This window comes from Corynebacterium comes (genome assembly GCF_009734405.1).
Taxonomy (GTDB): domain Bacteria; phylum Actinomycetota; class Actinomycetes; order Mycobacteriales; family Mycobacteriaceae; genus Corynebacterium; species Corynebacterium comes.
This window is the reverse complement of sequence record NZ_CP046453.1, coordinates 1-114,043: the sequence shown is the minus strand read 5'-3', so window position 1 is coordinate 114,043 and position 114,043 is coordinate 1. Positions and strand designations below refer to the sequence as shown.

Annotated in this window: 111 protein-coding genes, 3 tRNA genes and 1 pseudogene (1 of these 115 cut by a window edge); 60 read left to right on the top strand and 55 right to left on the bottom strand. The window is 63.8% G+C overall.

All coding sequences use genetic code 11. The annotated features are described in order from the left end of the window. Both CETAM_RS00565 and CETAM_RS13785 read right to left on the bottom strand, forming a co-directional pair. On the bottom strand, nt 1–364 hold the 5' portion of the coding sequence (locus tag CETAM_RS00565) for a DinB family protein (protein ID WP_156226596.1). It extends 149 nt beyond the left edge of the window; only the first 364 of its 513 coding nucleotides appear in the window; its start codon is at nt 362–364; its stop codon lies off the left edge, out of view. A gap of 326 nt (nt 365–690) precedes the next feature. Continuing rightward, complete coding sequence (locus tag CETAM_RS13785) at nt 691–975, bottom strand: hypothetical protein (protein ID WP_231587527.1); 285 nt, start codon at nt 973–975, stop codon at nt 691–693. Here CETAM_RS13785 and CETAM_RS00560 point away from each other — a divergent pair. Beyond that, nucleotides 969–2,297 carry an MFS transporter gene (locus CETAM_RS00560; RefSeq protein WP_231587526.1) on the top strand — a complete coding sequence of 443 codons (1,329 nt, stop codon included), beginning with the start codon at nt 969–971 and terminating at the stop codon, nt 2,295–2,297. The two genes, CETAM_RS13785 and CETAM_RS00560, sit on opposite strands and share 7 nt — an antisense overlap. 59 nt (nt 2,298–2,356) lie before the next feature. Beyond that, a complete protein-coding gene (locus CETAM_RS00555; protein WP_156226595.1) occupies nt 2,357–3,496 on the top strand; it encodes a YncE family protein in 1,140 nt (379 codons plus the stop codon). Nucleotides 3,497–3,543: 47 nt separating this feature from the next. Here CETAM_RS00555 and CETAM_RS00550 read toward each other — a convergent pair. Both CETAM_RS00550 and CETAM_RS00545 read right to left on the bottom strand, forming a co-directional pair. Beyond that, nucleotides 3,544–3,732 (bottom strand): annotated as a pseudogene (locus tag CETAM_RS00550) (IS256 family transposase); the annotation flags it as partial. Between the two features lie 476 nt (nt 3,733–4,208). Continuing rightward, nucleotides 4,209–5,336, bottom strand: coding sequence for a 2-keto-3-deoxygluconate permease (locus CETAM_RS00545; RefSeq protein ID WP_156226594.1), 1,128 nt, complete (start codon nt 5,334–5,336; stop codon nt 4,209–4,211). 447 nt (nt 5,337–5,783) lie between these two features. On the opposite strand from CETAM_RS00545, the gene CETAM_RS00540 reads away from it, so the two are divergent. Continuing rightward, nucleotides 5,784–6,830, top strand: coding sequence for a zinc-dependent alcohol dehydrogenase (locus tag CETAM_RS00540; RefSeq protein ID WP_156226593.1), 1,047 nt, complete (start codon nt 5,784–5,786; stop codon nt 6,828–6,830). Nucleotides 6,831–7,124: 294 nt separating this feature from the next. Here the strand turns inward: CETAM_RS00540 and CETAM_RS00535 are convergent, their stop codons facing one another. Then, on the bottom strand, nt 7,125–7,835 hold the full coding sequence (locus tag CETAM_RS00535; RefSeq protein WP_156226592.1) for an SDR family oxidoreductase: 711 nt from the start codon (nt 7,833–7,835) through the stop codon (nt 7,125–7,127). 163 nt (nt 7,836–7,998) lie between these two features. Here CETAM_RS00535 and CETAM_RS00530 point away from each other — a divergent pair, with 163 nt between their 5' ends. From CETAM_RS00530 to CETAM_RS00490, 8 genes are all read left to right on the top strand, one after another. After that, the gene (locus tag CETAM_RS00530) at nt 7,999–8,940 is read left to right on the top strand and encodes a LysR family transcriptional regulator (RefSeq protein ID WP_156226591.1); all 942 of its coding nucleotides are present in this window, start codon (nt 7,999–8,001) and stop codon (nt 8,938–8,940) included. Between the two features lie 194 nt (nt 8,941–9,134). After that, complete coding sequence (locus CETAM_RS00525) at nt 9,135–10,292, top strand: mandelate racemase/muconate lactonizing enzyme family protein (protein ID WP_156226590.1); 1,158 nt, start codon at nt 9,135–9,137, stop codon at nt 10,290–10,292. Between the two features lie 44 nt (nt 10,293–10,336). Then, complete coding sequence (locus tag CETAM_RS00520) at nt 10,337–10,798, top strand: VOC family protein (RefSeq protein ID WP_156226589.1); 462 nt, start codon at nt 10,337–10,339, stop codon at nt 10,796–10,798. A gap of 2 nt (nt 10,799–10,800) precedes the next feature. Next, complete coding sequence (locus CETAM_RS00515; RefSeq protein ID WP_156226588.1) at nt 10,801–11,805, top strand: cyclase family protein; 1,005 nt, start codon at nt 10,801–10,803, stop codon at nt 11,803–11,805. A gap of 42 nt (nt 11,806–11,847) precedes the next feature. Next, complete coding sequence (locus CETAM_RS00510) at nt 11,848–12,363, top strand: type II 3-dehydroquinate dehydratase (RefSeq protein ID WP_197085765.1); 516 nt, start codon at nt 11,848–11,850, stop codon at nt 12,361–12,363. Nucleotides 12,364–12,365: 2 nt separating this feature from the next. After that, nucleotides 12,366–12,881: a type II 3-dehydroquinate dehydratase gene (locus CETAM_RS00505; RefSeq protein ID WP_156226586.1), complete on the top strand. Its 516-nt coding sequence runs from the start codon at nt 12,366–12,368 to the stop codon at nt 12,879–12,881. A gap of 404 nt (nt 12,882–13,285) precedes the next feature. Next, the gene (locus CETAM_RS00495; RefSeq protein ID WP_231587525.1) at nt 13,286–13,615 is read left to right on the top strand and encodes a recombinase family protein; all 330 of its coding nucleotides are present in this window, start codon (nt 13,286–13,288) and stop codon (nt 13,613–13,615) included. 312 nt (nt 13,616–13,927) lie between these two features. Then, nucleotides 13,928–14,131, top strand: a complete 204-nt coding sequence (locus CETAM_RS00490; RefSeq protein ID WP_156226584.1) for a cold-shock protein — start codon at nt 13,928–13,930, stop codon at nt 14,129–14,131. 132 nt (nt 14,132–14,263) lie between these two features. Here CETAM_RS00490 and CETAM_RS00485 read toward each other — a convergent pair whose 3' ends face one another. Beyond that, nucleotides 14,264–14,572 carry a histone-like nucleoid-structuring protein Lsr2 gene (locus tag CETAM_RS00485; protein WP_156226583.1) on the bottom strand — a complete coding sequence of 103 codons (309 nt, stop codon included), beginning with the start codon at nt 14,570–14,572 and terminating at the stop codon, nt 14,264–14,266. 61 nt (nt 14,573–14,633) lie between these two features. Between CETAM_RS00485 and CETAM_RS13900 the strand changes: the two genes are divergently transcribed. After that, on the top strand, nt 14,634–15,053 hold the full coding sequence (locus CETAM_RS13900) for an IS5 family transposase (RefSeq protein WP_197085764.1): 420 nt from the start codon (nt 14,634–14,636) through the stop codon (nt 15,051–15,053). After that, nucleotides 15,046–15,564, top strand: coding sequence for an IS5 family transposase (locus CETAM_RS13895; RefSeq protein ID WP_197085747.1), 519 nt, complete (start codon nt 15,046–15,048; stop codon nt 15,562–15,564). The genes CETAM_RS13900 and CETAM_RS13895 overlap by 8 nt, the downstream gene beginning before the upstream one ends. A gap of 479 nt (nt 15,565–16,043) precedes the next feature. Here CETAM_RS13895 and catA read toward each other — a convergent pair whose 3' ends face one another. Further along, nucleotides 16,044–16,898: a catechol 1,2-dioxygenase gene (gene catA / locus CETAM_RS00475; RefSeq protein WP_156226581.1), complete on the bottom strand. Its 855-nt coding sequence runs from the start codon at nt 16,896–16,898 to the stop codon at nt 16,044–16,046. 454 nt (nt 16,899–17,352) lie between these two features. Between catA and CETAM_RS00470 the strand changes: the two genes are divergently transcribed. The 9 genes from CETAM_RS00470 to CETAM_RS00430 all read left to right on the top strand — a co-directional run bounded on the left by CETAM_RS00470 (nt 17,353) and on the right by CETAM_RS00430 (nt 25,341). Next, nucleotides 17,353–18,708, top strand: a complete 1,356-nt coding sequence (locus CETAM_RS00470; protein ID WP_231587523.1) for an aromatic ring-hydroxylating oxygenase subunit alpha — start codon at nt 17,353–17,355, stop codon at nt 18,706–18,708. Next, nucleotides 18,708–19,304 (top strand): aromatic-ring-hydroxylating dioxygenase subunit beta, encoded by a 597-nt coding sequence (locus CETAM_RS00465; protein WP_156226580.1) that lies wholly within the window; start codon nt 18,708–18,710, stop codon nt 19,302–19,304. The genes CETAM_RS00470 and CETAM_RS00465 overlap by 1 nt, the downstream gene beginning before the upstream one ends. A 36-nt stretch (nt 19,305–19,340) precedes the next feature. Then, entirely contained in the window at nt 19,341–19,619 is a 279-nt protein-coding gene (locus tag CETAM_RS00460; protein WP_156226579.1) for a hypothetical protein, read from the top strand. Continuing rightward, entirely contained in the window at nt 19,616–20,350 is a 735-nt protein-coding gene (locus CETAM_RS00455) for a type 1 glutamine amidotransferase (RefSeq protein WP_156226578.1), read from the top strand. The genes CETAM_RS00460 and CETAM_RS00455 overlap by 4 nt, the downstream gene beginning before the upstream one ends. Nucleotides 20,351–20,462: 112 nt before the next feature. Continuing rightward, nucleotides 20,463–21,974, top strand: a complete 1,512-nt coding sequence (locus CETAM_RS00450) for a glutamine synthetase family protein (RefSeq protein WP_156226577.1) — start codon at nt 20,463–20,465, stop codon at nt 21,972–21,974. A 73-nt stretch (nt 21,975–22,047) separates the two neighbouring features. Further along, on the top strand, nt 22,048–22,368 hold the full coding sequence (locus CETAM_RS00445) for a 2Fe-2S iron-sulfur cluster-binding protein (RefSeq protein ID WP_156226576.1): 321 nt from the start codon (nt 22,048–22,050) through the stop codon (nt 22,366–22,368). Between the two features lies 1 nt (nt 22,369). Then, a complete protein-coding gene (locus CETAM_RS00440; protein ID WP_156226575.1) occupies nt 22,370–23,650 on the top strand; it encodes an NAD(P)/FAD-dependent oxidoreductase in 1,281 nt (426 codons plus the stop codon). Further along, complete coding sequence (locus CETAM_RS00435) at nt 23,613–24,347, top strand: gamma-glutamyl-gamma-aminobutyrate hydrolase family protein (protein ID WP_197085763.1); 735 nt, start codon at nt 23,613–23,615, stop codon at nt 24,345–24,347. The genes CETAM_RS00440 and CETAM_RS00435 overlap by 38 nt, the downstream gene beginning before the upstream one ends. 241 nt (nt 24,348–24,588) lie before the next feature. Further along, nucleotides 24,589–25,341 (top strand): GntR family transcriptional regulator, encoded by a 753-nt coding sequence (locus CETAM_RS00430; protein WP_156226574.1) that lies wholly within the window; start codon nt 24,589–24,591, stop codon nt 25,339–25,341. Between the two features lie 83 nt (nt 25,342–25,424). Here the strand turns inward: CETAM_RS00430 and CETAM_RS00425 are convergent, their stop codons facing one another. From CETAM_RS00425 to CETAM_RS00410, 4 genes are all read right to left on the bottom strand, one after another. After that, a complete protein-coding gene (locus CETAM_RS00425) occupies nt 25,425–26,609 on the bottom strand; it encodes an MFS transporter (protein ID WP_156226573.1) in 1,185 nt (394 codons plus the stop codon). A gap of 10 nt (nt 26,610–26,619) precedes the next feature. Next, complete coding sequence (locus CETAM_RS00420) at nt 26,620–26,937, bottom strand: DUF202 domain-containing protein (protein WP_156226572.1); 318 nt, start codon at nt 26,935–26,937, stop codon at nt 26,620–26,622. Next, a complete protein-coding gene (locus tag CETAM_RS00415; RefSeq protein ID WP_156226571.1) occupies nt 26,937–27,314 on the bottom strand; it encodes a YidH family protein in 378 nt (125 codons plus the stop codon). Before CETAM_RS00415 ends, CETAM_RS00420 begins: the two co-directional genes overlap by 1 nt. Nucleotides 27,315–27,376: 62 nt before the next feature. Continuing rightward, a complete protein-coding gene (locus tag CETAM_RS00410) occupies nt 27,377–28,312 on the bottom strand; it encodes a LysR family transcriptional regulator (RefSeq protein WP_156226570.1) in 936 nt (311 codons plus the stop codon). A 93-nt stretch (nt 28,313–28,405) separates the two neighbouring features. On the opposite strand from CETAM_RS00410, the gene CETAM_RS00405 reads away from it, so the two are divergent. Next, a complete protein-coding gene (locus CETAM_RS00405; RefSeq protein ID WP_156226569.1) occupies nt 28,406–29,446 on the top strand; it encodes an MBL fold metallo-hydrolase in 1,041 nt (346 codons plus the stop codon). 20 nt (nt 29,447–29,466) lie between these two features. Next, nucleotides 29,467–30,816, top strand: a complete 1,350-nt coding sequence (locus tag CETAM_RS00400; protein WP_156226568.1) for an MFS transporter — start codon at nt 29,467–29,469, stop codon at nt 30,814–30,816. Nucleotides 30,817–30,885: 69 nt separating this feature from the next. Here the strand turns inward: CETAM_RS00400 and CETAM_RS00395 are convergent, their stop codons facing one another. Further along, entirely contained in the window at nt 30,886–31,191 is a 306-nt protein-coding gene (locus CETAM_RS00395; RefSeq protein WP_156226567.1) for a CHY zinc finger protein, read from the bottom strand. A 292-nt stretch (nt 31,192–31,483) separates the two neighbouring features. Between CETAM_RS00395 and CETAM_RS00390 the strand changes: the two genes are divergently transcribed. From CETAM_RS00390 to CETAM_RS00380, 3 genes are all read left to right on the top strand, one after another. Continuing rightward, complete coding sequence (locus CETAM_RS00390; RefSeq protein WP_156226566.1) at nt 31,484–32,827, top strand: alkaline phosphatase PhoX; 1,344 nt, start codon at nt 31,484–31,486, stop codon at nt 32,825–32,827. Nucleotides 32,828–33,270: 443 nt separating this feature from the next. After that, complete coding sequence (locus CETAM_RS00385) at nt 33,271–34,113, top strand: M23 family metallopeptidase (RefSeq protein WP_407923976.1); 843 nt, start codon at nt 33,271–33,273, stop codon at nt 34,111–34,113. A gap of 215 nt (nt 34,114–34,328) precedes the next feature. Then, a complete protein-coding gene (locus CETAM_RS00380; RefSeq protein ID WP_156226564.1) occupies nt 34,329–35,570 on the top strand; it encodes an MFS transporter in 1,242 nt (413 codons plus the stop codon). Nucleotides 35,571–35,651: 81 nt separating this feature from the next. On the opposite strand, the gene CETAM_RS00375 is transcribed toward CETAM_RS00380, so the two are convergent. Genes CETAM_RS00375 through CETAM_RS00335 form a run of 9 tightly spaced genes read right to left on the bottom strand, consistent with a single transcriptional unit; the run spans nt 35,652 to nt 44,647 of the window. Further along, nucleotides 35,652–36,839: an acyl-CoA dehydrogenase family protein gene (locus CETAM_RS00375; protein WP_156226563.1), complete on the bottom strand. Its 1,188-nt coding sequence runs from the start codon at nt 36,837–36,839 to the stop codon at nt 35,652–35,654. 27 nt (nt 36,840–36,866) lie between these two features. Then, on the bottom strand, nt 36,867–37,436 hold the full coding sequence (locus CETAM_RS00370) for a flavin reductase family protein (RefSeq protein ID WP_156226562.1): 570 nt from the start codon (nt 37,434–37,436) through the stop codon (nt 36,867–36,869). A 43-nt stretch (nt 37,437–37,479) separates the two neighbouring features. Further along, nucleotides 37,480–38,952, bottom strand: coding sequence for a purine-cytosine permease family protein (locus CETAM_RS00365; protein WP_156226561.1), 1,473 nt, complete (start codon nt 38,950–38,952; stop codon nt 37,480–37,482). A 37-nt stretch (nt 38,953–38,989) separates the two neighbouring features. Continuing rightward, nucleotides 38,990–39,409, bottom strand: coding sequence for a RidA family protein (locus CETAM_RS00360; RefSeq protein ID WP_197085762.1), 420 nt, complete (start codon nt 39,407–39,409; stop codon nt 38,990–38,992). Between the two features lie 41 nt (nt 39,410–39,450). Continuing rightward, complete coding sequence (locus tag CETAM_RS00355; RefSeq protein ID WP_156226560.1) at nt 39,451–41,004, bottom strand: aldehyde dehydrogenase family protein; 1,554 nt, start codon at nt 41,002–41,004, stop codon at nt 39,451–39,453. A gap of 11 nt (nt 41,005–41,015) precedes the next feature. Then, on the bottom strand, nt 41,016–41,444 hold the full coding sequence (locus tag CETAM_RS00350; protein WP_156226559.1) for a cupin domain-containing protein: 429 nt from the start codon (nt 41,442–41,444) through the stop codon (nt 41,016–41,018). A 3-nt stretch (nt 41,445–41,447) separates the two neighbouring features. Beyond that, a complete protein-coding gene (locus tag CETAM_RS00345; protein ID WP_156226558.1) occupies nt 41,448–42,152 on the bottom strand; it encodes an RraA family protein in 705 nt (234 codons plus the stop codon). Beyond that, nucleotides 42,149–43,084 (bottom strand): VOC family protein, encoded by a 936-nt coding sequence (locus CETAM_RS00340; RefSeq protein WP_156226557.1) that lies wholly within the window; start codon nt 43,082–43,084, stop codon nt 42,149–42,151. The genes CETAM_RS00345 and CETAM_RS00340 overlap by 4 nt, the downstream gene beginning before the upstream one ends. Before the next feature lie 15 nt (nt 43,085–43,099). Next, nucleotides 43,100–44,647: a 4-hydroxyphenylacetate 3-hydroxylase N-terminal domain-containing protein gene (locus CETAM_RS00335; protein ID WP_156226556.1), complete on the bottom strand. Its 1,548-nt coding sequence runs from the start codon at nt 44,645–44,647 to the stop codon at nt 43,100–43,102. Nucleotides 44,648–45,187: 540 nt separating this feature from the next. Here CETAM_RS00335 and CETAM_RS00330 point away from each other — a divergent pair. The 3 genes from CETAM_RS00330 to CETAM_RS00320 all read left to right on the top strand — a co-directional run bounded on the left by CETAM_RS00330 (nt 45,188) and on the right by CETAM_RS00320 (nt 49,417). Further along, a complete protein-coding gene (locus CETAM_RS00330; protein ID WP_156226555.1) occupies nt 45,188–45,721 on the top strand; it encodes a MarR family winged helix-turn-helix transcriptional regulator in 534 nt (177 codons plus the stop codon). A 923-nt stretch (nt 45,722–46,644) separates the two neighbouring features. Further along, complete coding sequence (locus CETAM_RS00325) at nt 46,645–48,474, top strand: arylsulfatase (RefSeq protein WP_156226554.1); 1,830 nt, start codon at nt 46,645–46,647, stop codon at nt 48,472–48,474. Next, complete coding sequence (locus CETAM_RS00320; protein WP_156226553.1) at nt 48,467–49,417, top strand: formylglycine-generating enzyme family protein; 951 nt, start codon at nt 48,467–48,469, stop codon at nt 49,415–49,417. The genes CETAM_RS00325 and CETAM_RS00320 overlap by 8 nt, the downstream gene beginning before the upstream one ends. Nucleotides 49,418–49,429: 12 nt before the next feature. On the opposite strand, the gene CETAM_RS00315 is transcribed toward CETAM_RS00320, so the two are convergent. After that, nucleotides 49,430–51,343, bottom strand: a complete 1,914-nt coding sequence (locus CETAM_RS00315; protein WP_407923939.1) for a heavy metal translocating P-type ATPase — start codon at nt 51,341–51,343, stop codon at nt 49,430–49,432. Next, entirely contained in the window at nt 51,340–51,702 is a 363-nt protein-coding gene (gene cmtR / locus CETAM_RS00310; RefSeq protein ID WP_156226552.1) for a Cd(II)/Pb(II)-sensing metalloregulatory transcriptional regulator CmtR, read from the bottom strand. Before cmtR ends, CETAM_RS00315 begins: the two co-directional genes overlap by 4 nt. A gap of 92 nt (nt 51,703–51,794) precedes the next feature. Between cmtR and CETAM_RS00305 the strand changes: the two genes are divergently transcribed. Further along, nucleotides 51,795–52,235, top strand: a complete 441-nt coding sequence (locus CETAM_RS00305; protein ID WP_156226551.1) for a carboxymuconolactone decarboxylase family protein — start codon at nt 51,795–51,797, stop codon at nt 52,233–52,235. A gap of 85 nt (nt 52,236–52,320) precedes the next feature. On the opposite strand, the gene CETAM_RS00300 is transcribed toward CETAM_RS00305, so the two are convergent. Both CETAM_RS00300 and CETAM_RS00295 read right to left on the bottom strand, forming a co-directional pair. Continuing rightward, complete coding sequence (locus CETAM_RS00300) at nt 52,321–53,685, bottom strand: short-chain fatty acid transporter (protein ID WP_156226550.1); 1,365 nt, start codon at nt 53,683–53,685, stop codon at nt 52,321–52,323. 46 nt (nt 53,686–53,731) lie between these two features. Further along, nucleotides 53,732–55,357, bottom strand: a complete 1,626-nt coding sequence (locus tag CETAM_RS00295) for a flavin-containing monooxygenase (protein ID WP_197085761.1) — start codon at nt 55,355–55,357, stop codon at nt 53,732–53,734. Between the two features lie 335 nt (nt 55,358–55,692). On the opposite strand from CETAM_RS00295, the gene CETAM_RS00290 reads away from it, so the two are divergent. Further along, on the top strand, nt 55,693–56,454 hold the full coding sequence (locus CETAM_RS00290) for an SDR family oxidoreductase (RefSeq protein ID WP_156226548.1): 762 nt from the start codon (nt 55,693–55,695) through the stop codon (nt 56,452–56,454). 7 nt (nt 56,455–56,461) lie between these two features. On the opposite strand, the gene CETAM_RS00285 is transcribed toward CETAM_RS00290, so the two are convergent. After that, nucleotides 56,462–57,955, bottom strand: coding sequence for a gluconokinase (locus CETAM_RS00285; protein ID WP_231587522.1), 1,494 nt, complete (start codon nt 57,953–57,955; stop codon nt 56,462–56,464). Between the two features lie 249 nt (nt 57,956–58,204). Between CETAM_RS00285 and CETAM_RS00280 the strand changes: the two genes are divergently transcribed. The 3 genes from CETAM_RS00280 (at nt 58,205) to CETAM_RS00270 (ending at nt 60,306) form a co-directional block, all read left to right on the top strand. After that, entirely contained in the window at nt 58,205–59,308 is a 1,104-nt protein-coding gene (locus tag CETAM_RS00280; RefSeq protein ID WP_156226547.1) for an MBL fold metallo-hydrolase, read from the top strand. A gap of 91 nt (nt 59,309–59,399) precedes the next feature. Further along, the gene (locus tag CETAM_RS00275; protein WP_156226546.1) at nt 59,400–59,909 is read left to right on the top strand and encodes a TspO/MBR family protein; all 510 of its coding nucleotides are present in this window, start codon (nt 59,400–59,402) and stop codon (nt 59,907–59,909) included. A gap of 49 nt (nt 59,910–59,958) precedes the next feature. After that, complete coding sequence (locus tag CETAM_RS00270) at nt 59,959–60,306, top strand: hypothetical protein (protein ID WP_156226545.1); 348 nt, start codon at nt 59,959–59,961, stop codon at nt 60,304–60,306. Between the two features lie 441 nt (nt 60,307–60,747). Here CETAM_RS00270 and CETAM_RS13775 read toward each other — a convergent pair whose 3' ends face one another. The 7 genes from CETAM_RS13775 to CETAM_RS00235 form a co-directional block, all read right to left on the bottom strand. Then, a complete protein-coding gene (locus CETAM_RS13775) occupies nt 60,748–60,999 on the bottom strand; it encodes a recombinase family protein (RefSeq protein WP_231587676.1) in 252 nt (83 codons plus the stop codon). Between the two features lie 203 nt (nt 61,000–61,202). Next, nucleotides 61,203–63,059 (bottom strand): FAD-dependent oxidoreductase, encoded by a 1,857-nt coding sequence (locus CETAM_RS00260; RefSeq protein ID WP_156226544.1) that lies wholly within the window; start codon nt 63,057–63,059, stop codon nt 61,203–61,205. 24 nt (nt 63,060–63,083) lie between these two features. Further along, nucleotides 63,084–64,001, bottom strand: a complete 918-nt coding sequence (locus tag CETAM_RS00255; protein WP_156226543.1) for a dioxygenase family protein — start codon at nt 63,999–64,001, stop codon at nt 63,084–63,086. Further along, nucleotides 63,998–65,092, bottom strand: coding sequence for a maleylacetate reductase (locus CETAM_RS00250; protein WP_156226542.1), 1,095 nt, complete (start codon nt 65,090–65,092; stop codon nt 63,998–64,000). The genes CETAM_RS00255 and CETAM_RS00250 overlap by 4 nt, the downstream gene beginning before the upstream one ends. Nucleotides 65,093–65,194: 102 nt before the next feature. Next, a complete protein-coding gene (locus CETAM_RS00245; protein WP_156226541.1) occupies nt 65,195–66,166 on the bottom strand; it encodes an alpha/beta hydrolase in 972 nt (323 codons plus the stop codon). Nucleotides 66,167–66,217: 51 nt separating this feature from the next. Next, the gene (locus tag CETAM_RS00240; protein WP_156226540.1) at nt 66,218–66,754 is read right to left on the bottom strand and encodes a flavin reductase family protein; all 537 of its coding nucleotides are present in this window, start codon (nt 66,752–66,754) and stop codon (nt 66,218–66,220) included. A gap of 34 nt (nt 66,755–66,788) precedes the next feature. Then, nucleotides 66,789–68,000, bottom strand: coding sequence for an acyl-CoA dehydrogenase family protein (locus CETAM_RS00235; protein WP_156226539.1), 1,212 nt, complete (start codon nt 67,998–68,000; stop codon nt 66,789–66,791). A gap of 136 nt (nt 68,001–68,136) precedes the next feature. Between CETAM_RS00235 and CETAM_RS00230 the strand changes: the two genes are divergently transcribed. Beyond that, nucleotides 68,137–69,171, top strand: coding sequence for a helix-turn-helix domain-containing protein (locus tag CETAM_RS00230; protein WP_156226538.1), 1,035 nt, complete (start codon nt 68,137–68,139; stop codon nt 69,169–69,171). A gap of 484 nt (nt 69,172–69,655) precedes the next feature. Next, complete coding sequence (locus tag CETAM_RS00225) at nt 69,656–69,859, top strand: cold-shock protein (protein ID WP_156226537.1); 204 nt, start codon at nt 69,656–69,658, stop codon at nt 69,857–69,859. 328 nt (nt 69,860–70,187) lie between these two features. Here the strand turns inward: CETAM_RS00225 and CETAM_RS00220 are convergent, their stop codons facing one another. Together CETAM_RS00220 and CETAM_RS00215 are read right to left on the bottom strand one after the other, a co-directional pair. Then, on the bottom strand, nt 70,188–70,490 hold the full coding sequence (locus CETAM_RS00220; RefSeq protein ID WP_156226536.1) for a transcriptional regulator: 303 nt from the start codon (nt 70,488–70,490) through the stop codon (nt 70,188–70,190). Next, nucleotides 70,480–70,923, bottom strand: coding sequence for a hypothetical protein (locus tag CETAM_RS00215; RefSeq protein ID WP_156226535.1), 444 nt, complete (start codon nt 70,921–70,923; stop codon nt 70,480–70,482). The genes CETAM_RS00220 and CETAM_RS00215 overlap by 11 nt, the downstream gene beginning before the upstream one ends. Nucleotides 70,924–70,949: 26 nt before the next feature. Here CETAM_RS00215 and CETAM_RS00210 point away from each other — a divergent pair, with 26 nt between their 5' ends. Together CETAM_RS00210 and CETAM_RS00205 are read left to right on the top strand one after the other, a co-directional pair. After that, nucleotides 70,950–71,645 carry a flavin reductase family protein gene (locus CETAM_RS00210; protein WP_231587521.1) on the top strand — a complete coding sequence of 232 codons (696 nt, stop codon included), beginning with the start codon at nt 70,950–70,952 and terminating at the stop codon, nt 71,643–71,645. Between the two features lie 188 nt (nt 71,646–71,833). Beyond that, nucleotides 71,834–72,355: a M23 family metallopeptidase gene (locus tag CETAM_RS00205; protein WP_156229291.1), complete on the top strand. Its 522-nt coding sequence runs from the start codon at nt 71,834–71,836 to the stop codon at nt 72,353–72,355. A 55-nt stretch (nt 72,356–72,410) separates the two neighbouring features. On the opposite strand, the gene CETAM_RS00200 is transcribed toward CETAM_RS00205, so the two are convergent. From CETAM_RS00200 to CETAM_RS00190, 3 genes are all read right to left on the bottom strand, one after another. Then, nucleotides 72,411–72,770: a WhiB family transcriptional regulator gene (locus CETAM_RS00200; RefSeq protein ID WP_156226534.1), complete on the bottom strand. Its 360-nt coding sequence runs from the start codon at nt 72,768–72,770 to the stop codon at nt 72,411–72,413. A 272-nt stretch (nt 72,771–73,042) separates the two neighbouring features. Continuing rightward, nucleotides 73,043–74,593, bottom strand: coding sequence for an SLC13 family permease (locus CETAM_RS00195; RefSeq protein WP_231587520.1), 1,551 nt, complete (start codon nt 74,591–74,593; stop codon nt 73,043–73,045). Between the two features lie 294 nt (nt 74,594–74,887). Next, nucleotides 74,888–74,970: transfer RNA gene (locus tag CETAM_RS00190), tRNA-Leu, on the bottom strand. Nucleotides 74,971–75,254: 284 nt separating this feature from the next. Here CETAM_RS00190 and CETAM_RS13770 point away from each other — a divergent pair. From CETAM_RS13770 to CETAM_RS00130, 12 genes are all read left to right on the top strand, one after another. Then, a complete protein-coding gene (locus tag CETAM_RS13770) occupies nt 75,255–76,055 on the top strand; it encodes a DUF3662 and FHA domain-containing protein (protein ID WP_156226533.1) in 801 nt (266 codons plus the stop codon). Between the two features lie 2 nt (nt 76,056–76,057). After that, nucleotides 76,058–76,522 (top strand): FHA domain-containing protein FhaB/FipA, encoded by a 465-nt coding sequence (locus tag CETAM_RS00180; RefSeq protein ID WP_156226532.1) that lies wholly within the window; start codon nt 76,058–76,060, stop codon nt 76,520–76,522. Beyond that, the gene (locus CETAM_RS00175; RefSeq protein ID WP_156226531.1) at nt 76,519–77,952 is read left to right on the top strand and encodes a PP2C family protein-serine/threonine phosphatase; all 1,434 of its coding nucleotides are present in this window, start codon (nt 76,519–76,521) and stop codon (nt 77,950–77,952) included. Before CETAM_RS00180 ends, CETAM_RS00175 begins: the two co-directional genes overlap by 4 nt. Then, nucleotides 77,953–79,314, top strand: a complete 1,362-nt coding sequence (locus tag CETAM_RS00170) for an FtsW/RodA/SpoVE family cell cycle protein (protein WP_156226530.1) — start codon at nt 77,953–77,955, stop codon at nt 79,312–79,314. It abuts the gene before it with no gap. Beyond that, nucleotides 79,311–80,744, top strand: a complete 1,434-nt coding sequence (locus CETAM_RS00165; RefSeq protein ID WP_156226529.1) for a penicillin-binding transpeptidase domain-containing protein — start codon at nt 79,311–79,313, stop codon at nt 80,742–80,744. Before CETAM_RS00170 ends, CETAM_RS00165 begins: the two co-directional genes overlap by 4 nt. Next, complete coding sequence (locus tag CETAM_RS00160; protein WP_156226528.1) at nt 80,744–82,222, top strand: serine/threonine-protein kinase; 1,479 nt, start codon at nt 80,744–80,746, stop codon at nt 82,220–82,222. Before CETAM_RS00165 ends, CETAM_RS00160 begins: the two co-directional genes overlap by 1 nt. Further along, a complete protein-coding gene (gene pknB, locus CETAM_RS00155) occupies nt 82,222–84,174 on the top strand; it encodes a Stk1 family PASTA domain-containing Ser/Thr kinase (RefSeq protein WP_156226527.1) in 1,953 nt (650 codons plus the stop codon). Before CETAM_RS00160 ends, pknB begins: the two co-directional genes overlap by 1 nt. 47 nt (nt 84,175–84,221) lie before the next feature. Then, entirely contained in the window at nt 84,222–84,488 is a 267-nt protein-coding gene (gene crgA, locus CETAM_RS00150; protein ID WP_156226526.1) for a cell division protein CrgA, read from the top strand. A gap of 198 nt (nt 84,489–84,686) precedes the next feature. Then, the gene (locus CETAM_RS00145; protein ID WP_156226525.1) at nt 84,687–86,081 is read left to right on the top strand and encodes an MBL fold metallo-hydrolase; all 1,395 of its coding nucleotides are present in this window, start codon (nt 84,687–84,689) and stop codon (nt 86,079–86,081) included. A 38-nt stretch (nt 86,082–86,119) separates the two neighbouring features. Next, complete coding sequence (locus CETAM_RS00140) at nt 86,120–86,728, top strand: rhodanese-like domain-containing protein (protein ID WP_156226524.1); 609 nt, start codon at nt 86,120–86,122, stop codon at nt 86,726–86,728. Between the two features lie 46 nt (nt 86,729–86,774). Then, nucleotides 86,775–87,626, top strand: a complete 852-nt coding sequence (locus CETAM_RS00135) for a sulfite exporter TauE/SafE family protein (protein WP_156226523.1) — start codon at nt 86,775–86,777, stop codon at nt 87,624–87,626. 586 nt (nt 87,627–88,212) lie between these two features. Continuing rightward, nucleotides 88,213–89,673 (top strand): GntP family permease, encoded by a 1,461-nt coding sequence (locus CETAM_RS00130; protein ID WP_156226522.1) that lies wholly within the window; start codon nt 88,213–88,215, stop codon nt 89,671–89,673. Between the two features lie 38 nt (nt 89,674–89,711). Here the strand turns inward: CETAM_RS00130 and CETAM_RS13890 are convergent, their stop codons facing one another. The 5 genes from CETAM_RS13890 to CETAM_RS00110 form a co-directional block, all read right to left on the bottom strand. Then, nucleotides 89,712–89,846: a hypothetical protein gene (locus CETAM_RS13890; protein ID WP_269076380.1), complete on the bottom strand. Its 135-nt coding sequence runs from the start codon at nt 89,844–89,846 to the stop codon at nt 89,712–89,714. A gap of 328 nt (nt 89,847–90,174) precedes the next feature. Beyond that, nucleotides 90,175–90,822 carry a rhomboid family intramembrane serine protease gene (locus CETAM_RS00125; RefSeq protein ID WP_231587519.1) on the bottom strand — a complete coding sequence of 216 codons (648 nt, stop codon included), beginning with the start codon at nt 90,820–90,822 and terminating at the stop codon, nt 90,175–90,177. A gap of 72 nt (nt 90,823–90,894) precedes the next feature. After that, nucleotides 90,895–91,425, bottom strand: coding sequence for a peptidylprolyl isomerase (locus CETAM_RS00120; RefSeq protein ID WP_407923938.1), 531 nt, complete (start codon nt 91,423–91,425; stop codon nt 90,895–90,897). A 63-nt stretch (nt 91,426–91,488) separates the two neighbouring features. Continuing rightward, nucleotides 91,489–93,795, bottom strand: a complete 2,307-nt coding sequence (metE, locus tag CETAM_RS00115) for a 5-methyltetrahydropteroyltriglutamate--homocysteine S-methyltransferase (protein WP_156226520.1) — start codon at nt 93,793–93,795, stop codon at nt 91,489–91,491. Nucleotides 93,796–93,891: 96 nt separating this feature from the next. Then, on the bottom strand, nt 93,892–94,866 hold the full coding sequence (locus tag CETAM_RS00110) for a methylenetetrahydrofolate reductase (protein WP_156226519.1): 975 nt from the start codon (nt 94,864–94,866) through the stop codon (nt 93,892–93,894). A gap of 291 nt (nt 94,867–95,157) precedes the next feature. On the opposite strand from CETAM_RS00110, the gene CETAM_RS00105 reads away from it, so the two are divergent. Next, nucleotides 95,158–95,820, top strand: a complete 663-nt coding sequence (locus CETAM_RS00105) for a hypothetical protein (protein ID WP_156226518.1) — start codon at nt 95,158–95,160, stop codon at nt 95,818–95,820. A 38-nt stretch (nt 95,821–95,858) separates the two neighbouring features. Next, nucleotides 95,859–96,104 carry a hypothetical protein gene (locus tag CETAM_RS00100; RefSeq protein WP_156226517.1) on the top strand — a complete coding sequence of 82 codons (246 nt, stop codon included), beginning with the start codon at nt 95,859–95,861 and terminating at the stop codon, nt 96,102–96,104. On the opposite strand, the gene CETAM_RS00095 is transcribed toward CETAM_RS00100, so the two are convergent. From CETAM_RS00095 to gyrA, 7 genes are all read right to left on the bottom strand, one after another. After that, nucleotides 96,101–97,033: a cation diffusion facilitator family transporter gene (locus CETAM_RS00095; protein WP_156226516.1), complete on the bottom strand. Its 933-nt coding sequence runs from the start codon at nt 97,031–97,033 to the stop codon at nt 96,101–96,103. The two genes, CETAM_RS00100 and CETAM_RS00095, sit on opposite strands and share 4 nt — an antisense overlap. A 68-nt stretch (nt 97,034–97,101) precedes the next feature. Continuing rightward, nucleotides 97,102–97,677 (bottom strand): CueP family metal-binding protein, encoded by a 576-nt coding sequence (locus CETAM_RS00090; RefSeq protein ID WP_156226515.1) that lies wholly within the window; start codon nt 97,675–97,677, stop codon nt 97,102–97,104. A gap of 183 nt (nt 97,678–97,860) precedes the next feature. Then, nucleotides 97,861–98,340 (bottom strand): CAP domain-containing protein, encoded by a 480-nt coding sequence (locus CETAM_RS00085; RefSeq protein WP_156226514.1) that lies wholly within the window; start codon nt 98,338–98,340, stop codon nt 97,861–97,863. A 153-nt stretch (nt 98,341–98,493) separates the two neighbouring features. Then, nucleotides 98,494–98,566 (bottom strand) — tRNA-Ala (locus tag CETAM_RS00080). A gap of 7 nt (nt 98,567–98,573) precedes the next feature. Further along, nucleotides 98,574–98,650, bottom strand: a tRNA-Ile gene (locus tag CETAM_RS00075). A 100-nt stretch (nt 98,651–98,750) separates the two neighbouring features. Next, nucleotides 98,751–99,095, bottom strand: a complete 345-nt coding sequence (locus tag CETAM_RS00070) for a DUF3566 domain-containing protein (protein ID WP_156226513.1) — start codon at nt 99,093–99,095, stop codon at nt 98,751–98,753. Between the two features lie 3 nt (nt 99,096–99,098). Then, complete coding sequence (gene gyrA / locus CETAM_RS00065; protein ID WP_156226512.1) at nt 99,099–101,645, bottom strand: DNA gyrase subunit A; 2,547 nt, start codon at nt 101,643–101,645, stop codon at nt 99,099–99,101. Between the two features lie 356 nt (nt 101,646–102,001). Between gyrA and CETAM_RS00060 the strand changes: the two genes are divergently transcribed. From CETAM_RS00060 to CETAM_RS00030, 7 genes are all read left to right on the top strand, one after another. After that, nucleotides 102,002–102,301 (top strand): hypothetical protein, encoded by a 300-nt coding sequence (locus tag CETAM_RS00060; protein ID WP_156226511.1) that lies wholly within the window; start codon nt 102,002–102,004, stop codon nt 102,299–102,301. A gap of 101 nt (nt 102,302–102,402) precedes the next feature. Continuing rightward, complete coding sequence (locus tag CETAM_RS00055; RefSeq protein ID WP_156226510.1) at nt 102,403–102,615, top strand: CopG family transcriptional regulator; 213 nt, start codon at nt 102,403–102,405, stop codon at nt 102,613–102,615. Continuing rightward, nucleotides 102,612–102,878 (top strand): TetR family transcriptional regulator, encoded by a 267-nt coding sequence (locus tag CETAM_RS00050; protein ID WP_156226509.1) that lies wholly within the window; start codon nt 102,612–102,614, stop codon nt 102,876–102,878. Before CETAM_RS00055 ends, CETAM_RS00050 begins: the two co-directional genes overlap by 4 nt. Nucleotides 102,879–103,186: 308 nt before the next feature. Next, the gene (locus CETAM_RS00045) at nt 103,187–104,179 is read left to right on the top strand and encodes an LPXTG cell wall anchor domain-containing protein (protein WP_156226508.1); all 993 of its coding nucleotides are present in this window, start codon (nt 103,187–103,189) and stop codon (nt 104,177–104,179) included. A gap of 339 nt (nt 104,180–104,518) precedes the next feature. Next, nucleotides 104,519–104,959 (top strand): DUF6918 family protein, encoded by a 441-nt coding sequence (locus CETAM_RS00040; RefSeq protein WP_156226507.1) that lies wholly within the window; start codon nt 104,519–104,521, stop codon nt 104,957–104,959. 4 nt (nt 104,960–104,963) lie between these two features. Then, nucleotides 104,964–105,599: a metallophosphoesterase family protein gene (locus CETAM_RS00035; protein ID WP_156226506.1), complete on the top strand. Its 636-nt coding sequence runs from the start codon at nt 104,964–104,966 to the stop codon at nt 105,597–105,599. A 261-nt stretch (nt 105,600–105,860) separates the two neighbouring features. Further along, a complete protein-coding gene (locus CETAM_RS00030) occupies nt 105,861–106,628 on the top strand; it encodes an LPXTG cell wall anchor domain-containing protein (RefSeq protein ID WP_197085759.1) in 768 nt (255 codons plus the stop codon). A gap of 75 nt (nt 106,629–106,703) precedes the next feature. Here CETAM_RS00030 and gyrB read toward each other — a convergent pair whose 3' ends face one another. The 5 genes from gyrB to dnaA form a co-directional block, all read right to left on the bottom strand. After that, on the bottom strand, nt 106,704–108,764 hold the full coding sequence (gene gyrB / locus CETAM_RS00025; protein ID WP_156226504.1) for a DNA topoisomerase (ATP-hydrolyzing) subunit B: 2,061 nt from the start codon (nt 108,762–108,764) through the stop codon (nt 106,704–106,706). A 150-nt stretch (nt 108,765–108,914) separates the two neighbouring features. Continuing rightward, the gene (locus tag CETAM_RS00020) at nt 108,915–109,439 is read right to left on the bottom strand and encodes a DciA family protein (RefSeq protein ID WP_156226503.1); all 525 of its coding nucleotides are present in this window, start codon (nt 109,437–109,439) and stop codon (nt 108,915–108,917) included. After that, entirely contained in the window at nt 109,432–110,613 is a 1,182-nt protein-coding gene (gene recF / locus CETAM_RS00015; protein ID WP_156226502.1) for a DNA replication/repair protein RecF, read from the bottom strand. The genes CETAM_RS00020 and recF overlap by 8 nt, the downstream gene beginning before the upstream one ends. 29 nt (nt 110,614–110,642) lie before the next feature. Beyond that, nucleotides 110,643–111,830 (bottom strand): DNA polymerase III subunit beta, encoded by a 1,188-nt coding sequence (dnaN, locus tag CETAM_RS00010; protein ID WP_156226501.1) that lies wholly within the window; start codon nt 111,828–111,830, stop codon nt 110,643–110,645. A gap of 596 nt (nt 111,831–112,426) precedes the next feature. After that, nucleotides 112,427–114,043: a chromosomal replication initiator protein DnaA gene (dnaA, locus tag CETAM_RS00005; protein WP_156226500.1), complete on the bottom strand. Its 1,617-nt coding sequence runs from the start codon at nt 114,041–114,043 to the stop codon at nt 112,427–112,429.

Here is a 114,043-nt window from a genome sequence, read left to right as displayed (position 1 = left end):
GGGTGGAGACGTACTCGCGCAGGGCCGCCAGCGACGCACTGATGTAGTCGACCAGCAGGTCCCGGTCCTCGACGATGACGGCGAGGGCCTCTTCGTCGGTGTGGCCGAAACCGGTCTGCTCACCGGCCGCGCCGATGTTGAAGCTGGAGCGGTAGTCCTGCTCCTCCCACACCTGGGGCTGTCCCGCGAGTGCGGAGGCGCCCAGCACGTCCAGGACACGGCCGGCGTGCCACAGGTTCCACGCGGCGGTGTTGGGGTGGCCGCCCGGCTGGGTGTTCAGCTGCGCCGGGGAGAGCAGCGGCACGCGCTCGAGGTTGGCGGTCGCGCGGTCAATGAGGTTCAGGTATGCGTCCTTGATATCCATGGCAACTAGGGTACGCCCGCCACGCCTGAAGGCGCGGGCGTTCCGGACCGCAGGACCACCGGCCCCATGGGGGGTACCGGCGGACGCAGTGGGTGCAACCGTTCACACGTTGCGGGTTCAGCCTCAACCGGGGAGCACTTTCTGTCGACATCTTGACGTAATACAGGTCACGATTTAGGGTATAAACCAGTCCAGATCACAATGTAGAGCTAACACAGTCGACACTTTGGATGTTTCCTCGAAAGGACACCCACCATGCGCCTCAAGACGACGTCGCACGCATCATCAGCGGCGGCTCCGGGATGGGCTGTTCGGGCACCCTTCGCTTAACAGCGGAAAGCGCCACGGTCATAGTCGCTGATTCCGATAAGGCCGCGGCCCATGACGCCACCGACATGGTCGACCCGGCGCGCGTGGTCGGCCGAGATCAACACCGAACCGGCCTGCTGACTCCGCACCACAGGTAGGCCGGTCTTTCCCACCCCTTTGTTTCTCACCTGCATCATCTCTCCCCGTCCCCAGCGCAGAAACACGACGCCCAGGAACAGCTCACGCGTTCCGGTCCTCTTGCGGCTGCACATCCGTAACTCACTGAGGAATTGCCATGTCACGTACCACCACCGCTCCACCCGCTCCTGGCGTTATCGAGCTCGAGTCTCCCGCCAAGAACAGCATGTGGAGCTACGAGAACAAGCTGGTCCTGCTGTTCTTCTTCGCCGTCGGACTCATCTGCTTCGACCGACTCGCGATCAACTTCCTGATGCCGTACATCCAGCAGGATCTGGGGATCAACAACACCCAGGTCGGCATGCTGTCCGCTGCCGCAGCACTGACCTGGGCCATCGCTTCTGTCATCGGCGGAAGGCTCTCGGACAAGGTCCCGTCGAAGCGGATGTTCCTGGTCTTCCTCATCATCGCGTTCTCTGTGGCGTCGATGATGCAGGGCCTGGCCGGCGGCTTCATCCAGCTTCTTATTCTGCGTCTGATCATGGGAATGTTCGAAGGTCCGGCCATTCCGGTCACCCAGTCGGTGCTGGCCATTGAGTCCTCGCCGCATCGCCGCGGCCTCAACCTGGGCTTCGCCATGAACACCGCCCAGGGCCTGTTCGGTTCCATTCTGGCCCCGATCGCCATTGTCGCCCTCGCCGAGGCTTTCGACTGGCGCTCCGCGTTCTATTTCACGATGCTTCCGGGCCTGGTCATCGCATTCTTCGTGTGGCGGATCATGCGGGAGCCGGAGCCGCGGGGCCTCGGTGCGGAGGACCAGGAGAAGGAACTCCAGGAAGGCCGTTCCAAGGGTGAGATCGGTGAGGTCCTCCGGAACCGCAACGTCCTGATGTCTGTGCTGATGTTCGGCGGGATCATGGTCTTCGCCATCGTCCTGCAGGTCTTCGGGCCCTTGATGATGACCAACGAACGCGGCTACACGCCGACCGCGATGTCGGTGATCATGTCAGCCTTCGGCCTGGGCACCGCACTCTGGGGCTTTGTCATTCCCATGGTCTCCGATCATCTCGGCCGCAAACCAGTGGCGGTGATTTTCGCCCCCTTTACGGTGATCGCCCCGCTTGCCGTCATCTACGTCGACAACATGGCACTTCTCGCCCTGGCGATGTTCGTGTCCGCCGCAGCGATGGGTGTTCTCGGTATGGCCCTGAGCGTCATCCCCGTGGAGGCTGTGTCCCCGATGATGGCAGGCCTCGCCGTCGGTATCCCGGTCGGGTTCGGCGAGATCCTCGGTGGCTTCCTCGCCCCGATCCTCGCCGGCGCCCTCGCCGATTCCCACGGGCTGTCCGCCTCCCTGTTCGTTGCAGCCGGTGGCGGTCTTATCGCGACCCTCGCGGCCATGTTCCTGCGAGAGACGTCACCACGAGTGCTCGCCCGCCGAAACGGCGACCGTCGCCCCGTCACTGTCGTCTCGGAAGAGCTCTGATCCCCCACCTCCTTCCCGCCCTGTTGCCCGGGTCGGCTCATGAAAGGCTCCTAATTCCCATGCTGAGAAACTCCCCGAAGATTGCGATCTCCCTTGTGGCAGGCTCACTGCTTTTCGCTGTGGCCTCGTGCACCCCACCCTCCGAAAACGCCGCCGCACAGACCCTTGAGACGTCAGCCTCGCCTGCGTCCGCAGCCGACACCGCCGCCGGCTGGTCCGAGAAGCTTATCGACGCCCCGTACAAGCCGGAGGATCTCGTGCAGACGTCTTCAGGTGCCGTCATTGTCAGCGCCATGGCAGAGAACCCGGGCGAGAGCGGCTCCTCAGGTTCCCTCTACTACATGGATCCGGACACGACCGAGATTTCGCCGGCCTGGCCCAGCGGGTCCGTCGACAATGCCCTGAACAATGAGCTGTTCCCTGAGTGCTCAGGGCCGCTGAGCGATGACGAGACCTCACCGCACGGCATCACAGTGGAATCCGTTGACGACGGAACCGAACGTCTCTACGTGGTCAACCACGGTAGCCACGAAAGCATCGAGGTATTCGACGTCCGCAACGACGATGGCCAGCCGGGGCTCACCTGGATCGGGTGCGTCGAACTCCCGGAGGGAAGCTTCGGCAACGGCGTCGCCGCGGACCCGAACAGTGACGGATTCTTTGTCACACATTTCCTCAACCCGGCTGACATGGAGAACGAATTCAAACGGGCTTTCGCGGGCGAGGACACCGGGCACGTTCTGCACTGGACGCCCGAGTCCGGTTGGACACAGCTGCCAGAATCCACGATGTCCACCCCCAACGGCATTGCCGTCTCCGAAGACGGTGAGAGCCTCTATGTCGCGTCCTGGGGCGGCAGGAAGCTCGTGGAGATTGACCCTTCCTCCGGCGCCGTTCTTCGCGAGACCCCCGTGGACATCATGCCTGACAACCTGCGCTTCACCGACTCAGGTTCGGTCCTGGTGACAGGCCAGATGATCGACAGCTTCGAGACCTTCTTCGGATACGAATTCGAAGGCCTGCAGCCCGAGGACCGCTATGACGTCCTCGAACTGGACCCGGAGAGTTTCACTACCGCTGTGTTCGCGGAGGGTTCGGTCGCCGGGTTCGGTAACCCCACCACCGCCCTCCCCGTCGGAGACAAGGTCTTCGTCGGAGCAGTCGCAGGCACACAGATCCTGGAGCTGTCCCGCCAGTAGCCGCAGGTATGCACGATGAGCAAGGGGGGTTGGGGCACGGTCCCGGCCCCGTTACGGACGTTGGTGCGGGACTGGGCTGTGGGGACGTAGTCGGCGCCGCAGACCTGGTCGTCCCGGGTCGACAGGATCTGGGTGGTGAAGCGTGCAAGCATCTGTCTGATCAGGTCCGGAGAGGCTTGAGACAACAGATCGTCAAGATAGATCGTGGGGTCGATAGAATAAGGGCCAGCGGCCACCGGGGGTCTTGCCTTTCGAGGAGATGTAGGAGTTGATTCGAAAGGTGACTTGGGTGGTCGCCCACGTCTTCTATGGTGTCCTCACCGGCAGTTACAGATACACCACGCTAAAGGACGCAACCCGCCCACTCCCACCGGCCGCCGTCCCCGGCTGACCACACCGCCGATGTACCGGCTGTCGAGATGACAACAATTCGTGGAACGACCGGAAGAAAAAGTGAGCTTGGGACCACCCTTCTTGACAACTCTGGACGTGCCTGACGCTAGGATCAGCTACTCACCGAAGACACATCGGTGGATCCGGTTCTAACGGCTCTACGAACAGGTGAGGGACGATCCGGTGCTGTTACCGGATCGCCCCTCACCTACTACCGGGGGCCCGACTGCGCTACCAAAAGGACTCTCCTAACAGCAGTGGCACCTGTCGTTTCGTCACAATGGATCATGCTTAAGGGGCGATATCTCTATCCCCGTGATCAGCTCACGGATCCCTTTTTCGCCTGGACCCGTCGGGAGAGATCGGACTCCGGCTCTACCGGAGCTTCGGTGATCGCCGAAGCACGAAGACTCTGATCAACCTCCCATACCTCTTCGAAGCGAGCCGGATCCTCGAAGTAAAGGTTCTCAGCTTCCTTCGTGATGCCCTTCCCGATCTGGCGCTTAGAGATCCAGGAGACTAGGAAGGGGCTGATGAAGGCCGTGACAACGACTGCGGCTGCCACCTGTGCAGTCGCCTCGGCCTGGATGGATGCGAGGGAAGGGTCCACAGCGACGATAGCGGCTGGGGTGGCGATGGCGTTACCTGCGACGGCGGATTCTGCTGCACCGGACAGGACGTTGCGGGTCGGCTTCGGGTGGCGGCGGAGACGGTGCCACAGGTAGACCGCAGCGATGGCAAGGCCACCGGAGACGATGACGGTGAGGAGACCCAGAAGAATGCCAATGGCGCCGGATCCCACGAGAACCCGGAAGTCAATGCCGGCGCCTAGGGCGAAGGCCGCGAACGGGATGATCAGCTTTTCGCCTGGGGCAAGGAAGGCGCGGGCCTGCTCCGAAGAGTTACCGAGGATGAAGCCTAGGATCATGGGGAAGATAGCGGCGAACAGCGCCATCATCGGCAGCTGCGCCAGACCCGCAGCCCCCATTGCCAGCATGGTCAGGAAGGGGCCGTCGTTGATGGAGAGTACCGAGATAGCACCCTTATCGGTCTTGGAACCGAACTGAGAGGTCAACGCGACGTAGAGCGAACCGTTGGAGTTGGACATCGCGGCGATGACCGCGAGCGGAAGCAAACCCCAAAGAGTTCCACTAGGAGAGAGGAAGGCGATGGAGACACCGACAGCCACTGCTGCACCATACTTGGCTAGGACCAGGGTCAGGCCCTTCTCCAGCGAAGGGAGCGCGGTACGGAAGCTGATCTGTGAGCCAACGGCCACGAAAAACAGGCCAATAAGGACGGGGGCACCGTCGCGGAATAGCGCAGTGGTGAAGGCGCCGATGTCGAGGACGTCGGGGAAGAAAGTGTTCATGATCGCGCCGAGGAACAGCGGGACGACCATGAGCGCGCCCGGGATCTTTCCAATAGCTCGGAATACTGCATCCATGGGGTGACTCCTGTCTTAGATACGGGTGTGGTCAGTGACTTACGGGGGACTTGCAGATACTGGTCTCAGATGTGGATGCAGTGTCCTGCTTCACATTTCAGGTTGTGAATTACGCTAGTCATATCGATCCAGTCGGAGAAATATTATTTCGGCCGAGACTTATTTTTGACCGATATAACTCCAGCTGATGACGATTTTCGTCCCGATAAGTCATCCACGATGACCGGCGGCCCAGGGGCACTCACCCTGCAAGAACATCCCCTTAGGCAGATCCGGAGATTATTCCCCTCAGCGGCGACCGGCCGTTAATTCGCTGCCAATATCAATTATCTTCGAATTGATATTGGTTTTCTCATAGCGGAGTTCCTACCATGAAGCTAGTCACATATTGAGGGATGACGGTGAACAGCTACCCGCCGCCACACAACGCATCACAAGGAGAATCTCATGCGCGCCATCATCAAGCCCGGCCCTCAGCCGGGAGCCGAGTATCAGATCAATGCTCCCGAGCCCATCGAGGTACCGGCCGGTCATATCAAGGTCCAGATTGCGGCGGCCTCTGTCTGTGGTTCTGATCGGTCGATGTATCAGTACAATGACGCGGCGGCGGCTTTCCGCCCTGAGCTGCCCAAGATCATGGGCCACGAAGGCTCCGGCACCATCGTTGAGATCGGCGGGGGAATCACAGGATTTACCCCTGGCGACCGGGTCGCATTTGATTCGCACGTCGCTTGTTACGCCTGCTTCCAGTGCCAGAACGACAACCCACATCTGTGCGAGAACATGCAGCTGCTCGGCTACCACACGGATGGCCTATTCGCGGAGTACGTGGTGGTTCCCGTGCAGGCGGCCTTCAAACTTCCCCACGACTTCAATCTCGAGGAGGCAGCCCTACTGGAACCGGCAGGCGTGGCCATGCACGCAATCCAGGCCTCTGAACAGCCGCTACTGTCAAAGCGCGTCCTGATCACCGGGGGCGGCCCGGTGGGTCTGTTCATTGCCGAACTGGCCCGCATTGCCGGCGCCGCCAAGGTCGTAGTCGTCGAACCGAACCCGTACCGTCGGGAATTCGCCGAATCGCTCGGCGCCATCGGGATGGAGCCGAACGAGAGCATCCCCGAGCAGCTGCGGGAGATGAGTCAGGATCGCCACGGCTTCGATGTGGGGTTTGAGGCCTCCGGCCACCCCAGCAGCTTTCCCACTATCCTGAACTCCCTCCGAACGGGCGGCACTTTCGTCTCCGTCGGATTTGGCCGCAGCCTCGGCGAGTTCGACGCCGCTGAGTACCTCAACCGGCGCAACATTACCTTCAAGGGCTGCTTTGGCCGCCGACTCTGGTCCACCTGGGATCTGCTGTCCGTACTGATTGCCGAGGACAAGCTGAAGTTATCTACCTTTATCACTCACCGGCTACCGTTGTCGGAGTTCGAACGTGCCATTGAGCTCCTCTCCGAGGACTCCTGCAAGGTGATCCTGCTTCCGCAGGAGAGTTAGCTCAACTCCGCACTCCCATCAGTCCCCCTAGATATCTGCCTCGGGGGCTCCCACTGGGAGCCATGCGCATGATCGCGGAGGGCATTGCCTACCTTGAGGGCATCGGCAACCCGATGGCCTCGAGGTTTGTCCGCATCACCCCGGTCCCCTGCATCTCACCGATCTGGCTGGATCGGGCGTGCACCTCGATATCACCGAACAGCGTTCCATTCCGCAGGGGCCCTCCGGGTCAAGGCCCAGGCAGATGAAATGGAACGCCAGTTCGGCAAACGCCTCTTCCCCTGGATGGGAAAATTACACCGGTGCGTTGCCCACGGTGAGGCCGCCACAGACGTAGAGCACCTGACCGGTAACGAAGCCAGCGGCGTCATCCAGGAAGAAAGCAACGGAGGATGCGACATCCTCCGGCGTGCCCAGGCGGCCAACCGGTACACCGTCGATAATCGCCTTAGTTTTTGGTGAATCCGCAGGGTTTGCTTTGAGAAACAGTTCCGTTGCGATCGGCCCCGGGCCGATCGCGTTGACCGTGATGCCGTCCCGTGCCGTCTCGAGAGCCCAGACCCGGGTCAAACCGATCAGACCGGCCTTCGCCACGGCGTAGGACGTGCGAAGTTCCTTGCCTAACGCTGCACGGGAGGTCATATTGACGATGCGACCGAACTGCTGTTCCTTCATTCCGGGCAGTACCGCCTGTGAACACTGGAGGGCGCTGCGAAGATTGAGATCAAAGGAACGCTGCAGGTCCGCCAGCGTTGTTTCCTCGGCTGCCGCAGGAAAGACAGCCCCCACGTTGTTGACCAGCCGGGTCACCGGCCCCTTACTGAGAATTTCCTCCAGTGCCTGTTGTGTGGAATCGGTGTCCGATAGGTCCGCGATGTAGGAGGCGCCCACGGACGTCGGCTGCCGGTCAATGACGGCTACCTCCCATCCACGGGACATACCTAACTCCGCGATGGCCTTTCCGATCCCAGATGCGCCGCCCGTGACCAGTAATTTCTGCTTCATCGCAGTTTCTCCTTCGACTCTTTCGGCAGTGTGAATGTCGGGAAACCTGCAGCGATATCGCTGAGGATCCTTCTTCACAACTTAGAAAATCACCGTTTAACCCCAGGGTCCAATATAAAATAAGGGCACATTCATATTGGATTGAAATATAAGGAGTCTTGCGGTGGAAATTCGGGACTATGAAGCATTCATCACCGTGGCAGAGGAGTTGCACTTCGGTCGTGCCGCCGAAAGGCTGTTGATCTCTCAGCCGCCTTTGAGCAACCGAATCCGACAGATTGAACGCAGCCTCGGCCTGGAACTCTTTAACCGCACCACACGGGCAGTGGAATTGACCAGTGCCGGTCAGCGCTTCCTCCCGGCCGCCCGGGAAGTCATGCACCATCATGAAGAAGCCCAACGGGTCGCCAAAGCAATCCGAACAGGAGAACTGGGCACCGTCCGACTCGGCTTCGCCGGCGTGTCCAGTCAGCAAGCCCTGCCTATTCTTAGCCGGGCGGTCAAGGACGCTTACCCCGACATTGACCTGCAGATCCAGTCCCAGACTTATGTGTATACCGCCGTCGAACAACTGAGGCAAGGGAGTCTCGATCTCGCCTTTTCACGTCTCCCTACCCATCCCGATCTCGAAGCCAGGGTCATCCAGGTGGAGGAACTGCTCTGCGCCCTTCCCGACGACCACCCGCTGGCCGATAGGGATGAAATCAATCTCTCGGAGCTGGCCCAAGAGAAATTCGTCAGCCTCACGGAAGACCAGGGATCAGTCTTGCAGGCGACGATGGCGTCGCTGTGTATTTCTGCTGGCTTCCGACCCCAGGTCATCCAATATGCGCCGGATTCCGCCACGGTCCTGGCCCTGGTGGCCGCCGGAATCGGCATCACCATCACCTTGAGTTCAGTAGCGGAGACCAGGCCACATGATGTCGCATACAAGAAACTGGCCAACATTAACCCTAGCCACATGTTTGCAACCCTTGCGTGGCGCCGCAATGACCCCTCTCAATCTCTGCGACATGTACTAGAAATCTCGCAACAGGTGCTGCCCACCCCGGATCTTTCTGAATTTGAGAACAATCCCTTCCTTAAGAGTATTGGACCGGAATGAGTTGGGATGCTTATTGTGTCACTAGTGGAAAGAAAACCACTGGTTCGTCACCCAAGGGTGAGAACGTGGTGACAGTCACGTCGCCTCTCTTCCAGGAATCCGATCTCTGAGCAATCTGAATAATTGGCAGATAATTGTCGGCCTGGCACCCCCACTCGTTTGAAGCTTCATCTACCCGGCAAAGGAGGGAGATCATGAACAAGTCGACCTTGCGTCCCCGTGAAACAATCGTCGCCATACGGGCAATCCCCTATGCCATTCCCTATGGCAAGCCCCTGCGCTTCGCCAGTGGTTCCATCAGCGTCGCGGACAATGTCTTGATCCAGATCGAAACCGACAACGGAATCATCGGATGGGCGGAAGCCCCTCCCCGCCCCTACACCTACGGTGAAACCCAGGAATCCATCATCGCTGTGGTCGAGAAGGTGTTCGCACCCCAGATCATCGGACGCTCGATCTTTGATCGGGAGGGTATCCGTTCCTTGATGAACAGGACCATCGGCAACCCGACGGCGAAGTCCGGGATCGACATGGCCCTATGGGATGTCATCGGAAAACGACTCGATATCTCCGTGCACCAGCTGCTCGGTGGATACACCGACAGCCTCAAAGTCAGCCATATGCTCGGATTCGATGATCCGCAGCGGGTGGGGGATGAGGCGGTTGAACTCCGGGAAACCTACGGCATCAACAGCTTCAAGATCAAAGTCGGTAGGCACCCGATTGATGATGATGTCGCCGTCTGCCGAGCAGTCCGTGAGGCCCTCGGGGAGGACGCCGAGCTCTACCTGGACGGAAACCGGGGCTGGAATGCGGTGGAATCTGCCGCAGCCCTGCGCAAACTGGCGGACGTGGGGTTATCCCGGGTGGAGGAACTCAACCCGGCAGATGAGATCACCTCCCGTAAGTGGCTGGTGGAACGCTCACCGTTCCTGTTCGTGGCGGATGAGAGTGCACCGACCCAGGCAACCGTGACCCGGGAGATTCTCAGTGGCGCAGCCAACGCGCTAAGCATCAAGACCGCCCGCAGCGGATTTACCGACTCCGTCCGGCTCATCGGCCTCGCCGAGGGGCTAGGTATCGAGACCTTCCTGGGCAATCAGATCGACGCACACCTTGGGACAGTCTGTTCCCTGGTCCTCGGTGCGGCGTTCGACGCCACCTCCAGGCACCCCGCGGAGCTGTCCAACTGGCTGGATCTGGAGGACAGCCTGCTCACCGAGGACCTGGTCATCCGAAACGGCGAGATGAAGGTTCCCACGGGCCCCGGCCTGGGAGTCGACATCGACCTCGACAAGCTTCAGCATTACCGCGTCGACAACCAGATGAGTCCCCTGGCCCTCCTGACCTAACTCGCTCCCCCCTTCCCCTACCAACCACCACCGAAGGAAATACCATGGCCTACCTGCGCCTCCATCACGTCAATGTCACCAGCGACCACATGCCCACCCTCGTCGACTTCTACAAAAACGCCCTCGGTCTTGATCTCTTGCCCTCCCCCCAGATGATCGCTACCTCTGCTGCGGGAACCGACGACGGCAACGAGGCCTGGGACAACTCCGCCAAGTTCTTCGACGCCGGTGACGGCGATGAGCTCCAGATTCACGCCACCCAGCGCCAGCCCTACCTGGCTGCCCAGGAAGGTCACTCCGTCAACCCGCTCATTGCCGGTCACTTCGCGTTTCGTACCGACGATATTGAGGCCATCAAACAGCAGCTCACCGAGGCCAACATCCCATTTGATGACTGGGGTGTCTGGTCGGTCGAGGGTTGGCATCAGATCTTCCTGACCGACCCGGCCGGCAACTACATTGAGATCCACCAGCTCGTCGGCGACGCCTCGGAGTCTCAGGAGTAGTCGTGCCGCCAACCACCACCCGCCCGGGGAAACTGCCTACTTATGCCGAGTTGAAGCAGCGGCCCGGGCCGGTGTCCGGCACGGCCTGGGGGGTTTTTGGTGATGACGATGAGCTCGGAACCCTCAATCTCCTCACCGAGGAACGCGTCCGGCAGGCCGCCTCAAGCATCCGGGAGGGCCGCCGTTTCTCGCTCAACCTCGCGCTCAACGCCTTCGACCCCCCACTGATCGCTCATCGTGCGAACCCTGAACACAAGATCTTCGGACTCAATGAGTTTCACCGCGACGACTCCTTGGATAACCTCTATCTCCAGGCGTCGACCCAGGTGGACGGACTCCGACATTTTGGGCACCCGGATCGGGGCTTCTACGGCGGACGTCCAGGCAGTGAGATCACCGCAGAGACACCGACACTCGGCATTCAGCACGTGGCGCAGACCGGGATCGTTGGACGGGGCGTGCTTCTCGACGTCGCCGCCTACCGCGAACACCACGGCAAGCCCATTGACCATGACGCCGGCGAGGCTCTCTCAGTCCAGGACCTGGAGCGGGCTGCCGAATGGCAGAATGCCGTCTTTCACGACGGGGATATCCTCCTGCTCCGCACCGGTTGGTTGACGCACGTCCGCAGCCGGGGGAAAGAAGCGGAGGAGCAGGTCCGCAGTGGTGGCCTCGCCGCCACCGAAGAGATGGCGGCCTGGCTCTGGGACCACCACTTTTCGGTGGTCGCCGCGGACAACATCGCACTGGAGGCGTGGCCGGTCGGCGAGACAGACATTGAGACCGAAGCCGAGAAATCAGGCTTGCTTGAGGCCAGCTCCCACACCGGCATGTTGCATCGCATCCTCATTCCGCTTCTCGGCCTGACCATCGGTGAACTATGGGATCTAGATGAGTTAGCTGACGCTTGTAGGGAGCTGAGGCGTCATGATGTTTTCATCACCGCTGAACCGCTGAATCTCACTGGTGGAGTCGGCAGCCCCGCTAATGTCCTGGCAATCCTGTAATCAGAAGCCAGCCCTCACCCCGAGAAAATGGAGAGAAAGAATATGACCCGTCTAGGTACAACCGCTGAGAATTACGAATGGACGATCGCTGTCCTTGACGGTCCCAACATCGCCAACATCGGCCACGAGCGGGGCCACCGTGACCACACCCTGCACGACTGGGAGGAACTCGATCAGCTGGTCAACAAGGTCGCCGACCTCCTGGGCATCAGGATCATCCACTACGCCTCCAACTACGAAGGCAAACTCCTCGAGTGGCTCCACACCCATGCCCGCGACGTTGACGGCATCGTCGTCAACCCCGGCAGTCTCACCTCCTACAGCGAGGGCCTGCGCCACGCCCTGGAGGAAACCGTTAAGCCTTACGTCGAGGTGCACTTCTTCAACACCGTCAAGCACTTCGCCCGGGTCTCCCCACACATCCGCCTCGAATCGAAGATCACCGCCTCAGCCACCGGCGTCGTCTCCGGCTTCGGACAGCACTCCTACACCGCAGCACTCATCGGTCTGGTCGACCTGCTCGACGAGCGAGCCGCAGCGGAGAAGAAAGAGGCCTGAAAATGCGCACCTGGACAGCAACAGACCTCCGCCTCACCGACCGGGAATGGACCATCGGCATCATCGACGGCCCGAACATGTCCCAGCTGGGCAAACGCGACCCCACCAAGTACGGGTCCATCACCTGGGACGAACTCGACGCCAAGAACAGAAGTTGGGGAGAAAAGCTAGGGGTGAAGATCATCTCTCTGGTGTCCAACCATGATGGCGAGATCCTCGACTGGATTCACCAGCACTCCGACGATGTTGATGCCTGGATGGTCAACCCGGCCGGTCTCCAGACCTACGCCGAAGGGATACGCCAGGCCTTCGAGATGTCCGGCAAGCCCTACGCCGAAACCCACTTCGCCAACACCGTGCGCCACTTCGCGCAGTCCTCCCCCCACATCCGACTCGAATCAGGCCTGACCAGTCAGGCACAGAGCCTGGTGATGGGCCTGCGTCACCAGAGCTACCTCTCCTCCCTCGTGGGAATCACCCTCCACCTGGACGAGCAGCACCTTGATCCTGACAACTAGCCCGGGTTTTTCACGGAAAGTAGACGGACACCAGCCGAAGAAACAGAGAAAGCGATCCTTGACTAGGTCGAAAGAATCACCTTCAGGGTGACGACCACCATTTTCCAGGTCGGTACCCCCGCACCTTCCCAGCTGTGGTCGAACGCCGGGCTCATGCTCGTAGCCACCACCGCCAACTCGGTCGGTGTGGCCACTGCGGTCGACGTGGAGCTTAGGGACGGGCAGAACCCGAACCTGGTTCACACCACCGGCAACACCATGACCACCCTCGCATTCGCACTGGCTTTGGGCGGGGATGACGCGAACGACTTGAATCTCCTGGATCCGCTGGTTGCCACCGGGCTGATCGACCAGGTGCTCTCAGACTCGCCACGCTCCAGGACCGGGGGGTGGAGTTTCGCAGCTTGCAGGAAAACATCGACACCTCCTCCTCCGGCGGGCGGTTGGTGTTCCATATCTTCGCCTCACTGGCAGAGTTCGAACGTGACCTCATCCGCGAACGCACTAACGCCGGCCTTGAGGCCACGCGTGCCCGCGGCCGGGTCCGAGGCAGGCCACCACTCCTGAGCGGAGACAAGCTGCGCACCGCCCAGAAGCTCTACGAACAAAAGGACATGACCGTCGCCCAGATCGGTGAAGTCCTGGGCGTGAGCCGCACGACCCTCTACCGGGCGCTGAGCGGAGAAGCCGGGGCCCTGCCGACACGGAAGCACACCTCCACCACGACCGCATAACCGGCCGTCCCGGGTAGCCACGGCCATGTGGAGCTGCGGGAAAGCCGCTCCCCGACGCTGCGAGCCACAGCCAGGTGATTTCCGACAATGCCGCTACGCCGGGCCGTGATCCATGGCACACTCGTTATTGGTCGCGGTTTCTGTGCGCAGTGTCGAGGCACTCGCACGAGACCCACACGCGAGCGCCTGGTATTCCTCAATCATGCAGTCACTGCCGCAGGTTGATGGTCGACGAGGAGTTCCACCGACCCGTCCGTCAGCGAATCATGCCGGCGAACGTAGCATCACCTCATCAAAGAAAAGGTAATAGATATGGCACAGGGAACTGTGAAATGGTTCAACGGCGAAAAGGGCTTCGGTTTCATCGCCCCGTCTGATGGATCCGCTGATCTTTTCGTCCACTACTCCGAGATTCAGGGCGGCGGTTTCCGCAACCTTGAAGAGGGCCAGCAGGTTGAGTTCGAGGTCGGCGAGGGCGCCAAGGGCCCGCAGGCCCAGCAGGTTCGCCCGCTCTAAACCACTGCCGCTCTTCACTGATGAACCGCCACACCGTCGGGTGCGGCGGTTTTTCTCATCCCCAGGTCAGAGGCGAGGTTCTCAAGGTCAGGACACCAGCACCCTGACAACGCAGGAACGACGCTTAAACCACTACGAGCCGTGCGCCTGGTTGTAGGCCTCGACGATGTGCTTGGGGATAGTGCCCCGATCAGACACCGTGAGGTTCTGCGCCTGCGCACACTGATGGATCCGGCGGGAGTTCGATCGCTTCGCCCCACCCGTAGCGCGGGTGCGGGATTTGTGTGCCACCGGGGCGGGCTGGGCCACCTCGACGTAGGGCGCGAGCAGTTCGAGGAATCGGGTGGCGTTGTCCTCGGAGAGGTCAATGACGTAGTTGGAGCCGTCGACGCTGAATCGGACGGTGTTCACCTGGTCATCGGTCAGAGGCGTGCCGTCGATGTCGTCAAAGTACTAGGGCGTGTCTCCTAAATAGGTTGGTCGGTGGGGCGATACTGGATCGGTGAGTGACACCAAAAGTCGGTTTCGCGTCCTGACCGACCACCAGTGGGAGACGGTTGAGCGCCTTCTGCCCAGCAGTGATGGGCAGCGGGGTCGTCCCTTTCACAACAGTCGGCTGGTCGTTGAGGGCATCATCTACCGCTACCGCACCGGAATCCCGTGGCGGGACCTGCCCCGCGATGAATACGGCCCCTGGCAGACCGTCTGGAAACGGCACCGCCGCTACTGCGCCGACGGCACGTGGGATGCCGTCCTGACCTACCTGCTGACGGTGGCCGATGCGGAAGGAAAGATCGACTGGAACGTCTCCGTCGACGCCTCGATCACCCGTGCCCACCAGCACGCGACGAACACGACCCGGCCCGAGCAGGACACAGGGGGCTCGATCGAATCACAAGAATCTGCCGCTGGCGTTGACTGAACCAGCAGGTCATGGAATTGGCCGGTCGCGCGGTGGGCTGTCGAGCAAGATTCACGCCGGCGTCGACGGACACGGCCGTCCCCTGTCTGTGGTGGTCACCGGCGGGCAGCGCAACGACGGTGCGATGCTTCAGGCTGTGCTCGACGACATCCACGTCCCGCGCATGGGTCCCGGGCGGGCGCGGTCGCGTCCGGATGCGGTCCTGGCTGACCGTGGCTACGCGACGACGGTGATTCGGCGTGACCTGCGTAAGCGGGGGATCGTGGCGGTCATTCCTGAAAAGCGTGACAGTATCGCGGCCCGTAAACGTAGAGGCAGCAAAGGTGGGCGCCCGCCCGCCTTTGACCCTCATGCCTACAAGGGCCGCAATGTTGTCGAGCGGGCGTTTGCCCTGGCCAAGCAGTGGCGGGGCCTGGCCACCCGCTATGACAAACTCGCCGTGGTTTATCGTGGAGCCGTCGTGCTCTGTGCTGTGCTCACCTGGCTCAGAGCTTTAGGAGACACGCCCTAGGTGATCTCGCGGCGTGCCACGGGGTGCTCCATGGCTAGAAGGTCTTTGTCGGTGAAGTATTCATCAGGAGACTCCCCCGTGGTTGTTGGTCGGGGGGTTTTTGCAGTTTCAAGCCCCTTTAGTAACTCTTCACGATAGAGAGTGCGTGATCTTCCCCTGCAACTCTCCTCTTGCGACCTGTCAGGCTGAGTATTCATAGGTGTGAAGGCCCCCCTGTGGTTAGCTGTGCACTCTCAATCATGAAGAGCCGCTTAACTTCGGCAAGAACCTCAACCCCAGCCCATATACGGGCTGGGGTTGAGTACAGCTGAGGAACTCCAGCGTGGAGTCGGATCGAGCCCCTCCCACGTGCCATGCCCACAAGGATCCGGCTCGGCCGGTCGTACTCGTGGGCGCCGTGGGCAAGGGAGGATGCTCCTCAGCGGACGGAGCACACTACAGACAACGCCGGCCTGTCGCGGGTTTCGTGCTGTTAAAGGCTAGTCTTCCTTGTCCAGGGCGAAGCCGTAGGTGACGACGTTGTTGCCCTGGTCGTCGGTCTGCGGGTCGAGCAGCAGCTCCGGCTTGACGGCGGTCGCGACGTCGTTCTCGGTCCACTCGCCACCCTGGAAGTACAGCTGGGTGGTGATCTCGCGGTAGCCCGGGCTCTTGACCTTCAGGTGCAGGTGGGCCGGACGCCACGGGTGGCCACCGTAGGAGTCGATGAACCAGCCGGTCGGCCCGTCCGACGGGATCTGGTACGGAGCAGGCTGCAGGGTCTTGATCTCGTACTCACCGTTGTCGTTGGTGACGATGGTGCCGCGCAGGTTCCACTCCGGGATGCCCGGGGCGAACTGGGAGTAGAAGCCCTCCTCATCCGCGTGCCACAGCTCGATCGTGGCGCCGGCGAGGCCCTTGCCGTCGACGTCGGTGACCTGGCCCTTGAAGATCAGCGGGGTGGCGGCCTTGTCCTGCTCGCGCATCGGCATCTCGCCGTTCCACGGCAGCTCCGGGGCGTTCTCGACGTAGTAGGGGCCCTCGATGGAGCCCTTGGTGCCGGTGTAGTGGTGGCGGTCGTAGTTGATCTTCTCGATCTCGTGCTCGACGAAGACGTCCAGCCACAGCGGCCACTCGCCGTACTCGCCGACCTGGATCATCCAGTTCTTCACCACGCGGTACTCGTCGTAGGTGACCTGGTGCTTGTGGGCGACCTCGGCGATGGCGGCCAGCAGATCGGTGTAGATCGCGTTGGCACGCTCCTTGGAGGTGTCCGACTTGACGGTCTCGTGCTTGAACTTGTCGGTCGCGGCGTTGCCGGAACCCTTGGCGGTGGGGGTGAGCTCTGACTCGGTCATGGATGTCCTCTTTTCGCGGGAAGGACTGAAGAGGGTCTTCAGTCTGCCGGGGATGTAACAGGTGTGGAGTGTGACCTGGCCCCGTCACATGATGGCAGGGAGCAAAACCATGTCACTAAAAGGTCTACAAATATCGGGGGGAGGGGGTAGCCGTCCGGTGCCCCCATACCTGACCTCTTGGACTGGCTTCTGCCACAGGGACACAAACCTGGGACGGGCAATCTATCGAGCCGGGGCAGCCCGAATGGAAAGTTGCCCTTGCAGGTAGGGGCATTTTTTATGGACTGGGAATGAAGGTCGCCGCAGAGGGGACGGTTTCGCGATGGGTATCCAATTTCGGGAGCGTTGCGCGAAGACCTTTATTAGACCAATTAGGTGTGTCGTAGATCATCGCTTAGCTTTCCTGTGACATGCATCTCGACATGGTTGCAGTTGACGAGGATGTCCATCTCTTTTGGGGACATCACACGGGTTTAAGGATGGTTTTCAGATGGTGAAGCCCCATGAGCTTTCCGAATTGGCGCCGGAAAAACAGTCTCCCAAGCAGTGGGATGACTACATTCGCCGGGACCGGGTCCACCGGGAGCTGTACACCGAGGACCGGGTCTTTCAGGAAGAAATGATCAAGATCTTCGGCCAGACCTGGGTATACCTTGCCCATGAATCTCAGCTTCCGGAGCCGAACTCCTTCCTTTCGGTCCGTATGGGGTTGCGTCCGATTATCCTCACCAAGGATCGAAAGGGTGCATTTCACGCTGTTTTCAACCGGTGCTCGCACCGCGCCGCAACATTGTGCCGGGAAGAGTCCGGGGTGGCCAAGAGTTTCCAGTGCCCTTACCACGGCTGGACCTTCCGGAACACCGGCGAGCTGGTGGGCGCTCCCTGGCCACAGGGTTACGCGGATTTTGACAAGTCCGAACTCGGACTAGGCAAGGTCAAGCGGGTGGAAACCTACCGGGGATTCATCTTCGGCACGCTCAATGAGGATGCGCCGACCCTCGAGGACCACCTCGGTCATGCCAGGCCCTGGCTGGACTACTGGATCGATCGGGCTCCGGAGGGTGAGGTGATCGTTAAAAGCGGTGCTCACCGTATGGGATACCGGGGCAATTGGAAACTCGCCTACGACAATGCCGGCGACGGGTACCACCCCTCCTTCTCCCACCGCTCCCTGTTGGAGATGGCCTCACGGCTGGGAGACAGCAAGGACATGTCCTACTTCGGCAAAACCCCCGATGACGGACCGATGTCCATGTACTCCCTCGGTAACGGGCACAGCGTCCTGGATCAGCGGCCGAACTTCGACGGCCCGGGTTCCATCTGGGAAAACCAGCGCCCACAACCCGGTCGGGAATGGTTTGAGGAGATGATCCGGGAAAAATACCCCGAGGATGCTGACCAGCTGCTTGACCTCTGCGCTGGTGCGCAGATCAATCTCAGTATTTTCCCTAATCTCCTCCTCATCGGAAATCAGATCCAGGTCATCGAACCGTTGGCCGTGGACCGGACCCAGTTGACCTGGAACGCCACCACCATCGGCGGAGTCCCGGAAGAAATCAACACGATGCGAATGCGAACCCAGGAGGATTTCCCGGCCTTTGGAGAGCCCGACGATCAGGCCAATTTTGAGGAGGTCCAACGCGGACTTGCCGTCCCGGAGGCCGAATGGGTCCTGATGAACCGGGGCTTGGATGTCGAGAACTGGCAGGAACTCAACGAGAACGGCGTGATCAAGTCCGCGGTGACCGATGAGCTTCATATGCGCAGCTACTACAGCGAGTGGCTGCGACTGATGAATGAGGAGAAGTAATGGTGAACAAACTCAAGCAATACGAGGATACCTCTGCCTGGTCCTACCATGTGGACAAGGAATTCTACGCTGACCTGGACCGCTTCAACCAGGTCCTCCGGCAGGACTGGGCTGGGGCAGACGTCGAAACCCACCGGGAAGCGGAGGCATTCCTCAACCGGGAAGCCTGGTTGATCGACGAGGCCCGATTCAACGAATGGCTTGAGTTGTTCTCTGCTGACTGCCTCTACTGGGTGCCTGTGGTCCCGGGCGGGGGTGATCCCCGGACCCAGATCTCCCATGCTTTTGATGACTGTCGTCGCCTGACGGACCGGGTCTACTGGCTCCGAACGGGCTTGGCCTTCAGTCAGATCCCCCAGTCCCGGACCCGTCGGATCATTTCGAATGTCGAAGTCCACGATGAACCTCAAAACTCCCTGCGATTCATCCGCTCGAACTTCATGGTCCACGAATTTCGAGCAGGTGTGGCGAAGGTCTACGCCGGGTGGACAGGCCATGTGCTCAGTGAGGGGGAGCACGGATGGGAAATCCGTCTCAAGCAGGCCAATCTCATTGACTCCGAACAGATCCATGAAAATCTCACCCTGATCTTCTGAGAAGTCGTGAACGGACAAAGGAAGGAGGCGCAAACCATGACCGATCGCGATTCCGCCCTGGAAGAGCTCCGCGAGCAGAACGAATTTCTCCAACGTCAGGTGCGACATCTAGAACGCGAAGTCGCCGCGATGCGACCCGTTATCACTGAAGTTCGCAGGCTCAGAATCTGGGATTTTGCTCCCTATGAGGTGTCTCCCGATGAATCGTGGCTGGCGCTGGATCGCGACAGCGCCACTACCCTGCTCCAGGCGCTGGCCGGCAACGACCACTGGCACCCATGGTCATCCAGTCTTGATCCGAGGCCACAGCCATGACACCGACACCAACAACACAAGTAACCCTGCTGATCACCCATAACCCTGGACCGGATATCGACCAAGTCTGCCAGCTGCTGGACAACCGGCAGAAACCATGGCGCCATGTTCAGCCCTTCACCGGGGAAAAACTTCCTGACCTGCAGGAGGTTTCCGAGGTGATCTGCTTCGGCGGGCCCTACGCAGCCTATGACCAAGACCAGTTCCCATTTCTGCGGGAAGAAGTCCAATTCCTGCGCGATGCCGTGGATGCTGACATCCCGGTGCTCGGGATCTGCCTCGGTTCACAGATCCTCGCTGAGGCACTCGGTGGCAGATCCCGGGTGGGTGATCACGGTTTGGAATGCGGGTTCATCGATGTCGTGGCGGTGACGGGTCAAGAACAGGTGACGCCCGAACTGGCCGGACGATATTTCTCCTTCCACACCGACAGCATTGATTTGCCCCCCGCAGCGCAACTGCTGGCTGTGTCACAGCGGTACCCGCAAGCCTGGCGGCAGGGAAGCGCCGTGGCCATCCAATTTCACCCCGATATGTCGGTCGACGGTATCCGCGACCTGCTCCGCATAGAAGAAACCAAGATCCGCCAGCACGGTATCGACGTGGAAAAACTCATAGCTGAAGTAGAAGAGAACCGGGCGCTTCTCCAGCAAGGGGCCGAAAAAGTCATCGGCGGCTGGATCGACCACACGCATGAGCAAGCACCAGTGCACACCACTGAAGCCCGGTAACCCAGACGAACGCGTCTTGTGATGTTAACCGTCACACACACGTCTATTTCCCCGGTCACTTCCCCCACACCCTCTGGTCCCAGGACCATGCCCCCACATCCAAGGAGAGATCATGACCACCACCCAGACCCCCGTGTACGCCCCCAAGTTCATCGAGAAGTACGACCTCTACACCCCGATCCAGCAGGAAGCCGCGGAGCGCAGCCTGCGCCGGATCGACGCTGATGGCATCGAAGTCATTCGCATCGTCTGGCCTGATCAGCATGGTCTGCTGCGCGGAAAGTCCCTCTCCAAGGAGGCGTATGCTGCCGCACTCAAAGCCGGCAATGACATCACCATGGCCCCCTTCTTCTTTGACCCGGCCAACGCCATCGTGCTCAACCCCTTCAGCGCAGACGGTGGTTTCAGCGTCGAGGGTCTGCGCGGCAGCCCCAATGTGAAGATGGTCCCGGACCCGGTCACCTTCCGGGTGCTTCCCTGGGCCCCGGAAACCGCGGTGGTCATCAGCGACCTGTACATGAGTAACGGTGAGCTGTTTCCGTTCGCTCCGCGCTCCATTCTGAAGCAGTCGCTGCAGAAAATGGCGGATGCCGGCTACGGATTGATCGCTGGAATCGAGATGGAGTGGTATCTCACCAAACTGATCGATGACATGCTGGAGACCGGATCTTTGGGGGCACCGGGAAGTCCTGCTGACCCTCCTCGTGTGGCACCGGTGGCTCGAGGCTACAGTTACCTGCTCACCGATCACCTCGATGAAATCGATGACATCCTCCGGCCAATCCGCAAGGCCGTCGTAGACATGGGGATGCCGCTTCGTTCGATGGATGACGAGTGGGCGCCCAGCCAGGTGGAGACCACCTTCGACATCCTGGAAGGGCTTGCCGCAGCGGATGCCGCGGTGATGTTCCGCATGGCTGTCAAGCAGATCGCCAAGCGCAATGGGCATATCGCTTCCTTCATGTGCACCCCGGCAATCGAGGGTTTCTATGCCAGCGGCTGGCATCTGCACACCTCGGTGGTGGATCTTGTCACAGGAGAAAACCTCATGGTTCCGGGCGAGGGAGAGGCACTCTCGGAGCTGGGACGCCACTATGTCGGCGGAACGCTCGCCCACGGCATCGCTGCTTCCGCCTTCACCACCCCCACCATCAACGGCTACCGACGCCGCCGCCCCTACTCCCTGGCCCCGGACCGACTGACCTGGGCGATGGACAATCGGGCCTCGATGATGCGGGTTATCTCCTCGCCCCATGACCAGGCTTCCCATGTGGAGAACCGGGTCGGGGACTCAGCGGCGAACCCGTATCTCTACATTGCTTCGCAGGCGGTAGCCGGTCTGGATGGAATCCTCAACCGGATTGAGCCGGGAGTCATGGCCGAGGACCCCTACGCGGAAGACGTCCCCCAGCTCCCGGACACCCTGGAAACTTCTCTTGATCTGCTGGAAGAGGACACCTTCTTCCGCAAGGAGTTCGGCGATGCCTTTATTGACTACATCGTCACGATGAAGCGCAGCGAGGTCAACCGCTACAACGAGTGGCTGAGCAATAATCCGGACCCCTCCACCTATGTCAACGGTGTCACCGACTGGGAACACCGCGAGTACTTCGAGCTGTTCTAAATCTTCTCCCGTGGAGGACCGGGTCCGGCAAGGCCCGGTCCTCCAAACACCTTGAGCTGAAAGTAGGCCCCTCATGCCCACCATTCGACTTCAATCCCCCGACGGACAAAGCCACACAGTGGAAGCCCGGCCAGGCGCATCCGTGATGGAAACCGCCGTGAAATACGGCGTGCCTGGCATCGTCGCCGAATGCGGCGGCGGACTGTCCTGTGCCACCTGTCATGTGTACGTCTCTCCGGAGTTCCTGGAGAAGACAGGAATCGCGGAAGATTTCGAGGATGAAATGCTCGATGACACGGTCTCCGAACGCCAGGCCAACAGTCGCCTCTCCTGCCAGATCCGTATGACCGATGAGCTCGACGGGCTCGAAGTCACTATCGCCCCGGAGCAATAACATGACCACACACACGACCTGCACCCTGATTATCGGGGGCGGTGAGGCTGCTTTGCATACTGCCGCGGCCCTGCGGACCCAGGGCTACGACGACGGCATCATGATCGCAGCGGAGGAACCGTACTCCCCTTATCAACGCCCCCCGCTCTCCAAGGCCTTTCTGACAGGAGAGGCCGATGAATACAGCCTGCAGCTGCGGGCGGATGACTACTACCGGGATAACAGCATCGATCTCCGGACCGGCAGCCGCATTGCCGAAGTGAACATCACAGCCCGCGGTCAGGGGGAGGCGGTTGCCCAGGACGGGGATAAAATCAGCTTCGTCAAGGTCGTACTCGCAACCGGTGCCACACCTCGACACCTCACCATCCCGGGTGCCGAAGCCGATGGCGTGGTGTATCTCCGCGACATTGACAGTGCTCGTCGGCTCAGTCTGGGGCTCGCGGACGCCCGGCAGGTGGTGGTCATCGGCGGTGGATTCATCGGCCTGGAAGCCGCAGCTGCGGCCCGGATGCGAGGCATAGAAGTCACCGTCCTGGAAGCCGGGGATCGACTCCTTGGCCGGGTGGCGGCTCCCCCCATCTCGGAGTTTTACCGGCAGGCGCACGAAAACCGGGGAGCCACCGTCATGACCAGAGCAGCGGTAACCGAGATTGCAGTCGGCGAAGAAGGCAAGGTCACGGGAGTTATTCTGGGCGATGGGCAGGAAATCCCCGCTGATCTGGTGGTGGTGGGAATCGGTGTTATCCCCAACACCGCCCTAGCACAGCAGCTCAACCTCGAGTGTGAACGCGGCATCCTCGTCGACCACGCTGGGAGAACCAGCCACCCAGATATTTATGCCGCGGGTGATTGCACCCAGCAACCGCACCCTTTTCTGCCGGGAGAACTGGTGTGTCTGGAATCGGTGCAAAACGCTGCAGCCCAGGGAAAGATTGTCGCAGCCTCTATCGTAGGCAATCCATTACCCGCCCCTCAGGTGCCCTGGTTCTGGTCAGATCAAGGAGATCTCAAGCTACAGATTGCCGGACTGTCCCACGGATATGACAAATATGTCCTCCGAGGAGACCCGGCCACAGAATCCTTCTCCCTGCTGTACTACCGCCGAAATCGTCTGATCGCTGTCGACGCCATTAATCAATCGCATGACTTCATGGCAGTTAAGCGAGCTCTGGGCAAGAACGCCACCATTGACCCCGAACGAGCCGGTGACACCACCGTCGCGCTCAAGACCCTCATCCAGGATGACCATGCACAAAATCGGAATACCGTCTCGGCTTAGCAGCTCACCCGCTGATAAGAGGGTGGCGATTGCCAACGAGCTGATTGACCTCATCGCGGATCGTCTCCGCTCTCTGGACGCAGAGCCGATTCTCCTCAATCCCAGCGACCTGTCCAACCCGCCGGATCTTGATGCTCTTCTCCTGCCTGGGGGTGGGGATATCAGCCCACACCGGTACGGACAGGAACCTGATCCCCGGGTCTATAACGTCGACCTGGAACAGGACAGGTTGGACTTCGGGATAGCACGGCATGCGCTGCACAGAAATCTGCCGATCATGGGCATCTGCCGCGGAATGCAGCTTCTCAACGTGTTGTACGGGGGGAGCTTGATCCAGCACCTGCCGACCAGTGCCGTCGAGCATTCCTTTCAGCTGAAAAAAGAGAGCATCACCTTGGCGGAGAGGTTCACACCGCACGAGGTGGAAATAACCCCCGGTTCCAGGCTCGCCGGAATTCTCGGATCTTCAGTGTGGACTGCGTCGGCACATCACCAAGCGGTTGATGACCTGGGTGAAGGCCTGCGCATTGTTGCCCGAGCTGCTGATGGCACCGTGGAAGCGGTGGAGGATCCGCACCGGAGTGTTATCGGCGTCCAGTGGCACCCAGAAATCCGAGAACACGGCGGGGAGGTACAAGATCACCTCTTCCTGAATCTCCTCCACTGCGTAGAGCTCGGTCGGGCAGTCAAAATCTGAAGGGATCCACTTCGCCTTCAGATACCTCGGATTCTCCGCTGGACGGCACCGGTGTGACCCCTCCCTCATCGGGGGTCAGGCCGGTACTATTTTCTTCAGAAAAAGTTGCTGCTAAAAAAGGAGAGGCCGAACGCACCTGGCGACCATGAGCATCGGCATATAAGACACTCCTGATGGCGGGAATACCGTCCACCAGAAGCCATAAAACCCTGGTTGAACTGAAAAACGTAAGGTTTGTTCCATGGTGCACATGCATTCCCCGTCATCGCCCAAACAATCGACCCACGTAGCGATCGGCGAGATTCTCCGGTCTCGTATCAGCCACGAAAAGATGCAGGCCGGCGATAGATTTCCTACCGAGCGAGAACTGGCTGAAGAGTTCGGAGTGGCCCGAATGACTGTGCGCAAGGCCCTGGAAGTGCTACAGATGGAAGGCGTGGTGGAACGTCGTCGAGGAAGGACCGGTGGAACTTTCCTCCGGGCCACAGTTCCTAAGGTGGAGATGACGAGGATGGAGGGTTTTATACCCCGCTTTCGCGACCGGAATATGGAAGTTACCTCACTGATCCTGACTGCCGACCGACGTCAGGCTCCAGAAAAAGTTACCCAGGCTCTGGAAATCGACGCGGGCGAACCAGTTTTCTATCTTGAACGCCTCCGCTCGGTGAACAACATCCCGGCACTTATCGAGCGGTCCTTCTTCCCCGCGAATCTGGTACCTGGAATGCTCCACCAGGATCTTTCCGGATCAATTTACGATCTACTCAGGAGGAGATGGTCTCTTCCTCCCGTACGCAAGTGGGAAGCGATTGAGCCCGGGGTGACATCGAAACAAGAACAAAAATTACTCCAGGTAGAAGAAGAACTACCTATCCTCCGTCTGGAGCGCCGAACTCAGGTGGCCAACAATCGCTTCATTGAGTACGCCGAAGATGTATTACGGACGGACATCGCTCGAGTGGAGGTTTACACTACCGCCGGATCGCGAGGCTGACGGTTGTCCTTTACCGGGCTCTTCCGGATCTGGGGTGCTTAGGTGAGCCCACCAACCCCCCCCACCCGGAGGCGTGCGACATCTCAGACCCGGCGCGACCTCGACCGGGTCCGCACCGCCCAGAGCTGCTGCGCCACGATCAGGACTACGACCACTCCGGCCATGGCGGGCATCCCCCACACGGAGACGACCGGCCCGGCCACCACTCCTCCGAGGGCGCCGGCGATGTTCATGCTGAAGTCGCTGCGTCCCTGCAGTGCGGAACGCAGGTCGAGCGGTGCCGCGGCGGTGAGCTGCGCCGAGGAACCCACCAGCGTGGCCGACCAGCCCAGGCCGAGCAGGAGCAGGGAGATCACCACGGCCACCTCCACCTGGGAGAAGGGCAGGAGCATGAGCGCGGAGATGAGCATCATGGCGATGCCCAGTCCGATGGTGACAGGTGTGCCGACTTTGTCGCTGAGCACACCGAAGACCGGGGCCAGGGCGTACATGCCGCCGACGTGGAAGGAGATGGTCAGTCCGATCAGGGTCATTGTCGCGCCGTGGTGGTGCATGTGGACGGCGGTCATGGACATGATGGCGATCATGGCGAAGTGTGCCGTGGCGATGGAGGTGATGGCGGAGAGCACCACCGGGTGGTCGGCCAGTCGGACCCTGCCTGTCGACTTTCTCGTGGCCACCGGGGCGGGTTCGGGCCGGAGCATCACCTGCAGGACCAGGACGGCCACGAGTTGGGCGGCCAGGCAGACCAGGTACGCGCCGGAGTAGGGCTGCAGGCCGAGGGCGGAACCGAGGGCTTCCGTGGGCGCGAAAAGGTTGGGGCCGAGGATCGCGCCGACGGTCGTCGACCACACCACCAGCGAGATGTTGCGGCCCTGGTTCTCCTCGGAGAGGTCGGCGGCGGCGAAGCGGGCCTGCAGGTTCATGGCCACGGCGGCGCCGAGGAAGAAGAAGCCCAGGAGCAGGAGGGGGAAGATCCTGGTCTGCGCGCTGCTCAGCGCCAGCACGGCGCCGACCATGCCCAGCGCCAGGCCGGTGCTCAACGACGCCCGCCGTCCCTTGAGCCGCACGATCCGTGCCAGGGGGATGGCCCACAGCGCGGCGCCGATCGTGGTCACGGTCGCCGCGGCGCCGCCCCACATGGTCCCGGCGAGGTCGGCGGCGAGCAGCGCACCCATCGAGTAGGTGACGCCGTGTCCCAGCCCCGCCATGATCTGGGCGATGATGAGGGCGGTGAGGACGCGGCGTCGAGAAGCGGCTTCGGGCATGCGATCAAGCCTAGGTCAGGATGAGGAAGATCCCGGAGACGCCGAAGACCATCATCCCCGCCGTCATGGCCAGCACCGCCCCCACCTGCGCCTGCACGCGGCCGGCCACCAGCCCCCGGACGGCGGCCCGGTGCCGGGCGGTCTGGGAAAGATAGATGCCCAGCGCCATGGCCACCAGCAGGAGGATGAGGGTGACCACGAGGACACCGTAGTACGGGAGCCAGCGCAGCAGGATGGCGCTGGACACCGCGAAGGACACGGTGGTGCGCGTCCACGCCAGGGTGGTCCTCTCCGGCTGCAGTCCGGGATCCCCGTGGGTGAGGGGCATCAGAAGAGCATCGCGATCGTCAGCAGGCAGGCGCCGACCGCCGCCAGAGAAAGCAGTGGCACGATCCCGGGGATGGGCAGGGGCCGGCCGTGACGCATGGCGCGTTCCACCCGCAGCCATCTGACCGCCGCGCCGCCGGAGATGAGCACGCCGACGGTGACCACGAAGATGGCGGTGAGGGTCCGCACCCCGTCGGAGATCTGTTCCAGGGGGAAGGCGCCCAGGGCGATGCCGCCGGCGAGGAATGCCAGCGAGGTCCGGGTCCAGGCCAGGAAGGTCCGCTCGTTGGCCAGGGTGAAGCGGGGGTCGGGTTCCTCTCCCCCGCCCAGGACGGTGTTCTCCCAGTTTCGGCGTGGATTGGTGGCGTGATCGTTCACGTGGGGTTACCGGCCTTCATTGTTCGATGGATGTGGGTGGCACCGGAGGGATTCACGGATTCTCAGTCCTCCTTCCGCACGGTGGACCTTGTGCTGAGCTTAGGGAACTCCGACAGGGCGAACTCCTCGAGCACCTCGATCCGGGCGTTTCTCGACGCCCCCCGGGGGAGCACCAGCTGCAGTGAGTTCTCGGGGAGCTCGTTGGAGATGTGGCGGAACGTCAGGGGTCGACCGTCATGGGTGTCACTCCTGCCTGGTCGGCCCAGCACGATGTTGTATCCGAATCCGTGCGCAACGAGGGAACGCAGGGTGTCCACGTTGCGGACCTTCCACCTCACATTCGGGGTGAACCCGGCACTCATCATGATCGAATTGACCAGGTTGAGCGCGGAGGTCAGGTTCAGCAGGATGGCGTCCTCGCCCTCAAGCTGCTCCAACGACAAATTCTCATGGACGGCCAGCGGATGCGCCGGGGAAAGCATGACCTGCGGGCGGAATTCCGCCACTCCCACCGACTCCAGGCCGGGCGGCACCTGCAGCTGAAACATGAACGCGGCGTCGAGCTGCCCGCGCTCGAGCCTGTCCTGGATCTCCTCCGAGGAAGCCTCCAGCACTTCCACCGACACACGGGGATGGGAGCGGGAGAAGAACTCGAGGATCGGCGGGATCACCCAGGGGGAGAGCGTTTCGAAGCAGCCCACCCGCAGGGGGCCGACCAGTTCACCCCGGATCATCTCCACCGCGGACTCGAAGTTCTCCGTGGCGGCCAGAATCTGCCGGGCATGAACCACCAGCTCCTTGCCGGTGGCAGTGAGGTACGTACCTTTGGCGCGCTGCCTGACCAGCAGTTTGGCACCAACCGCCTTCTCCAACGTCCCCAGGGCCAACGACAGGGCACTGGGGGTTAGGAACAACTGGTCTGCCGCTGCGGCGACGGTCTCGTTGTCGGCGACAGCCACGAAGTACTCCATTTGCCGGAGCGTCACGTTCGGAAACATCAATTTTCCTTATGTTGTTTCAAAGCTAGATTTGCTTTTCAAATGTTGTGCCACAGCTCATACTAATGGCAGTCAAGTAATCCAGGAGACAAAATGAACCTTCATCCATACGTGGTGACCCTCGGTACCGCAGGCGGCCCCCGCTTCTGGGGTGCAGGAAACCAGACCGGTCACCGTTGCGGCATCTCCACAGCCGTGGTGGTCGGCGACGCGGTCTACCTCGTGGACTGTGGCCGCGCCTCCGCCTCCCAGTTCGCGGCCGCCGGCCTGAACCCGAATCAGCTGCGCGGCATCTTCCTAACCCACCTGCACTCCGACCACACCGTCGACCTCCCCGGCTTCCTCCTCTTCGGCTGGATGATGGCGGGCCGGCAGACCGAACCTGTGGCGGTAATCGGCCCCGGTGACCGAGGGATGCTGCCCCCGGTCAACCCCAACGCCCTGGGAACCGTCAGCCCACAGTTCCCGGACGCCCCCACCGCAGGCACCGCAAAGATGGTCGAGCACCTCTTCCGCGCCTACTCCACCGACATCACCGACCGAATGCTCGACTCCCTGCGCCCCTCCCCCGACACGGTGTTCAAGGCAAAGGACATTAAGGTCCCCGCCGAAACCGGCTTCCACCCCAACCACAACCCCACACCGGAGGGCGTGGAACCGTTCGTCATCTTCCGGGACGATCTGGTCACGGTCACCGCCACACTGGTCGCCCATCCGCCGATTGCCCCGGCCTTCGCCTTCCGCTTCGATACCGCAGCAGGCTCCGTGACAATCTCCGGCGACACCGCGCCCTGCGCCAACCTTGTGCGGCTGGCGGAGGGCACCGATCTACTACTCCACGAGGCGATCGACATGGAGTGGGCCGCGGCTGCCTACGCAGACGTCTCCGCGGCCACCCGGGAAGCTACCCTGGAGCACCACCGCAAGTCCCATACCACCCCGGAACAGGCAGGTCAGATCGCCGCAGCCGCAGGAGCACGCCGGCTGGCCCTCCACCACCTCGTTCCCGGCAACGCCGCCCCCGAGGTGTGGGCGCAGGCCGGCCGACACTACGACGGCCCGGTTCTGATCCCCCAGGATCTCGACCACCTCAGCTTCGCCGCCACCACCTCCACCGTCTCCCCCCGAATCTAGCCAGGAACGAGGACCCGGAAATGACACAGCAGGAACTGCTCCCGACCCAGACGTCCCCGGCGGGGACCCCGTCGCCGACCGCCTCCGAGGGCTCACTCAACACCCCGAACATGCGGCGTATCCTCACCTCGAGCTTCGTGGGGAGCGCCATCGAGTACTACGACTTCCTCCTCTACGCCACTGCCGCGGCACTGGTGTTCAATCAGGTGTTCTTCGTGGGGCTGAGCCCCGCGATGGCCGCTTTCGCGTCCTTCGGCACCCTGGCGGTCGGCTACCTCGCCCGACCCCTCGGTGGCATGATCTTCGGCCACTTCGGTGACCGACTGGGCCGCAAGAAGATGCTGGTCCTGTCCATGCTGATGATGGGATTCGCCACCACCGCCATGGGCCTGATCCCCACCGCCGAGAGCATCGGTTCACTGGCCGCCGTACTGCTGATCACCCTGCGCATTGTCCAGGGCATCTCCGTGGGCGGGGAATGGGGCGGAGCGATGCTCATCGCCCTGGAACAGGCCCCGAGCGGCAAGCGCGGATTCGCCGCCAGCTTCGCCAACATGGGCGCCCCGGCAGGCGCCACCCTGGCCACCCTGGCCATGTCTGCCGCCACTCTCCTGCCGGATGAGCAGTTCCTGTCCTGGGGTTGGCGCATCCCCTTCCTGATCAGCGCCGTCCTGGTTCTCATCGCCCTGGTCATCCGCCTGCGTGTCCAGGAGTCCCCCCTCTTCCAGGAGCTCGAGCAGAAGGCAGACGACCGTCGCATGCCGGTGATGGATGTCTTCCGCAACAACAAGCGTCAGCTGCTCATCGGCATCACCGCCGGCGTCGCACAGTTCACCATGGCCGGCATGGTCACCGTGTGGGCGGTCAATGAGGTCGTCGCCAACGGCGCCGACAAGACGGGTGTCCTCAACGCCAAGGCCGCCGGGGCGTTCGTCATGCTGGGCGCCACCATCATCAGCGCCCGCCTGTGTGACCACTTCGGCCGGAAGAAGATCCTCGTCCTTGGCATGATCGGCGCCATGATCGCGGTCTTCCCGATCCTCTACCTGATCAGCCTGGGCACCGTCCCCGCCTACGCCGCGGCAGTGATCCTGGGCCAGGGCCTGCAGGGCTTCATGTTCGGCCCGCTGGGCGCCTTCATCGCCGAACTCTTCCCGACGAAAGTCCGCTACACCGGTTCCTCGGTGGCCTTCCAGACCGCCTCCACCCTGGGCGCGGGCTTCAGCCCCATGGTCGCCGCAGTGGTCATGACCACTGCGGCAGGGACAGCACTGCTCGGTGGCATCTGGATCGGTGTCCTGGCGTTCTGCTGCCTCGCCGTTGTCTTGAGCGCAGAGGGAAGCAAGCGCAACCTCGCCCAGATCCGGTAACGGTTGCCGGTCAGCACAGCCGAACGCCTGCGGAAATCTCCCCGCAGGCGTTCTTTCACGTTGCGGAGCTCAGATCTGGAAGTAGAGCGGCGCGTGGAGTCCACACCCCGGGTTGAAGGGATGATCGCAGTTCGGGCAGCTGGGTGCCGCGGAATACTCGTGGTATCCCATGGCGTAGCCGCAGTTGCCGCAGAGGACGGATGAGGGGGCGTCGATACGCATGCGCCCGAAGGGGTGGTCTGCGAGTTCGTGGTGGCAGGCGTGGCACGCCCAGTACAGGCAGCAGGTCGCGCAGCGGTTGGCCACTACGTCCCGTTCACCGTTGTAGTGGGCACATCTCCCCTGTTTATCCACGTCCCGTCCCTCGATCTCCATACCCGTCAGCGTAGCCAGTTCGGCGGCTACCGGATAGCGGTGCGTCAGTGATCCCCTCCGCACGCAGGCATTTCGCTCACCCTGCAGGTCATACCAACCTTTGTTAAAGTCCTCACCGCACCTACTTCTCAGGTTGGGCACAGTATCCAGCCTGGGCCGAAGGGCTCGGCGACACCCTGGGACACTCGTCTGGACGTCCCACGACAGGTCCGCCATAAATCTATTGATTGACCGTTTGAAATCTACCGGACAAACCGGACACTCCCGATTAATCCAGTGAGGATACGAAGACATGACGACACCAGAGCAGAAGAGTGCCGTAGGGCGCCGCGGATTCCTGAAGGCCGGCGGCGTGCTGGGCGCTGCGGGCGTCCTCGCCGCCCTGATGGGCAACACCGCCCAGGCCGCACAGGGCCGTGGGCGCGGCGTGGACACCATGCAGGCACCGAACAACGGTGGCTACGGCCCGCTGCAGCCGGCACCGGGCGGCGAGCTTCTCCTGCCCGCCGGCTTCAGCTACGTGGCCTTCGGCCAGGCCGGCACCCCGATGAGTGACGGGACCCCGACCCCCAACATGCACGACGGCATGGCCGCCTTCGCCGGCGCCAACGGCATGATCAACCTGGTGCGCAACCATGAGAAGTCCCAGGGTGCGGCCTTCGGCGACAAAGCCTACGACCCGAACGCGGCCGGCGGCACCACCAACCTGGTCTTCGACCCGGACAAGATGGAACTGGTTGCCGCCTACCCCTCGCTGACCGGCACCATCCGCAACTGTGCCGGTGGACCCACCCCGGCGGGCACCTGGCTTACCTGTGAGGAGACCTTCACGGGCCTCAACGTCGAGCACCCGCACGGTTACGTCTTCGAGGTCCCGGCCGACGCCACCTCCCCCGTCGACGCCGTGCCGATCAAGGAGATGGGCCGCTTCACCCACGAGGCTGTCGCCATCGACCCGCAGACCGGCATCGTCTACGAGACCGAGGACCGCGGCACCTCCGGCTTCTACCGTTTCATCCCGAACGACCGCAACAACCTGACCGCCGGCGGCAAGCTGCAGATGATGGCCATCAAGGCCCGGTCCCAGTACGACACCCGCTTCAACCAGCGCGCCGGCAAGCCCCTGCCGGTCGAGTGGGTCGACATCAACGACCCCGATCCGGACAGCACGGATTCTCTCGCCGTGTTCAAGCAGGGCCACGAGCAGGGTGGCGCGCTCTTCGCCCGCCTCGAGGGTGCCTGGTACGGCGAGGGTTCGATCTACATCGTCTCCACCAGCGGCGGCGACGCCGGCCTGGGTCAGGTCTGGCGCTACACCCCGCGCGGGAACTCGGGTGGACAGCTCGAGCTGACCTACGAGTCCACCGACCCCGAGGTGCTGCAGAGCCCCGACAACCTCTGCATTTCCCCGAACACCAACGCCCTCGTGCTGTGCGAGGACGGCGCCGGCAAGAACCTCCTGCGCGGCGTGACCCTCGACGGCCAGATCTTCGACCTGGCCGAGCTGAACTCCGACAACAACAGCGAGGTGGCCGGCGCCACCTTCAGCCCGGACGGCAAGGTCCTGTTCTTCAACGTGCAGAACCCCGGCATCACCTACGCCATCACCGGCCCGTGGGGCAATGGCGCCCTCTGAGAAAACAGTGGTGCCCTGACACCCGCCCAGAAGTGAAGCGCCGCCCGGAAACCCCGGGCGGCGCTTCCGTGCCTGCTCCCGTGCGGCAGGAGGGCAGGTCACAGCGGATTCCTTCAGACCAGGTCAGGTCACGTGACTAAACAAAACGGGCCCCTCGGACAGCCCTGCCGGTCGATGCGTTTCCCCTGAAGAACCCTGTGAGTTCCGTGCGATTTCCCTCCCCCGGACCTAAAGAAATACCAGGCCTGAGCTGGAAGGGAACTGGATCGAGGGGCCCGGGGGCCTCGGAGTAAGGCCAACTACTCCCTCCATTGAATGTCCGACTTGCATACATCACATCGAATCAGTACCGTCACTCAAATCAATAACGAAACGGTCACGATGTGCTCACGAAAGTAACACGGACCAGTCCGCCTGGCGGGCAGCACGACAGGAGTCTTCCCATTCTCACCAACACTCAGCCGTCGACTGCAATGTCGTACCGCAGGATCTCCACCGGCCGATCAACCCGCAACCGCATCGCCCTCATGGCACTCACCGCAGGCGTGGTGTCATCCGCAGGTATCGGCGGAGCCGCCGCAGCAACCCTGCAGGCAGCCCCCGAGGCCCCCACCGAAGCCGTAGAGATCAACTACGAGCTGGCCAGCGATGACAACCTCTCACTGGCCGACGCCGCGGAGGCTGCCCCGCAGATCCTGGCGGTCCCCGAGATCAAGCCGGTCGATCACCTCGACGAGCAGCTGAACAAGGCCATCGAATTCACTGCCGAGCGCGCCGCAGCAGCCCAGGCAGAGGCCGAGGCCGCCGCAGCTGCCGTCGCCGCAGAAGCCGAGGCCGCCGCAGCAGCCCAGGCCGAGGCCGCCGCCACCGAAGTCGAGGTGCAGCTGGTCGCACAGTCCGCCTCCGTCGTCAGCCCCGCCCAGGGCACGTTCACCTCAGGTTTCGGCCCACGCTGGGGAACGCTCCACGCCGGCATCGACATCGCCAACGGGATCGGCACCCCGATCCTCGCGATCATGGACGGCACCGTCATCAACTCGGGCCCGGCCTCCGGCTACGGCCAGTGGATCCGCATCCAGCACGACGACGGCTCCATCTCCGTCTACGGCCACATGTCGACCCTCGGCGTGTCGGTCGGCGAGCGCGTCTACGCCGGCCAGCAGATCGCCGGCATGGGCAGCGAAGGCTTCTCCACCGGTTCGCACCTTCACTTCGAGATCCACCCCAGCGGCAGCGGTCCCGTCGACCCGGTCGGCTGGTTCTCCCAGTTCGGCATCTACTTCTAAGCCCTCAGGCCCCGCAGGCCCAGCCCACCCGGGCTGGGCCTTCCCCATTGCGTGACGCGCCTACCACCGTTCCGCCAGAGGATGTTTCACGTGGAACCAGCGCAGACATGCCGCCACCGGAACCTCAGATAGCCTCAATCCATAGGCTCAACCTCCCGGATTGTCTCCACCTATTATTGGGCATATCATTTGCAGGATAGAAACTGGCCGCGCAGATGAGGAGAACCCAGTTGACAGTCCACTCCGATGAGCGAGAGACACACCCCCGAGAACCCGATTCCACCCCGCGCGAGCGTCTGATCACCCCCACCTTCGTGCTGGCCTGGGTGGTCAATTTCCTCCAGTACCTGCTCTTCTACCTGCTGGTGACCACGATCGCGCTCTACGCCGTCCGGGAGTTCGCCGCCTCGCAGACCGCCAGCGGTCTCGCAGCGAGCTCCTTCGTCATCGGGGCCACCGTGGGGCGGATCTTCTGCGGCTATGTCATTGACACGCTGGGCAAACGTCCGGTCCTGCTCGTCTCCGCCATCATTGTGACGCTCACTTCGGTCCTGTACCTGTGGGTGGACTCCCTCGTGCTGCTCATCGCGGTGCGCACCGTCCACGGCTTCGCGTACGCCTTCGCCAGCACCGCGCTCATGGCGATCGCCCAGACCGCGATTCCTTCTCGACGCCGCGCCGAAGGCACCGGCTACTTCGCCCTCACCTCCACGCTGGCGACCGCCGTCGGACCTGCCCTGGGCCTCGCCCTGGTCGGCGCCTTCACCTACGAGATCCTCTTCATCGCCAGCCTGGCCCTCGCAGTCCTGGCCCTGGTGCTCAGCATCTTCCTCCGCCCTTCGGCCGCCCGCCGCCGGGCCATGGCCGCGGAGAAGAAGACCACGCGGCCCCGGTTCTCCTTCCGCGACATCGCCCACCCGGCCGTCGCCCCCATCGGCGGCTTCATGCTGCTGGTGGGGCTGTGTTACGGCGGGGTGATCACCTACCTCAACGGCTATGCCGTCGAACGCGACGTCCTCGCCGGCGCGGGCCTGTTCTTCCTGGCCTACGCCGTACCCGTGCTCCTCATGCGCCCCCTCCTCGGCCGACTCCAGGACAGGCGTGGCGACAACATCGTCATCTATCTCGGCCTGGCCTTCTTCGCCCCGGCGATGGGACTGCTCGCAGTGGCCACCGCCGACTGGCACATCGTTGTCGCCGGCGCACTGACGGGACTCGGCTACGGCACGCTCATGCCCGCCTGCCAGGCCATCGCCGTCAACGCCGTTCCCCGGGAGAAGCTCGGCACCGGCATCTCCACCCTGTTCCTGTTCATGGACGTCGGCTTCGGTCTGGGCCCGGTTCTCCTCGGCGCCCTGGTCGCCGCCACCGGTTACGCCACCATGTACGCCGCCCTCGCCGGCGTGGTGATCTTCGCGGCCGTGTTCTACTTCGCGGTGCACGGCCGGCGCGCCTGAACGTTGCTTCTCGACGCCGCCGTTTGGTGCGGAACGACAAAGGTCCGCGACCATCGAGTCGCGGACCTTTGTCGTTTCCGGTTATTCCGGCTCGGGGACCACCAGATCGTAGAAGCCCCAGTACGTACCCTCCGGCAGGGTGCCGGAGAGAATCTCGCCACACTGCTGGGTCACCAGGTGCGCGGTCCCGCGGTGCTGCGTTCCGGCGTGGCCGTCGCGGAAGAAGCGCTGGAGTACGCCATTCCGCATGACACTGGCACCGGCGAACCGGTGGGCAAGATGGCTGATCTCCAGAACAGTCCGCGTGGACAGCGCCGCGGCGAGTCGCATCATCGTCTGCAGCTCGACGTCAGGCTTTGTTCCGCGCTCCAGGTTGTCGTTCACCTCACCCCAGATCTCCCGGAGCAGCGCTCCCGTTCCCCGCACATGCGAGTAGTGACGTGCGAACTCCGCGTAGAACTCCGCGCTGGTGACGTCACGCTCACTGTGCCCGCGGTTTTCCTGGGTCAGCTGCTTGAGTTCATCGAGGATCCGCTCGCCAACGCCCTGAGACCAGGCTCCCTGATTGAGGGTAGCGAGCGCGGAGGGGCTCAGACGAAGGATGTCGGCACCACGCCTGAGGTTCTCCGGCCCAGGCAGGAAGGTGTAATTGTCCGGGACGAACAGTTCCCATGCGCTGTAGTCGAGAGTGCCGGACGAGAGCAGGCCGAGCATTTTCCAGTTGTCGGTGACGCGTAGCGAAGAACGCGGCACGACGCAGATGATCCGCTCCCCTGTTTCCTCGACCGTGACGCCGAGATCAACGTGGGTGGCCATGGAGAGTCCCGGTACGTACTGCCATTCCCCGTCGACGATGTATCCGCCGTCGACCCGTCGGGCCGTGCCGGAGAAGTCCATGGAGGCAAGTCCCGCCACCAGCGCTTTGTCCTCGCCACCGAAGAGCTCGCGGGCCGTCTCCTCCGGCAGCGACGCCGCAGCGTACCCGGTTTCGGAGGTGAGCACCCGTGCGAGCCAGGCGAGGGAGCCGTCTGCGCGCGACAGGCGACTGATCACCTCGATGATTTCCAGCGGACCGGCTTCAGCGCCGCCGTATTCGACCGGAAGGAGAAGCTGGAAGACACCGCTCTCCTTGAGGGCCTGCTGCACGGCCGGGGTCGGGCGGCGGAGCCGCTCGCTGTCCTCCGCTTCGGCCTGCAGAAGATCGTAGATGTTGTCGATGGCGGCCAGGACATTGTTGACGTCAAGCGTGGGGTGGATGCTGGTGGTCATGACTTACTCCTTTGGTCTTCTACTGATTCACTTGTCGTCCGCTGCTACTTCGGCCAGTTCTTTCCACTGACCTCGGTAGAACACGAGGGGATCTTCGTCATCACGCTGGCCGTAGGAGAGCACCTTGCCAAGGACCAGGATGTGGTCGCCGCCGTCATGGCCGGCCCAGGGGGTGCACTGGAAATAGGCCAGCGAACCGTTGAGACGCGGAGCGGTCTCGTCGGTCACCCACTCGATCTGGTGACCGTCCTGAGGCTTGCCGGCGAACTGGAGGGCCGTGGGCAGCTGGTCCGCACCCAGGATGTTGACGGCGAAGGGACGCTCCATCAGGTAGGTCAGGGCACGCGAGGACCGCATGAGGGAGACCAGGACGAGGGGCGGGTCCATCGACACGGAGGTGAAGGAGTTGACGGTGACACCGTAGTAGGCGCCTTCAGATTCGTAGGTGATGACGGTGACTCCGGTGGCGAAGTTCCCGAGGGTGTTGCGCAGTTGCCGGGGGTCGTGCTGCATCGGGATGGCTTCCTCGGACGTCAGCGTGGTTGCCTCGGAGATAGGCTCATGGATTTCGCGGGACCAGATGGTTGGGACGGTCATGACGGGCACCTCAGATTCTTGATCGCGGTGGGGTGGACGGGCGCTAGTACGCCTCGGCCATTGCTTCGGACTTGGATGTGAAGGTGGTCCCGGTGCCTTCCGGAAGAGCCTTCCGGAGTGCCGGGTAGAGGAAGAGCGCGAGGGCGCCGGAGACGATGAAACCGAGGGAGAAGATGCCGGAGAACATCAGCAGCATGCCGATGACGCTGGCGATGACGAGCGTGACCAGACCGGCCCAGTTCCAGTTCTCCACCCGGTCGAAGTCGTGGACCTTGATGTGACGGCGGACGAAGAAGTAGTCGGCGATCATGATCGCGCTCATCGCCAGGGTCCAGCAGCCCAGGTAGGCCAGGTAGGCGGCGAACTGGTGGAGGATTCCGCCACCGATCATCATCAGCCCGATGATGTTGGCGACGACCACCATGACGGCACGGCCCGGACTCCAGCCGGTGAGGGCGTCGATCATGTTCACCAGAGACAATGAGCCGGAGTAGGCGTTGATCGCCTGTGCCTTCGCCTGCGAGGCGTAGATGGTGAGGAAGCCGATCCAGCCGGCGAAGATGACGAAGAAGGCGCCGGTGTTGCTCATCACGAACCCGCCGGCAGCTGCGGCGGCCGCCTCCGGGGTGAGACCGGCGTCGCGGGCCATGAGGTAGTCGATGACCTGGGGCATGCCGCCGATGACGATGAGCGAGCCGAGGACCACCATGAGGATGTTCTGGACGAGCGGCCCAGCCATCGCGAGGATCGTCACATCCCGCTGGGTGCGGGCATAGCGGGCGAAGTCCATGGTGACCAGGGAGATGGTTCCGGCCGTGGCGCCCATGACGCCGAAGGCCGCGGTGAACTTCGCCCAGAAGCCACCCTCGACGACGCCGGGGTAGTTGAAGACATCCATCGGGTTGTTGCCCTGGATGACGTAGATGTAGATGACCATGTAGATCGCGACGGCCAGGGTGATCACCGTCATGATCAGGGACGAGCGCAGTGCGACCTTGAGACCGAAGATCGCCAGTGCGATCCAGGCGAGGGTGAGAGCTCCGTAGAGCAGGATCCGCGTTGTCCAGTTGTCGGACCAGCCGAACATGAGCAGAGTGCCCTCGTAGAGGAGCGCTGACTCCATGGCAAGGAAGCCGATGATCATGAAGGCGAAGATCGCCGACCCGAAGACGGATCCCTTCTGGCCGAAACCGAAGAACCGCGAGGTGATGGTACTGGAGACCCCCGACTGGAAGGCGATCATGGACAAGGTCTTGCCCAGCACGGCTCCGATGACCGCGATAACCAGTCCGGTGACCAGACCGATCTTGAAGCCGGCGAGGACGACGGCGAAGCCGCCGATGGCGAAGATGACCAGCGCGGTGGCCACGGAAACCGGGCTCAGTGCCAGGAACCAGCCGCTCTTCCGCTCTTCCTGGGGGACACGCACCAGTGCGTGGTCCTCTGCGGCCGCCGCGAGCGAGCTGTCGATGGATTCGGTGGCGACGGCGTTGCCGTCCGGATAGCGAAGAGACATGTTATGTCCTCGTCTTTGTGTGAGGGGTGGGGGGTTGTTACTTGGAGGACGCCCCGGCAATGGCGATGGCCTCGATCTCCAGGAGGATCTCGGGCTTGGCCAGCGCGGAAACTTCAACGAGGGTGCAGGCCGGGAAGTTGCCGGTGAAGAACTCCTGGCGCGCCTTCCAGACCTGGTGGTTCTCTGCCATGTTCGTGACGTAGATGGTCATCTTGACCACGTCGTCCATCTGGGCGCCGGCCTCTTCGACCAGGTTCTTGATCTTGGTGAACACCACCTTGGCCTGGTCGAATTCGTTGTCACCGTCGATGGTCTGGCCGTCCGAACCGCGGGCGGTCAGGCCGGAGACGAAGATCTGGTCGTCGATACGCAGGCAGTTGGACCACATGCGCTCGGCGGGCTCGCGGACGTCGGGGGAGATGATGCGGGTCTTCTTCATGGTGGTGGCGGTGCTCATGGTGATTCCTGTCTTCTGAAGTGGAGTTGGGGGTGTGCGGGTCAGTTGAAGGTGATCTGGTTGTCCCAGGGGCTCTTGCCGCCCCAGTTGACGCAGACGGACTGGCGGCGCATGAAGCCCTTCCAGGAGTCCGAGCCGGCGGTGCGGCCGCCGCCGGTCTCCTTCTCGCCGCCGAAGGCTGCGCCGATGTCGGCGCCGGTGGTGCCCATGTTGATGCGCACGATGCCGCAGTCGGAGCCGCGGGCGGACAGGAAGGTCTCGATGTTGGTGAGGTTGGTCGAGTGCATTCCCGATGCCAGGCCCTGGGCGACGTCGTTGTGGATGCGGATCGCCTCGTCGAGGGTCTCGTAGGTGAGGACGGAGACGATCGGGACGAAGGTCTCCTCCTGCGCGGTGGACGACTTCGGGTCGACGCCGGTCAGGATCGTCGGCTCGACGTACAGGCCGGGGCGGTCGATGACGTTGCCGCCGTAGGCGATCTGCGCGCCGTCGGCCGCCGCCTTCTCGATGACCAGCTTGAAGTCCTCGACCGCGGAGCTGTCGATGAGCGGGCCGACCATCGTGCCCGGATCGCGCGGGTCACCGATCGGGATCTGCGCGAAGGCCTCCGCCATGAGCTCGACGAGCTTGTCGACGATGCTCACGTGGGCGATGACCCGGCGGGTGGAGGTGCAACGCTGTCCGGTGGTGCCGACGGTGCCGAAGGTGAGGGCGCGGGCAGCCAGCTCCAGATCAGCGGTTTCATCGACGATGCAGGCGTTGTTGCCGGAGCACTCCAGCTGGTAACGGCGGCCCAGGGTCTGGGAGACCGTCTCGGAGACGAGCTGGCCGACCTGGGTGGAACCGGTGAAGGAGACCAGATCGACGCGGAGGTCGGTGATGACCCGCTCGGCGGCCGCGTTCTCGGCCGGCAGGTACAGGGAGAACACACCCTGGGCGTCGAACTCCTCTGCAGCCTGGTTGACCAGCTGCTGGAGGGCGATGGCGGTGAGCGGAACCTTGGGGCTCGGCTTCCAGATGACGGTGTTGCCGCCGATGGCGGCCAGGAAACCGTTCTGGGCCCACACGTTGGCCGGGAAGTTGTAGGCGGAGATGATGCCGACGACGCCGAGCGGATGGTACTGGTCGTACATGCGGTGGTCCGGACGCTGCGACTGCTGGGTGTAGCCGTACATCATGCGGGACTGGCCGGCTGCCAGGCCTGCCATGTCGATGGACTCCTTGAGCTCGCTCTTCGACTCCGCGATGGACTTGCCGGTGTCCAGGGCGACGATGGCGGCGAGATCATCGTGGTTCTCCTCGATGAGCTGACCGATACGGCGGATGAACTCACCGCGACGCGGGGCGGGCACGTCCCGCCACTTCTTCTGCACCGCGACGGCGTTGGCGATGACGGCCTCCCAGTCGGACTCCTCCGAGGCGGAGATCTGGGCGACGATCTCGCCGTCGGCGGGGCACTCGGCGTCAATGACCGGTCGGTCGTCTCCGCCGACCCAGCCGGTGGCGGAGGAGTAGGTGCCGGGGTGGATCTGGTCCAGGCCGAACTTCTGCAGAACCTCGGCGGTGTCGAAACGCTGCTTGATTGCGGTGGTCATGTGCTGTTTCCTCAGTTCTTCTCGTCGGCGATGAAGTCACCGATGGTCTCATCGGTGTGGTACTCGGGCTTTTCGTAGTAGTGCGGCCCGTCGTAGATCTCGATGAGGAGGCTGGGCTCGTGGGCGAGCGTCGGGCCGTGCGGGTGATCCTTCGGGTTCATGTAGAAGGAGCCTGGCTTCAGCCGGAGGTTCGAGTCGGTGTACTCGTAGTCGCCCTCCAGGCAGTACATGAACTGATTCGAGGCGTGGGTGTGCTTGACGGGGATGTTCCCGCCCTTCTCGTACCTGAGCAGGGCGATGGAGGCGCCGGTCTCCGGGTTCTTGTGCAGGAAGTACTGCTTGAAGCCGTACTCCGGGAAGTCGAGCCAGTCCTCGTCACGGATGTCCGCTTCGTGGACCAGCTTCTCCAGGGACTCTGCGCTGAGTATGAGGTTGTCCATGATTCACTGATTCCTTTGCTCGTTGAATTCTCGGTAGCTGGCCTCGGTCGCCGGGAAGACCTCGAAGAGCGTGCTCCCCTGGTTTATCTTCTCGGCGGCGAAGACTTCGTACGCTGCGTCGTCGGCGGCCTCGGCGGCAACCTCTGCGGCGACATCAGCGGGGATGACCACCACACCGTCGTCGTCGCCGAAGATGACGTCACCGGGATACACCGCCACTCCGCCCACCCCGACGGGCTCGTCAATGGCGATCGGGTGCAGGTGGATCGGGGTGGCAGGGACGGCCGACTGACGGTGGTAGCACGGCAATCCCGTCTCGAGGATGCCGCCGGCGTCGCGGAAGCCACCGTTGGTGACCACCCCGGCAGCCCCCCGATGCGCCAGGCGCCGGGCCATCATGTCACCCATCGCAGATGCCCTGGTGTCATCGAAAGCGTCGATGACCAGCACCTTCTCCGGGGGGCATTCCTCGATGGCGCGGCGATGCAGGTTGCTCTCCAGCCCGTAGTTCTTCATCGAGTCAAGGTCTTCCCGTGCCGGGATGAACCGGAGCGTGAAGGCCTCCCCGATGAGCTTGGGCTGGTCCTGCTTCAGGGGTGCAATGCCGTGCATGACCACGTTGCGGAAACCTCTCCTGAGGAGTCGGTTCGCCACATTCGGTGTGCCGGCCTGCTGCAGATGGGCGCGGGTTTCGTTGCTGATTGTCATTGGAAGAACTCCAGCGGCGGACGGTTACCCCATTGGGTGGTGTCACTGGCGGTGCCATTGAACCTGGTGGGGACATGATCGGCGTTGACCACGTCACCGTCGGTGTAGTGCTCGATCCGGAAACCGAAGGGATCCTTCCAGTAGTCGAAGATCTGGCTTCCGAGCAGATGCCGGCCGACTCCGACGTCGGAGGTGAAGCCCTCGGCGATGAGGTGGTCGTGCGCGGACATCACGGCATCCAGGTCCAGGACCTCGAAGGCGGAGTGGTGAACTCCCACCCAGTCGGACTGGAGGACGAGCATGAAGTGGTGGTCGACGAGCTCGTCCCCACGATCAAGCCGCAGGAAGGTACCCACGATCGGGCCCTCCTCCCCCGGCGGGACGAAGTAGTCGGAGTCCAGGAAGTTGAAGCGTTCCTTGAACCAGGCGACAGTCTCGTCGTGGTTGCTCACGTGGAGGACGAAGTGCCCCAGGCGGTTGACGGTGCACGGGCCCTGCTTGATGCGGACCGAGTCGCCGACGCGCTGCTTATCGCTGAGGTTGTTGAACCGGAAGGGCTCGCGGTCCTCCAGGGGCTCGGCCTTGGCGCGGCCGTGAATGGCCCGGATCGGAATACCGTCGGGAGTGTGCATGAGCACGACCTGTCCCCCGCCGGGCTCCTCCGATTCCGTGATCTCAGAGGATCCCTCCAGCGCAGCGAGTTCCTCCAGGTCAGCGCGGCTCTCCACCTCGATGGTCGCGCCGAGGAAACGCTGCTTCTCCGCCAGATGCGTCACGTGAATGTGATGCTGATCGTTGGTGCCGCGCATGTAGAGGACCTCGTCGGTGCTCTCCGGGATGCGGGCGAATCCGAAGGCGGTGAGGAAACGCTCCGCCTCCTCCAGGTCCGGTGCCGCGTACGACACCTGGGCGCATTCCACTGCTCGTGCCATGGTTGTGCTCTCCTCCTAGACCAGATTCGCGAGTGAACGGGACTTCAGGACGCTGACGTCGTCGTTGTTGACCAGATCCGGAACGGTCCAGCCGTCGAGGTCGTACTCGTCCATCGCGGCCTGGGCGAAGTCCTTGCAGTACTGCAGGGTTCCGTTGCCCATGGCTCCGAAGAGGTTGGTCTGGCGGGTGACGTCGTTGGAACCGATGTAGTTGATCTCGTAGAGCTCGTGGCGGGAGCCGAATTCGGTGCCTATGGCGTCCCAGAGCATCTTCATCACCTTGACGCGCTCGACGGAGTCGATGCCGTCGGAACCGCGGAGGTAGGTGTCCAGGTAGCCACGGATCTCGGGGGTCTGGAAGTCCACCGCGTGGGAGTTGAGGTAGATCAGACCGGAGGCGACGATCTGCTCGATGATGTTCTTGATCTTCGGCATGGCCAGCTGGTTCATCACCCGGTAGGCGCCGGCGTGCTGGGGATCCGGCTGGATCATCCCGTCCTTCCACGGCACGGCGGACTTTGCCATGGCGTCAGAAAGCGCCCAGAAGGTGTTGCGCCAGGCGATGACCTCGCCTAGCTGGGACTTCACGCCGTGGAACTGGTCCGCGCCGGTAACCTCGAGTGCCTTGGTCAGCAGACCGACGAGGAAGTCCATCTTCACCGCGAAGCGGGTGCAGCCGTGGAGAGAGGCCCGCTCAAGGTAGCCGGAGTGGATGTTGTAGCGGTTGGCCTGCTCAAGGTCGTTGTGGATGAAGACGTTCTCCCACGGGACGAACACGTTGTCCAGGACGAGGATGGCGTCGTTCTCGTCGAGGCGGGAGGAGAGCGGGTAATCGAAGGGGCTGCCCAGGACGGCTGCGCGCTGCTCGTTGGAGACGCGGCACAGGAGCTTCACGCCCGGGGAGTTGGTGGGCATGATGAACACCGGGGAGTACGCCGGGTCCTGGATGGCGACCTGGCCCACGTGGCCGACGAAAGTGTAGTGCGTCAGGGCGGAACCCGTGGCCACGACCTTTGCGCCGGTGACGTAGATGCCGTTCTCATCCTCCTTGGTCACGCGGATGAAGACGTCCTTGCCGGCATCCGGGCCCGAACCGCGGTCGACGGGCGGGTTCATGATGGCGTGGTTGATGTAGTAGGTCTTCTCCTGCGCCTTGCGGTACCAGTTGCGGGCGTTGTCCTCATAGCCGCGGTAGAACTCGGCGTTTGCTCCCAGTGTGCCCAGGAAGCAGCCCTTGTAGTCGGGGGAACGGCCCATCCAGCCCCAGGCGATCTTCTGCCACTCGGCGATGGCGTCGCGGGATGCGAGCTGCTCCTCGGCGCTCTCGGCGGCACGGAAGAAGCGGTGGGTGTAGCCACCCCATTCAGTGGGGACGGTCAGGATGTCCTTTCGCGCCGGATCATGAAGCGCATCGTACATTCGCGCAATCATTCTGGCGGAGTTTCGGAACGCCGGATGCTCGGTGACATTCTCCACCCGCTCGCCGTAGATCCACACTTCACGGTCATCGTTGAGGCTGTCCAGGTACTCCTGGCCAGTGAAAGGGATGAAGTCCTTGCTCATTTTGATGGCTCCTTCGGGATGAACTACCACCCTCCCAGCCTGCACATTCTCATATTGATGCAGGCCACTCGGGTTTTCCTGGTCATGTTTCCCACCGGGTCACTTGACTGCGTCGACCTTCCCTGTGGTGTCCATCACGCTACGTAGCGGTAGTGATCCAGGCAATAGGAACGGGCGATCGCCCTACGCCACATCTCGACCCCGCCTATATGGCAATCAATTCTTTGCACAATTAGCCAACATGAAAATACGGCCCCTTGCTGGTGCGATATAGTTCACTTTGGAAATCATTATTGGGCGGCCCCTGCTCGAAAAATTCTTTGGCGCCGCAGCATAAACCACCCCCATTCGGGGGCGAGAACCCTTTCCCTGACCGTGCTGGAACACGGCGTGAATTGCCTTCAGGCGCACGCCCCGACACGGCAGAGGATGGGTTGTCCTGCCCCCTCCCGGGGATAACTACCATGGACATCAGACCGTCGGGACGAGGCCAGGTCCCTGCCAGGAAAGGGAAAAGCCTTGAAAGATGACAGCTCAACCGTGAACCCCGCCGATCTCGACTTCTGGGCGATGGTGCGGATGGCGAAAGAAACGCTGCCGGAGAAGAAGCCGAACGCTGATGTGGAGGCGAACCAGCTCATCATTTCCCTCGATCGCGCAGCGCGCCTCGTTTCAAACGACATCGAAGAAGCCGTCCACCGCCCCAAGGGTCATTCGTGGGCGATATTCCGGTTCCTGTTCGCACTCTGGATGTACGGGGCTATCCCCTCCAATCAACTGGCGACAGTTACGGGCATGAGGCGTTCACAGGTTTCAAACCTCACCGGCCAGTTGGAGAAGGAGGGCCTGGTGACCAGACGGAAATCCAGCAATGACGGCCGGGCAGTGGTCATCGAGCTGTCCACCGAGGGGGCCGACTACATCTCGGCAGCCTTCGACGACCACCACGTCCTCGAGGGACAGTGGTCCGACGGACTAACCGACATCGAGCGCAATGTCCTGATCGCACTCCTGGACAAGCTCATGCAGTCCCCCAAGGGACAGGCGGCGCGGACCAAGATCATGGATCGATAGTCCGGGAGAACCTCCGCCCATCAACACCCCCAGGCTTTCCACCTCGACCGAGGAGCCGGTTCCGACGGGGACCAGGCTCGCCCAATGCAGACACGGGTCGCCCATCCCCGGGTCCCTGCCGACCCCATACTCGGCACCTGGGGCCGGCAGGGATGAAATCACAGTCCCCAGCTGCCCTGCACCGGCTTCATGGTCTGAACCGTGAGCCGTGGGGCCTGACGCGTCGAGAAGGACTTCGCAGGGATGCGAGTTAAGCTGCCAAGTTGTTCACACCCCCACTTTGGGGTGAAATATGTATTTTTTTCCGATGCCAAAAATTGCTTGACATAACAAACTTAGTTATCTCCCACAACTAATTCTGCTGGATACGAGGCATGACGGCCTCAGTATGAGGCCCGGACGCGCGCCCTGCTGCCGCGCAGGAGACGACCCGATCGGCGCCTTGTGTCCCACATCTCTCTTGATCACTTTTTGTGATCTACGTAGCATCGTGTCCACTGCATCGGCAGTGACAGCATCCCCATCTCACGCTCTCCGGATTACCTGACCCCAGCCCTCAAGAGGCATTTTCGCAGTTCCCCTCCGTGCATGAGCCATCCGACCCCTTAAGAAGGCGCCCTTTTCCGAGGGGGCACGCTCGAACCGGAACCGGCACCAGGCGTGGTGCCCTCCAGTCCCAGGCGGCCAATGCCAGGGGCCGGCAGCTCGACCGGCCACTGCGGGAGGCACAGGAAATCCACTCCCCCGAAGCGAAAACTCTGATGTCCTGAATGTACGAGTTTTTCACTAGTCCGGAGTTACGTCGTTCGCTTCACAACTGGAACCGGCCCCAGTTCCACCGACTCAGCCCGCGAGGGCTGACAAACCAAGCTGGACCGCCAAAGGCTGGTCTTTCCTTCCGCGACCTGAAAGATGAAATTCACATGAAACTCTCGCCTAAGAACTCTCCCGCCCGAAGGGCACTGGCTGGCCTGGCTCTGGGCACCTCCGTGTTGCTCAGCGCCACTCTCGTCGCGTGCGGAAGCACCTCGACCGCCACGAGTTCCCGGTCGTCATCAGCCTCCTCTGCCGCAGAAGCGCAGGAGCAGCCCAACATCATGATGGTGCTCCTCGACGACCTCGGCTATTCCGATCTCGGCGCCTACGGCGGTGAGGCGGAGACTCCGAACATCGATGCGCTGACCAAGGAAAGTACCCAGTTCACCAACTTCCACGCCTACCCGCTGTGCGCCCCCACCCGGGCCGCTCTGATGACCGGGCAGGATCCCCACCAGGTCGGCCTGGGTTCCATGGAGAACCTCACCCCGCCCGGCGTGCCGCAGACCACCCCGGGCTACAAGGGCAGCCTGGAGGGGGAGTTCACCGGCATCGCCGAGCTGCTGGGTGACACCGGGTACGACACCTACCAGGTGGGCAAGTGGCACCTCGGGGAAGGTGAGGGTCAGACCCCGCAGGACACTGGTTTCGACGAGAACTTCACGCTCTACGATGCGGGCGCATCATATTTCTCCGACGGCCACCGCCTCTCCAAGCGGACGCAGGAACCGTTCGACACCGTCATCTACGAGCGCAACGGTGAGCGGGTCGACCAGCTGCCGGAGGATTTTTTCGCCACCCGTTCCTACACCGATGAAATGCTCGAGATGGTGGACAAGAGCGTGGAATCGGACACGCCCTTCTTCGGCTACCTGGCCTACACCGCTCCCCATGATCCGCTGCACGTGGAGAACAAGGAGCTCATCGAAAAATATCTCGACGTCTACCTCGACGACTACAACTACAACGACCTGCGCGACCAGCGCATCCAGCGCATGGTGGAGCTCGGGCTCATCGACGGGGAGAACGCCACCCGCTGGCCCGAGCAGACGCCCGAGTGGGACACGCTCAACGAGGAGCAGCGCAAGGACCTCGCCTACCGGATGGCCGTCTATGCCGCGTCGATCCATGAGGCCGATGAGCAGGTCGGCCGCATGATCGACCACCTCAAGGAGACCGGCGAATACGACAACACCCTCATCGTCGTGGCCAGCGACAACGGCCCGGCGGCCAACAGCCACGAGCTGTATGTCCGGCCCGGCACCGAGGGCTGGCACAACGAGTTCTACCCGCTGGTGGGCGACGTCGAGTCCTACGGCCTCGAGGGTTCCTTCCCCTCCCTGGCTCTGCCCAATGCCCAGGTCTCCTCCGGTCCCTTCTTCCATGCCAAGAACACCTTGTTCGAGGGCGGAACGAGGGTGCCCGCGATCATCAAGGCACCGTCAACAAGCGGCGGCGAGAACCGCGTCGTCGACACCTTCGGCCACATCACCGACCTCTACCCCACCTTCGCCGAGTACGCGGGGGCGGATCTCGCCTCCGCCGGCAATCTCCTGGGCGATTCCGCCCGGCCGCTACTGGAGGGCACCTCGGAGACCATCGGAGAGGACGAGTTCGGCTGGGAGCACTTCGGCCACCGCTCCTACCGCTCCGGCGACTGGAAACTGATCTTCACGCCTGAGCCCATGGGCGGCACCGGCGGGTACGCCCTGTACAACCTGGCCGAAGACCCGGGCGAGACCAAGGATGTCATTTCCGAACATCCGGACATCGCCAGGGAACTGGAGGAGAAGTGGAACCGGTACGCCGAGGACAACGGCGTCGTGGTCGTCGACTTCGAGGCCGTCAACGAAGCTGCACCGCGCGCTGCCGCACTGTCCTTCTCCATCGACTGGGCCAGCGAGATGACCGCCCCGGAGGCAGCCACCAATGGGTAGCTGCTGTTCCCCGTCGAGCGCAGACCTCACCTCCCCCCGACACGGCACGCCTCTCGACGCCCCCACCGACCAACCCCACACCACCACCACACGAACCCCCGGCGAATTCGCCGACATCCCCACCGGCACCTTCACCATGGGCGACCACCACCATGAAGGCAACCCCAAAGACGGGGAAACCCCCATCCACCAGGTCAACCTGCCCGCCTTCCGCATGCAGACCACCACCGTCACCAACACCCACTTCCAGGAATTCATCGACGCCACCGGATACCGCACCACCGCCGAACACTTCGGAATCTCCGCCGTCTTCTACGCCACCTTCCAGGGACAACGATCCGACATCCTCAACCAGGCCGCCGGCGTGCCCTGGTGGCTGGCCGTCCAGGGCGCCGACTGGCGCCACCCCGACGGACCGGCCTCCACCCTCACCGGCCGGGAGGACCACCCCGTGGTCCACGTCTCCTTCGACGACGCCCAGGCGTACTGCGCCTGGGCCGGCACCCGGCTACCCACCGAAGCCGAATGGGAATACGCCGCCCGCGGCGGCCTCCAGGGACAACGCCTCGCCTGGGGAGATGAACTGACCCCGGGTGGGGAATGGAACTGCAACATCTGGCAGGGACAGTTCCCCCACGAGAACACCGCCGAGGACGGTTACCTCACCACCGCACCGGTGCACACCTACCACCCCAACGGATACGGGCTGTGGCAGATGGCCGGCAACGTGTGGGAATGGTGCCAGGACTGGTTCGACGCGGACTACTACTCCCACAGCCCGGTCGATGATCCCCACGGGCCGGAGACAGGAAGACGCCGGGTACTGCGCGGCGGGTCGTACCTGTGCCACGACTCCTACTGCAACCGCTACCGCGTCGCGGCACGCAACTCCAACACCCCGGACTCCACCTCCGGCAACATCAGCTTCCGGGTGGTGAGGTAACCCACCTGGCGCTTATCGACGCCCCGTCCGCGCCGCCCGCAGTCCGTTGAGGATGACGAAGACCTCGGCCACCTCGTGGACCAGCACGACGGCGGCCAGTCCCAGCAGCCCGGTGATCGCGAGCGGGAGCAGGATGACGATGATCGCCAGGGACAGGACGATGTTCTGGTTGATGATCCGCCGGCCCCGACGTGCATGCTCGATGGCGCGGGGGATCAGGCGCAGGTCATCGCCGGTGAAGGCGACGTCAGCCGATTCGATGGCGGCGTCGGAACCCTTCGCTCCCATGGCGATGCCGATATCGGCGGAGGCCAGGGCGGGGGCGTCGTTGATGCCGTCGCCGATCATGGCGACGGGTCCGTGGCCGGCGTCTCCAAGCTCGGTCACCGCCCGAGCCTTGTCCTCCGGACGCAACTCGGCACGCACGTCCGTGATGCCGGCCGCCGCGGCCAGGGCGCGGGCGGTACGGGCGTTGTCCCCGGTGAGCATGGTGACACCCAGCCCTCGCGCGAGCAGCGATGAGATGACCTCGCTGGTTTCCGGGCGCAACTCATCGCGCACCCCGATGGCCCCGACCGGTCGTTCATCGCGGTGGACGACCACCACGGTCATGCCGCGGAGTTCCAGCTCCGCGGCCGGAACCGCCAGCGGGCCGGGGTCGAGCCAGCGGGGGCTGCCGACGGCGATCGGCGCGGCATCGATAAGCCCGGTGATGCCCTGGCCCGCGACCTCGGTGACGTTCCGGACCTCCGGGACTTCCGGGGCGGCGGCGGTGATCGCGGCGGCCAGAGGGTGAGTGCTGCGGGACTCCAGCGCCGCGGCCCAGCCGAGGAGCTCCTCTCGCGCGACGCCGTCGACGGTGAGCACCTCCGCGACGGTGGGCTGATTGCGGGTCAGGGTGCCGGTCTTGTCCAGCGCGAGGTGCCGGATGCCGCCGAGGCGTTCAAAGGCGGCACCGGACTTGATGACCACGCCGAAGCGGCTGGCCGCGCCGATGCCGGATACCACGGTGATGGGCACGGAGATCGCCAGAGCGCAGGGTGAGGCCGCGACCAGCACGACCAGGGCGCGCTCAATCCACAGGCCCGGATCACCCGACAGGGATCCGATGAGGGCGACCAGGGCCGCGAGGACGAGCACCCCGGGCACCAGGGGCCGGGCCAGACGGTCCGCGATGCGCGCCAGCTCCCCCTTCTTCGCCTGGGCCTGCTCGACCAGCCTGACCACGGTGGTCAGGGAGTTGTCCGTGCCGGAGGCGGTGGCCTCCACCTCAAGCACCCCGGAGGCGTTGATCGCGCCGGCCGGCACCTTCTCCCCCGGCCCTGCCTCCACGGGGATGGATTCACCGGTGACCGCCGAGACATCCAGGCTGCTGCGCCCGGACCGGACCACACCGTCGGTGGCCAGACGCTCCCCCGCGGCCAGGCGGAGGATCTGCCCGGGCACCAGATCCTCAACAGGCACCGCGCGGGTGGCACCGTCGGCGGCCACCACGGTCGCGGTCGAGGGGATCAACGCCAGCAGGGAACGCAGTCCCGAACGTGCCTTGTCCATCGCTGCGTCCTCCAACGCCTCCACGATGGAGTACAGGAAGGCCAGGGCGGCGGCCTCCTCGATGAACCCGAGGAGCACCGCGCCGATCGCGCTGATGGTCATCAAGAGGCCGATGCCCAGTCTGCCGCGGGTGAACAGGCCCCGGAGCGCACCGGGGGCGAACTGGGAGGCACCCAGCAGCAGGGAGGCCCAGAACAACACCTGCGGGATGGTCTCCACGGTGGGGACGAACCACTCCAGAATCAGCCCCAGGAGCAGGGCGAGTCCAGATGCGACCGGGATGAGGACGGAGCGGTTGCGCCACCAGGGCGTGGACTCCTCCTCCGCGGCCACCGGTTCCGGTGCTTCGCATCCGCAGGCGGAGACGGTCACAGCTGCCCCCCTTCCATGTCGGCGCAACCCTCGACGGAACACCGGGGGTCCAGGCAGGGAGCGCTGGCGTCGACCGCGAGGGTGGTGTCGAGCAGGAGGTTGAGGGCCCGGGCGAGATGGGCGTCGACAAGCTCGTAGCGGGTACGGCGCCCCTCGGGCTCGGCGCGGATGATGCCGCAGTCACGCAGGCACGTCAGATGATTGGACACGTTCGAGCGCGTCAGCCCCAGTTCGCGGGCGAGTTCGGCCGGATAGGCCGGCCCCTCCAGCAGCGTGAGCAGAATACCGGAACGGGTCGGGTCGGCCATGGCGCGACCCAGCCTGTTCATCACGTCAAGACGGGAAGCAATGGTCAGCATGTACTGAACTGTACAGCGAACACTGAATGATCCCTCAGAAGTGTTCGGAAATGAAGCAACTTTTCCCCGTTGCCCGTTGCTACGGTCGGGGCATGACACAGGACAAGAACCAGAACCCCGAGACCACCGAGCGATTCCAGAAGGGCCTGGACCGCATGATGGAGCTGGTGGCCAGCGACCAGTCCACCACCTACGACCATGTCAAGCTCGTCGATTCCTACAAGGACCTGGACCCGCTGCTCTCCGAGTACATCGTCTCCTTCGCCTTCGGCGACATCTACTCCCGCGACAGCCTGTCCCAGCAGGAGCAGACCATGGTGACCATCTCCTCCCTGGCCGCCCTGGGCACGGAACGCCAGCTGAAGCTCCACATCAACGTCGGCTTCAACGTGGGCCTGACCAAGGAGAAGATCGTGGGCACCCTGATCCACCTTCTCCCCTACGTCGGATTTCCGCGGGTGCTCAACGCACTGACCCTGGTCAAGGAGGTCATGGCCGAGCGCGGCATGGAGCCGGAGGCCTCTGCGGAATAGCCACCGCCGGACACGGACAACAACCGGACCCGGGGAGCAGTTGAACTGCTCCCCGGGTCCGGTCTTTCGTCGCACCGACTTCAGATCAGCCGAAGAAGCCCCACATCAGCATGGCGACGCTGAAGATCACGCCCAGGAAGACGGTGATGTAGATCAGGTAGACCATGGCGTCCCGGAGCTTGATGCCGGAGATGGCGAGGGCCGGCAGGATCCAGAGGGGCTGGATCGCATTGGTCCACTGGTCCCCCATCGCGACACCCATGGCGGTGGCGGTGACGTTGGCGCCCATCTGGTTGGCAGCCTCCACCATCACCGGCCCCTGGATGGCCCACTGGGCGCCGGTCGAGGGGGCGAGCAGGTTGATGAAACCACCCGAGATGAAGCTGAAGAAGGGCAGGGTCTCCGCCGTAGAGAACTGCGCGAAGACACCGGCCATGGTGATCATGAGCCCGGAGCCGGCGAGCACGCCCATGATGCCTGCGTAGAGCGGGTACTGCACCAGGACGGCGCTGATCATGGGGGTGCTCTTCTGCAGCGACTTGAGGAAGGCCGCCGGGCGGCCGTAGAGGAACAGGCACAGGAACAGGAAGAGCGCGTTGATGCTGTCGAAGTTGACCGCCCCGCCGTCCGTCACATAGAGGACGGAGTACGCGATGCCGATGGTGCCGATGACCCAGCCGGGTGCGCGGCTGTGGCTCAGCCGGTCCGAGAAGGTCATCTGGCCCGGCTTGGACTCCAGGGTGGTCCTCAGCCTGGCGGGCAGCGTCGCGGGGTCAGCCTCGATCACCTCGGCCGGGGTCCGCGGATGGAGCAGTGCGACGAACAGCGGCATGGTCACGGCGACGAGCAGCGAGGTGCCCAGCATGAGGGGGTGAAAGACAGTGGAGGAGAGCGGCGCGACGCCCATGAGCGGCTCTATCGGGTGCCCCGGCGTGGCAATGGACAGCGGAACGGTGCCCGAGATGCCGATGCCGTAGATGCAGAAGCCGGCGTAACCTCCGGCGACGGCGAGCGGGTAGTGCATCCCCTTGACGTGGCAGGCCAGGCGCTGGGCGATGATCGTGCCGAGCACCATGCCCAGCCCGGCGTTGAGCCAGGCGCCCATGAGGCCGATGAAGCAGGCCAGGGCAACCGCGACGCGGGGGTTGGTGACCCGGCTGGCCATGCCGTCGATCAGGCGTTGCACGATCGGGGTGTTAGCCAGCATGTAACCGGTGAGCAGGAGGACCGTGACCTGCATGGAGAAGGCGAGCAGCGTCCAAAGGCCGTCGCCCCACATGCGGAGGGTGTCGAGCGGGCCGGCCCCTTCCACGAGGATGGCCATGGCGAAGACGACGACTGTGAGGGCGATGGCGATGACCATCGGTTCCGGGAGGTAGCGCTGGACCGAGTTGCTCACGCGCTGGCTGACTGCCGTGTTCGCTCTTCGGGTGGCGAGGATCAGGTTCATGGTGATGCTTTCTGTGGGGCGACGGGTGTCAAGATGGGGAGGGCGATCAGACGAGAACGGTGTCCTTTGCCCGCGCCAGCGCAAAGCCCTGGTATCCGCTGTCGGCGACATCCCGCAGAATGGACCGGTAGTTACCCAGGCCCCCGAGGTAGAACAACACCGACGGCTTCTTCCCCGGCACATTCGCACCGAAAATCCACGAATCCACCTTCGTGAACACCGTCATCCCCGCAATCTCCCGACACGTATCCGTCCACGCCTCCACCGTCGCCTCCTCCGGCTCCACCGCCGTGATGCCATTAGCCTCGGCAAACGCCACCAACTCCGCAATCCACTCCACCTGCGTCTCAATGCTCGGCGGCAGATTCGTGAACGGACCATTGGGACCCAAAATCATGAACCAGTTCGGAAACTTCGACGTCGTCACACCCAGATAACTGCTGGGCTGACCATCCCAATGCTCATTGATACTCACCCCACCCCGACCACGGATCTCCATCCGACGGTAATTACCATCCACCGCATCAAACCCCGTGGCAAACACCAGCACATCCACCTCATGGAGCTTCCCGTCCGCGGTGACCACACCCTCAGGGGTGATCTCCTGAAACGGCGTCTCCTTCAACGCCACGACATCCACATTGTCCCGGTTGAACGTGTCGTAGAACCCGTCATCACACAGAGGCCGACGCGCATAGAGATCATGCGGGGTCAGCTTCCGCGCCTTCTCCGGATCCGTGACGATCTCGGCGATCTTGCCCCGGATAAACGCCGCGGCCGCCTCATTGGCCGCCACATCCGTGGCGATATCCCCGAAGGTGCCGAACATGAAGTTGAACCCGCCACCCTCCTCCCACGCCTGGTGGAACACCCGCTCCCGCTCCTGCGCCGACACCGACATCGCCGGAGTGGTGGCCTCCTCGAACCCGAACGCCACCGACGAGTTCTTCGCCTGCTCCCAGATCTGCTCATAATTCGCCTTGATCTCCGCCAGTTCCGCCTCCGACACCGGGCGCTTGCCCACCGGCACCGAATACTGCGGCGTCCGGATGAAATGCGTCAGATGCTCCACCACCGGACCCAACGCTGTGACCACCTGCGTACCCGTCGACCCGGAACCGACCACACCGACGCGCTTGCCGGACAGATCAATGCCCTCCGGCCACGCACCGGTATGCAGCACCAGGCCCTCGAAGGTGTCCAGGCCCGCAATATCGGGCATGTTCACCGCCGAGAGCAGCCCCACCGCGTTGAACACGTAGCGTGCACGGTAGATCTGCCCCCCGGCGGTGACCTCCCACAGCTGCTCATCCTCCAGATACACCGACGAGGTGACCTCGGTGTTGAACCGGTAGTGCCGCGCCAGATCAAACCGCTCGACGACATCCTCGAAATACGCCAGGATCTCCGGCTGCGTGAGATACGTGTTCTCCCAGGAGCTGTCCTGCAGCAGGTCCTTGTCAAACGAGTAGCGGTAGAGATGGCTGCGGGTATCCGACAGGGCACCGGGGTAACGGTTCCAGTGCCAGGTGCCGGCCGGGCCCGAGGCCTTCTCGAACGCGAGCACGGACATGTTCAACTCGTTGGCGAACTTGTGCACACCATAAAGGCCACCGAAACCGGCACCAATGACGATGACATCAACACTCGGGGAAGAACTCTGCGTAGACATAAGAAACATCCTTTTTTCTGGGGGACCAGGGGGACAATCAGCCGGAAATCTGTGTCCCGGCACTCAGCACGTACGCGTTGGTGATTGCCGTCACATGCATGAGGGAAGACTAAAGGCGCCTACCCGGCACATCTGTTCCACTTCGACACAACCGGTCATTCCGCCACTTTTTCCACTCAGAGCATCAATCACAACCCATTAGGTATCGATGGATTCCCAATGATGGCCCCAGCACAACAGGCGTCAGCTACAAATGAATGTGGCACCAATCACATGACCAGAGTGGGGTCCGAGGCCGATGGACCTGGGACCAGCAACTGAAGGGAAAATCACAGATGCAGCAGAGAGTCCTGATCACGGCGGGAGCCAGCGGCATCGGATGGGCCATGGCGCAGGCATTTCTCGCCGACGGCGCCGCCGTCCACGTCTTCGACATCGACCCGGACGCCGTCGCGAAGGTCGTCGACGAGCACGAGAACCTCACGGGAAGCGTCGGGGACGTCACGTCCGAGACGGACGTCATCCAGCTGGTGGAGGATGTCCGGGAGAAGCTGGGCGGACTCGACGTCCTGATCAGCAACGCGGGCATCCCGGGCCCCACCGCGCCCGTGGAGGAGTACCACCCGGCGGCGTGGCGTTCTGTCCTGGACGTGAACCTCAACGGAGCCTTTACCGTGGCCAGACACCTGGTCCCCCTGTTGAAGGTGGCCGGCGGCGGCACGGTCCTGGTGATGTCCTCCGTGGCCGGCAGGTTCGGCTACCCGAATCGAATCGGCTACACCACCGCCAAGTGGGGGCTGGTCGGCTTCACCAAAACCCTCGCCCTGGAACTCGGCCCCCACGGCATCACGGTGAACTCGCTCCATCCCGGCATCGTCAGCGGTTCGCGCCTGGACACGGTCCTGGAGGCACGTGCCGAGGTCTCCGGGCGCAGCGTCGAGGATGAGCGCAGCGCCGCCCTGGCCAATCAGTCGGTGAAGGCCGTGACCGACCCCGCCGACATAGCCGCGCTCGCCCTCTTCCTCGCCGGCCCCCACGCCCGGACGATCTCCGGGCAGCAGCTCGCGGTCGACGGCGACTCGAAGGCCGCGCAGTGAGGGCCCGTTAAGTGACGAGCACGTCGTAGAGCATCTCGAAGTCGCCCATCGCCTGCCGGTAATGAGGCAGATGCTTATCGACGGGCTGCCACGTCTCGCCGAAAGGTGGCGTCGCCCTGTCCACCTCGGGCGCGAGGGTGTCGAGCGCGATCAGGGCGGTGCCGCGCAGTGTCGCACGCTTCATGGCCAGGGGGATGACGGGGGCCTCGAGGGCGTCGGCAAGCATCTGCAGCCAGGTGGGATGGTCGAGGGAGACACGTCCGGAGGCGATCACCCGCTCCGGCCGGGCGCCGGCGACGGTGAGTTCATCCCATACCCGCCGGTAGGACAGGGCCAGACCCTCGAACACACCCCGCCACAACTCCTGCGGGCCGGTGGCGGTGGTGACGCCGTGGAAGGTTGCGCGGGCGTCGGCCGCCCAGCCGGTGGCGCGTTCCCCGCTGAAGAACGGGAGGACGGAGGGGGTGCCCGCCAGCGGAGGGCCGGCGAGCACCGCGTCGAGATTCTCCCCGGGCGAGGCGACGGTGGCGTCCAGCCAGGACACGGCGCGACCGACGTCATTGAGCGCGCCGCCGACGATCCACCGGTCACTCGAGAGCCGGTAACACCACAGGCCGGAGGGGATCTCGTCCGGACATTCATCGAGGATGACACGCACGGCGCCGGACGTGGCCGCGGCGACGGCGACGGTCGAGCTGTCGATCGCCCCGGGGCCGATGTTGGAGGGCCAGCCGTCGGGGATGGCGTGGAACCAGTCGACCTTCCCCAGTTCCTTCCACCCGGTGGAGGTCGGACGGTCCGGCTGGTCCGGATCGACGATGGTCGAGAACAGCTCCGGGGAGACTCCGCAGGCCGCCAGAACCGGCAGGTCAAGGGCGCCGGTACGCACATCAATGATGCCCGACCACGCCGCCACCGAGGTGGCCAGACCGCGGATGCCGGCCAGACGGAGGTAGACGTACTCCCCGATCGTCATGACGGATTCCGCCTGCGCGAAGGTCTCCGGGTCCTCGCTCTGCAGCCACAGCAGGCGGGCCGGGTGATAGGAGGTGTGGAGCCGGACGCCGGTGCGGGCGTGGTACGCGGATTCGTCGATACGCTCGCCGAGCTCCTGGACCTGCCGGCGGGAGCGGGAATCAGCGTAGGTGAAGCACGGGGTCAGGGCCCTGCCATCAGCTCCGACGAGGATGAGCGAGGACGCGAAGGAGTCCATGGCCACGCCGGCGATCTGGTCGGCAATCCCCTTGTCCTGCGCGAACCACACGATCTCGTCGATGATCTCCCGGCACTCGGCGACGACCTGGTCTGCGTCGATGACACTCGTACCGTCACCGGCGGTGAGGAACTCATGCGAGATCCGCTGCTTGGACCCCGAGACCGGCTGGCCGGTGGCGTCATAGAGACCACCCCGCGAGGCAGTCGACCCGACGTCGAGCGCCACCACGTACGGGCCGGTGGACTTCTTCAACTTCACCGACATCGTGGGAATCTTGTGGTCCATGCTGGGCCTCCGCTCTCGTAGGGGCGCTTGCTCGGGGTGACACGGCGTGCCACGGGCTGTGTCATTCCAGGGTAATGCGGTGGGCCGGGTCGGGTATCAACCATGAGGGGCGATAAAGAAACGACGGGGAACGGAAGAACAGGTGCCGGCGGCCCCTTTCGCGGGGGCGGAAGAAACCGTTTAGGTATGACGATTCTTACTTGCTATCTTCGTACGGGTCAACTCACACCAACGATCGGTATATGACCAGTGAAACACTTCTTCTCCACCTCCCGCCCCTTCGCCAGGACCGTCGTCACCGGTGCCCTGCTGCTATCGCTCACGGCAGTCACCGCGTGCACTGCCACCGGCGCGCAGGAGGGTGAATCCTCCTCCGCGCGGACAGTCTCCGCCAACGACTTCCCCGTCAACGTGACCGAGTCGATCCACCCGGCGGCGAACGCTCCGACCGAGGGTGACCTGCGGGTCACTCTGCTGGGCACCGGAAGCCCGATCCCGAGCACCGACCGCTTCGGTTTCTCCGTGCTCGTCCAGGCCGGGGAAAAGAACTACGTCATCGACGCCGGCCGTGGCGCCATCATCCGCCTCATCCAGGCCGGTGTGGAGGCCGGCCAGGTCGACGGCCTCTTCCTCACGCACTTCCACTCCGACCACGTCATCAGCATCGACGACCTGTGGATGACCGGCTACGTGCCCGCCTTCGGCGGACGCGAGGGCACCTTCAACGTCTACGGCCCCGAAGGCGTGAGCAACATCGTCGACAACGTGCGCGACGCCTTCCAGAACGACATCGACGTCCGGGTCGCCGATGGCGAGGTCCAGCGCGACACCACCGGCATCCAGGCCCACGAGTTCACCGAGGACGGCGTCATCTTCGACCAGGACGGCCTGCAGGTGACGATGTTCGATGTCCAGCATGACCCCGCCAACGTGATCAAGCCCTCGAAGGGCTTCCGCATCGACTACAACGGCAAGTCCGTGCTCATCAGCGGTGACACCATCCCCCACGAGAACGTGGTCACCTACGGCAAGGACGTGGACCTCATGCTCCACGAGGTCGCCGCCTTCCAAGACCGCAACGTCCTGCCCCAGGTCATCTCACACCACACCACCCCGGACCAGGCCGGCGAGATCTTCGCCGAAGCCAAGCCGAAGCTGGCCGTGTACACGCACTTCGTCAACGGCATCCCCGGCAAGGTCGAGGGCATCACCGACGAGGAAATGATCTCCCGCACCAAGGAGAACTACGACGGCGAAGTCGTCCTCGGTGAGGACCTCATGAGCTTCCTCATCACCGACGACGACATCGAGGTCACCGACCAGGCCGATCTCGCCGAGCTTGCCGCCGAATAGGCGTTGAACGCGGGGGCTGGTTCACGATGACAGTGGGCCCGGCTCATCCTCGGCGCGGCTGGCGGTCGCGCGATTCTCTAGCATCGGGATAATGAGCTTCCTCAACCTCTCCACCCCCACGCAACGTCGTTACCGCACCATCGGCGCCACCTCCGCGGCGGTCATAGCCACCGCCGTCGCGGGATCCCTGGCCACCGACACCTCCTCGTCCTGGTACCGGTCGTTGACCAAACCGTCCATCCAGCCGCCCGCCTGGGTCTTCCCCGTCGCCTGGACCGGGTTGTACGCCAGCATCGCCGCCGTCGCGGGCCGGAGCCTGGCGGACCTGCGGGAGAGCGGCGATACGGCCGAATACCAGGCACTGCGCAACGCGCTCGCCGCCAACCTGACGCTCAATGCGGGCTGGAGCGCGCTGTTCTTCAAGGGGCACCAGTCCGGCCTTGCCACCCTTGAGGCGGGCGCGCTCGCGATCTCCAGCGCCGACCTGGCCCGACGCACCATGGCGGTGAGCAGGAGTCGCGGCGCTTTCCTCCTCCCCTACGCCGCGTGGACAACATTCGCCACAGTGCTCACGGGCACGATCTGGTACCAGAACCGCTGAGCCGCTGTCCGTTTAGCCACCTGAGTGCCGGAAAGTTAGCATGGCAGCCATGGACCTCCTCTATTCACTCCTCGTCTTCCTCCACATCGTCGGTGCCGCTGCCCTCGTCGGCGGCTGGCTCGCCACCTTCCGCCAGCCGACCGTGCTCCAGTGGCAGCACATCGGCGCCTGGGTCCAGCTGCTCACCGGCCTGGGCCTCGTCGGCCTGGCGGAGATGAACGACGGCACGGTCAACCACATGAAGATCGGCATCAAGCTGGTCGTCCTCATCGCCGTGCTGGTCGCCGCCGTCATCGGCCGCCGCAAGGTGGCCCGCAACGAACCGGTCCCCAAGGGTCTCGCCCACTCGGTGGGTGGCCTGGCACTGATCAACATCGCCATCGCCGTCTTCTGGTGACATTCCCACCTGCGCCGGTGAGCAGTTGAGCCGATGCCTGCCGCCGGGTCCCGTACTGGGGCCCGGTTGTGCGTTTCCGGGGTACGCACCCCCGTGAGCGTGATCCATATTGATGGCGCTTGCGACGGGCTCTGTTTCTCCGCGTGGAAGCCTCTCCCCCGACAGCGTCTCACCGGGTCAATGGCTTTGATGAGACGTGTTTCAGAATGCACCGCTGGTACATGCGGGTGAAACTTGATGGCGAACATTAAGCGGCATAACACGTGAGTTAAGCCAGCAGATAGTTTTCGCAGATTTTCGCTGGCGGGGGCAAGCTGCCCAATTGGCGACGCAGGGCACGGTAGACCATGGTTCGACTCACGCCGCGGACCACACCGACCTGGGCGACGGCCATGTCCTTTTGCTCGTAGAGTATCCGCACGGTGCGCAGCTTGTTCCCACTCAGTAGTGTTGCCCGACCTCCGGCCTTCCCCTCACACGCGCGGCATCGGCGCTGTCGAGGTTTTCCTGCAGCGACCGGAATTCCACCCTTGGCTCCTGGAGCTCGGCGAGTTGATCGCTCAGGTGCCTGATCGAGCAGCCCAGGCTGTCCAGGCGCCACACAATCAACGTGTCGCCGGAACGGAGCTGATCCAGCACCTTATCCGGCTCGGGTCTCGACTCCAACGAACTGGAGGTGGTGTCAGTGAAGATCCGGTAGCAGCCCGCTTTTATCAGTGCGTCGTGCTGGAATCGGACATCTTGCTCCCCGTGCGGTTGCTTGTCTAATCGCCATCAACATGCGCACCTCCGGGGAAAATGGTTACTCCGTGCTCCACCAGGCACCGGCGAATCCTGGACCTGTTGTCCGTCTTTTCCCGCGCCGCGGCAAGGCCAGGTGGGAAAGGACGGGCCGACTACTTCGCGTCCACCGTCTGCAGCTCGCGGTGGCCAAGGCGCAGGAGCTCACCGTCAGCGACGAGCTGCTCCCGGTTGCCGCTGCGACTGCGGTGCAAAATGGTGCCGAGTGCCTCGCGAAGCGCGGCCAGGGGATCCGCCACCAGGCGCACCTCGCGGTAGCCGACGTGGTTGTCCGGCCGAACCAGCAGGCACCCGTCATCGGCGATCTCACGCAGTCGCAACCAGTCGCCGTAGGTGTCGGTGTAATCCTGGTCGGGGCCGATCTTGTACGCGGGGATCTCGATTCCCAGTTCCTCGGACACAGTCTGGGCGGCATCCACCCAATCCTGGCCGTTGGTGCCGGTGAGCACCGTGAAGTGTCCCCCGCCGCAGATATCGAGAGTGGACACCTTCGGCGCCGCCGGGTTGGAGCCGCTCAGCCAGGCGTGCGGCAGACGCGCACCCGGGTGTGTGGTCGGCTGGTAGTGCAGCTCCGGATCGGTCTCCTGCGTGGGCCACGGAGTGCCGTCAGATACCACAGCCGAAGACTCGTAGCGCTGCCCCATCTCCACCCCCAGGGCGTTGAACTCGTAGTTCTTGATCTTCAGCGCGTGGTGGAGAGCCTGGCGGCGGCGCTCGCCTTCCTCGGTGGGCTGCTTGCGGACATCCATCGCCGCCTGCATGGCCTCGGCGTCATCTGCCGGATCGATGCCCAGTGCGTCGAGTACGTGACTGAACTCGGTGATGGACTTGTTGGCCCGGCGGACGATCTGCCGGGCGACCGGCACCCGCTCATCCTGATAGGAGTCGATGAGTTCCTCGCCGGCCTTCCCGTTGATGATCATGGCCAGTTTCCAGGCGAGGTTGTAGGAATCCTGGATGGAGGTGTTCGACCCCAGGCCGTTGCTCGGCGGATGACGGTGGACGGCGTCGCCGACGCACAGCACGCGTCCGGACATGTTCTGCGTGGCGTAGGTGTCGTTGACCGTCCACAGCGACCAGTGGTGGACCTTGACGTCCAGATCAGGGATGCCGACCAGGTTACGCACGATGTCCGCGGCCTTGGCCTCGTCCATCTCCGGCGGGGGCTGGTTGATGTCGTAGCCCCAGGTGACCAGCCACTCGTTCCAGGGTCGGACCATGCGCACCAGGCCGAGCCCGATACCGCCGACGGCGGCTCCGGGCTGGAGGACCCAGTACAGGGAGGACTGGCGGTCCTGACAGTACTCGCTCAGGTCCATGTCGCAGTGGATGTTCATCGAGCCTGAGACCCCCATCTGCCCGTCCATGGGCAGCTGCAGGTCAGCGGCGATCTGGGAGCGCCCACCATCGGCACCGATGAGGTACTTCGAGTGGACCGTGTAGGTGTGCCCGGTCAGCCGGTCACGGACGGTCGTGTGCACCCCATCTGCGTCCTGCGTGTGGGAGACGTACTCGGTCTTCCAGCGGAACACCGCACCACGTGCCATGGCGTTGCGTACCAGGATCGGCTCGAAGTGGGTCTGGGGAAGGTCGCAGTTCAGCGACGGGGAGGCGGCGATGTACTCGCCTTCCCTGTCGGGGCCGGTACCCCAGGAGTGGACACGGCCGAATTCCTCACCGTTGATGGCGGTGCAGAACACGGTTTCGCCGATCATGGAATGCGGGACTTCCTCGGCCTTGATCTGGTCCTCGATGCCCATATCCCGCATGAGTTCCACGGTGCGCTGGTTGGTGATGTGTGCCCGCGGGGTGTTGGCGGTGTTGGCGTACTTGCTGGCCACCACACAGTCAATGCCGTAGGTGGCCAGGAAGAGGGCAGCAGACGAGCCGGCGGGCCCGGAACCCACGATGAAGACGTCGGTGGTGAAATCTGCGGAAGTAGTGGTGGTCATGATGATCAGTTCTCCTGAAGTCGTCTACGTGGTTGCGGGGGCCAGCACGATGTCGAAGCGGGTCTTCGCCCAGGTTCCGTCGCCCATTACGGACACATCCCGCCCGTCCGGGGTCGGGGTACCGGCCGGTTGCTGCTCGAAGGTCTTGATCAGTGAGTCCTTGACCCCGAAGACGGAGTCACCGATCTCCAGCTGCGGGTCACCGTCGACGAAGATGTGGGTGACCAGGGTGCGGTACTGCGGGGCGGTGACCATGAAGTGCAGGTGGGCGGCACGTACCGGGGAGCGTCCCGTGGCCTGCAGCATCCGGCCCACCGGCCCGTCGTGCGGGATCGGGTAGGGCACCGGGGTCAACCCCCAGAACCGGTAGGTGCCCTGCTCATCGGTGTGGAGGTAAGCCCGGCCCGCCATCCGGTCGTCGCCGTACTGCACGTCGTAGAAGCCGTCCTCGTCGCACTCCCACACCTCGATCCGGGCACCCGGCACCGGGTTGCCGTCGGTGTCGGTGACAGTTCCCTCCACCCACGCGGGCTGTCCCTGGGCGTCGCCGGCGATGTCGCCGCCGTGGGCGACCTCGGGGGCATCGTCGAGGAAGAAGGGGCCGAAGACGGTGGCCTCGGTGGCGTCCTCGTACGCCTCATTGTTGACGGCGATGGTCTGCATCGACGCCCCCAGGGTGTCGGAGAGCAGGACGAACTCCTGGCGTTTGTCGTCGGTGATGTGGCCGACCTGGGTGAGGAACTCGATGGCCTGGTTCCACTCCTCCTCGGTCAGGCGCACATCCCGGATGAAATCATGCAGATGCACCGTCAGCGACTGCATGACCTGTTTCAGCCGGGGGTTGTCACAGTTGTCGAAGGAGGCGACGACCCGGTCGACGAGGTCGTCCTCCACACGACGCTGGGCATCGGAGATCTGCGGGGTGTGAAGTGTCTGGGTCATCGGGTTCTTCCTTCGACGAAGTCGTTGATGCGGGCCGGATCATCGCCGTGGAAGGCGGCGGTGATCAGTGCGGTGATGTTGTCGTGTGTGGCTTGCGTCGGGTTGCCGGCCGGGACCGCGGCCAGCACCCGGTCCACGGCCTCGGTGATGCCGCCTTCCGGCATGCCCAGTTCGGCCAGGGAGCCTGGGGCACCGATGTCCTGGTAGAGACGGTTGAGTTCGGTGATCGCGTCCTCGCCTCCCAGTGCCTGGGCCAGGGCCTGCGCGACCTCGGGGACGGCGGGAAGGTTGAGGGCGGCGACGTAGCGCAGGACCACGGCATGGGTCTCGGCGTGCGGCAGGTTGAAGGTGCCGCCGAGTACATGGCAGATCTTGTGGTGCAACCCGGAACCGGCGGAGGCGAACGCCACCCCGGACAGGTAACAGCCGTAGAGCGCCTGCTCCCGGGCCTCCTGCCCGCCACCGGCGGCCAGGGCGCGTAGGGCCGATGCCAACGCGCGAGCCGATTCGAGTCCCAACGCCCGGTTGATCGGGTCCGCCGTCGGCGCCCAGAGCGAGTCCACGCAGTGGGCCATGGCATTGAGGCCGGAGGCGATCGCCATGCCCTGCGGCAGGGTGGCCACCAGATCGGCGTCGTAGATCACCACCGCAGGCAGGACGACCGGGTCCACCCCGGTGGTCTTGGTGCGCTCCTCTGTGATGCCCCACACCGGGGTGGCCTCGGACGCGGCGTAGGTCGTGGGCACCGCGATGATGGGCAGGGAGGTGTCCAGGGCGATGGCCTTGGCCAGGCCGGTGGCTGAGCCACCGCCGATGGAGATCAGCCCGTCGGCGCCCGCCTCCTTGGCGGCGGCGGTGGCAGCGTCGGCGATCTCCCGTGGCACGTGCTGCACCGCATCCCGCCAGTGGACGGACGGCGGCAAGTCCTCCGCGAGTCGTTCCGCCACCTCGTGGGTGCCGTCGGTGGAGATGAGCATCGGCCTGGACATTCCCAGCTGCTCAGCCTCGCTGAGCACTCGCTCAACAACCCGCCCACTGTCGAGCACCACTCGTTGGGAGAGTGTGTCGTGGGTAAACCTTAAGGAGCTCATTTCCCTGTTCTTTCCGCGCACTCATCCTGGATGAGGATGGGGAGTGCGCCTTCGGCCAATCATGGTGTCAATCGCATTCGGTGCGCTCGGGCACCATTTCTCTTATGTCGTCACAGTTGCCCGGGCCGGTTGTGCGGCAGCATCCCGTGCGAAGTTTCTGATTCGCTGCGCGACCAGATCAATAGCTTCCGCGCTGCCTGGCAGGATGTTGACCAGGGAGAAAAAGGTGTGCATCTGGCCTTCCCACCGGTGGTGTTCCACCTCTACTCCGGCTTTCTGCAAGGCGTGCGCGTAGGCTTCGCCCTCGTCGCGGAGCACATCGTGCTCGGCGGTGATGACCAGTGCCGGGGGAAGGCCTGCCAAGGACGTGGCGTTGAGTGGGGTTGCCGCCGGGTTACTACGGTCGCTGGCATCCGGAGCGTACTGATCCCAGAACCACTTCATCGCGTCGAGGGAAACCAGCGTCTGGTTTTCCGAGGCGAGGTAGGAGTCACGGGTGAAATCAGCATCGGTGACCGGACAGACGAGAATTTGTGCCTGTACAGCTGGCGATCTTTCATCCCGAGCTCGCTGAGCAACGACCGCGGCCAGGTTCGCTCCGGCACTGTCGCCGGCCACCATCAGAGGAAGTACCTCACCGTTACGCCGTGCGACATTCTCCTCCGCCCATTTCACACCGGCCCACGCATCGTCAACGGGGATGGGGAAGGGATGTTCCGGGGCCTTGCGGTATTCCACCAACACCACAGCCGCACCGGTTTTCTGGGCGAGCTGCCGACCGAGAGTGTCGTAGCCTGCGAGGTTTTCCAGTACCCAGCCTCCGCCGTGGTAGTAGACGACCACTGCGGTCGGAGAAGGAGAAGGAAGCAGGACACGAACGGTAAATTCTCCGCCGTCCTCCCCTACGACCTGGTGGTCCCGCGCCTCGTGCATTTCCGGGCCCGGGCCGTACAGCTCATCCAGGCCCGATGTGGCTTCGCGTGCCTGGGGGGCGGACATCTTCCAGAGTGGGCGGTCGCCGGCGTTTTCCGCTGCGGCGGTGAGGAAGGTGCTCGTCGCTTCGTCGAAGGACATAGAAGTCTCCTGAATTCACATAATTGAAGGGGGAAAAGGGCCGTACTGACGTCACATGGTCGGATGCACGGAGCTCATGTCCGACAGCGCATGCCATGTTCGGCTGCAGTAGACCAGCGGGGCCGGGTCGGCAGAGGTGTCGACGTGAGTTTCCACCAGTTCGATAGCTGCCAGTGTGGACCCGTTGATGTCAATGGAGCCGACGATTTTTCCGCGCATCCATACACGGGAATTCAGAAGGTACGGTTCTCCCGAGGGGAGTCGATCCCATAGGGACGTATCGCCGAAGCGGTCGGCGCCGGGCGTGGCAAACAGCTGTGCCAGGTCGAGCTGCTCTCGGCCGAGGAGGTGGACGACGACGTGGTCTGCAGCCCGGATCTTGTCGGCCGAACGAGAAAGAGCGGAGAGATTGAGGGCGATCGTCGGAGGATCAGCGGAGACACTGCTGACGCTGGTGGCGGTCAGGCCGACCGGGCCGGTTCCGGGATCCGCGGTGACGATGGCGACACCGGCGGGGTGCATTCCAAAGGCTTTGCGGAAATCCTGGGACATCTCCGCAGGGAGGGTTTGGGTGGGGATCGCAGTCATCGTAGACATGGGTATCTTCTTTCTTCGTCGGGTTCTACTCGGAAGTGGTCGGTTCTTCGAGGTTGAAGAAGTTCCAGTGGGAGTCAGGGGTGGTCAGGCCTGCGAGGTACTTGCCAACCTGCTGCAGGACAACGGGCCCGCTGGTGACGTGACCGGTGCCGACATGCATGTCGCGGAAGGTTCGCTGAAGATCACCACGACGCGCCAGGGCAGTTGCGGTCCACAGGTGAACGGTCTGGCTGACGTCATGGGCGGCCCAGGTGCTGTTGTTGAGGATGAGGCGGGTCAGCGTCTCCTGCTCCATGGTCAACTTTTCACCGGCATCCAGGCTGCGCTCGTTATCGGCCCACACCTCCAGCGCCCATGCACGTGCGGAGCGCATCCGCGCCTCAGCCTTGGCGTATTCGGCGTAGAACTGGTCGGTATTGGTGGATGCACCGGGCTGGTTCTTCTTCTTGGCGGCGTGGGCCTGCATCTCATCGAGGAAGCGACGTCCCACGCCGAGTGCCCAACCGGTGTGGCAGATGCCGGACATCAGCGCCAGTCCGGTCTTGTAGAGGGCGCCGCCGGCCAGGGGGTCGGTGGTGGTGGGTTCGTAGACGTAGGCGTCCGGAACAAACACGTCCTGGCACGAGTAGTCGATGCTGCCGGTCGCGCGCAGGCCGAGGACATCCCAGTTGCCGTCCAAACTGGCTTTCTCCCGGGGGAAGTGCACCATCATGACGCGGCCGTTCTCCTCGTCGATGGCGCCGGTATGAATCCAGTTCGCGTGCGGCATGCCTGAGCCGAAGAACCAGTTGCCGCTGACTTTGTAGCCCCCTTCCACACGCTCGGCTTTTCCGAACCGGGTGCCCTGGCCGGCAACGAGCGCGTGCTCGCCGTCTTCGGGAAACAGCTCGCGCTGCGCCTCCTCCGGCAGATAGGCGGCGGTGGTTCCGGAAATCATCTGAAGCACCATGAGCACCCAGCCGGAGGCCGGATCCGCCTGGGACACCTTCTCCAGGACGGCAATCGTTTGGGTGGGCTTCAGCTCATAGCCCCCGAGCTCTTCCGGAATGCCGATCTTGAAGGCACCGACATCTTTAAGCGCCTGAAAGCTCTCATCGGTCAGACGCCCCAACTCCTCGTTCTTCTCGCCGTTGGCCCTCAAAAGGTCGGTTATTCCGTCGAGACGTGCCATGAGTGCTTCAAACTCGTGACCTGGGTTGAGGCCGGCGCGGTTCCGGGTTTTCAAGGTTGCAGTCATGCTCTTCCTTCTCTCGGTGTGGCGGTGTTCCCACAATGTAAGCGGAGTCACAGTCTCTGCCCTATCGATTGAGTGAGCACCCCTCTCGATCCCGCGCACACTTATGACATGAAACACAGTGATATGTTCATGTGTCATGGATCATGAATCGCGCCTGGGTGGGATAAGTATTGGGGCAAGTGGCCGCCGACAAACTCTCGATGCCTGGAGCGAAAAAGTGGGCAACGATCTCATGCCGTTCCGGTTTGCAGCCCAGGACAACCACGCTTTTCAGGGCGACTTCGAAGCCGCCAATTTCCTGAGTACCAGTGTCTTTTCCATGGCGACCAGGGATCACACCGCCGAACGCACTGCCGAACACATCAGGAACGAGGATGAGGAATATGTCGTCGTCACCTTCCAGGTCGGCGGCATGTTGAAACTCACCCAGCAGGGCAAACAAGTTCAGCTGACTCCCGGCCAGATCGGGCTGTACCTGTCCAGCAAGCCGGCCCAGCTTGAGTGCTACGGCAACTACCAAAGCCGAAGCGTCCGCATTCCGGTCGACCGCCTCAACACCAGGTCGATACGGTGGGACCAGGTCGGAGCACTTTCATTCGACGGCAGCCAGGGCCTGGCCCCGCCGATTTTGAGCTTTCTGACGGGACTGTTTCCCGCAGAACCCACACTCACACCGTCAGCCCGGGCAGCGGTAGCAAACCATCTTGTCGGCCTCGTCGAGGCAATGCTGGCGGATCTATACCTGTCCGAAGAGGAATCCCTCCAATCCCCTGCGGCGGATCTGCTGGAGCAGTGTCTCGTCTTCATTGAGGCGAACTTGTCGAATCCCCAGCTCAACCCGCAGATGGTGGCGGACTCCGCCCACATTTCTATTCGATATCTGCACCAGACTTTCAAGCAGTCAGGGATAACCTGCGCCAGTTACATTCGGTCGCGACGCATTGACAGGGTAAGAGCAGATCTGGCGCTGGAAGAGTTCGCGATAATGCCAGTCGAAAAGATCCTTCAACGGTGGGGCGTGCAGAACCCGTCGCACTTCGGGCAGGTGTTCAAACGAATCGAAGGATGCGCTCCCGCCGAGTTTCGTCGGAAAGCGCTCATACCCCGCGGTGCACTTGAGATCATGTCGCGAAATCCCGGTGCGAGGACAGGGGGCGGGTCTGAAGACTAAAGAAAATTATGGAACCCAGGTAGAGGGAAGAGTCGGGAATCGGAAAAGGACACCCCCACGGCCCGGTCAAGTCCATCGGCGAACTTATGCAGCGCGCTACTTGATTCTTCCCGCACACATACAGTCCGATCCCACACTATCGATCGGGTGAGAGATAGAGCATCTTCACTACTCAGGCGATCCCTTGAGGGGTTAGGCGATGTACCGGTAGTCCTGTGATCGACACCACTCAGGGCGGAGTTTTAGACAACTTCTGAAGACTCCACTATCGCTTAGCCCCGATTCATGGCACACTGGGTGCTGGTCGCGGTTTCTGTGCGCAGTGTCTAGGCGCTCGCAAGAGATGCACACGCGAGCGCCTAGTTTGCCTCAACCATGCAGTAACTGCGGAGGTTGATGGTCTTCAAGGAGTTCCAACGACCCGAGCGTCAGCGAATCATGCTGGCGAACGTAGCATCACCTCATCAGGAAAAAGGTAATTTACATGGCACAGGGAACTGTTAAGTGGTTCAACGGCGAAAAGGGCTTCGGCTTCATCGCCCCTAACGACGGATCCGCTGATCTCTTCGTCCACTACTCCGAGATCCAGGGCAACGGTTTCCGTACCCTCGAGGAGAACCAGCCGGTCGAGTTCGAGGTCGGCGAGGGCGCCAAGGGCCCGCAGGCCCAGCAGGTTCACCCGCTGTAAGCACTCGCTCTTCACTGATTAACCGCCACACCTTCGGGTGCGGCGGTTTTTCTCATCTTCGGGCCAGGCTTGGATTCGAGTGGTCGTTGCAGGAGGATGCCGTGCGGGTGCTCGAACTTGCCGCTGATCGCCTTGACCAGCCCGTTAGACGCCCACGGGGGCCCTCCTCGGCCAGCAACGCCCCGACCTGAGAACCCGGCGTCGCCGGCAACGGGACAGCGAGCGGTTCTGGACGGGGATCTCGATGGGCGAAGAAAGTGCAGACCACCCACCCCGCCCCGGGAGTTGACCCCGGCACCTGCGGAAGGATCCAGTGGTGGACCCGGTTCTAAGGTGTGGTGATCTCCCGCAGCGCGGCGATATGCCCGTCAAACGCCGTCCGTCCGGCCCTGGTCATCCCTGCCCAGGCCACCCGCCGACGGTCCGATCGTTCATCAGAGGCCAGCTTGTCCATCGTCAGATAGCCCGCGTCCGCCAGTGCGGACAGGTGCTTGGACAGCGTCGGCTTACTCACCCCCAGCACCTCCTGGAGTGTCGTGAAGGACACCGCATCAACCCGTCTGAGCATCCCGCAGATCCGCAGGCGGACAGGGTTGTGGATGAGATCGTCGAACAACGGCTCAACGGTCACGGCGCAGCACGCTCCGTCTCGAAGCGTCGACGACCCGCACCGCCGCGACCGTGCATACCGCCGCCAGCAGGGCAGGAAGCAGCACCCACCCCACCAGTCCCAGAGAATTGAGCGCCAGCGAGACGCTGTAGAGCGCCAGGACAACGAACACAAGGATGCCGAAGGCGACCCACCCGCGGGCACCCACCGCCCTCAACCGCACACCCGTCGCCCGGGTGGCCCCGAAGACAAGGACCAGGCCCACGACATAGAGGGAGAACCACACCGATGTGTGGTCGGAACCGGTGAACAGTGGCGAACCGCCCCACACCCCCGCGAGGACCCCGAGGGTGAGTGCCAGCCACGACGGCATACGTGCACGTTCGCTCAGTGCTAGCCGATCCGCCTCCAGGAGCTCCAATGAACGGGAACCTGCCGCCCTGTCATGTGTCATGATGACAATCGTACAGATGAGTTTCCATGACGGAAACATACTTCCGCACGCCCAACCCGCACCCCAAGGACCCCACCATGCCGCACCACCGCGACTTCCACTTCTACGAGCCCGCCGCCGGCCACGGACTCCCCCACTCCCCGTTCAACGCGATCATCGCGCCGAGGCCGATCGGCTGGATCTCCACACGCAGCGCGGCGGGCGAGCTCAATCTCGCGCCGTACAGCTTCTTCAACGCGTTCTCGTATACGCCGCCGATCATCGGTTTCGCCAGCATCGGCATGAAGGACACTGTCACCAACATCACGGAGACCGGCGAATTCTGCTGGAATCTCGCCACCCGCGAACTGGCAGAGGCGATGAATGAGTCGGCGGCGATCGTCGATAAGCATGTGGACGAGTTCCAGCTCGCAGGCCTGACGCCTGCGGCGTCTTCGCTTGTCGACGCCCCGCATGTCGCCGAGGCGCGCGTCGTCTTCGAGTGCCGGGCGACGCAGATCGTGCGCCTTGATGACGCCGCCGGCTCTCCCACCCGGACCCGCGTGGTGTTCGGCGAGGTCGTGGGCGTGCACATCGACAAGGATCTCCTGGTCGACGGGATCTATCAGACGGCACTCGCGCATCCGATATCCCGTGGTGGTGGGCCTGCGACCTATTTCGGCATCACGGAGAATGAGCGTTTCGAGATGCCCCGGCCGGAGGAACGCAGGCCGGGGGCATAACTGGACAACAATGCGTCCGGGGTTTAGGGTGGTCACAAATTAGTAACGGTACGGTTACGAAGCCGCCACTTGTTGACTGCCCCTCAAAAGAAAGTCGGACCTTGAGCTACATCGGACGCCACCGTAAGCCCTCCAACCTCCAGACCGCCAAGCGTCGCCTGGCAATCTCGGCTGTCGTCGCCGGCACCATGACCACCGCTGGCATGGCGGGCGTGGCGAACGCCTCTGCGCAGAGCCCGGACTTCGCGGGCATGTCCTCCGCCGCCACGGGTGCGGCCAACCAGGTCGCCGCCACAGCCGGTATCGCCGACATTGTGCCGACGGCCTCCGTCGCCCGCCCCGCAGCCGGCACCTTCACCTCCGGCTTCGGGCCGCGCTGGGGCACCATGCACAACGGTATCGACATCGCCAACGCCATCGGCACCCCGATCCACTCCGTGATGTCTGGCACCGTGATCAACTCCGGGCCGGCCTCCGGCTACGGGCAGTGGATCCGCGTCAAGCACGACGACGGTTCCATGGCGGTCTACGGCCACATGTCCAGCCTGCACGTCGGGGTCGGCGAGCGCGTATCCGCCGGCCAGCAGATCGCCGGCATGGGCAGTGAGGGCTTCTCCACCGGCTCCCACCTGCACTTCGAGATCCACCCGAGCGGCAACGGCGCCGTGGACCCCGTGCCGTGGTTCGCCAACCACGGCATCTACTTCTAGTTCCGGCCCGGCAGCCGCCGGGTGATCGGGCACCCAGGGGGCGCGGTAGGGGAACTCAGATACCGTGCAGCTCGCCACCCGCCGCGAGATAGTCGGCCCAATTGTCCACCTGAGGATTCTGTCGCAGGAGAGCGCGTCGTTGACGCTCAGTCAGGCCACCCCAGACGCCGAATTCCTCGCGGTTGTCCAGCGCCTCGGCCCGGCACTTATGCAGGACCGGGCAGGGTCGGCAGATCGCGACCGCCTCGCGCTGTTGTCCGCCGCGCACGAAAAGCGCATCGGGATCGCCCTGCCGACATCTGGCATCCGCGATCCACTCACCCGGCTCCTCGCTGAATCTCCGTTCGACCGCTGCCGCAGGTTCACCCCACACGGGAACACTGTCCTGGTTGCCACCGTAAAGGGATGTTGTCATCTGATTCTCCTGCGTGGGGCCCGGCCCCGCCATTCCCTCGGCGAAAGCTCATTGGTTTCACATAGCTAAACTAATTAGCGGCTGTGAATATGTCGAACTTCCTCCCCCACGGGTCCACCCCCATTACTTTCCGTCTCAAATAAGAAGGGGTGAGCAGTCGGGCTACAAACCGACTTTCCCCCTGGATCCCCACAACGATCCGAGCCGCCGAGGCGTGTGGCGACGACGTCCCCGGCAGCTGCAAGGCGCCTGAGGAGCTCTCAGGCCTGGATTCAGAGGCTGACGCCGAACACCAACGGAACCAGGGTGTACAGGACGATCATGATCAGCACCAGGGAGATGGCATTCAACCAGACGCCTGCCTTCACCATCTGCTTGATGGTAATTTCACCGGACCCGAAAGCCACCGCATTGGAAGGAGTCGCGACCGGGAGCATGAAGGCAGAACAGACAGCCAGAGTGACGGCGATGGTCATGATCAGTGGATCCATGCCCACACCCACGGCCACGGCCCCGAAGATCGGGAAGAAAGCAGCGGCCGTCGCGGTATTGGACGTCAATTCGGTCAGCGCCAGACCGACGATAATCACCACGAGGACGATGACCCAGTTGGGCAGATCGGCCATCCCGGAAACCTGGGAACCCACCCACTCCGAGAGTCCGGTGGCAGTGAACATCGCAGACAGCGACAGACCGCCCCCGAAGAGCAGCAACAGTCCCCAGGGGACCTCTCGGGAGGTGGACCAGCTGAGCAGGGCGGGACTCTTCTGATTGATGCGGCGTTTTTCAGCGGGCACGATGAAACAAGCCACAGCGGCGGCGACGGCGACCTGGGTATCCGAGATGGACCCCAAGAACGGCAGATACTCCTCAACTACTGGAATCGTGGCAATGAAAGGCACCGCCACCCAGAAGAAAATGGCCGCGAGAAAAACCAGCCCAACCCGCTTTTCTGCCGTGCTCATTGCTCCGAGGTTCCGATATTCCTCCCGGATCATTTCCTTTCCACCTGGAATCTCGTTGACCTCGGGACGGAAAACAAGCTTGGTCAGCACCAACCAGGCCACTGCCACCATGATCACAGCCCATGGCACGCCGACGAGCATCCACTGCCCGAAGCCCATGTCGAAGTTCTGCGATTCCAGCAGGTAGGCCTTCATCAGGGCCATCGGCGGCTGGCCGATGACCGTGGCCGTGGAACCGATGGTCACACCGTAAGCGACGCCCAGCAGCATGGCGGCGGAGAATTTCTTGCCGGCTGCACGGCTGTCCACCTTCCTCACCAACTGGATGATGGACGACGCGATCGGGACCATGATCACGGCGGTCGCGGTGTTCGACACCCACGCGGAAATGAAAGCTGATGCGATCATCAGTCCAAGCACGATCTGAGCCGGCTTCGTACCCACCGCCTTGATGGTCAGCAATGCCACCCGCAGATGCAGGTTGGACTTTTCGGTCGCCAGGCCGAGGATCACGCCGCCCATGACGAGGAAGACGACCGAGTTGGCGTAGGGGCTGGCGACCTCCGCCATGGTTCCTGCGCCGACGAGGGGGAAGAGAACGAGCGGGAGCAGTGACGTCACCGGGATGGGCACCGCTTCGGTCATCCACCACAGCGCCATCCAGATCGCGATACCTGCGACAGCACGCCCCTGAAAGGCAAGGCTCTCCGGGAGCAGCAGTGTCAGTATCACGGCAATCACAGGACCTGCGAGGATCAGCCACCAATTTCGATCGGCGCTGGAGTCCATGGGGTCTTTGGCCCGTTGGGTTTCAGTGGGCCTTTCCATTCCTCTGGGAGTGCTCAACGGTTCACTCATACGTCACCTCTTGTGATGTGGATCATGTCCGAGCACCTTACAGGCGTGATCCCAAAAGAAATTACTTCAGGAAACCACCTACCCCCATCGTGCCGTGAACTTCTTCCAGTCCCCACCCATCTCTCAGAGCGAACGATCCGGAATAGGAGTGTGATCGTGTGGTCCAGAGATCAGAACGGGTTGCCGGCCTCAGCCAGGGCAGCCGCCTGCCATCGCCCCACCCCTCCAGCGTGACCTCGGAACGCAAAAAAGTAGCGGGCCACACTTAAAGTGTGACCCGCTACATTTAATTTGTGCCCGGGGGGGGACTTGAACCCCCACGCCCTTGCGGACACTGGCACCTGAAGCCAGCGCGTCTGCCATTCCGCCACCCGGGCGGGTGATGCGACAGCTTTTCGGCCTGAACCGTCCTGCTGTGCGGACTTAATCAAGATAACAGGGGTCACATTCAAAGACCAAATCTGCAGGCCACAATATAAATCCAACCTCCGGAAAAACGCCGGGCACGGCCGACTCGGCCCGCCTGCCCGGTTTCTTCATCTACGATTCCCACCCACTCGGACCCTATAATGATGTGGATCATGCGCGCGGGAGGATTCCTCCGCGCCATTTGCTGGTTGACAGTCCGATGGGAAGCCCTTCAGAAAGGAGGCCGCGCGTCATGTCTGTAATGGCTCGTTTCGCCAAACTCGACAGCGCTCTGCAGCGCGGTCTCGACAACGGCTTCGCCCGGATCTTCGGCGGGAAAGTTGTTCCCGCGGAGATCGAGGAGTTGCTGAAGCAGGAGGCGGAGGACAACCTCGTCGTTGATGACGGTGTGGTCATCGCCCCCAATGTCTTCATGGTGGGTGTGTCGTCGAAGGATCTGGAGAACCTCTCACAGATGAATTCGGATCTGCCCACGGCGTTCGCCGATCAGATGTCGCGCTACTGCCGCAACCGCGGATGGCATGTGAGCGGTCCGGTGGTTGTCCGCATCGCGGAGGAGTCCGGTCTGCGCACCGGCCAGCTGCGGGTGTCCTCCTTCCGGGATGACGCCCCGTCGGGTGACAGTGGCTTCGACGCCATCAGTACTGACCAGCCTGAACCCCAGGAGGAAATCATGACCGAGCAGGATGCACCCACCGAAGTGACCGAGCTTCCGACACAGCCGGTGGTCACCCTTCTGCTGCAGGACGGTTCAAGCCGAACTTTCCTGGTGCGGGAGGGTTCGAACATCATCGGCCGGTCGAACGACGCCGATTTCCGCCTGCCGGACACGGGTGTGTCCCGGCAGCACGCAGAGGTCACCTGGGACGGGCAGGACGCCGTGCTGGTGGACCTGCAGTCGACGAACGGCACGACCGTGAACGACACCCCGGTGGACAACTGGCTGTTGGCTGACGGTGACGTCATTACGATGGGCCATTCCCATATCGAGGTCCGGATCGTTGATCCGTCCCGAGCCACGTCAAGGAGGTAGCAGTGGATTCGATTGTCCTGCAGATCTTCAGGATCGGCCTGCTGCTGCTCCTGTGGTTCTTCGTCTTCATGGCGGTTCGCGCCATGTACAAGGACGTCCGGCTCGCCGCCGGTGTGCAGACGAGCGCTCCGGCGGCTGCGCGGCGCGCGGCGGTGGTCCCGGGGCGTCGAGAAGCAGCGAAGCAGCTGACCGTAGTGGACGGCCCGCTGAAGGGATCGCACATGTCCGTGGGCTCACTGGAGGAGGTGGTCATGGGACGTTCCCCGGAATGCGACTTCCAGTTGGGCGATGATTTCGCCTCGGGACGCCATGCCCGGCTGTTCCGGCGCGGTTCCGACTGGTTCGTGGAGGACCTGGATTCCCGCAACGGCACCTTCGTCGACGGCGGGCGCATCGACCAGCCCGAGCGTGTGGGCGTGGGCTCCGACATCAAGGTCGGCCGGACGACAGTGAGGTTGGTTCCGTGAATCTGAGACTGAATTATGCGGTTCTCTCCGACCGTGGCCTGGTACGCGGCAACAACGAGGACTCGGCCTACGCGGGTCCGAACCTGCTTGTCATCGCGGACGGCATGGGTGGCCACGCCGCCGGTGAGGTGGCCAGCCAGATGATGGTCACGCACCTCGAGCGCCTTGACGCCGACCCGGGCGTCAACGACATGCTCGCCCTGCTGGGCAGCGTGGCCGATGACGCGAACCGGGAGATCGCCGAAGAGATCCGGCAGAACCCGGAGACAGACGGCATGGGCACCACGCTGACGGCGTTGATGTTCAACGGCCGTGAGTTCGGCCTGATCCATGTCGGTGATTCGCGCGGTTACCTGCTGCGCGACGGTGAGCTCAGCCAGATCACCATCGACGACACCTTCGTCCAGTCGCTGGTCAACGAGGGTCGCCTGGATCCGGAGGACGTGTCCTCGCATCCGCAGAAATCGCTGATCCTCAAGGCCTACACGGGTCGGCCGGTCGAGCCCACCCTGGCCAACCTGGAGGCCCGCCCGGGTGACCGCATCCTGCTGTGCAGCGACGGTCTCTCCGACCCGGTGACGGCGTCCACCATCGCCACCGAACTCAACGTCGGCTCCCCCCAGGTGGCCGCCAGCCGGCTCGTCGAGCTGGCGCTGCGTTCCGGTGGCCCCGACAACATCACCATCGTCGTCGCGGACGTCGTCGACACCTCTGAGTTGGACGAGGCCGCCGTCGCGGCACTGCCCACCACCGCCGTCACTGCGGGCGCCCTGCTGGGCGAGTCCGAGGAGGAGACCCACCCGGACACGGCGGCCGGACGGGCCGCGCTTCTCTCGCGTCGGCCGAAGACGATCTCACCCGACGGCGAGGTGTCCAGGCAACCGTTGGCGGGCGCCCGGCAGGTGCCGTCCGGAGCCCAGGAGGTGACTGTCGGCGCGGCAGATGATGCCGCCCGTAGTGGCCGATTTCGTCTCACCACCCTGATCCTCACCCTGCTGGTCCTCATCGGCCTGGTGGGTGCCGTCTGGTGGGTGTACTCGACCGTCGACCGTTCCTATTTCATCGACACCGGCGAGGAGGACCACCTCGTCATTGAAAGTGGTGTGAACTTCTCAGTGTTCGGCCGTGACCTGCACACGCCCTATCAGGAGGCCTGCCTCGACGAGGCGGGCGCTCTACGCCTGGTGGACGTGGGCAGTACAGAGGACTGTTCGCCCTTCACTCTGCAGGATCTCCCCGAATCAGCCCGCACCTCGGTCGCCGGACTGGGGACGGGTTCCTACGATGAGGTCACCCAGCAGCTGCGAAGGCTCGCCGATCAGGCACTGCCGTTGTGCATCGCCCGGGAGAACCCGCCGGAGGGCGAGAACCCTGATTCCGCCGGCGGGGACCTGACCCGACCGGGCGTCAACTGCCGGGAGGTGAGGTAGATGTCCCGATTCCTGTCACGACGCACCGAGCTGAGCCTGCTCATCCTCGCTGCGATCGTTCTCACCGTCATGCTGGCCAGCCTGGAGCTGAGCCAGGGCAACGTCCTGAGCACCGACATGCTGTGGCTCGTCGGCGGCTTCGTCGTGGTGTTCAGCATCGCGCACATCGCGCTGCTCTTCTTCGCCCCGCAGGCCGATCAGCTCATGCTGCCCGTCGCGGCTCTGCTCAACGGCATCGGTCTGGTGATGATCCACCGCCTCGACCTGGCCACCGGCACCTCGATGGCCAGCCGTCAGGTCATGTGGACACTGGTGGGCATCCTGCTGCTCATAGGGGTGCTGGTGCTCGTCCGCGACCACAAGGTCCTGAGCAAGTACTCCTACCTCCTGGGCCTGGTGGGCCTGGTGCTGCTGGCCCTGCCCCTGGTGTGGCCGACGTCGATCAACGCCGATGCGCGGATCTGGATCTCCATCGGCCCGTTCTCCGTGCAGCCGGGTGAGTTCTCCAAGATCCTGCTGCTGCTGTTCTTCGCGCAGCTGCTGGTGAACAAACGTGCCCTGTTCACGGTCGCGGGCTACCGCTTCCTGGGCATCGATTTCCCCCGTCTGCGTGACCTCGCGCCGATCCTGGCGGTGTGGGCCATCGCGATCCTCATCATGGCCGTGTCCAACGACTTCGGCCCGGCTCTACTGCTGTTCACCACCGTGCTGGGCATGATGTACCTGGCCACCGGCCGCGGTTCCTGGCTGCTCATCGGCCTGGCGCTCGTCGCCGCCGGAGGCTTCGCCGTCTACCAGGTCTCGGGCAAGATCCAGGAGCGGGTGACCAACTTCCTCGACCCCGTGGCCAACTACGACTCCACCGGTTACCAGCTCTCCCAGTCCCTGTTCGGCATGTCCTGGGGCGGCATCATGGGCACCGGCATCGGCCAGGGCCACCCGGAGACCGTCCCCGTCGCGCACTCGGACTTCATCCTTGCCGCCGTGGGCGAGGAACTCGGCCTGGTCGGCCTGGCCGCCGTGCTCGTCCTCTTCGCGCTGCTGGTCGCCCGCGGCTTCCGTGCCTCCCTGCAGGTGCGTGACTCCTACGGCAAGCTCGTCGCCGGTGGCCTGTCGCTGACCATTGCGATCCAGGTCTTCGTGGTCACCGCGGGCATCTCTGCCCTCATGCCGATGACCGGCCTGACCACCCCCTTCATGTCCGCCGGCGGCTCCTCGCTCATGGCCAACTACATTCTGCTGGGACTTCTGCTGCGCATCTCCCATTCCGCCCGCCGGCCCGCCGAGACGTCCCCGCGTATCGACGCCGCGTCCGACACCGGCCTCTTCCCCGCCCAGCCCGAGGAGGGGGTCGTGCGATGAATCGTTCCATCCGCTTCACCTCGATCTTCGCGCTGCTGCTGACCCTGGTCCTGCTGGTCAACCTCAGCATCATCCATGTCTTCCGGCAGGACGAGTACGCCGCCAACCCGCTCAACCAGCGTGGCTTCTTCGAGCTCAAGTCCTCCCCACGTGGCCAGATCTCGGCCGACGGCACGGTGCTGGCCTCCTCCACCGCCGACGATGAGGGTCTCTACCAGCGTTCCTATCCCTCCGAGAGCCCGACCGCTTTCGGCCCGGTCACCGGTTACCTCTCCGACCAGTTCGGCGCCTCCGGCCTGGAGTCCTCCTACAACGGCGTGCTCAACGGCACCGACCCGGGACTGTTCACCTCCCGGTGGCTGGACACCCTGACGGGCAAGGACCCGACCGGAGCGAATGTGGAGCTCACCCTCGACCCGCGCATGCAGCAGGTGGCGTACCAGCAGCTGGCCGGCAACGATTACGAGGGCGCCGTCGTGGCCCTGCGGCCCTCCAGCGGTGAGGTCCTGGCGCTGGCGTCCTCCCCAGGTTTCGACCCGAACCTGCTCGCCGATTCCGCCACGGCCGCCGACGCGTGGGAGTCCGTGAACTCCGATCCGGGCAACCCGCTGATCAACCACGCCAGCCAGGAGACGCTGCCGCCGGGATCGATCTTCAAGATCATCACCACCGCGGCCGGGCTGGACAACGGCTACTCCGTCGACTCGCAGCTGACCGGCGCACCCGAGATCACCCTGCCCGGCACCACCACGACCCTGACCAACTACGCCGGTCAGTCGTGCGCCGGTGGCGGGCTGGTGACCCTGGAGACGGCGTTCTCACTGTCGTGCAACACCGCCTTCGTGGAGATGGGCATCGACGTCGGGGCCGACGCGATGCGTTCGGCCGCCGAGTCCTTCGGCGTCGGTGAGCAGTACGACCTCGGCCTGCCCACCTCCCCCGGCGCCCTCGGTGAGCTTCCTGACGCCGCCGCTCTCGGCCAGACCTCCATCGGCCAGCGCGATGTGACCATGTCGGCGCTGCAGGCCGCGGTGATGGCCGCGACCGTCGCAAATGACGGGCGACGGATGGAACCCTACGTCGTGGACCGCATCACCGGCACCGACCTGCGGGAGCTGCGCAGCACCGAACCGCGCGAGATCACCCAGGCCGTCTCGCCGGAGGTGGCGGGCGAGCTGGAACAGCTCATGCTCGCCTCGGAACGCAACACCTCCGGCGGCCGGGCCGGAATCGCCTCGAAGACCGGTACCGCCGAGCACGGCGTGGACGGCACCCCGCCGCACACCTGGTACGTGGCGTACCTGCCGGACCGGGATGTGGCAGTGGCCGTGGTGGTCAAGGACGGCGGCGGTTTCGGCCGCAGCGCGACGGGTGGCCAGGTGGCCTCCCCGGTCGGACGCGCCGTCCTGGATGCGGCCGGAGGTGCGTGATGGCTGACGTCGAGGGCCGCGACCGCCTCCAGAACCTCATCGGCGAGGACTACATCCTGCAGTGGATCATCGGGCACGGCGGCATGTCCACCGTGTGGCTGGCGGACGACGTCCGCCACGACCGCGAGGTGGCCATCAAGATCCTGCGTCCGGAGTTCTCCGACAACCGGGAATTCCTCGACCGCTTCCGCAACGAGGCGGAAACCGCCGAACTCATCGACTCCGACAACGTCGTCCGCACCTACGACTACCGCGAGATCCCCGACCCCGCCGGGCACACCTTCTGCTTCATCGCCATGGAGTACGTCCGCGGGGAGTCGCTGGCCGACATGCTCGCACGCGAGAACACCCTCGACGAGGATCTCGCCCTGGACGTCCTGGAGCAGGCCGCCCATGGACTGTCCATCATCCACCGCATGGACCTGGTCCACCGCGACATCAAGCCGGGCAACATGATGATCACCCAGAACGGGCAGGTCAAGATCACCGACTTCGGCATCGCCAAGGCGGCGGCCGCCGTGCCGCTGACCCGCACCGGCATGGTCGTCGGCACCGCCCAGTACGTCTCCCCGGAGCAGGCGCAGGGCCGGGAGGTCACCGCAGCCAGCGACGTCTACTCGCTCGGTGTCGTCGGTTACGAGATGCTCGCCGGTAAGCGCCCCTTCATCGGCGATTCCTCCGTGTCCGTGGCGCTGGCCCACATCAGCCAGGCCCCGCCGGCGCTGTCCACCACCGTCAGCGCCGAGACCCGCGAGCTGATCGGCATCGCCCTGCGCAAGGACCCGGCGCAGCGCTTCGCCAACGGCAACGAGATGGCGCTGGCCGTCTCCGCCGTGCGCCTCGGCCAGCGCCCGCCGCAGCCGAAGTCCGCGGCGATGACCCGCGTGGCCCCGGAGCCCTCGCACACCGAATCGACCCGCATGCTGGGCGCCGCCACCCATCCGACGACGATTCACCCGGCCAGTCCGGCCAGTCCAGCCACCCCGGTCCCCGTGCCCCCGACCCCGCCCCGGCCGCCTGCCGCGCCCCGGCGCAGTGGCGGTGGCGGTTTCGCCTCGGGTGTCCTCCTGTCCATCCTCATCGCGGCGCTGGCCGGCGGCGCGATCTATCTCGCCTGGCAGGCCGGCCTCTTCGGCGGCGCGGACGCGGATCCCGAGCCGATGACCACACCGACCACCACGCAGGAGATCATCACCGAGTGGATCACCCCGACGCTGGAGGAGCCCACCCTCGCACCGGTGCCGCCGACCCGGGCGACCATCACGCAATGGGTCACCCCCACCGAGGTGCCGCCGACCCCGGAGCCCTCGCCGCAGCCGACGCGCCAGCCCACTCCACAGCCCTCGCCGCAGCCGACCCCGCAGCCCACGCCCACCCAGACACAGCCCGCGCCGCAGCCCACGACGGCCAACGGAAACCCGGGCGGTGCCGATGAATTTCTGGACAGCCCGGGGAATCTCACCAACGGAGGAAACTGATGGCTCTGATCGGTGACCGCTACGACCTTGCCGAAGTCATCGGCACCGGCGGCATGTCCGAGGTCTACGCCGCCCAGGACACCCTCCTGGGACGCGGCGTCGCCGTCAAGATGCTCCGCGTCGAACTCGCCCGGGACGTGAGTTTCCGCGAGCGTTTCCGCAAAGAGGCGCAGAACTCCGGAAAACTCAACCATCCCGCCATCGTGGCCGTCTATGACACCGGAGAGACGATCCTCGACGGCATCAGCGTGCCCTACATCGTCATGGAGAGGGTCCACGGCCGCACCCTGCGTGACATCCTCCGCGAGGACGGCCCCCTCAACCCGGCACGCGCCGCCGAGATCCTCATCCCCGTCGCCGAGGCCCTGCAGGTCAGCCATAACGCGGGCATCATCCACCGCGACGTCAAGCCGGCGAACATCATGATCACCAACACCGGCGAGGTGAAGGTGATGGACTTCGGCATCGCCCGCGCGCTCGACGACTCGACCTCCGCGATGACGCAGACCTCCGCCGTCATCGGCACCGCCCAGTACCTCTCCCCCGAGCAGGCCCGCGGCAAGGCCGCCGACGGCCGCTCCGATGTCTACGCCCTCGGCTGCGTCATGTACGAACTGATCACCGGTCGCCCTCCCTTCGAGGGCGAGACCCCCTTCGCCGTGGCCTACCAGCACGTCCAGGAGGAACCCACCGCACCCTCCTCGCTCATCGACGCCTCCCTCTCCCCCACCGCCGCCGTCAATGTCGACGCCGTGGTGCTCACCGCCATGGCCAAGCACCCCGCCGACCGCTACCAGTCGGCCGTGGAAATGGGCGAGGAGCTGCGCAAACTGACCCGGAACGCCGTCACCGACGCCGCGCGCCACCACATCACCACCGTCGAGCCCGTCGACGACAACCCCACGACCCTGACCACTGCGGTGGGGAACAAGGAGGGGGCGTCGAGAAGCAACCGGTGGATGGTGTGGCTCGCGGCGCTGCTCACCCTGATCGCTGTGGGAATCGGCGGCGCGTTCGTGTGGGACCTGCAGCGCGGCGGGGAACAGAGCACCGTCTCGCAGATGGTGTCGGTGCCCGACGTCACCGGCCTGACCCGCCAGGACGCCGTGACTCAACTCGAGGCGCTGGAGCTTCGTGTCGACGTCAACGAGGAGCCCTCGCCCGACGTTCCCCGCGGCACCGTCATCCGCACCAACCCCACCGCCGGTTCGCAGCTGCAGCCGGGCACCACCGTGACGGTCGCCGTCTCCAGCGGCCTGGAGATCACCGACGTCCCCGACGTTCTCGGCCTCACCCCCCAGGAAGCCGGAGACCTGCTCCGGGGCGCCGAACTGCTCCTCGAGCAGCAGGTCGCCGAAGAGAGCTCCGCGACCGTGCCGGCGGGACGCATCATCGAGCAGAACCCCCCGGCCGGGGCGCAGATCTCGAAGGGCTCCCGCGTGATGATCACCGTCTCCACCGGCCCCGCCCTCGTCCGGGTCCCCGGGCTCTCCGGCATGCAGATCGAGCAGGCGGAGGCCACACTGAACAGCCTCGGACTGATCTCCCAGGTCCGCGTCCTGGACTCCTCCGAACCCGAGGGCCGGGTCCTCTCCCACACGGACGAAGGCACCCAGATACCGCTGGGCACCACCGTCACCCTCGAGGTGTCCAACGGCATGATCATCACCATGCCCGGGATCACCCGCCTCGACGAAGCGGACGCCCTGGCGTCGCTCCGTAACGCCGGCTGGAACGGCCAGCTCATAGCCGGCACGCCCGTGCGCACCGGCGCGCTTGTCGACGCCGGCCTCATCGCCGCCTCCGACCCCCCGCAGGGGGCCGTCCTGCGCCGGGACCAGAACATCACCGTCCGCTACTGGGAGTTCGACGTCACGGTCCTCGTCCCAGGTGCCGACACCGGCGAACCACCCCCGGACAACCCCCTCGACCGACTCCTCGGCGGCCGCTGACCCGCTGCTAACCTTGTTCCTGACAACCCCACGGAAAGGCCGACCCGATGCCCAAGGCAAAGATCACCAAGAGCCCCCTCGCCCACTCGACCTCCTCTGCCAACCGCACCCCGGTGAAGATCAACACCGGCGGCACCCCACTCTGGTACAAGGTCATCATGTTCGGCCTGATGCTCGCGGGTCTTGTGTGGCTGATCGTGAACTACCTCGCCGGCTCCCAGATCCCCCTGATGGTGGAGCTCGGCCCCTGGAACTACGGCATCGGTTTCGGCCTGTTCATCCTCGGCCTTCTGATGACCATGGGTTGGCGCTAGAGCGCGTGGGTGACCCCGGTTCCTGCCACTGAGTTTCAGTGGCAGGAACCGGGGTTTTCCCTTTCACTAACGATTGCCAGCAGTAACAGAAACGCATCCTGAACTGCGCGGATATCTAGGGAGAGCCGTCCGGCTTGCATACCCCCATGGGTATATGACAGCATGTTGTCACGTCCTACAACAACGAGGAGAATCCCCATGCTGTTGCATCGTTTCTACGACGAAGACCTCGCCCAGGCCAGCTACTTCATCGGCTGCCAGGCACAGAACACCGCCGTCGTCGTCGACCCCCGCCGCGACATCACCGACTACCTCACCCTCGCCGAACACCACGGCATGACCATCACGGGCGTCACCGAAACCCACATCCACGCCGACTACCTCTCCGGCACCCGGGAACTGGCCGCCGCCACCGGCGCCGAGATCTACCTCTCCGGCGAAGGCGACGAGGACTGGCAGTACGGCTTCGACGGCACCCGCCTGCACGACGGTGACACCATCACCATCGGCAACATCACCATCCAGGCCCGCCATACCCCGGGCCACACCCCGGAACACCTGTCCTTCCTGGTCACCGACGGCGCCTTCGCCGACACCCCCGGCTACCTGCTCTCCGGAGACTTCGTCTTCTCCGGCGACCTGGGCCGCCCCGACCTGCTCGACGAGGCCGCCGGCGGCGTCGACACCCGTTTCGGCGGCGCCCGGCAGATCTTCGCCAGCCTGAAAAACGTCTTCCTCACGCTGCCCGACCACGTCCAGGTCTACCCCGCCCACGGCGCGGGCTCGGCCTGCGGCAAGGCACTCGGCGCCCTGCCCTCGACCACCGTCGGCTACGAACGCGCCTACGCCTGGTGGGCCCCCTACCTGGCCGCCGACGACGAGCAGGGCTTCGTCGACGAACTCCTCGACGGCCAGCCCGACGCCCACGCCTACTTCGGGCGGATGAAACGCCAGAACAAGACCGGCCCCACGATCCTGGGTTACCCGCTGGCCGAGCTGCCCGAACTGACCGGGGCCGACATCGCCGGGCAGGTGGAGTCCGGGGAGAAGATCATCGTCGACACCCGCCACCACTCCCAGGTCCACCAGGGCACCGTCGCCGGTGCGGTCAACGTCCCCGGGATCGACAAGGCCGCCAGCTACATCGCGTGGGTCGTCGACCCGGAATCCGACACCGGGGACCTGGTCGTGCTGGCCGCGTCGGCCGAGCAGGCCGCGGAGTTGCGTGACCACTTCATCCGCGTCGGCGTCGATCAGACCGTCGGCTACGTCACCTCCTTCGAGGGCCTGCCGACCACCACCCCGCAGGTGCTGGCCCAGGACGACCTCGACGGCACCGACAGGGACATGCTGCTGGATCTGCGCAACAAGACCGAGCACGCCGAGGGTCATATCCCCGGTTCGGTGCAGCTCTCCGGTGGGCGTGTGCTGTGGAACCTCGGGCAGCTGCCGGGCACCGACGCCAGGATCGTGACGTACTGCCAGTCGGGTGTGCGTAACTCCGTCGCCGCCTCCGCGCTGCGCCGCAGGGGCTACGACATCGTCGAGCTCGAGGGCAGCTACCTCGGCTGGCTCGACCACAACAACAAATAATCACCAGACCAAGACCCTAAGACAGGAATTCATCACCCATGACCGCCCCCACCACCACGATCACCTCTCTCGAAACAGAAGACCTCAAGGCACGCCTCGCCAGCGATGAGCAGCTGATGATCATCGACGTCCGCACCCCCGCCGAGTTCGAGTCCATGCACATCCGCGGCGCCTACAACGTCCCGCTGTCCATGCTCGCCGAACACACCAAGGAGTTCGCCTCCCGTTTCCGGGACGGTGTGGTGCTGGTCTGCCAGTCCGGCATTCGCGCAGAGGAGGCGCGCGAGCGTCTCGCCTCCGCCGGCCTGGACACCGCCAGCGTGCTGGCCGGCGGCACCGCCGCCTTCGCGGATGCAGGTGGTGACGTCGTGCGTGGCAAGAAGCGTTGGGCCATGGATCGCCAGGTCCGCATGGCCGCCGGTTCGCTGGTGCTCGCCGGATTCGTCGGCTCCCGCGTCGTCTCCCGCCCCGTCGGCTACCTCTCGGCGGCCGTCGGCGCCGGCCTGACCTGGTCCGCACTCAGCGACTCCTGCGCCATGGCCTCCGCCCTGTCGAAGATGCCGTGGAACAAGGCGTCGGTGAACCCGACCCTCGAGTCCGCCGTCAAGGACATCCCGGTCGCCACCGGTACAGTCACCCTCTCCTAGCGGCCCTGCGGGCTGACTCCCGCCCCCAACCCGGAAGACAGGAATCATGAGCATCACCCTCATTGTGGTCGTCCTGCTCGCCATCGTGGTCGGGCTCAGCCTCGGGCTGCTCGGTGGTGGCGGGTCCATCCTCACCGTCCCCCTGCTGACCTACGTCGCGGGCATGGACCCGAAGGAGGCCATCGCCGCCTCACTGTTCGTCGTCGGCACCACATCCGTGGTCAGCACCTTCGCACATGCCCGCAAGGGCAACGTCCAGTGGCGCACAGGCCTGATCTTCGGCGCAGCCAGCATGGCCGGGGCCTTCCTCGGCGGGCTACTCGGCGGCTTCATCCCGGGCGTGGTCCTCATGATCGCCTTCGCCCTCATGATGATCGCCACCGCCGGAGCCATGCTGCGCGGCCGGAAAAAGACCGCAAGCACCGGGGAGAAGAAACACCTGCCCCTGGGCAAGATCCTCGCTGAAGGCCTGGTCGTGGGCCTGGTCACCGGCCTGGTCGGCGCCGGCGGCGGCTTCCTCGTCGTCCCGGCCCTCGCGCTGCTCGGCGGCCTGGCCATGCCGGTCGCGGTCGGCACATCCCTGCTGGTCATCTCGATGAAGTCCTTCGCCGGACTCGCCGGCTACCTGACCTCCGTCAGCCTCGACTGGCCCCTGATCCTGGCGGTCACGGCCGCAGCACTGATCGGCGCCCTCATCGGCGCCCGCCTGACCTCGGTAGTCCCGGAACAGGCCCTGCGCAAGGGCTTCGGCGTCTTCGTCCTTGTCATGGGCGTCTTCGTCCTCTCCCAGGAACTTCCCCAGCCCTGGGGCCTGGCGGCCGTCGGACTCTCCGTGGCCATCGCCCTCGGTTTCGCTTTCCGACACCGCGCCCGAACCAGGCAGCCAATCAACGCCTGACTCCTTTTCAGCACCGAACCCGCGAGGAACCCTGTACCTGGGCTTCTCGCGGGTTTTGGGCATTCCAGAGCATTTCGGGGAGCCGCGTGTACTCCAACTCCGGGACATGGCGGGCGGGTCACCCAACCTGTCCCGCCGACACCGTCTTTGCCTCTGCGGACTTAATGATGACATCGCCCAATACGGGGGTGGGGACCAGCCGGGACAACTTCTATTGCGTTTAAGACATCAATCTATGGCACATCTGGTATCGCAGAAAGAATAATCACCATTCCCAGACGGACCCGGGCCGTGTACTTGTTGAGAGTGAGCACTGCTGGAAATTCCACACAAGGAGATGTAATTCACACTTCTCCACAGGCGCCTCCCGGGATTTCCCAGTCGGCAGGACAGCTGCGGCATTCCTCGACCTCGGGGGTGTCATCGGCCCGGAGCGGACGCTCACGCTGATCCGGGCGGGACCTGTCATCCCCGGTCAACCGTCAGTTTACTGGTCGACATCATCACTGCCCGAGATCATTCGACGCTCTGAGACCACCTCCCATATGCCCTCCCACGACCCCCACTACTGTGAAAGAGAATCGCGATGGTCCTTCCTTTTATCGGCATCCTGGTGTCACTGGCCTTCCTCATATTTTTTGCCTACCGGGGCCACTCAGTTATCTTCATTGCGCCGGTCGCGGCAATGATTGCCGTCCTGTTCTCCGGCGCGCCCCTCCTGGCGTCCTATACCCAGATCTTCATGCCGGCCCTGGGCGGGTTCATCGTGAACTTCTTCCCGGTGTTTCTGGTCGGCGCGATCTTCGGTCGACTGATGTCGGTGTCGGGATATGCGGAAGATCTCGCCCGGTGGATTTCGAAAGCGCTGGGCGCCCAGCGCGCCATCCTGGCCACGTCGATCGCCTCTGCGCTTCTCACCTATGGCGGCGTGAGCGCGTGGGTGGTGGTCTTCGCCATGTACCCGATCGCGCAGGCCCTGTTCAAGGAGGCGGGGATCCCCAAGCGTCTGATGCCCGCCGCGATCGCACTGGGATTCTTCTCCTTCGCCATGGCGGCGCTACCAGGATCACCGCAGATCCACAACGCCATTCCCACCCGGTACTTTGAAACCACCACATTCGCCGCCCCGTTGCTGGGCACCCTCGGAGCAATCGTCACCTACGCCCTCGGGATGGCCTGGCTCACCTGGCGACAGAAGAAACTGATCAGCGCCGGAGAATCATACGGGCCTGACCTGGATCCGGGATCACCGGCGACCGCTTCCATCTCACCCGAAGAAAACGATGCGCCCCTCACCGGAGGCGGCGTGGGGGTTCTGAACCGCGTCCAGACTCGGGAAAGAGTGGTCACCAAGGGCCTGATTGCACTGGTTCCCATCCTGGTCGTCGTCACCGTGAACTTCCTCTTCGTGTACGTGCTCTCCGAGACGATGAATTTTGATTACCTCGCTGAAGAGCGTTTCGGCGCGACCACGTTGAGCAGTGTCATCGGCGTCTGGTCCGTGACCGTCGCCCTGGCCACGGCCGTCATCGCCATCTTCCTCATGCGCCCGAGGCAGGCCCAGGAATACGTCGACGGGATTTCAGAGGGCGCCAAGACCGCCGTGCTCCCGGCCTTCACCACCGCCAGCGAGGTCGGTTACGGTGGCGTCATCGCCTCCCTGGCGATCTTCGCCGTCATTCGGGAAGGCATCTTCGAGGTCAGCGACAACGCACTGGTCGTGGCGGCGTTATCCACCGCCGTGATCGCCGCCATCACCGGCTCCTCCTCCGGCGGCCTCAGCATCGCCCTCCAGAGCTTCGGAGCTGATCTGGCCCGCATGGCTGATGAACAGGGAATCAGCCCGGAGCTGATGCACCGTGTGACGGCGATGGCCTCCGTCAGCTTCGACTCACTTCCCCACAATGGCGCAGTTATCACCCTGCTGCTCGTGTGCGGCCTGACCCACCGCCAGTCCTACAAGGACATCGGCATGGTGACCGTCATCGCCCCGTTCATCGGTTTCCTCGTCGTGATGGGGATTGCACTGGTCATCTCGGGCAACTGAACCCATTGACCGCAGCCACACCTGTCTGCCGGGGCGGGCTACTGAGGCCCCTCATCGTGGGAGAGGTTCCACGGCTGCACCAGCATCCGCTCGGCGTCGTCCTTGAAGGCAGAGGACCCCAGCGGAGTGCGGGAAACTGCCACACCTGCAAATGACACGTACGCGTCACGCATGGGGACAATGTGGATAACTGTCCTGGTTATCCCCAGGGCCGTGGAAGGATTCACCGTTCTATCCACGAGCCCACAGTCCTGAAATCCATCCACAGGAGTTGTCCACACTGTGGATAGTTACACGTGTGTAGTTTGTTGTCAGGAACCCTGAAAGTTGTGATTTACAGGTCCGGGACCTGTGAAAAAGGGCGAAAGTTCGAACATATGCGCAGGTGGGGAAAACTGTCCACAAAGTTATCCACAGGGTGTGGATAGAATCTCCAAGGAGATGTTCTTCACAATATCCACAATTTTCTCCCCAGCCTGTGGATAACTTTCGGTCCACAATTTACACAAGCAGCACGAGGACACAGGAAAGGACGAGAACCCCCAGCACGCCGGACCAGCGCACGGCCGGACGACTGCTGATGAAGAACCACACCATCATCAGACCCGCGAACAGCCCACCCAGGTGCCCCCAGAGCGAGACGCTCGGGGCGATGAAGGTGTAGATGACATTCATCAGGATGAGCACCAGGGGTGCGCGCAGGTCATTCCCCCGGACACGGGCGATCCCGAGGAGCAGGACCATGAGGGCGAAAAGTGCTCCGGAAGCTCCGGCGGTGGGGTTGTACGGAGCCATCCACAGGACGGTCGCGGAGGCCCCGATGCCACCGGCGAGGAAAGCCGCGGAATACAGGGCGGTCCCGGCGAACTTCTCGATCTCACGGCCGATGAGCATGAGCATGAAGCAGTTGATGGCCACATGCCCCAGATCGATGTGGAGGAAGACCGCGCCGAGGGCCCGGAGGCGGTCGAGTCCGCCCTGGGCAACCTCCGGGCCGTAGAGGACCCAGGCGGCACCGAGGGAGGAACCGGGGAGGTTGTCCATCACAGAGCGGGACTGCAACGCGGTGATCACATAGACGGCAACCGCGGTGAGTGTGAACAGAGTGGTGGCGGGGGCGTCAGCCCACCAACGACGCAGGGTGATCACTTATGAGGGCTCCTGGAAAGGGGAAGGCCCGCCGACGTCGACAAGCAACGTGGCGGGCCTTCGGGAAGGGATTCAGGCGATGGTGACGGACTCGATGACGACCGGGTCGACCGGGCGGTCCATGCGGTCGGTCGGGGTGGAGGAGATCGCGTCGACGACCTTGCGGGACTCCGGGTCAACGACCTCACCGAAGATGGTGTGGTGGTTGTTCAGGTGCGGGGTCGGGCCGGTGGTGATGAAGAACTGGGAGCCGTTGGTGCCCGGACCGGCGTTGGCCATGGCCAGCAGGTAGGAACGGTCGAAGCGCAGCTCCGGGTGGAACTCGTCGGCGAACATGAAGCCCGGGCCGCCACGGCCGGTGCCGGTCGGGTCGCCGCCCTGGATCATGAAGCCGTCGATGATGCGGTGGAAGATTGCGCCGTCGTAGAACGGGCCGGTCTTCTCGCCCTTGGCGTTCTCGGTGGAGTACTCCTTGGTGCCCTGTGCCAGGCCGACGAAGTTCTCGACGGTGACCGGGGCGTGGTTGCCGAAGAGATCGATGACAATATCGCCGCGATTGGTGTGCAGCGTCGCGGTTGCGGTCTTGTTGGTCATGTGGGACATCCTAGCGAAGACGAGGGCCCGGTGACCGTTCAACGGTCACCGGGCCTGACTTCAGGTGAGGTATTACAGCGACTCAACCACGATGTCGCGGGCGAGGACCATGTTGCGCAGGGACTGTTCGGTCTCTGCGTAACCACGGGTCTTCAGACCACAGTCCGGGTTGACCCAGAGGCGCTCGGTCGGAACGTTGACCAGAGCGGCCTTGATCAGCTCGGTGAGCTCGGCGACGGACGGGATGCGCGGGGAGTGGATGTCCCAGATGCCCGGGCCGATCTCGGAGTGGAAGGAGTCCTCGAGGTCCTCGAGGAGTTCCATGCGGGAGCGGGCGGCCTCGATGGAGGTGACGTCGGCGTCGAGGGCGGCGACGGCGTCGATGATCTGACCGAACTCCGAGTAGCAGAGGTGGGTGTGGATCTGGGTGGCCGGCTTCGCGTCGAGGGCGACCAGGCGGAAGGAGCGGACGGCCCAGGCGAGGTACTCGGGGCGGGCGTCCTCACGCAGCGGCAGCAGCTCGCGCAGGGCGGGCTCGTCGATCTGGATGATCTCGATGCCGGCGGCCTCGAGGTCGGTGACCTCGTCCGCGAGGGCGACGCCGATCTGGTCGGCGGAGACGGACAGCGGGACGTCGTCACGCACGAAGGACCAGGCCAGGATGGTGACCGGACCGGTGAGCATGCCCTTGACGTGCTTCTCCGACAGGGACTGGGCGTACCTGGCCCACTCCACGGTCATGGCCTCCGGGCGGGAGACGTCGCCGACGACGATCGGCGGACGGGTGCAGCGGGAGCCGTAGGACTGGACCCAGCCGTTCTCGGTGACCACGAAGCCGTCGAGAAGCTCAGCGAAGTACTGCACCATGTCGTTGCGCTCGGGCTCGCCGTGCACGAGGACGTCGATGCCGAGGCGCTCCTGCAGCTCGATGACAGACTTGACCTCGTCCTTCAGTGCCTCGGTGTACTGCTCGTCGTTGAGGGCACCGGTGCGGTGGTCGGCGCGGGCCTTGCGGATCTCGGCGGTCTGCGGGAAGGAACCGATGGTGGTGGTCGGCAGCTTCGGCAGGTTGAGGGCCTTCTGGGCCTCTACGCGTGCGGCGAACTCCGGCTGGCGGGCGACCTGGCCCTCCGGCAGAGCGGCGACGCGGGCCTGGACTGCCTTGTTGTGGGTGCGTGCGGACTCGTTGCGGGTGCGCACCGCGCGGTCGGAACGTGCGAACTCGTCGGCGGCGGCGACGGTGCCACCCTCCAGCGCTGCGGACAGGGCCCTGGCTTCGCCGATCTTCTCCTCGGCGAAGGAGAGCCAGCCGGCGACGTCAACCGGCAGGGAGGTCTCGGCGGCGACGGTGTGCGGGACGTGCAGCAGGGAGACGGAGGAGGAGACGGCGAGCTTCTCGACGCCCGCGTCCTTCAGGCCCTCCAGCACCGACAGGCGCTCACGCAGGTCAGCGGCCCAGACGTTGCGGCCGTCGATGACGCCGGCAACCAGGATGGTGCCCTTGTCGGCGGCCTTCACGGCGTCGGCGACACGGTCGGCGTAACCGGCGTCGGCAGCCAGGGTGGCCGGGGCCAGGTCAACGTGCAGGGCCTCCGGGCCGGCCTGTGCCAGTGCCTCGAGGCCTGCGCGCAGGGAGCCGTACGGGGTGGAGATGAGGACCTGCGGGCGATTGGTCTCACCCAGGATGGCGGCGTAGGTGGCGGCGGCGTGCTGTGCCAGCTCCTCGTCGGTGGCGATGGTCAGGTCGGAGACCAGGGCGGGCTCAGCCAGCTGGACCCACTCGACGCCGGCCTCCTTGAGTGCGGCGAGGACGGTCTTGTAGGCCTCGGTGAGCTCGGCCAGGCGGTTCAGTGGGTTGCCCGCGCCCTCCGCCGGCTTGGACTTGGCCAGCAGGGTGACCGGGCCGACCAGGTACGGGCGGACGACGTGACCGGCGGCCTTGGCCTCGGCGACGATGTCCAGGATGCGCTGTGCGCGCGGGGTGATGGCGCCGGAGTCGGCGACCTCGGGGACGAGGTAGTGGTAGTTGGTGTCGAACCACTTGGTCATCTCGAGCGGGGAACGCTCGGCGTTGCCGCGGGCCAGGGCGAAGTACTCGGCGAGGTCGATCTTCTCGGCCTCGCCGCCGATCAGACCGACGGTCAGGGAGGTCTCGAGGACGTGGTCGTAGAGGGCGACGTCGGCCGGGATGGCGTAGTCGGCGTCAAGGCCGAGGTCACGCAGACGTGCGTAGTTCTCCAGGCGGATGGAGTGTGCTGAGGAGGTGAAGGTCTCCTCGTCGATGCGGCCTGCCCAGAAGGACTCGAGGGCCTTCTTCAGTTCGCGGTTGGCGCCGACGCGGGGGTAACCCTCGATGGTGAAGGACGGGAAAGAAGACATGGAAAGGAAGCCTTTCGATAAAGTTCGCAGGAAAGAATAAGAGTGTGGACTGCTTTTCGCGGGGGCTCCCGGTGCATGCAGTCGATCGGCCGTGCCCTAACCGGTTGGTGGGGGCGCGATTCCGATGCGGTCCAGCAGTTCCGTGGTGGTGTCGGGCCGGTTGAATGTGTAGACGTGCATTCCACCGGCACCGGCCGCCAGGATGGTCCGCGCGAGCTCGGCCGTGAGGTCGAGGCCCGTCTGGTATTCGCCCTCCGGTCCCGCCGCCTCCAGCCGGCTCAGGAGCCGGGCGGGGACGTTGAGTCCGGAGAGCTGTCCCATTCGGCGCAGTCTCGCGAGACTCGTCATGGGCATGATTCCCGGTATGAGCGGGATCCGTACTCCCGCCAGACGGGCTCTCTCCGCGAAGCGGAGGTAGTCCTCCGCGTCGAAGAAGAGCTGGGTGATGGCGAAGTCCGCACCGAGACGTTGCTTGGTCAGGAGGACGTCGATGTCCTCGTCCTTGCTCGCGGATTCCTCATGGCCACTGGGGTAGGCGGCCACGCCGATGGCCAGGCGGCCGGCACCGAAGCGGGCGCGCTGATCGTTCTCCAGGGTTCGGATGAGGCTGATGAGATCGGTGGCGTGCGGGAGGTAACCCGCCGGCATTCCGGTCTGCCCCTCGGCGTAGTCGCCGCGGAGGGCGAGGAAGCCGCGCACCCCGGAGTCCATGAGCCGGTTGATCCAGCCGATGAGTTCCCCGCGGGTGCCTGCGGTGCAGGCCAGGTGCGCGAGGGTGGGGATCCGGGTCCGGGCGTCGATCTTCTCGATGAACCTGGCGGTGCCCTCCAGCCAACCGGAATTCCGTGAGCTGGTCACGGAGATGTAGTCCGGGTTGTAGGACCGGAGGGTGGCCAGGAGTTCGTCGATCTTCGCCTCGTCGGCATCGTGGCGCGGCGGCATGACCTCAAAGGAGAGGGAGGTACGGGAAGGTACCTGTGCCTGATGCGTCTCGACGGGGTCGAAGGAATCGAACGGAGCGGAGGCGGAGAAACGCCGCTTGGCGCTGTGCTGCGATGCTGTTGCGTTCATGTCCGACCCTCCTTTTCGATGTCCGTTGAGCAAGTGGCTGTGAATGTAGCAAGGCATCGGAACGGCCGGGGTAATTTTTTCAAAGATAACACGTGCGACTAATGCCCTGACCTGCGACAATGATTCACTGGTGAGATGAATTTAAATCGTCAAATCCGCCCTTACCGGCGCAGATCTGAACCAAGCTGTCCAGTTTGTTTCGCACGGAATTCCCAGACCGGGACCGGCGGCGCGGAGGGGTTGTTCTGGCTACGCTTGAAGGCAGACGATTCCGACATGAAGGAGCAAGCCGTGAACCCCGCAACCCTGAAGATGGCACTCAGCGCCGCGAGCGCCGTCCGCGAACACCTCAAGGAGTACAACGAGAAGAAGACCCGCGAGGCATACGATCTGCTCTCCGACGCCGCCTCGCGCGTCGACCTCGATGAGCTCAAGGCCCGCAGCAGCTCGCTTCTCGACGAAGGCCGCCGCGAGGCCGGCCTGGTGACCCAGGCCGCTCACGCCCGACTGGACGCCGCGAAAAAGCGGCTGGAGAAGGCCTCCGAGAACCGCCCTTCGCCGAAGAGCATCCGGGCCGCCAAGCGTCGTCGCACGTTGACGACTGCCGGGCTGATCGCCCTCCTGCTCTCCGCCATCGCCGGTGGGGTGTACTGGTTCACCCGCCAGCAGGCGAAGCCGGGCGACACCCCGCCGCGCGTCGAGGACTTCGCCGGCACCGAAGCGAAGGCACCCGAGGCCGAGTCGACCCTGGTCTACTCCACCACCACCCCGGAGGAGGGCGTTCCCGCCGAGGTCGACGAGGAGCTCCTGAGCTCCCTCGACGAGCAGCTGGAGAAGCACCGGGCCGCCGCTATGGACGAGGCCGGCGAGAACCTCGAGAACAGCACCGAGGACACCGAAGAGACCGAAGAGGCCGAGAAGAAGGACGAGGAAGAGGGCGTCCACAAGAAGTAACGGTGCGTGTGACGTGGGGCATAGGTATTGTCGGCTGCATGCCGATCAACGTGCTCACCGTCACCACCATCAACGACCAGACCTTCCATTTCCCCGCTCAGTCGGAGGAGAAGGACGAGAACGGCCTGCCGGAGGTCAACAACTTCGAACGCCTCCGCGCCGTTGTCGAATCAGAGAACCCTGACGCCACCTTCGAATGTACCGACCTCGACGGCGAGCCCCGGCTCGTGCGCGGAAGCGAGATCGCCAAGTTCAGCGTCGGCCATAAGGACCAGGAGCGCTAGGGTCCGCACACCTGCTCGTCCTCCAGGTGACCCGGGTGCTCGAGTTGGATCGTGGAGTGCTCGATGCCGAACTGATGCAGCGCGGCCTGGGCCTCCGCGAGGATGCCGCAGGCTGAGGGATCCACACAGGAATCATCAACCACAAGGTGGCAGGTGGCGAGCGGGGTCACGCCGTCAGTGGACCAGATGTGCAGGTCGTGGACCGCACTCACGCCCGGCAGCCCACAGAGTGCCTGCTCGACCTCCCGCCCATCCACCCCTCGCGGCACCCTCTCCAGCAGCACCTCCACCGTCTGCCACAGCAGGGTCAGTGCCCGCGGCAGCACGAACGCCACGATCGCCAACGAGGCGATGGTGTCCGCCGGCGTCCATCCCGTGAAGCGGATCACCAGACCCGCGATGATGACCGCCACTGAACCCAGCATGTCCGCAAGCACGTGCAGGAACGCACCCCGGACGTTGAGGTTCTCCGATCTGTGCCGTGCCAGCACCCAGGCGGAGAGCCCGTTCGCGACGAGGCCGATCACGGCCACGGTGAGCATCAGCGTCGTGTCGATCTCACGAACCTCCCCCAGCCGCCCGAGCGCCTGAATGAGGATCCATGCCACCACGACCGTCACCGCCACCGCATTCACCAGCGCCGCCAGCACCTCCACGCGCCGGTAGCCGAACGTCGCGCTTCTCGACGCCGCCTTCCCGCCCACCAGCGCAGCCAGCAGCGCGATAATCAGCCCCGCGGCGTCCGAGAACATGTGCATTGCGTCCGAGAGCAGTGACAGAGAACCAGAGATCAGGCCCGCCGTCAGCTCGGCGAAGAACACCGTAGCGGTGATGCCGAACGCGATCGCGAGCGCGCGCAGCGGGGCGGACGTGGTGTGCGTGCCGCCGAAACCGTGCTCGTGCCCGTGATCATGCGCGCGGGTGGCCATGGCTTCAGCCTAGTCCCCCTTCAGCGTTATTGACACTTTAATGAAAACGCTGTTCGCAGGGCATTGTCCTAGACCAACTGGAGGTCAGTGACGCAGGTGGCACCGTCTTCCTCCGTGGAAAACTCCGTTGTCCCCGTCCGTCCCTGGTGGCTGACCTCGATCGTGCCGGTGGCGTGACTGGGCACCCAGAAGCCGAAGAAACCGTTACTGAAGGTGGTGACCTCCTCCTCGATCAGCGTCTCCCCCGTCGCACCATCGACAAAGGCGACCTGGACAGGCTGGTTGCCCAGCTCGCCCCTACAGGTGGTCAGGCTGTGATAGAAGCAGTCGTGGGTCTCGTCCACATACGGGGCGATCGACACATAGGTCATCTCCTCCGGCAGATCGAGCGCGATCTCCTGACCATCGGCCGTCAGCAGCAGCTCGTCGTGGCGGACCGAAGCCATGAGGTCCGTGTCCCGTGCGGCAACGGGCACCCGGTCGAGGTAATCGACGATCTCCACGGCGTTCATCCCGGACAATCCCTGGGACTTCAGGAAGGACTGTGGGGAAACCGAGCCGGGGGCAGTGGATTCCTCATCGGCCGCAGAGCATCCCGCCAGGCCGAGGGCGAGGGCGATCATGGCTGCCACTGTTCGTTTCACGTCAAACTCCTTGCGCCTTGCTTAGGTAACATCTTCCCCATTTAACACGTCTGGGGCTGGATAAAAAAGGCAAAGGTTCCGCGGACACATGTTCGCGACAAGAAAGGAGCAGGTCAGAACAGTGGAACGGGAACTGGGCCCTGGGCCGGCCGCCCCGTTTTCCGGTGCTGCAGGGTTGTCCTATCAGGACAGCTGCATGGTGGCGTAGGCTTTGCCGTCCGGGGCGTATGCGACACCCACTCCGACCTTGGTGACACCCGCCTCGAGCATGTTGCGGTTATGGCCCGGGGAGCCCTTCCACTGGTTGAAGAAGCTGTCCGAACCTGCGTGGGTGTTCCAGGCGATGTTCTCGAACACATTGGAATTGCTGTGCGCAAAGGAACTACCGCCGGCCATGCGCTGGGACCAGCCGCGGGCCTGGGAGGTGAGCCCCGGATCGACGTTCAGACGGTTGAGGCCCCGGGATGCCCGATAGTCATTGAGCAGACGGACCGTCTCATTCTCAATGTGTCCGGCGTCCTTCGACACAGGCGAGGAGGACGGCGCAGGAAGACGGAACGAGAGGGCGGGGTGGGATGAGAGGGCGCTGGCCGGGGAGACAACCCCGACAGACATCACTGCGGCGGATGCCAGAGCAATGGCGGCGCGCTTCAGATTCTTCAAGACTTGTCACCTTATGCGTGGGGGAATATGTAACGATTCGGTATCGTAACGCATACGGCCCTCGTTATCGAAGCGGCACGCCCGACTGCGGAGACAGAAAAACCGCCCTCCGGATTATCCGGAGGGCGGGTTTTCGTGGGTTCAACCTTATTGTGGAGCATAGGAGAATCGAACTCCTGACCTTCTGCTTGCAAAGCAGATGCTCTACCAATTGAGCTAATGCCCCATGTTCCTGGTGGGCCTAGCAAGAATCGAACTTGCGACCTCATCGTTATCAGCGATGCGCTCTAACCAACTGAGCTATAGGCCCTGGGAACGAAACGTAACTCTACCCAGAGTTCAACCACTAGTACAAATCGCCTGTTCAGACGGGGTAAATCCGTCCGAACAGGCGATCCGTACCGGCCCTGTCAGGAGGCCTCCTCCTGATGTCTGACCTGCAGGCCACCGAAGAGGTCGACGATGGCGTTGTAGACCACCGCGGACAGGGGCGCGAGGATGGTCGTCAGGATCGCACCGATCGCGCCCAGGAGGGCAGCGAAGGACATGACGAGGCCGAAGGTGACGGCCTGGGAGCCTCCGATGTCGCCGAGCAGGGAGTTGACCTGGTCCCAGATGCCGGCGGCACCCATGCCCGCGTAGAGCAGTGCGACGGCGATGAGCCAGGCGGCCATCCCGACGAGCGACATGGCCAGGCCGACCCGGAAAGCGGACAGGGGTGACACTCGGGTCACTGAGACGTCACGTGTTGCCATGAGCTACTCCTGGTCCTTCTTCTTCGCTCGCTCGGTCGGGCCGTCGACGTCGCCCTTGGCCACTGCCTCGGCTTCTTCCTCGCCCTCTTCCTCGACGTTCTTGTCGATGGCCAGCAGTTCGACGCCGTCCTCGAGGTTGACCAGGCGCACACCCATGGTGGCTCGGGAGGAGGGTCGGATCTGGTTGACCTCGGTGCGGATGACGCCGCCGGCGGAGGTGATGGCGAAGATCTCGTCATCCTGATCCACTGACACCGCTCCGATGAGGCGGCCGCGCTTCGGCGTGTACTTGAAGGTCACCACGCCGAGGCCACCGCGACCCTGGGTGGAGTACTCGTCGATGGCGGTTCGTTTGCCGTAGCCCCCGGAGGTGGCGACCAGCAGGAACTCACCATCGCGCACCACGCTCATGGCCAGGAGCTGGTCCTCATCGCGGAAACGCATGCCCTTCACGCCGGCGGTGGCGCGGCCCATGGGGCGGAGCTGCTCGTCATCGGCGGTGAAGCGGATGGCCTGGCCGAACTGGGAGACCAGGAGGATGTCATCGCCTTCGTCGACAAGGGCGGCGCCGATGAGACGGTCGTCCTCGTTGAGGTTGATGGCGATCAGGCCGGCGGAGCGGGCGGACTCGTAGTCGGTGAGTCGGGACTTCTTCACGCGGCCCTGAGCGGTGGCCAGGACCAGGTAGGGGGCGTCCTCGTAGGTCTGGATCTGGATGACCTGGGCGATACGCTCCTCGGGCTGGAACTCCAGCAGGTTGGCCACGTGCTGGCCGCGGGCGGTGCGGGAGGCCTCGGGAAGCTCGTAGGCCTTCAGGCGGTAGACGCGGCCGAAGTTGGTGAAGAAGAGGATCCAGTCGTGGGTGGAGCTGACGAAGAAGTGCCGGACGATGTCGTCCTGCTTCAGCTCGGCACCCCGCACGCCCTTGCCGCCGCGCTTCTGCGACCTGTAGGCGTCGACCTTGGTGCGCTTTGCGTAGCCGGTGGAGGTGATGGTGACCACGACGTTCTCGCGGGCGATGAGGTCTTCCTCGGAGACGTCGCCGGTGGCGGCGATGATTCTCGAGCGACGCTCGTCGCCGTACTTCTCGACGATCTCGACGAGTTCATTGCGGACGATCGCACGCTGCCGGTCCGGCTTGGCCAGGATGTCCTTGAGGTCCTCGATGATGATCTCGACTTCGGCGAGCTCGTCGATGATCTTCTGACGTTCCAGGGCGGCCAGACGGCGCAGCTGCATGGCCAGGACGTGATCGGACTGGACCTCGTCGACGTCGAGAAGCGACATGAGGCCGGTTCGGGCCTCATCGACGGTGGGCGAACGACGGATCAGGGCGATGACCTCGTCGAGCATGTCGAGGGCCTTGACCAGGCCGCGGAGGATATGGGCACGCTCCTCCTTCTCGTCGAGGCGGAACTGGGTGCGGCGGACGATGACCTGGATCTGGTGGGCCACGTAGTAGCGCAGCATCTGGTCCAGGCGCAGGGTGCGCGGCACCCCGTCGACGATGGAGAGCATGTTGGCGCCGAAGTTGGCCTGCAGCTGGGAATGCTTGTACAGGTTGTTGAGCACCACACGGGGAACGGCGTCACGCTTGAGGGTGATCACGATGCGCAGGCCCACGCGGTCGGAGGACTCGTCCTCGATCTTGGAGATGCCCGCCAGCTTGGCGTTGGAGACCTGCTCCGCGATGTTGGCGATCAGGTTGTCCGGGTTGACCTGGAAGGGCAGCTCTGTGATGACGATGGTCTGACGGTTACCCACCTCCTCGATCTCCGTGACGCCGCGCATGCGGATGGAGCCGCGACCGGTGGTGTAGGCGTCCCTGATGCCCTGATCGCCGACGATGAGGCCGGAGGTGGGGAAATCAGGCCCCTTCACGAAGCTCATGCACGCATCGAGGGCCTCCTTCTCGTCAGCGTCGGGGTTCTCCAGCAGCCAGTAGATGGCGTCCGCCAGCTCGTTCAGGTTGTGCGGCGGGATGTTGGTGGCCATGCCCACGGCGATGCCGCCCGAGCCGTTCATCAACAGGTTGGGCACGCGCGCCGGCAGGACGTCGGGCTCGCGGGTCTTGCCGTCGTAGTTCGGGGAGAAGTTGACGGTGTTCTCACGGATGTCGCGGACCATTTCCATGGCCAACGGCGACATCTTGCACTCGGTGTAACGCATGGCGGCGGGACCGTCGTTACCGCGGGAGCCGAAGTTGCCCTGGCCGTCGACGAGCGGGTACCGCATGTTCCACGGCTGGGCCAGTCGGACGAGAGTGTCATAGATGGCCACGTCACCGTGCGGGTGATAGTTGCCCATGGTCTCCGCGACGGGGCGCGCCGACTTCACGAAGCCACGCTCCGGCCGGTAGCCGTTGTCGAACATCGCGTACATGATGCGTCGGTGGACCGGCTTCATGCCGTCGCGAACCTCCGGCAGCGCGCGTCCCACGATGACGGACATCGCGTAGTCGATGTAGCTGGTCTGCATCTCCTCATTGATGTCAATGGGGCGGATGCGGTCGAAGAGGTCTCCTCCACCGGTTGGGGCGTCGTCGCTCATGATCACCTTCTTGTAGGGGGGTTCAGACCTCTCATTCTAGCCCTCGGGGCCCTGAAAGCCGTTTCCGCTGTCTCTTGACGCCGCCCCTCCCCCACAGCGGTATCAATCTGGTAGCAGTGAATTATTATCCGGTACGCAGCCGCTAACCGATTAAAGCTGCTGCCAACAATGCAAATCGCCCCCCTAACAAGGGGTGACCCTTGGTGTGACCTTAGTGATTCGCCATACATGCGCTTCTTATTGCAATTACCATCACAGTTACTGCCAAAGAGTTCACAGTTCACTAAGAACTTAGGGCCCCGGCGGTACCCAAGCTCGAATCCAGATTGACCGTCTACTCCCCGAAGGGAAATCTCATGTTCACCAAGCGTATCGCTACCCTGGCCGTCGGCGCCTCCCTGGCCGCCTCCGCCATCCTCGCTCCGCAGGCCGTCGCCAACGACCACCGCGGTGGCGGACACAACGACAGGGACGACAAGTCCTCCGTCGTCCGCGTCTCCAGCTTCGACAAGGACAAGAAGCGCGGCCACGACTACCGCGGCGACCGTCACGACAACAAGAAGAACAACGACGGCTCCTCCTTCAAGGCCTTCTCCGCTTCCTCCAAGGATAAGGACCGTCGCGACGGCGGCCACCACAACGGCCCGCGTCGCTAGCTGAATCGGCCGTGAGGCCACCCAGCTGCATCACCCCGAAATCGCTCCGCGTTTGTACGCGGGGCGATTTTTCGTTGCCGGCACTCTGGTACCAATGGGTCATGGCCATGACCCTTCGACTCACCCCGGATCAGGATCGCGCGCTCACCCTCCTCGCCGAAGCCCAGGGCTCCAGCAAACACGAGGCGGCAGTCCGTGCCATCGTCACGGCCGCGACCCGTCTTGTCAACGACGACGCCGTCGCCCAACTCGCCCGCGACGTCATCCCCGGCCACGCGGCCCTGGAGGCCCGGATGCGGCGTGCGCGGGGATGACCCCCTCCCTCACGCCGGAACAGCTGCTGCTGATCGCCGATGAGTTCTGCGCCACCCACCGTGTCCAGATCCGGGACTTCGGTGCCCTCGTCGCCGCGGCGGCCGTACCGGGGGCGCGTATCGACGGCATCCCCGTCCACGCCACCTCCCACGCCGCTGGCGAGGCCCTCGCCCGGATGGTGGACCGGCTGGAGCCCCTGAGTGATCTCAACCGGGAGTTCGGTGCCGTCTGCAGGGCCGTGTACCACCGTTTCACGCTCTGAACCAAACCCCGTTTTTCACATATGCCACTCAATTAACAGCAATCACATTTCAGAAACCGCATCCTTCGAAAAAAGGGCAGATGAGCTCAACCTTTATCAAATTCACCCCCACCTAAGGGTGCGAAAGATGCCACTTTTTCCCCTATTGCCAGGTTTCTCGCTGCTTACACTTAATTCCTTTCCTAGTTGACTTATCGTGTGAAGCGCAGTCGGTTTTGGGAGTAGTTTCCGCGCCCGACCTGGTCGCTTCTCAGGAAACCCATCCCGGCGATCACCTCTCAGCATCCACTTCTTTCGAAGGAATAAGAATGTCCAAGAAGCGCATTGCCGCACTGGTCGCCGGTGCCTCCATCGCGGCCTCCGCAGTCATCCTCCCGTCTGCTTTTGCCCAGGGAGACTGGGTTGAGGATTCCAACGGAAACCCGGGAAGACTTCAGACCATCACGATCCAGCAGGGCCCTAACGACCCCGCCGAGCCCGTCACCATTTTCATTCCGGAAGGCAAAGCCCTCGTCGGTTTGGACGAGGCAGATAACTCGACCTACGCCCAGTGTTTCACGCACAACGCTAACGAAAGCGTGAACTACAACAAGCCGCAGGCCCTCGACAGGACCGGAATGACGTACACCACGGTGATTGTTGAGGGCACTTCTTACATGATCCCCAGCACCACCTGCTCGACCACCGGCCCTACCAAGCCGTCGACCTCGACCTCCGAGACCTCGACCTCCGAGACCTCGACCTCCGAGACCTCGACCTCCGAGACCTCGACCTCCGAGACCTCGACCTCCGAGACCTCGACCACGGAGACCAAGGATCCGAAGCCGACCAAGGATTATGACGACAAGGACGGCTCCGCTCTCCTTAGCTCCGGTGACATCGACGACGACTCCTCCCTCGCCGGCTCCGCGGCCCTGGGTCTCGGGCTGTCCGCTCTGGCCGGTTCTGCTCTCCTGGGTTCCGGTTCCTCCGCTTCCTCCGACGACCAGGCCCCCGGCCCGCGTGGCGAGGCCGCTGATGAGGCTCCGGCTGTGACCACCACCCCGGCTGCTGCCGCTGAGGCTGATTTCGTTGACCACAAGGCTATTGCCCAGCAGCAGGCTGCGAACGCTCCGGCCGCTCAGGGCGCCCCGGCCAAGGCCGCTCCGGCTACGCAGGAGGCCGCTCAGGTCAAGGCTGCTGCCCAGCAGAAGCAGCTGGCCAACACCGGCGTCGCGGGAACCCTGATCGCCCTGGCCGTCGGCCTGATCGCCGCCGCCGCTGGTGCCGGCCTGCTGGTTCTTCGTCGCCGCGCCAACTAAGTCTGACGCTCTCCACTCCGCACCACCGGGATAACCGCTCCGCACCTTCGGGTGCCGGGCGGTTTTCCTATCTGACACGGCCGGATACCCCAAATGACACGGAGGGAGTATCTACCTTCCGTTTCATTGGCGGGAGTCTGGAGGCGTGTGTAAAGTCGTTAACGTTGTGGTTGCAGTGAATTAGAGTTATTGAAGTGATTCGGTTCCTGCGGCGGAAGAACCACAACACATCAGCGATCTCCGTCGTTGTTCCCACCCGCTCATCCCGGATGAGTTCAACCATGGTGATCGCTTCCTTTCTTGCCCCCCTTCGTCCGGGACCGCACTAGGCTGGCATCCATGACTGATCTCTCCCAGCTCCTCACCGACGACAAACGCGCCGACGTGGTTGCAGAACTGGCCGCTTTCGCGGACGCGACCGTCGCAAAGCAGTCCGGCATCAGCGGCACAGCGATCAAGGCGGCCGTGGCGGCCGCGAGGAAGATTGACGGCGCCATCGTAGCCAAGGGCATCAACCGGATGCTCCCGGACATTCTCGGGGACCTCCAGCCCCACTGGCAGGCTTTCCGGGGCGACGCCGAGCAGGACTTCGGTGCATTCCTCGCCGGCCGCGAGGACCTCGTCGTCGACTCACTCATGGCCGTCGCCGACCGCAACGCCGAGCAGATCACCGTCGCACCGCTGGCCAAGGCCTACAACGCGCTGCGCGGCAAGGGTGCGAAGATCATCGGACCGGAGATCCCCGGTTTCGGTCGCATCCTGCAGAAGCACATGTCCTGACCCGATGACCGCGGTCCGCCTCGTGGTGTTCGCCGACCTGCACCTGGGCACGAAGAAGGCACCCGGGTTGCGGTGGGCGTACGAGGCACTTTCCGAGGCCACCCGCCGCTCCCCCGACGTCGTCGTCTTCGCCGGCGATCTGCTGGACAAGAAGAAGGCCGTCGAAGCCGATCTCGCGGACGGCGTGGCCCTGTTCCGCCACATCACCGAGGACCTCAATCTTCCCCTGGTGCACGTGTGGGGTAACCACGACGTCGGCTCAGGCCTTCTCCCCCGCTTTCCCGACCTGCCCGGCGTTCATCGTCCCAGCGGCGAGGGAATAGAGGAAATAAGGGTGCCCGGCATCCCCCTGGTCTTCCACGCGGTGAACGTCATCCGGGACCCCGACCCGCGGGACCTGCTCGAGAACCTGCCACGGGTGGAGGAACCCGGGCACATCGGCATCCTGCACAGTGAGGTCGAGGGCCAGTACACCAAGAATCCCTGCCTGCCCACCACCCTGGAACATCTGCTCTCCCGGGGATACGGGGCGTGCCTCCTGGGCCACGTCCACACCCCGGTGGTACTCAACGAGGACCCGTGGATCGGGTGGGTCGGGATGGGGAAAATGCTCGAACTTCAGGTTCCGCCGCTGCCCTGAGGGGCAGAACCTTCGTCGCGTGGGTCACATCAGGGCCCGGATACGTTCCAAACCACCCCCGATAGGGGCGAGATCGAAAAATACACCGGCATTTTCCCGGATATTCCCTCTTTCGCATGGAAACTGGTTGAAACGTTGAATAACGTGATGCGGGCGGAAGGGTATCGGTTGTATTACAGCTCACCTCCGCCGCGACACTGCTTCATACATGTCGACGCGAAACAAGCCGTCCGACCGAGTCCTACTTTTGAAGGAATTCACATGATCAACAAGCGTATTTCCGCTCTCGCCGCCACCGCGGCCCTGGCCGTCTCTGTCGCACTCGCACCGCAGGCTGCAGCTCAGACTGAAGACCTCAACGCAGACGTCAACAACACCCAGGCTCAGAACCGTGGGGGCGACGGTGGCAACCACGACGGTGGCCACGACCGCGACAAGGACCGCGACAAGGACCAGTCCAGCAACATCGTCGGCAGCTCCATCGGCACCGACGAAGACGAGTGCGACGACAAGGGCCACAAGCGCGGCAAGAAGGATGATTCCTGCGGCGAAGGTTCGTCCATCGACGGCTCCGCCGCCCTGGGCCTGGGTCTGTCCGCGCTCGCCGGCTCCGCCCTCCTGGGCTCGGGCTCCTCCGCTTCCTCAGACGACCAGGCTCCGGCCCAGGCTCCGGCCCAGGCCGCACCGGCTGCGGAAGAGGCTCCGGCCGCTGAGGCTGAGTTCGTTGACCAGAAGGCCATCGCCCAGGCTGAGGCAGAGCAGGCCGCCCCGGTCGCCGCTGAGGCTGAGTTCGTTGACCACAAGGCCATCGCCCAGGCTCAGGCCGAGACCGCCCCGGTCGCACAGCAGGCTCCGGTCTACGCTCAGGCTCCGGCCGCACAGCACGCTCCGGTTCAGGCCGCTCCGGCCGCACAGCAGCAGCAGCTGGCCAACACCGGCGTCGAGGGCACCATGATCGCCCTCGCCGCAGGCCTGATGGCTGCCGCCGCTGGCGCCGGCCTGCTGGTCCTGCGTCGCCGCACCGCCTAAGACTGAAAAACCGCCCTGCACCTTCCAGGTGCAGGGCGGTTTTTTCGCGCCCGACGTGGGGCGTCGATAAGCAGACTAGACGTCCAGGAAGCGGACGTCCTTCGCCTTACGGGTGATGAAGGAGCGGCGGGCCGCGACGTCATCGCCCATGAGAATGGAGAAGAGTTCATCGGCACGCTGGGCGTCCTCGAGGTCCACGCGGCGCAGGATGCGCTCCGACGGGTCGAGGGTGGTCTCCCACAGCTCGTTCGGGTTCATCTCGCCCAGACCCTTGTAGCGCTGGATACCGTCGTTGGTGTTGATCTTCCGACCGGCCGCCAGCCCCTCCGCGATGATCTTGTCACGCTCATCATCGGAGAAGGCGAAGCCCGGCTCGCCCTTGGACCACTTCAGCTTGTACAGCGGCGGGTTGGCCAGGAAGACGTGACCCTCAGCGATCAGATCCGGCATGAAGCGGAACAACAGGGTCAGCAGCAGGGTGGCGATGTGCTGGCCGTCGACGTCGGCATCCGCCATGAGGACGATCTTGTGGTAGCGGAGCTTCGAGAGGTCGAACTCCTCGTTGATGCCGGTACCCAGAGCCGTGATGATCGCCTGGACCTCGGCGTTCTTCAGCACGCGGTCCAGACGGGCCTTCTCCACGTTGAGAATCTTGCCGCGCAGCGGCAGGATCGCCTGATACATGGAATCACGGCCGGCCTTGGCGGAGCCACCGGCCGAGTCACCCTCCACGATGTAGAGCTCGGAGACGACGGGGTCCTTGGAACGACAGTCCGCCAGCTTGCCGGGCAGTCCACCCAGGTCCGTCGCCGACTTTCGGCGCACCAGCTCACGCGCCTTACGGGCCGCGATGCGCGCCTGGGAGGAGGAGACCGCCTTGTTCACGATGGCCTTGGCCTCCGCCGGGTTGGCGTCGAACCAGAAGGCCACATGCTCGTTGACCATGCGCTGCACGTAGGAACGGATCTCCGTGTTGCCCAGCTTCGTCTTGGTCTGGCCCTCGAACTGCGGCTCACCCACGCGGACGGACACGACGGCTGCGAGACCCTCGCGGCAGTCCTCGCCCGTGAGCTTCGGGTCCTTCTCCTTGACCAGCTTGTGTGCCAGGGCGTACTTGTTCATCAGGGAGGTCAACGCCGAACGGAAACCCTCCTCGTGCGTACCGCCCTCATGGGTGTTGATGGTGTTGGCGAAGGTGTGGACGGACTCCTTGTAACCGGAGTTCCACTGCATCGCGATCTCGACCTCGTGGCTGGTGCCCTTCGCCTCGAAGCCCACAATGGACGGGTGGATGGCCGTCTTACCCTTGTTCAGGTGGTTGACGTAGTCGACCAGTCCATCCGGGTAGTGGTAGACGACCTTCTTCTCGCGCTTCTTCGGCGGCTTCGGCGCCTCGCCGGCCGGGGCCTTCTCCACCTCGACCTCGGTGTCATCGAAGGACGAACCGTCGAGAGCCTCGGCGGTGTCGCCCGCCTCTGCCAGGGCCTCCAGCTCAAGCTCCGTGTCGGTGACCCGCTCGTCCTTGAGCGTGATGGTCAGTCCCTTGTTCAGGAACGCCATCTCCTGCAGACGACGTGAGATCGTGTCGTAGTCGAAGTGGGTCGTCTCGAAGATCTCGGCGTCCGGCCAGAACCGGATCGTCGTACCCGTGCCACGGGCGTTGCCACCCTCGATCAGCTCTTCCGGGACGGAGTTGTTGAAGTTCTGGATCCAGTGCTTGCCGTCCCGCTTGATGTCGGCCTCGACGCGGGTCGACAGCGCATTGACCACGGAAATACCCACACCGTGCAGACCACCGGAGACCGCATAGGAATCGGAGTCGAACTTGCCACCGGCGTGCAGCTGGGTCATGACGACCTGAACCGTCGGTGCACCTGAGGGGTGCATCTCCACCGGGATACCACGACCGTCATCCAGCACCTGCACGGCGCCGTCAGCCAGCAGGGTGACCTCAACCTTGGTTGCGTGACCCGCCATCGCCTCATCGACCGAGTTATCCACGACCTCCCACACCAGGTGGTGCAGGCCACGGGGACCCGTTGAACCGATATACATGCCCGGGCGCTTCCGGACTGCTTCGAGGCCCTCGAGAATCGTGATCGATGACGCGCCGTAACTGTTTTCAGCGTTTGCCACGTGAAACGAGCTCTCCTCGCTAGAAGGTAATTTCAGACCTCCTCAGTCTACACCCAATGGGGTGGCACCAGAGAAGGGGTCTCACGCGGCGGAGGGGTGTTCTCGCGCGTTTTCGGACGATTCTTCCCTCGGGAAAACTACCCCGGCGGATTATCCGAAGGTGTCCCGGGGCCCGCGTCCCTTCACATGAAGTGGTCCCTTCCGCCAGCTCGGCGCCTTCGGCCCGAAGATCTTCAACTCGACGATGATGTTGGGCCCCACCTTTTCAGCGATCACCTGCAGGATCTGCTTCTGCATCATCCTCAGGTTGGTGGCCCACGCGGTGGAGTCACAGGTGATGAACAACTTCTTGTCCTTGATCATCTCCACGCTCGTGTGCTGCGCGATCTTCTCCCCCACCAGCTCGTCCCAGTGTCCGAACACCCAGCCGCCGGCGATCTCCTTCTCCCAGCCCCGACGGGCGATCTCCGTGCCCAGCACCGATCCCAGCGAATCAACCTCCAGAGGTCGCCTTCTGCGTCTCCCGTCCCTGCCCGTGGGCCGACCGATCCTCGGCGGCAGGCTCCTGCTCTTCGGGGCAGGCTTGCGCGGCGGAAGCGGAGTCGCGCCCCGCTTCTTCGCCGCCTGCTGCATCGCCTCGAAGGCGGCTTTTACGGGGTCCGGCTGCTCACTCATCAACCTGCTCCAGGATGCTGATGCGCCCCTCGTCGGTGTCCCGGACGGTGACGGTGAAGCGGTTGACCGGGGCGTCGGTCAGCTCCGGGAGATTTCCGGGCAGATCTTCGGCCACCGCCGCGGTGATGAGCACCTGCTCCGCATCTGCGGCCAGCCCCATGAGTTTCTCCCGACGGCGCGTGTCCAGCTCCGCGAAGACGTCGTCGAGGATGAGCACCGGATCTGAACCATCGCGACGCAGCAGCGTGAACTCGGCCAGACGCAGGGAAATCGCATACGACCACGTCTCCCCGTGTGAGGCGAAGCCTTTGGCGGGCTGCTCACCCAGACTCAACACGAGATCATCGCGGTGTGGCCCCACCAGAGACATACCGCGCTCGATCTCCCGCTGACGACCCCGGCCGAGCCCGGCGAGCATCTCCGCCTCGAGCACGGCGACGTCCCTGCTTTCCGACGCCACCGTGGACCTGTACTCCACCCGTGCCGGCCGTGACTCCGGCGCGATGCCGGCGTAGGCCTCAACGATAAGTTCGCCCAGGTCATCAACCAGATTCAGCCTGGCCGCGATCACCTGGGAACCAAGCGCCGCGAGCTGCCCGTCCCACACATCGAGGGTTGCCAGTGTGCTGGCGCCGTCGGCGTCCCGGTAGCCCCGGCGTAGCGAACCACCCGCGGTCTTGAGCAGCGCGTTACGTTGGCGCAGCACCTTGTCGTAGTCGGCCTTCACCCCTGCCAGACGAGTACTGCGGGTGGCAATGATGTCATCCAGGTAGCGGCGACGCTCCGCCGGCTCGCCCTTGATCAACGACAGATCCTCCGGGGCGAACAACACGGAACGCACCACGCCCAGCAGTTCCCGCGGGGAATTCAGCCGCGCCCGGTTGATCTGCGCCTGGTTGGCGGCATGCGGTTTGATCAGCAGATGAGCGGTCAGCTCCCGACCCTGGTTCACCACGGTCACCGAGATCCGTGCATTCTCCGCACCAGACCGCACCAGCGGCGCATCGTGGGAGACGCGGTGAGACGACAGGTGCGCGCTGTACCCCACGGCTTCGACGATGTTGGTCTTGCCGAAGCCGTTGCGGCCCACGAACAACGTGACTCCCGGTTCAAGATCCAGGCTCAGCTTCGGCCAGCTGCGGAAATCACGCAGGTCAAGCGTCCTGATGTAGATGTGTGCTCACCTCCCGGACGAAACTGGAATTATCCCGGCAGCCGGACGGGCATGAGCAGGTAGGTGAACTCGGTCTCCGGCGTGGGGAAGGTGCCGTCGGCGTCGGCCTCCGGCAGCTGTTCCGGCTCGGGGATGAGAATCGCCGGGCGGGAGGGCTCGGTGAAGCCGAAGACCACACGGTTGGTGTGGACCACTGACAGACCGTCGCGCAGGTAGCCGGGGTTGAAGGCGATGATCAGCTCGTCACGGCCGGTGAAACCACAGGGCAGACGCTCCTCGGCATGGCCGGACTCCATACCGCCGGCAGAGAGGATCAGCTCGCCCTCGTTGAACTGCATACGGATCTGGGCATTGCGCTCGGTGACCAGGCTGACGCGGCGGATGGCTTCCTGCAGCGGGACGATCTCCACCGTGGCCATCGAGGTATGGGTCTTCGGGAGCAGTGGCTGGATGTTCGGGAAGTCCGCGTCCAGCATTCTGGTGGTGGTCTCACGGTTGTCGGTGTGGATGCCGAAGAGGCCGGCGGCACCGATCTGCTCGCCGGTGCCCACGGCGATCTCCACCCGGTTCTGGACGTGGGTGTCGATGGTGCGGGCGTTTTCCAGCAGGGTCTTCGCCGGGATCAACAGCTTGGCCTCGACGTCCGGGGAGACCGGATCCCACTCGAAGGTGCGCAGCGCCAGGCGGAAACGGTCGGTCGCCGCGAGCTTGACCTGATTTCCGGCGATCTCCATGTGCACGCCCGTGAGCATGGGCAGGGTGTCATCTTTGCCCGCGGCCGTGGCGACCTGTGTCACAGCCTCTGCGAACAGTGCCGGATCGATGGTGCCGGTGACCTCGGGCAGAGTCGGGATCTGCGGGTAGTCATCCAGGGGGATCAACGGCAGCTCGAAGCGTGAGGAACCACACGAGACCAGCGCCTTCGACCCCTCGACCCGCAGCTCCACCGGTTTGTTCGGCAGGGTGTTGACGATCTCGGCGATGAGCTTGCCTGCCACCGCGATGCGTCCCGGCTCTCCGACCTCGGCGGCGATGCGTACCCGCGTCGACACCTCGTAGTCGAAACCGGTGAACTCCAGACCATTGTCATCCGCGGTGATGAGCATGGCGCGCAGCACCGGCTGGGTCACCTTGGTGGGCAGACTTCTGGCCACCCAGGCGACGGCGTTGGCCAGGTCATCCCTTGCCACCCGGAATGACACTGCTTGTGACTCCATGCTTCGGGCTCCTCGAAATATTTGTGATCCCACATCGGAAGAACGTGTGGACCGGAAACAACAGACTCCAACGTACCCCACGGTTCGGTGAGTCGAAATCTTGTAATTCGAAGATTCCGTTTGTCCTACCGGCCGCGGGACACCGGGCCGGACCGTTTTCCCCACACCCTCTTTCTTCTTTAGAAATTACAAGTTTTAAAAGGAGTAGTAACAATAGGTCCTGTGCAATCTGTGGAGGGGACCTTGAATCACAAGGTAGTCGACCGAATCCGCCATGTGACTCAGGGTGTGGATAGCCTGTGGATAACTCGGGCGGGCTGTGGATAAGTTTTCCACAGCCGGAGTTGTCCACAATCCTTCCCCAGCCCGCCTACCACTTCTCAACAGGCAAAACGTAGTTGTCCACAGGACGGAATGGAGGAGTGATCCAGGCCACTGTGTGACTAACCTCTCGGAATTACATTTTTGTAATTACACTACTGTGGACAACTCTGTGGAGAAGTCATTTTTCTGGGGATGAATCACAGAAACCCCAGGTCGCTAGCGGTGCAGGGCACCACCGCCGGCCTGGGGCTACGCGCAAGAGCTACGGGCGGCTAGACGCGTCCGCGGTTCTTGATCAGTTGGGTCAGCTGCTGAATCTCGTCGTAGACGTCCCGCTTCTCGGTCATTTCGGTACGGATCTTGCGGTCGGCGTACATGACGGTGGTGTGGTCCTTACCGCCGAATTCGTTACCTATCTTCGGCAGGGAGAGATCCGTCAGCTCACGGCAGAGGTACATCGCCAGCTGGCGGGCGTGCGCGACGGCGCGGGTCTTGCCGGCGCCGGTGAGGGTCTCCATGGTGATACCGAAGTAGTCGGTGGTCACCTCCATGATGGTGGAGGCGGTGATCTCGACGTCGGCGGCATCGGGGAGGATGTCGCGCAGCGCGATGGCCGCCATCTCCCGGTTGATCGGCTCGTTGATCAGCGAGGAATATGCCGACACGCGGATGAGGGCGCCCTCAAGTTCACGGATCGACGACTCGAAACGCGAGGCGATCAGCTCCAGCACGCTGCGGTCGACATGGGTGCCATCTGCCTGGGCCTTCTTCTCCAGAATGGCGATGCGCGTCTCCAGATCGGGCGGCTGGACATCCGTGATCAGACCGCCTTCGAAGCGGGTACGCAGACGGTCCTCCAGCGTGGTCAGCTGCTTCGGGGGTCGGTCGGAAGAGAGGATGATCTGTTTGTCGGCCTGGTGCAGAGCGTTGAAGGTGTGGAAGAACTCCTCCTGTGTGCCTTCCTTACCCTGCAGGAACTGGATGTCATCGACCATGAGGATGTCCAGGTTGCGGTAGCGCCGCTTGAAGGATTCCTGCCTGTCATCGCGCACCGAGTTGATGTAGTCGTTTGTGAATTCCTCACTGGAGACGTACTTCACACGCAACCCCGGCTGCAGCACCTGGGCGTAGTTGCCGGCGGCGTGCAGCAGGTGGGTTTTACCCAGACCGGAGCCACCCCAGATGAAGAGCGGGTTGTAGGCACGGGCCGGGTTTTCCGCCACGGCAACGGCCGCGCCGTTGGCGAAACGGTTGGAGGAACCGATGACGAAGTTCTCGAAGGTGTACTTGGGGTTCAGCGACCGCTCGCGGTTCGGGTCGTGCGCCGGGGTTTCCCGCAGCATCCGCTGGCTCTGGTGATACACCGGTGAAGTCGGCGCGGGGTTCTGCGGGGCGGTCGGTGCGTGCGAAGGGTACTGCGCGTAGTTGTGCTGCTGCCGCTGAGCGGGGGGCTGCATCTGCGGCTGTACGTCCCGCTGGACCGGGGGCGCCGGAAGGGTGGTGTGCGAGGTGTCCCACCCGAGCTGATGATCAGGAATCCGCTGCTGAATGCCCTGTGCATAGGTTTGCGCCGGGGCGGGCGGCTGGCTCGGCTGGGCCGCCTCCGGCTGGATGGAGACCGCCAGACTGCAGGGCCGGCCGGTGCGTTCGGAGAGCACCTTGACGATGTGCGGTCCGAGGTCGTCCTCGATGACCTGCTTGGCCATGGCGTGCGGGGTCGCGAGGACCGCGTAGCCGTCAACCAGCACGATGGGTTGGACCAGGCCGAGGAAGGCCCGCTGCTGGTGGGTGAAGGCGGGAATATCCGAGTCGGGACGCTCCGACTGATCGAGTAGTTCCGCCTTGATCGCCTGCCAGGTCTGGGTGAGTGACTGCTGGTCTTCTGTCAC

Coding starts and splice junctions, on each gene's coding strand:
- CETAM_RS00560 (WP_231587526.1), top strand. CDS start 969: ATGTCACGTACCACCACCGCTCCACCCGCTCCTGGCGTTATCGAGCTC.
- CETAM_RS00555 (WP_156226595.1), top strand. CDS start 2,357: ATGCTGAGAAACTCCCCGAAGATTGCGATCTCCCTTGTGGCAGGCTCA.
- CETAM_RS00545 (WP_156226594.1), bottom strand. CDS start 5,336: ATGGATGCAGTATTCCGAGCTATTGGAAAGATCCCGGGCGCGCTCATG.
- CETAM_RS00540 (WP_156226593.1), top strand. CDS start 5,784: ATGCGCGCCATCATCAAGCCCGGCCCTCAGCCGGGAGCCGAGTATCAG.
- CETAM_RS00535 (WP_156226592.1), bottom strand. CDS start 7,835: ATGAAGCAGAAATTACTGGTCACGGGCGGCGCATCTGGGATCGGAAAG.
- CETAM_RS00525 (WP_156226590.1), top strand. CDS start 9,135: ATGAACAAGTCGACCTTGCGTCCCCGTGAAACAATCGTCGCCATACGG.
- CETAM_RS00520 (WP_156226589.1), top strand. CDS start 10,337: ATGGCCTACCTGCGCCTCCATCACGTCAATGTCACCAGCGACCACATG.
- CETAM_RS00510 (WP_197085765.1), top strand. CDS start 11,848: ATGACCCGTCTAGGTACAACCGCTGAGAATTACGAATGGACGATCGCT.
- CETAM_RS00505 (WP_156226586.1), top strand. CDS start 12,366: ATGCGCACCTGGACAGCAACAGACCTCCGCCTCACCGACCGGGAATGG.
- CETAM_RS00490 (WP_156226584.1), top strand. CDS start 13,928: ATGGCACAGGGAACTGTGAAATGGTTCAACGGCGAAAAGGGCTTCGGT.
- catA (WP_156226581.1), bottom strand. CDS start 16,898: ATGACCGAGTCAGAGCTCACCCCCACCGCCAAGGGTTCCGGCAACGCC.
- CETAM_RS00465 (WP_156226580.1), top strand. CDS start 18,708: ATGGTGAACAAACTCAAGCAATACGAGGATACCTCTGCCTGGTCCTAC.
- CETAM_RS00460 (WP_156226579.1), top strand. CDS start 19,341: ATGACCGATCGCGATTCCGCCCTGGAAGAGCTCCGCGAGCAGAACGAA.
- CETAM_RS00455 (WP_156226578.1), top strand. CDS start 19,616: ATGACACCGACACCAACAACACAAGTAACCCTGCTGATCACCCATAAC.
- CETAM_RS00450 (WP_156226577.1), top strand. CDS start 20,463: ATGACCACCACCCAGACCCCCGTGTACGCCCCCAAGTTCATCGAGAAG.
- CETAM_RS00445 (WP_156226576.1), top strand. CDS start 22,048: ATGCCCACCATTCGACTTCAATCCCCCGACGGACAAAGCCACACAGTG.
- CETAM_RS00440 (WP_156226575.1), top strand. CDS start 22,370: ATGACCACACACACGACCTGCACCCTGATTATCGGGGGCGGTGAGGCT.
- CETAM_RS00435 (WP_197085763.1), top strand. CDS start 23,613: ATGACCATGCACAAAATCGGAATACCGTCTCGGCTTAGCAGCTCACCC.
- CETAM_RS00430 (WP_156226574.1), top strand. CDS start 24,589: ATGGTGCACATGCATTCCCCGTCATCGCCCAAACAATCGACCCACGTA.
- CETAM_RS00425 (WP_156226573.1), bottom strand. CDS start 26,609: ATGCCCGAAGCCGCTTCTCGACGCCGCGTCCTCACCGCCCTCATCATC.
- CETAM_RS00420 (WP_156226572.1), bottom strand. CDS start 26,937: ATGCCCCTCACCCACGGGGATCCCGGACTGCAGCCGGAGAGGACCACC.
- CETAM_RS00410 (WP_156226570.1), bottom strand. CDS start 28,312: ATGTTTCCGAACGTGACGCTCCGGCAAATGGAGTACTTCGTGGCTGTC.
- CETAM_RS00405 (WP_156226569.1), top strand. CDS start 28,406: ATGAACCTTCATCCATACGTGGTGACCCTCGGTACCGCAGGCGGCCCC.
- CETAM_RS00400 (WP_156226568.1), top strand. CDS start 29,467: ATGACACAGCAGGAACTGCTCCCGACCCAGACGTCCCCGGCGGGGACC.
- CETAM_RS00395 (WP_156226567.1), bottom strand. CDS start 31,191: ATGGAGATCGAGGGACGGGACGTGGATAAACAGGGGAGATGTGCCCAC.
- CETAM_RS00390 (WP_156226566.1), top strand. CDS start 31,484: ATGACGACACCAGAGCAGAAGAGTGCCGTAGGGCGCCGCGGATTCCTG.
- CETAM_RS00380 (WP_156226564.1), top strand. CDS start 34,329: ATGAGGAGAACCCAGTTGACAGTCCACTCCGATGAGCGAGAGACACAC.
- CETAM_RS00375 (WP_156226563.1), bottom strand. CDS start 36,839: ATGACCACCAGCATCCACCCCACGCTTGACGTCAACAATGTCCTGGCC.
- CETAM_RS00370 (WP_156226562.1), bottom strand. CDS start 37,436: ATGACCGTCCCAACCATCTGGTCCCGCGAAATCCATGAGCCTATCTCC.
- CETAM_RS00365 (WP_156226561.1), bottom strand. CDS start 38,952: ATGTCTCTTCGCTATCCGGACGGCAACGCCGTCGCCACCGAATCCATC.
- CETAM_RS00360 (WP_197085762.1), bottom strand. CDS start 39,409: ATGAGCACCGCCACCACCATGAAGAAGACCCGCATCATCTCCCCCGAC.
- CETAM_RS00355 (WP_156226560.1), bottom strand. CDS start 41,004: ATGACCACCGCAATCAAGCAGCGTTTCGACACCGCCGAGGTTCTGCAG.
- CETAM_RS00350 (WP_156226559.1), bottom strand. CDS start 41,444: ATGGACAACCTCATACTCAGCGCAGAGTCCCTGGAGAAGCTGGTCCAC.
- CETAM_RS00345 (WP_156226558.1), bottom strand. CDS start 42,152: ATGACAATCAGCAACGAAACCCGCGCCCATCTGCAGCAGGCCGGCACA.
- CETAM_RS00340 (WP_156226557.1), bottom strand. CDS start 43,084: ATGGCACGAGCAGTGGAATGCGCCCAGGTGTCGTACGCGGCACCGGAC.
- CETAM_RS00335 (WP_156226556.1), bottom strand. CDS start 44,647: ATGAGCAAGGACTTCATCCCTTTCACTGGCCAGGAGTACCTGGACAGC.
- CETAM_RS00325 (WP_156226554.1), top strand. CDS start 46,645: ATGAAACTCTCGCCTAAGAACTCTCCCGCCCGAAGGGCACTGGCTGGC.
- CETAM_RS00320 (WP_156226553.1), top strand. CDS start 48,467: ATGGGTAGCTGCTGTTCCCCGTCGAGCGCAGACCTCACCTCCCCCCGA.
- cmtR (WP_156226552.1), bottom strand. CDS start 51,702: ATGCTGACCATTGCTTCCCGTCTTGACGTGATGAACAGGCTGGGTCGC.
- CETAM_RS00305 (WP_156226551.1), top strand. CDS start 51,795: ATGACACAGGACAAGAACCAGAACCCCGAGACCACCGAGCGATTCCAG.
- CETAM_RS00300 (WP_156226550.1), bottom strand. CDS start 53,685: ATGAACCTGATCCTCGCCACCCGAAGAGCGAACACGGCAGTCAGCCAG.
- CETAM_RS00295 (WP_197085761.1), bottom strand. CDS start 55,357: ATGTCTACGCAGAGTTCTTCCCCGAGTGTTGATGTCATCGTCATTGGT.
- CETAM_RS00290 (WP_156226548.1), top strand. CDS start 55,693: ATGCAGCAGAGAGTCCTGATCACGGCGGGAGCCAGCGGCATCGGATGG.
- CETAM_RS00285 (WP_231587522.1), bottom strand. CDS start 57,955: ATGGACCACAAGATTCCCACGATGTCGGTGAAGTTGAAGAAGTCCACC.
- CETAM_RS00275 (WP_156226546.1), top strand. CDS start 59,400: ATGAGCTTCCTCAACCTCTCCACCCCCACGCAACGTCGTTACCGCACC.
- CETAM_RS00270 (WP_156226545.1), top strand. CDS start 59,959: ATGGACCTCCTCTATTCACTCCTCGTCTTCCTCCACATCGTCGGTGCC.
- CETAM_RS00260 (WP_156226544.1), bottom strand. CDS start 63,059: ATGACCACCACTACTTCCGCAGATTTCACCACCGACGTCTTCATCGTG.
- CETAM_RS00255 (WP_156226543.1), bottom strand. CDS start 64,001: ATGACCCAGACACTTCACACCCCGCAGATCTCCGATGCCCAGCGTCGT.
- CETAM_RS00250 (WP_156226542.1), bottom strand. CDS start 65,092: ATGAGCTCCTTAAGGTTTACCCACGACACACTCTCCCAACGAGTGGTG.
- CETAM_RS00245 (WP_156226541.1), bottom strand. CDS start 66,166: ATGTCCTTCGACGAAGCGACGAGCACCTTCCTCACCGCCGCAGCGGAA.
- CETAM_RS00240 (WP_156226540.1), bottom strand. CDS start 66,754: ATGACTGCGATCCCCACCCAAACCCTCCCTGCGGAGATGTCCCAGGAT.
- CETAM_RS00235 (WP_156226539.1), bottom strand. CDS start 68,000: ATGACTGCAACCTTGAAAACCCGGAACCGCGCCGGCCTCAACCCAGGT.
- CETAM_RS00230 (WP_156226538.1), top strand. CDS start 68,137: ATGGATCATGAATCGCGCCTGGGTGGGATAAGTATTGGGGCAAGTGGC.
- CETAM_RS00225 (WP_156226537.1), top strand. CDS start 69,656: ATGGCACAGGGAACTGTTAAGTGGTTCAACGGCGAAAAGGGCTTCGGC.
- CETAM_RS00215 (WP_156226535.1), bottom strand. CDS start 70,923: ATGACACATGACAGGGCGGCAGGTTCCCGTTCATTGGAGCTCCTGGAG.
- CETAM_RS00210 (WP_231587521.1), top strand. CDS start 70,950: ATGACGGAAACATACTTCCGCACGCCCAACCCGCACCCCAAGGACCCC.
- CETAM_RS00205 (WP_156229291.1), top strand. CDS start 71,834: ATGACCACCGCTGGCATGGCGGGCGTGGCGAACGCCTCTGCGCAGAGC.
- CETAM_RS00200 (WP_156226534.1), bottom strand. CDS start 72,770: ATGACAACATCCCTTTACGGTGGCAACCAGGACAGTGTTCCCGTGTGG.
- CETAM_RS00195 (WP_231587520.1), bottom strand. CDS start 74,593: ATGAGTGAACCGTTGAGCACTCCCAGAGGAATGGAAAGGCCCACTGAA.
- CETAM_RS13770 (WP_156226533.1), top strand. CDS start 75,255: ATGTCTGTAATGGCTCGTTTCGCCAAACTCGACAGCGCTCTGCAGCGC.
- CETAM_RS00170 (WP_156226530.1), top strand. CDS start 77,953: ATGTCCCGATTCCTGTCACGACGCACCGAGCTGAGCCTGCTCATCCTC.
- CETAM_RS00165 (WP_156226529.1), top strand. CDS start 79,311: ATGAATCGTTCCATCCGCTTCACCTCGATCTTCGCGCTGCTGCTGACC.
- CETAM_RS00160 (WP_156226528.1), top strand. CDS start 80,744: ATGGCTGACGTCGAGGGCCGCGACCGCCTCCAGAACCTCATCGGCGAG.
- pknB (WP_156226527.1), top strand. CDS start 82,222: ATGGCTCTGATCGGTGACCGCTACGACCTTGCCGAAGTCATCGGCACC.
- crgA (WP_156226526.1), top strand. CDS start 84,222: ATGCCCAAGGCAAAGATCACCAAGAGCCCCCTCGCCCACTCGACCTCC.
- CETAM_RS00145 (WP_156226525.1), top strand. CDS start 84,687: ATGCTGTTGCATCGTTTCTACGACGAAGACCTCGCCCAGGCCAGCTAC.
- CETAM_RS00140 (WP_156226524.1), top strand. CDS start 86,120: ATGACCGCCCCCACCACCACGATCACCTCTCTCGAAACAGAAGACCTC.
- CETAM_RS00135 (WP_156226523.1), top strand. CDS start 86,775: ATGAGCATCACCCTCATTGTGGTCGTCCTGCTCGCCATCGTGGTCGGG.
- CETAM_RS00130 (WP_156226522.1), top strand. CDS start 88,213: ATGGTCCTTCCTTTTATCGGCATCCTGGTGTCACTGGCCTTCCTCATA.
- CETAM_RS13890 (WP_269076380.1), bottom strand. CDS start 89,846: ATGCGTGACGCGTACGTGTCATTTGCAGGTGTGGCAGTTTCCCGCACT.
- CETAM_RS00120 (WP_407923938.1), bottom strand. CDS start 91,425: ATGTCCCACATGACCAACAAGACCGCAACCGCGACGCTGCACACCAAT.
- metE (WP_156226520.1), bottom strand. CDS start 93,795: ATGTCTTCTTTCCCGTCCTTCACCATCGAGGGTTACCCCCGCGTCGGC.
- CETAM_RS00110 (WP_156226519.1), bottom strand. CDS start 94,866: ATGAACGCAACAGCATCGCAGCACAGCGCCAAGCGGCGTTTCTCCGCC.
- CETAM_RS00100 (WP_156226517.1), top strand. CDS start 95,859: ATGCCGATCAACGTGCTCACCGTCACCACCATCAACGACCAGACCTTC.
- CETAM_RS00095 (WP_156226516.1), bottom strand. CDS start 97,033: ATGGCCACCCGCGCGCATGATCACGGGCACGAGCACGGTTTCGGCGGC.
- CETAM_RS00070 (WP_156226513.1), bottom strand. CDS start 99,095: ATGGCAACACGTGACGTCTCAGTGACCCGAGTGTCACCCCTGTCCGCT.
- gyrA (WP_156226512.1), bottom strand. CDS start 101,645: ATGAGCGACGACGCCCCAACCGGTGGAGGAGACCTCTTCGACCGCATC.
- CETAM_RS00060 (WP_156226511.1), top strand. CDS start 102,002: ATGTTCACCAAGCGTATCGCTACCCTGGCCGTCGGCGCCTCCCTGGCC.
- CETAM_RS00055 (WP_156226510.1), top strand. CDS start 102,403: ATGGCCATGACCCTTCGACTCACCCCGGATCAGGATCGCGCGCTCACC.
- CETAM_RS00050 (WP_156226509.1), top strand. CDS start 102,612: ATGACCCCCTCCCTCACGCCGGAACAGCTGCTGCTGATCGCCGATGAG.
- CETAM_RS00045 (WP_156226508.1), top strand. CDS start 103,187: ATGTCCAAGAAGCGCATTGCCGCACTGGTCGCCGGTGCCTCCATCGCG.
- CETAM_RS00040 (WP_156226507.1), top strand. CDS start 104,519: ATGACTGATCTCTCCCAGCTCCTCACCGACGACAAACGCGCCGACGTG.
- CETAM_RS00035 (WP_156226506.1), top strand. CDS start 104,964: ATGACCGCGGTCCGCCTCGTGGTGTTCGCCGACCTGCACCTGGGCACG.
- CETAM_RS00030 (WP_197085759.1), top strand. CDS start 105,861: ATGATCAACAAGCGTATTTCCGCTCTCGCCGCCACCGCGGCCCTGGCC.
- CETAM_RS00020 (WP_156226503.1), bottom strand. CDS start 109,439: ATGAGTGAGCAGCCGGACCCCGTAAAAGCCGCCTTCGAGGCGATGCAG.
- dnaN (WP_156226501.1), bottom strand. CDS start 111,830: ATGGAGTCACAAGCAGTGTCATTCCGGGTGGCAAGGGATGACCTGGCC.